Genomic DNA, 113,994 nt, shown 5'->3' with positions numbered 1-113,994 from the left:
CGCGGGCTGGCCCAGCCGCACGTAACCGAGGCCGACATCGACCAGCGTCTTGAGGTACCGGTGGATCGACGAGATGGGCTCGAAGAACTCGGTGGCCTCCTCGATGGACATGTCGAGCACCTCGGAGATGGTCTTGCCCTTGTAGTGCACCTCGAGGGTTTCCCGGTTGTATCGGGCGCCGTGGCACACCTCGCACGGCACGTACACGTCGGGCAGGAAGTTCATCTCGATCTTGATGGTGCCGTCACCCGAGCAGGCCTCGCAGCGGCCGCCCTTGACGTTGAACGAGAACCGGCCTGGTTGGTAGCCACGGACTTTCGCCTCGGTGGTGGCCGCGAACAGCGAACGAATCTTGTCGAACACGCCGGTGTAGGTGGCCGGGTTGGAGCGCGGGGTGCGACCGATCGGCGATTGGTCGACGCGCACCAACTTGTCGAGCTGATCCAGCCCGTTGACGCGGGTGTGCCGGCCCGGGACCTGCCGCGCCCCGTTGAGCTTGTTGGCCAGCACCGAGGCGAGGATGTCGTTGACCAGCGTCGACTTACCCGACCCGGACACGCCCGTCACGGATGTCAGCACGCCGAGCGGGAATGCCACGTCGATCTCTTTGAGGTTGTTCTCCCGGGCACCCACCACGGTGATCTGACGGCGCTTGTCGGTGGGCCGCCGGATGGCCGGTACCTCGATACGCTCCTTGCCGGAAAGGTAAGCGCCGGTGAGGGATTCGGGGTTGCGCAGCAGCTCGCTGTACGTGCCGCTGTGCACGATGCGGCCGCCGTGCTCGCCGGCGGCCGGGCCGATGTCGACGACCCAGTCGGCGTGCGCGATGGTGTCGAGGTCGTGCTCGACGACGATGAGTGTGTTGCCGAGATCGCGCAACCGTACCAGCGTGTCGATGAGTCTGCGGTTGTCGCGCTGATGCAGTCCGATGGACGGCTCGTCGAGGACATACAGCACGCCGACCAGACCGGAGCCGATCTGGGTGGCCAACCGGATGCGTTGTGCCTCACCGCCGGACAGCGTCGCCGCGGCCCGCGACAACGACAGGTAATCCAGACCGACATCGAGCAGGAAGCCCAGCCGGGACTGGATCTCCTTGAGCACCTGTCCGGCGATGGCCTGCTCACGGTGGCCCAGGGTCAGCGCGTTGAGGAAGTCGGCGCAATCGGCGATGGACAGCTCGGCGACCTGTGCAATGGACTTGGCACCGTAGTCACCCGCGGCCAGTGTGACCGCGAGGATCTCCGGCTTGAGCCGCGTGCCGTTGCACTCCGGGCACGGGATGTCGCGCATGAACCCCTCGTAGCGTTCCTTCATCTGCTCCGAGTCGGTCTGCTCCATGCGGCGCTGCAGGAAGGCCATGACGCCTTCGAAGTCGGCGTAGTAGGACCTGGTGCGGCCGTACCGGTTCTTGTACCGGACGTGCACCTGGTGATCCGAGCCCTCCAGAATCGCCTTGCGCGCCTTGGCCGGAAGCTTCTTCCACGGCGTGTCGATGTCGAATCCGAGCTGGTCCCCCAGGCCCGACAGCATGCGGGTGAAGTACTCCGCAGACTGGCCCACCGCCCACGGTGCGACGGCACCTTCGGCCAGGGTCAGCTCCGGGTCGGGCACCACGAGGTCGGGGTCGACCTCTTTACGGATGCCCAGGCCCGTGCACTCCGGGCAGGCGCCGTACGGCGAGTTGAACGAGAACGACCGGGGTTCCAGATCGTCGACGGCCAGCGGATGCCCGTTGGGACAGGCCAGCTTCTCCGAGAACCGCTGCTCGCGGTGAGGATGGTCGTCCTCACGGTCGACGAACTCCAGCACCACGATGCCGTCGGCCAGGTTCAGCGCCGTCTCCACCGAGTCGGTGAGCCGCTGCTTGGCGCTGGCCTTGACCGTCAACCGGTCGACCACCACCTCGATGTCGTGCTTCTCCTGCTTCTTGAGCTTCGGCGGATCGGTCAGCGGATGCACCACACCGTCGACCCGCACACGGCTGTAGCCCTGGGTGTTGAGCTTGTCGAACAGGTCGACGAACTCGCCCTTGCGGGTACGCACCACCGGGGCGAGCACCTGGAACCGCAGCCCCTCGTCCATGGCCAGCACCTGGTCGACGATCTGCTGCGGGGTCTGCCGGGCGATGCGCTCACCGCAGACCGGGCAGTGCGGCGTGCCCGCGCGGGCGTACAGCAGACGCAGGTAGTCGTAGACCTCGGTGATGGTGCCGACGGTCGACCGCGGGTTGCGGTTGGTGGACTTCTGGTCGATGGACACCGCAGGCGAGAGGCCCTCGATGAAGTCGACGTCAGGCTTGTCCATCTGGCCGAGGAACTGCCGCGCGTACGCCGACAGCGATTCGACGTAGCGACGCTGCCCCTCAGCAAAGATGGTGTCGAAGGCCAGCGAGGACTTGCCCGACCCGGACAGCCCCGTGAACACGATGAGCGCATCACGCGGCAGGTCGAGGTCGACTCCTCGCAGGTTGTGCTCGCGGGCACCCTTCACGATCAGGCGGTCAGCCACGCGCTTCCTTTCAGACGACAGACTTCACGCCCATGCTATGTGCGACCACCGACAAGCCCGATACCGTGATGGGGTGACTCCTCCCAGCATCACCGTCAGCGATACGTACACCGGCCACGTCGACCCCCATACGGCCGCACGGCGCACCGCGGGCGGAGCCACCATCGTCAAGGCGTCAGTCGGCCCGATGGACAACAACGCCTACCTGGTGACCAGCACGAAGACCGGGGACACACTGCTCATCGACGCGGCCAACGACGCCGACGCCCTGCTGGAGCTCATCAAAACCAACGCCCCCAAACTGGACTTGATCGTCACCAGCCACCAGCATTTCGACCACGTGCAGGCCCTGGCAGCGGTCGCGAAGGCCACCGGCGCCCCGACCGCCGCACATCAACTCGACGCCGACGCGCTGCCGGTGAAGCCTGACCGGATCCTGGCCGACGGGGACACCATCACGATCGGTGACCTCACCCTCGATGTGATCCACCTGCGGGGACATACGCCGGGTTCGGTCGCATTGGCCCTGAAAGCGTCCGACGGCGTGACGCACCTGTTCACCGGCGACTGCCTGTTCCCGGGCGGGGTGGGCAAGACCTGGCAACCCGGCGATTTCGAAACCTTGCTGGGCGATGTGACCAGCAAGGTCTTCGACGTCTACGACGACAGCACGGTCGTCTATCCCGGACACGGCGACGACACCACGCTGGGCGCCGAGCGGCCCAGCCTGTCCGAATGGCGCGAACGCGGCTGGTAGGCCGCTAGCTGGTGTGGACGATGAGCACGTCGGTCTTGGACCGGCGTGCCACGTTCGCCGGCACCGAGCCGAGCAGCCGGCCCGCGATGGTGCTCAGGCCCACGTTGCCGACCACCAGCAGGTCTGCCTTGACATCCTCGGCCAGCTCGACCAGGGCGTCCACCGGGGCGCCGACGACCGGGCGCTCCTCGATGTCGGTGGCACCGGCGGCCTTGGCGCGCTCGGTCGCCTCGCGCAGGATGGCGTAGATGGGGGCGTTGCCTGCCATCTGGTAGCCCTCGTCCTTGAGCACGTCGGCGGCGCGCTGGTCTTCGCTCTGGGGGAAGTACGCGGTCGCCACGATCAGCTTCGCGTTCGACCCGGCGGCGATCTGACCGGCGCGGTCCACGGCACGCAGCGACGAATCAGATCCGTCCGTACCGACCACCACGGTGCGATAGGCGCTCATCCATACCCTCCCAGTGTCAGTTGCAACGCCATCCGCGACAGTAACCCGATGCAGGCTGGGCACGGGGACGATTCACGGCACCCGCGTGCACAACCGGCAAAACAACCGACGTTCTCCGACCGGTGGCGTCTACCGGGACTGATGTTAACCGCAGCGGGCGCAGAATCGACACCAACCGTGACCCACGCTACGCGCGTCGCCCGGGCGTCGCCAAGGCACGGCTGGGCCCATTCCATGACGTGGATCACATTTTGCGGTCAAACCCGTTGCACAACAACATCTTCGATGACGTTCAGCGAGACCGGTCGCGACCGAAGTACAGCTCTTGAGTGGCGGTGCACACGAGTTGGCCTGCGCGGTTGTACATCGTCGCGCTGGCGAGCCCCCGCCCGTGAATTCCGCTGGGCGACACTTGATCGGAGAGCACCCAATCCGACAAGTCCGCAGGCCGCTGGAACCAGACGGCATGATCGATGAGCGCCGAGAACGCTGCGAGCTGAGAGGTCCGCCGCATCGTCACCGCCGTCTCCAGCATCGTGGTACCCGAGACGTAGGTGAGCAGGCAGGCGTTGCGCACGGGGTCATCGGGCACGGATTCGGCTGGGCGCCACCACATTCGGGTCCGTTCAGGGGGTGACGGCAGATCCATTGCCAACCTCGGCGGGGCGTCGACGTAACGACGCTCGATGGCTTGCGGACGCACCCAGAATCCGCCGAACTCGTCGGCGTACCCACGCAGCTGCTCCCCGACTGCAGGCAGCGAATCCGGATCCGGAACATCGGGCATGGACCGCTGATACTCGGCGCTGTCGACGGGCGCACTGAACGAGGCCAGCGCCTCCAGAAGGATCTCCCCGCCCTGATGCGCGGTGACCTGCCGCGTCGACAACGTGCCACCGTCGCGCAGCCGCGACACTCGCATCTGCACCGGGTACCGAGCATCCCCGGCACGCAGCAGGTAGGCGTGCACACTGTGCGGCAGCCGCCCCGTCGTGGTGCGGCTGGCCGCCATCAGCGCTTGCGCGGCTATGTGGCCACCGATGATGTGGTGGTCGGCGTTGTCGATCTGGTCGGCGACGAACGTGTCGTCGCCGGTTTCGGTGAGGTCAAGGGTCGTGACTATGTCAGCGAGCTGCGGCAGGGGCACCGCCGCATTATTCGGTATGGCTCGCCGCGAGCTTCAGGGCGTCGGCCAGGTAAGGGGCGCTGACGCTGTCGGCGCGCGTCGCCGCCTGCGCCGGTGTGCCGGTCGCGACGATGCGGCCACCGTCTCCTCCGGCACCCGGTCCGAGGTCGATGACGTAGTCCGCCTGCGCGACGACCCGCATGTCCAGTTCGACGACCACCACGGTGTTTCCCGCGTCCACCAGCTTCTGCAAGTGCACCATCAGCCGGTCGGTATCGGCGGGGTGCAACCCGGCCGACGGCTCGTCGAGCAGGTAGAGAGCGTCTCCGCGGTGGGCTCGTTGCAACTCGGTGGCGAGCTTGACGCGTTGGGCTTCGCCGCCGGACAACTCGGTCGCGGGTTGCCCCAGCCGCAGGTAGCCCAGCCCGACATCGCACAGCACCGTCAGCGAGCGCAGTATCTCCGCTTCCCCCTCGAAGAAGTCGCGGGCCTGCTCGACACCCATCTGCAGGATCTCGGCGATGTTGCGATCACGCCAGGTGATCTCCAATGTGCTTGCCTTGTAGCGAGTTCCGTCGCAGTCCGAGCACGGGGTGTAGACGCTGGGCAGGAACAGCAACTCGACCATCACCCACCCTTCACCCTCACAGGTAGGGCATCGCCCCGACGCGACGTTGAACGAGAACCGCCCGGCCTTGTAACCGCGGCTGCGCGCTTCCGGCGTCTCGGCGAAACGACGACGGATGTGGTCGAACATCCCGGTGTAGGTGGCGACGTTCGACCGCGGGGTGCGGCCGATGGGCTTCTGGTCTATGCACACTACCCGCCGCAAGCCACCGATATCACCGACGATCTCGCCGTGGACCGGTGCGGATTCGCCTGCCAGCAGCAGATCGTCCTCATCGGACGTGTCGTCGGTTGCGCCGCTCACCGGGGCGCCCAGGTGCTCGGCGACCAGCGTCGGCAGCGCCTGACTCACGAGACTCGATTTTCCGGCACCTGAGATGCCGGTGACCGCAGTCAGACATTTCAGGGGGAACGACACCGATACGTCATGAAGGTTGTTGCGGCTCACGTGTTCCAACCTGAGCCAGCCACCCGGCTCGCGCGGGGTCCGCTCTACCGGTTTAGTCAGACCGAAAAGATAACGGCGCGTGGATGATTCATCCACGTCAGCGAGGCCGGCGGGCGGCCCGCTGTACAGGATCTGACCACCTCTCTCACCCGCGCCCGGGCCGATATCCACCAACCAGTCGGCGGCGCCGATGATGTCGAGCGAGTGCTCGACGAGGAAGACGCTGTTACCGCGTCCCTTCAATCCCTGCAGAATGCCCAGCAGCGCGTCCCGGTCGCGCGGATGCAGCCCGGCCGACGGCTCATCGAGCACATACACCACCCCGAACAGCTGCGACGACAGCTGCGTCGCCAGGCGCAACCGCTGCAATTCACCCGACGACAGCGTCGGAGTGCTGCGGTCCAGCGACAGGTAGCCCAGACCCAGATCCATGATGGGATGCAGACGCTCGAGGATCTCAGCCGCCAGACGCCCAGCGGCAGCACGCTTTTCGACGGAGATCTCGGAATCCGCGGGATGGGTCGGCGTGCCGGCGGCCACGGGCTCCAACAGCTCGGCGAGCCGATTCAGGGTCAGGCCGGACAGCTCGGCGATATCGAATCCCTCGAAAGTGACCGACAGTGCCTCGGGCTTGATCAGCTTGCCGTGACACGTCGAGCACACCGCGCCGCGCACGAACTGGGAAACGCGCTTCTTCATCTGCGCGCTCTTGGTGTTGGCAAAGGTGTCCAGGACGTAGCGCCGCGCGCCGGTGAACGTGCCCTGGTAGCTGGGCTCCATCTCCATGGCCACGGCCCGACGCGTCTGCGCCGGGGTGAACCCCGCATACACGGGCGCCGTCGGGCGTTCGTCGGTGTAGAGGATCCAGTCCCGGTCTTTCTTCGGCAGGTCCTTCCACGGCGTATCGACGTCGTAGCCCAGAGACACCAAGATGTCGCGCAGATTCTGCCCGTGCCACGCCGCGGGCCACGCGGCGATGGCCCGGTCGCGGATCGTCAGCGACGGATCCGGGACCATGAGTTCCTCGGGCACCTCGTACACCCGACCGATGCCGTGGCACGTCGGGCACGCGCCCGGCACGGTGTTCGGCGAAAAATCCTCGGCGAACAGCATGGGTTGGTCCGCCGGATAGTGGCCAGCCCGCGAATAGAGCATCCGCACCAGGCTCGACAGCGTGGTCACGCTGCCCACCGACGACCGGGCGCTGCCCGCGCCCCGGTGCTGCTGCAGGGCCACCGCGGGCGGCATCCCCTCGATGGAGTCGACGTCGGGAACACCGACCTGATCGATCAGCCGACGCGCGTACGGTGCCACCGATTCCAGATAGCGGCGCTGCGATTCGGCGAACAACGTGCCGAACGCCAGTGATGACTTACCCGACCCCGACACACCGGTGAACACCACCAGCGCGTCCCGCGGAACATCGACGTCGACGTTCTTGAGGTTGTGCTCGCGGGCGCCGCGCACCCGGACATCGGCCGGTATGTCCACCGACCGCTGATCCCACGGCCGCTCCAACGATCTCGTCACACCACGCGACCCTAGCCGTGACTCGAAAGGGTAGTAGAACCCATACCGAGACCCACCCGGTTACGCGTCACAGTCCCGGTCAGGGCGGCCGGACGCTATCTCGACAACCGCCGAGATAGCGTCCGGCCTCCCCCGACGCATGCGAGCGAGTGACGGGATTCGAACCCGTGTAAACGGCTTTGCAGGCCGGTGCCTAGCCACTCAGCCACACCCGCACTGCCCATCACAGTGCCAGCCGCGGCCCCGCGTGCCCACGGTTTCGATCTTGATGATCGCTAACCCTCGTCCGCCCCTACCGGCCTGCCCACCGCCGGACCGCCCTGGGGCCAGCCGGCCGGCGAGTCCTCCCACGGCTCCTGGCGGCCGTACGGCGTCAGATCCAGGAACGGATAGCCCACCGCGGAATGATCAAGACCGCGGGCATACGCCGAGTACGTATGAAACACGTCGTCCCCGCGGCGCAGGAAGACGCTCGCACCGGGCCAGTCACCGCGCAGGTCGGCATCCGACCAGCCGTCGGCGTGCAACTCGTCGAGCGACTTGTAGTTGTACTCGATCGGCGCTCGCGCCGGGTCGAGCGTCACGTGATAGTCGTAGGTGAAATCACCGTCGCGCGACGAGTACCACGGGAATGTCCAGCCATGTTGATCTCGGTAGGCGGCGATGCTCGCGTACGGCGCCCGCGACACGCACGCGAACGTTACATCCTTGCTGTGCAACAGTTTCCGGTCGCCCTCGGTGAACGTGAGGTCCGCCGCCGCGGTGCAACTCGGGCAGCCGGCGTCGAGCGCGTCGATCCACATGAAGTGATGGATGTAGAGCTGGCTGCGCCCCTCGAACATGTCCAGCAGCGTGACTTCGCCGTCGGGACCGTCGAACACATAGTCCTTGGTGACCTGCACCATCGGCAGCCGACGGCGTTCGGCGTTGACCGCATCGCGCAGATGGGTCACCTCGCGTTCTCGGGCCAGCAGCTTGGTGCGGGCCTGGAGCCACTCCTCGCGAGTGGCGACGTCGGGATAGGCAACGGGTTGTGCAGACATGAATTCGCTCCTCGTCGGTTTTCGGCCTATGCGAAAACAGACCTCAGCTGCGGCCAAAAGTCATCGTGCGCACGCTAACTTGTTCGACATGGATCTCTGGCTGGCCGACCCGGCGTTCTTCGGTGGCGCGGGGCAAGGTTCCCGTCAGATCGCCGAACTGTTCGTCGCGTTCGGCCTGACGGCGTTGATCGGGTTGGAACGCGAAGTCCAGGGCAAAGCCGCGGGCCTGCGCACCCAGACCATCGTCGGCACCGCGGCCGCGCTGATCCTGCTGGTCAGCAAGTACGGCTTCAGCGACGTGCTGGCCACGGGTCTGGTCGAGGTCGACCCGTCGCGGGTCGCCGCCCAGATCGTCTCAGGCATAGGCTTTCTCGGTGCCGGCATCATCATCGTCCGACGCGGCTCGGTCCACGGCCTGACCACCGCCGCGGCGGTCTGGGAGTCCGCGGCGATCGGAATGGCCGCGGGCGCCGGGCTTTTCCTGCTCGCCTGCACGGTGACGGCGATGCACTTCTTGATCGTGCTGGGCTTCATGCCCGTGGTCAGACGGCTCACGGCGCGCCTGGGCGGATCGATCCGCATGCACGTCACCTACGCCGACGGCCGCGGCGTCATGCACGAACTGCTCCAAGTTTGCGAGCGCAGGCAATGGCAGCTGACAGAGCTGGCCGCCGACGCCCCGCAGGGTGCGCCGAGCGCAACCGGTCAGTTCGGCGTGATGCTCACCCTGTCGGGCAGCGGGATCCTCGCAGCGCCGACCGTGCTGGCCGGCATCGACGGGGTCACCGCCATCCACCAGCTCGACACCGACGCCGAATAGGGGTCAGCGGCGCCCGGCGCGCACCGACGCCACCGCACCCGTCGCGGCCAGCACGGCGAGACTGATGAACAGGCACCTCGCTGCCAACACGTCGCTGCCGTCGGCCAGGTTGACCACGACGCCGGTGAGCCCGGCGCCGAACGCGCCGCAGATCAGCTGCACGGTGTTGATGGCCGCCGCGGCGGCCGGCCCCTCCGCCGGATCGTCCACACTGCTCATCGCCCAGGCCGACAAATGGGGCCACGCACTACCGATGCCGATGCCACCGACCAGCAGAGCGACCGCCCAGCCCGCCACCAGCCCGGGCGCCATCCCGGCGCGGACCAGCGCTGCGGCCGACGCCAGGCCCACCGCCACCACCAGAGGTGCCAATGCGACCGTCCGCACCAACACCCGCTCGTTGCGGACGGACGCGCTGACGAGTTCACCGACGGTCCAGCCGACCGAGAGCACCGCGCCGAAAAAACCCGCCACGACCGGCGTGAGGTGAGCCAGCCGCTGGGCGAACAACGGCACATAGGTGTCGACCATGGTGGCGGCCATCAGCACGCCAAGGGTCAGGTAAATCCATTTGAGCGGGCCGGGCCCGAAAGCGCTGGGCGGCAACACACTCGACGACGCCCGCCGATCGGCCACCAGGAAGCAGCCGACCAGGGCGAGACCGATCACCAACATCGCCACGGTGGCCCGCGGGTCATGCGGAACACCGGCCACACTGACCGCCATCGCCGCCGCACCCAGCAGCACGAGCGACCACACCGGGATACCCGGCACCGGTGGTCGCGATTCGGCCCGGTCACGACCGGGCAGTGCGAACGGCACCAGCACCGCCATCGCCGACGTCAACGCCGCGAGCACCCCGAACGCCCACCGCCACAGGCCCCACTGCGCGAACAATCCGCCCGCGGCGGGGCCGATCACCGTGCCGACGCCCCACATCGCCGAAACCAGTGCGGAAGCCTTGGTCCACAAGCTCTTCGGCAGCGCCGTGTTGATGACGGCATAGCCAAGTCCGGCCAGCAAGCCGCCCGCGAAACCCTGCACGGTGCGGCTCGCGAGCAGCAGCGGCATGCTGGGCGCCAGGGCACAACCCAGGCTGCCCGCGCAGAACACCCCGAGACCCAGCAGGTACGCCCGACGCGGGCCCATCCGCATCAGCACCGAGTGCACCGTCGTCGCCGCGACCACCGATGCCACCAGGTACACCGTGGTCACCCACGCGTACAAGCGGTGGCCACCGATGTCGGTGACGGCGCTGGGCAGCAGGCTGATGGTGATGAATTCGTTGGTCGCGTACAGCAGCACGCCACCGGCCAGCACGGTCGACGCACCAAGGTGTCTGGCCCCCAGAAGCTGCCGCCAGGTGCCTTCGGCTTCGGCCGTCACGGTCTCGGTCACGGCAGTGACGTTAGGAGCTCAACCGCCATTGAGGTCAAGGTCGGCTCATTTCGGTCCCGTGGTCGCCCGGCTGACGTGCCCGGCGATCAAGTCATACACCTGCCGGGTGACGTCGCCCGCGTTGCTCATGATGTTGTAGCCGTGGTCGACACCGCGAACTTCGTGATACTCGGCCAGGGCCCCGACAGCATCCAGCTTCTGGGCGTATCGCCACGCCTCGGCCCGCAGCCGGTCGTACTCGGCGGTGACCACGAGTGCGGGGGCGATGCCGTCGATGCCGTCGGCGTTGTCACCGTAGGCCGGGGAGACCAGCCGGTCGGCACGTTGGGCGGGATCGGGGATGTAGGCGGTGTCGAACACTTCACCCATCCACGGCCGCATGACGGCCTTGGCGCCCAGCGGCGAACTCTTGTCCCGGGTCGCGGTCACCAGATCCAGCGGCGGATAGTGCAGCACCTGCAGGGCGATCGCCGGGCCGCCACGCTCCAGGGCCAGCCGCGCCGCCGCCGCGGACAGGCTGCCTCCGGCGCTCTGCCCGCCGACGCACAGCCGGGTGCCGTCCCACTCCCGCTCGGGGGCCGACGCCCAGACAAGGACGTCATAGATCTGCTCGACCGGCGCCGGGAAACGGTGTCGCGGGGCGAGCACGTAATCGGTGTTGACGACAACAACGTTCGCGTGCGCGGCGAGGTAGCGGCACCACGGGTCGTCCTGGTCGCGGTGCCCTACGACGAATCCGCCACCGTGCACGTTGACGTACACCGCGGGTTCGACACCGCCGGCCTTCGGCCGGTAGACGGTGGCCGAGGTGTCGCCGTACCGGGTGGGAATCACCACCGTGGTTGTGTCACCGGGGATTTCGGGGAACCGGACACCGGGCTTGGGTGCCGGGTTGACGGTCGACGAGAACAGGCGCGCAAGAGCATCGGCCACCAAGGGCTTGGACAGGATGGACACGGGGGCCTATTTAAGCCCGGCTGCATCCATACCCCGCAACTCCTTTTTCAGATCGGCGACCTCGTCGCGGATGCGCGCGGCCAGTTCGAACTGCAGATCGCGCGCGGCAGTCATCATCTGCTCGGTCAGATCCTTGATGAGATCCGCCAGTTCGGCCCGCGGCATGTTCGACGTGTCGCGGCCCTCGACGATGCCCGCGCTGACCGCCCGGCCGGGCGCGCCTTGCGCGCGGCGTCCGCGAGACGCGTTGCGCCCGGAACCGCCGACCTCGACCGCCTCGGTGTCGTCCGCCTCGCGGTACACCTGGTCGAGGATGTCGGCGATCTTCTTGCGCAACGGCTTCGGATCGATGCCGTTGGTCTCGTTGTAGGCGATCTGCTTGGCCCGGCGCCGCTCGGTCTCGTCGATGGCCTCACGCATCGAGTCCGTGATCTTGTCGGCGTACATGTGCACCTCACCGGACACGTTGCGCGCCGCGCGGCCGATGGTCTGGATCAGGCTGCGGGTCGACCGCAGGAACCCTTCCTTGTCGGCGTCGAGAATCGACACCAGCGAGACCTCGGGAAGGTCGAGACCCTCGCGGAGCAGGTTGATGCCGACCAGCACGTCGTATTCGCCCAACCGCAGTTGGCGCAGCAGCTCGACGCGACGCAGGGTGTCGACCTCGGAGTGCAGGTAGCGCACCCGGATGCCGAGTTCCAGCAGATAGTCGGTGAGATCCTCGGCCATCTTCTTGGTCAGGGTGGTCACCAGCACACGCTCGTCGCGTTCGGTGCGAACGCGGATCTCGCCGATCAGGTCGTCGATCTGCCCCTTGGTGGGCTTGACGATCACCTTGGGATCCACCAACCCGGTCGGGCGGATGACCTGTTCGACGAACTCGCCGCCGGCCTGGCCGATCTCGTACGGGCCGGGGGTGGCCGACAGGTAGACGGTCTGACCGATCCGGCTGGCGAACTCCTCCCAGGTCAACGGACGGTTGTCCACCGCGGACGGGAGCCGGAAGCCGAAGTCGACCAGGTTGCGCTTGCGCGACATGTCGCCCTCGTACATGCCGCCGATCTGCGGGACGGTCACGTGGGACTCGTCGATGACCAGCAGGAAATCCTCGGGGAAGTAGTCGAGCAGCGTCGCCGGCGCGGAACCCGCCGGGCGGCCGTCGATGTGGCGCGAGTAGTTCTCGATACCCGAGCAGAAGCCGACCTGCTTCATCATCTCGACGTCGTAGTTGGTGCGCATCCGCAGCCGCTGCGCCTCCAGCAGCTTGCCCTGCCGCTCAAGTTCGGCCAGCCGCTCCTCCAGCTCCTCCTCGATGGTCGCGATGGCGCGAGCCATACGCTCGGGACCGGCGACGTAGTGGGTGGCCGGGAAGATCCGCAGGGAATCCACCTGGCGGACGATGTCACCGGTCAGCGGGTGCAGGTAGTAGAGCGCCTCGATCTCGTCGCCGAAGAACTCGATGCGGACCGCCAACTCTTCGTACGACGGGATGATCTCGACGGTGTCGCCACGCACCCGGAACGTCCCGCGGGTGAACGCCATGTCGTTGCGGTTGTACTGGACATCCACCAGCAGTCGCAGCAGACCGTCGCGGGGCACCTCTTCGCCAACGTTCAGCTCCACCGAGCGGTCGAGGTAGGACTGCGGGGTACCGAGGCCGTAGATGCAGGACACCGAGGCGACCACGACGACGTCGCGCCGCGAGAGCAGACTGGAGGTCGCCGAGTGCCGCAGGCGCTCGACATCGTCGTTGATCGAGCTGTCCTTCTCGATGTACGTGTCGGTCTGCGCGATGTACGCCTCGGGTTGGTAGTAGTCGTAATACGACACGAAGTACTCGACCGCGTTGTGCGGCAGCATCTCCCGAAGTTCGTTGGCCAGCTGCGCGGCGAGCGTCTTGTTCGGCGCCATCACCAAGGTGGGCCGTTGCAGCCGCTCGATGAGCCACGCAGTGGTCGCCGACTTGCCCGTACCGGTGGCACCGAGCAGCACCACATCGCGTTCGCCCGCTTCGATGCGTCGTTGCAGCTCGTCGATGGCGGCGGGCTGGTCGCCGGCCGGCTCGTACTCGCTGACCACCTCGAACCGGCCGCCGGTGCGGACCACTTCGTCGACAGCGCGATACTCCGAGTACGCAAGCACGGGATGTTCGGTCGCGAAGGCCATGTTCACCAGGGTAGGACTGACCTCCGACAACTTCCTGGGGTGTTCACTGCCCGCGTAGGCTGACCCCATCCATCCGCCCAAGCACGAGACATTCGACCTGGTCGCCCGCACGAACACTGACCCGAAAGGGATCGTGCGGGCCGTCGACGTGTACGCGGTCGAGCCGTGGGGCCTGTACCTCGCCCGCCCTACCCCGGGCCGCGCGCAGTTCCACTACCTGCAATCGTGGCTGCTGCCGCCGCTGGGGCTGCGGGCGACGATCTTCCACTTCAACCCCGGCCACGAGCGCGAGCAGGACTTCTACCTGGACGTCGGCCGGTTCACCGCGGGCGACACCAGGTGGTATTCGGAAGACCACTACCTCGACCTGGTCGTGCGCACCGGGATCGGCGTCGAGCTGGACGACGTCGACGAACTGATGACGGCAGTGCGCCACGGCCTGCTCAGCCCGGAGACCGCCGAGCAGGCGATCAAGACCGCCGCGGGTGCCATCGACGGCCTGGCCCGCAACGGCTACGACCTCGATCGGTGGCTTGCCGGCAACGGCATGGCCGTGACGTGGCCGACCTTGTAAGGTCGGCATTCATGAGCCCGACTAAGTACGCCGGGGTGACAGCTGCCGCACTGGCAGGACTGCTCTTCGGCGCGCAGTTGATTCCCGCCACTGCGGGAGCAGACCCCGACGCCCCACCCCAGCCGAGCGCGGTGCCGCAGCCGGACCAGCAACTGCACAACGCCACTTACAGGGCCAGGATCGACGGCGTGTCGCGCAACGCGATGGTCTCCTACAAGATCGACGACAACAACATCAACAGCGCCAACCCGACGATGCTGCCGGGACGGGTCTTCGAAGCCACCGGCGTGGTGTCCAACCCGCAGCTCGCCGGCATGACGGTGTCGATCGACTGGCCGTACTCGGCGAACCTGCACTGCGAGATCCTCGTCGACGACCAGATCGTCGCCCAGGCCGACACCTGGGTCGCGCCGAGGCTGACGCGTCCGCACGACGATCCGAACTACGGCAGCCTGGCGTGTGGTGCACCGCTGTCGAACGGCGCGAGTCCCGGGTCCGTCGACGCCGCGGTGCCCCCGCCGGCCGCCGTCGGGCCGCCGCCCGCCGCTTAGGGCTGCCAGCCGGTGGTGTCGGCCCAGAGCCAGGCCCGCTGGTAGGCATCCATGAACCACGGTTCTTTGGCCTCGGTGTAGTCCGGTGCGCCCATCGCCGCCCGCTTGATCTCGAGGTACTCCGGCTGCACCGCCGGATTGGCCTGCAGCCAATCGCGGAACAGCAACGCGAACCGCTGGTTGGGCCAACCGTCCACCCGCACATGCACGTTGGTGGGCCGGCCCGGATCAGCCGAGGCGTGAAAACGCTTGTGCCACATGGCCGGATCTTCCGCATGCGGCCGAGAATGCGGATTGTCGTGCGTGATCGACGCGATCCGCGGGTAGCCCGCGGCCAGCAGCGGCTCCTCGAGTTCGTCGGCGACCTCGATGGCCGCCACCGTGATCTGGATGTCGATGACATCCTTGGCGTCCATGCCCGGCACCGCTGTCGAGCCGATGTGATCGATGCGCAGCGCGCGGTGCCCACAGGCCGTGTTGAGGCGGGCGATGATGCGGCGCGCGTGGTCGGGCCAGGTCGGGTCATAGGGCACGACCTTCGGCGCGAGGTGGGCAGGTCGACGCGCCTGCAGATTGTGCGCGAACGGCAGGATGCGCTCGTGCCAGAGGCCGCGGGCCTGTTCGACGAGCGCACCCGCGGATCCGGAATTGTCCAGCCAGACGTCGGCCACCGCACGGCGCTGCTCCTCGGTGGCCTGCGCCGCGACGCGGGCCCGGGCATCCTGCTCGCTGAACCCGCGGTATTCGATGAGCCGCTTCACCCGCGTCTCGACGTCGGCGTTGACGATCACCACCAGCGGGAACATCGGCGCCATCTGGGACTCCACCAGCAGCGGAATGTCCTCGACGATCACGGCGTCCTCGGCCGCCGCGGCGATCAGCTCCGACCGTCGGTGCGCCACCAGCGGATGCACGATGCCGTTCAACCTCGCACGCTTCTCGTCGTCGCTGAAAGCCACCGCCGCCAGCGCAGGCCGGTTCAGCGCGCCGTCCGGCAGCAGGATGGCGTCCCCGAACGCGTCGACCAGCTTGGCCAGTCCCTCGGTTCCGGGCTCGACCACCTCCCGCGCAATGACATCGCCATCGACGACGATGCCGCCGAGATCTGCGAATGTGGCCGACACCGTTGACTTTCCGGCGCCGATCCCGCCGGTCAACCCGATACGAAGCACGCCCAACAGTGTGTCAGTTGCCCAAAACGAAGAACGCCCCGGCCCAAAGGGGCCGGGGCGTTCTTTGCCAGATTACTTAGGCGTTGCCCGCGAGCTTCTCGCGCAGCGCGGCGAGCTGGGCATCGCTGGCCAGCGTACCGCCGGTCGACTCCTCCGAGCGCGACGAACCATTGGACACCGGGGCACTGGCGGCCTCGGCCTCCGCAGCGGCGAACTTCTCCATCTGCGTGGTGTGCATCTTGTGGCGGCGCTCGGCCTCGGCGTACCGGGCCTCCCACTCGTCACGCTGCTTCTCGAAGCCCTCGAGCCATTCGTTGCTCTCGGCGTCGAAGCCCTCGGGGAAGATGTAGTTGCCCTGCTCGTCGTAGCTGTCGGCCATGCCGTACTTCGACGGGTCGAACTCCTCGGTGTAGTCCTCGTTGGCCTGCTTGAGGCTCAGCGAGATCCGGCGACGCTCCAGGTCGATGTCGATGACCTTGACCATCGCGTCGTCGCCGACCTGGACCACCTGGTCCGGGACCTCGACGTGGCGCTCGGACAGCTCCGAGATGTGCACCAGACCCTCGATGCCCTCCTCGACGCGGACGAACGCACCGAACGGCACCAGCTTGGTGACCTTGCCCGGCACGATCTGGCCGATCGCGTGGGTACGGGCGAAGTGGCGCCACGGGTCTTCCTGAGTCGCCTTGAGCGACAACGAAACCCGCTCGCGGTCCATGTCGACGTCGAGCACCTCGACGGTGACCTCGTCGCCCACCTGAACCACCTCGGACGGGTGATCGATGTGCTTCCAGGACAGCTCGGAGACGTGCACCAGACCGTCGACGCCGCCGAGATCGACGAACGCGCCGAAGTTGACGATCGAGGACACGACACCCTTGCGGATGGCGCCCTTGGTGAGCTGGTTGAGGAACTCGCTGCGCACCTCGGACTGGGTCTGCTCCAGCCAGGCGCGGCGGCTCAGCACCACGTTGTTGCGGTTCTTGTCCAGCTCGATGATCTTGGCCTCGATCTCCTTGCCGATGTACGGCTGCAGATCGCGGACGCGACGCATCTCGACGAGCGATGCGGGCAGGAAGCCACGCAGGCCGATGTCGAGGATCAGGCCGCCCTTGACGACCTCGATGACGGTGCCCTTGACGGCCTCGTCCTTCTCCTTGAGCTCCTCGATGGTGCCCCAGGCGCGCTCGTACTGAGCCCGCTTCTTGGACAGGATCAGGCGGCCTTCCTTGTCCTCCTTGGTGAGAACGAGGGCCTCGACCTCATCGCCCACGGAAACGACCTCGTTGGGGTCGACATCGTGCTTGATGGAGAGTTCGCGGGAAGGAATGACACCTTCGGTCTTGTAGCCGATGTCGAGCAGGACCTCGTCACGGTCAACCTTGACGATGGTTCCCTCGACGATGTCGCCATCGTTGAAGTATTTGATGGTTTTGTCGATGGCGGCGAGAAAGTCCTCAGCCGAGCCGATGTCGTTGACGGCTACTTGGGGCGAGGTGACGGAGGGACTTGGCATGTGGTGGGTTGCTCCGGACAGGTTTACTCGTAGGGACAGTTGAACAATTGATATTGATGACCGGTGGGTGCGGACAAACTGCGCACACAGGTACTTAACGAGAGTACTCGACTGGGCACACGCAGGACAAACCCGGTCCGCGCGGAACCCCGCCGTTACCCTTCGATCGTGGCGTACTCCCCGATGCAGTTCCCACCCCCCTCCCCTGCACCGATGCCCCCGGCATGGCCGTGGCTTCCGGTCACCGGGCCCATGCCGCGACCGATCCGCAAAGTGGGGGCGCCGCTGGGTGTGCTCATCGCATTCGGCGTGCTCATCGGCCTGCTGGTGTTGTTGTTCACGGTGATCAACCCCGTGGGCGCCATCGTCGGTTTCGTATTGTCCACCGCGACCATGACCCTGGTGGTGTTCGCATACCTGTGGCTGGACCGCTGGGAGCCCGAGCCGCCGCGGCTGCTGCTGATGGCCTTCGGGTGGGGCGCGTCGATCGCCGTGCTGATCTCGCTGGTGGTGGGCCTGATCGGGGATTCGGTGCTGGCTCCCGGGACTTTCCTGCCCGAGAGCGTCGACTCGACGGCCATCCGGGCCCCGTTCATCGAAGAGGCCGCCAAAGGCGCATTCCTGCTGCTCATGATGACCGGCCGACGCCGCAACGAGCTCAATTCGCTCACGGACTGCCTGGTCTACGCGGGGCTCGTCGGGGTGGGATTCGCCTGGTTGGAAGACATTATGTACATCGCCAACGCGGACTCACTGGCCGGCTCGCTGGTCACGGCCGCGATGCGGCTGATCATGGGCCCGTTTGCGCATCCGCTGTTCACCACGATGACCGCTATCGGTGTGTACTTCGCCCTGCAGCAGCGCTCGTTGCTCCTCAAGTTCTGCTGCATCCTGGCCGGATATCTCGGCGCGGTGGTCATGCACGGCCTGTGGAACGGCTCGTCGCTGCTCGGCGTGGGCACCTACTTCATCGTCTACGTGGTCTGGATGGTGCCGATCTTCGCACTGATGATCGCCGTCGCCATCGCCAGCCGCCGCCGCGAGCAGCACCTGGTCGCCGCCAAACTGCCCGGCATGGTCGCCGCAGGCTTGATCACCGACAACGAGGCGACCTGGCTGGGGTCGCTGCGCACCCGCAGAGGCGCGATCAACGAGGCGACACGCGCCGGCGGCCGCCCGGCGGGCAAGGCAGTGGCCCGATTCGCCGCCTCCGTCGTCGAGCTGGCATTCGTGCGCGACCGCATCGACCGCGGATTCGGCGACCAACGGGTCTACGCCCTGCTCAACGAAGAGGTCTACGCCGTCGCATCGGCCCGGTCCGCCGCGCCGATCCTGGGCTGGCTGGCCAACTACCGGGCCGCCTGACCAGGGGCACCGCCCGAGACCTGCTTGCTCAAGGGCGTCCGGACCTCCGCGCCGCTTGGGAGCATCGACCACACGACGTGGACAGAAAACCTCGCGCTATACAGTGCCGCCCGCTATACCCAACAAGCAGGTCGGCGACGGATCGCGGTCGTGACAGAAAAGGCGAATGACCACCAGGAAGCTCGATGATGGCGGCATCAAGCCTGTCCCTTGCGACCCGCTGCGACCACTCCGGACACAACAACTTGTCATCGCGACAAACGACGTAAGTGCTGCAGACCGCAGGGAATCGAGTCAAGGGCAGCGGTGACCCCTGAGGCGTCAAGGCTTGCGGGCGAAGGCGATCAAAGGCAGCACTCGCCGTCCGGTCGCCGCAATCGTGAAACATCACCTGCTTTGCGATGTCGGCATCAACCCATGTCGATCGGGTCTGCTCGTGATCCATAGCCACGCCCTGCTGCCAGAGCGGATCAAGCATGCCCGGGTCGGCAAGCAACTGATCCGAAAGGCTCTGGCCAAGCGATGGGACCACGCCACACAGGTACACCACATGTCGCACGGGCCGCCGGTCGGCGACAAGCGGCACCGTGTGAGCCCCCATCGAATGGCCAACGAGCACCACATCGTCATCGCAGCGCGTGAGCGACTCACACACCACATCCGCATAGGTATCGAAACTGGCCGACGCGTCCTCGCAGGGCAGATCCACCGCGACGACTGCATGGCCGGCCTGCTCAAGAAGTGGTGTCACCAACTCCCAACACCAGGCCCCGAGCCAGGCACCATGGACCAGCGCGAACGTCGCCACGCCGTGAGCGTACGACCGATCAATGCCGTGAACTGCGGAAACGAACAGAAGACCCTCTCCGGTCGAAGCGACCCTGTTTCGGCCACTCAGCGCCTCGGCGAGGTAATCACTTGCGCTGGTCAGCGATACTTTCCCCATGGTCGCCCACATACTCGACGTCTTGCCGGCGTTCGTGGTCGCGTCGGTGATCCTCGCCGCGCTGCCCGGGCCGGCGACGGTCCTCTTTCTGCATCGCTCGGTGCGTGACGGTCGGACGGCTGGCCTGGCGGCAGTGGTCGGCAACGAGATCGGGATCTTCGGCTGGACGTTGGCCGGCGGCGCCGGCCTGTCGATGCTGCTGACGGCCAACAAAATGCTGTCGCTGGCTCTGCACGTCATCGGGGCCGCCGTTCTGGTCTGGCTAGGGATCAGCGCGTGGCGCAGCGCAACGCATCCGGCGGACATCGAGTTGCCGCTGCCGCCGCGCGGGCGGACTCCGGGCGCGGCGTTTCGCGCGGCGCTGGTGTCGATCGCTGCCAATCCGAAGGCGGCGGCCTTCGGCATCGTGGTGCTCCCGCAGTTTCTCCCCGCGACCGGCCCGGTGCTGCCGACTTTGCTGGTGCTGGCCGTCATCCAGCTGGTGGTGGACACGGCATGGTGTGTCGGTGTCGTGCTGGCCGCCCATCGAGCACGAAACATCCTGAACCGCAGCCACATTCGTCGCCGCATCGAACGAGCGGTGGGCGCCGCGCTGGTGGTGCTGGGTGTCGGTCTGGGGGCCGACGCGCGCTAGTGAGCGGCCCCAGCTGTTTCGCCGCTAGTGCGCCGCGGCGTCCCAGCTGCGGCCATAACCCACCGACACCTCCAACGGCACATCCAGCGGGTAGGCATTGCCCATGTGCTCGCGCACCAGCGCCTCGAGCGCATCGCGCTCGCCGTCGACGACCTCGAACAACAATTCGTCGTGCACCTGCAGCAGCATGCGGGATGCGAGCCCGGCCGCCTTGATGGCCTTGTCGACGTTGATCATCGCGACCTTGATGATGTCGGCCGCACTGCCCTGGATGGGTGCGTTGAGTGCGGCTCGCTCAGCGGCCTCGCGCACGTTGCGGTTGCTGCTGTCCAGCTCGGGCAGATAGCGCCTGCGGCCGAACACCGTCGAGGTGTAGCCGTCCTTGCGGGCCTGGTCCACGACGTCGCGGAGATAGTCCCGGATACCGCCGAACCGTGCGAAGTACTGCTCCATCTGGAGCTTGGCCTCTTCGGTGGAGATCTTGAGCTGGCTGGCCAGGCCGTAGGCGCTCAACCCGTACGCCAGGCCGTAGGACATCGCTTTGACCCGTCGGCGCAGCTCAGGGGTGACCTCGTCGATGGGCACGTCGAACGCGCGTGACGCGACGAACGAATGCAGATCCTCACCGGTGTTGAACGCTTCGATCAGGCCTTCGTCGCGGGAGAGGTGAGCCATGATGCGCATTTCGATCTGGCTGTAATCAGCCGTCATCAGCTCGGCGTAACCGTCACCGACGACGAACGCGTCCCGGATGCGCCGGCCGGCCTCCGTGCGGATCGGGATGTTCTGCAAGTTGGGCTCGGTGGACGAGAGCCGGCCGGTGGCGGCGATGGTCTGGTTGAACGTGGTGTGGATCCGGCCGTCGGATGCGACCGAATTCAGCAGCCCGTCGACGGTCACCTTGAGCCGGGTGGCATCGCGGTGGGTCAGCATGTGCTGCAGGAACGGGTGCCCGGTCTTGTCGAACAGCGACTGCAACGCGTCGGCGTCGGTGGTGTAGCCGGTCTTGGTGCGCTTGGTCTTGGGCATCTCCAGCTCGTCGAACAGCACAACCTGCAGCTGCTTGGGCGAGCCGAGGTTGATCTGCTTACCGATCACCGCGTAGGCGGCTTCGGCGGCGTCGCGGATCTGATCGGCGAAATCGCTCTGCAGTTCCTTGAGATGGTCGCTGTCGACCGCAATGCCGGTCTGCTCCATCTCGGCGAGCACCCTTTGCACGGGCAGTTCCATCTGGCCGAGCAGTGACGAGGAGTCGATGCGGGCCAGTTCCTCGTCGAGCGCATCGGCGAGATCACCGACCGCCGAGGCCCGCAGCAGCAGGGTCTGCACGGCCTGCTCGTCGACGCCCTCGGTGTCGTCGAGCAGCGAAAGCTGTTGCTGTTCGGTGTCTTCGGCGCGCAGTTCGCGTTTGAGGTAACGCAACGACAGGTCGTCGAGCGCGAAGCTGCGCTGCCCGGGCCGCACCAGGTACGCCGCGAGCGCGGTGTCGGAGGTGACGCCCTCGAGTTTCCAGCCGCGCCCGGCGACATCGTGCATGGCGAGCTTGGCTTCGTGCAGCGCCTTCGGCGGCCCCGGATCGGCCAGCCACGACGCGAGGGCGGCCTCGTCGTCGGGAGTCAACGTCGCGGTGTCGAGATAGCAGCCTTCCCCGTCGGCCGACGCGATGGCCAGCGCGGTGGCGTCGGAGTCGAAGGCCTTGTGGGTGCCGACCACCGCCAGACCGAAGCGTCGTCCGTTGCTGTGCTCGGCGAGCCAGGCCGCCAGCTCACCGGGCGCGAGGACTCCGCCGCGCACCTCGAAGCCGGCCTCGACCTCGGGATCGGCGGAGCTGAGGGTGTCGAACAGCCGGTCCCGGAGCACACGGAACTCCAGGTCGTCGAACAGCCGATGGATCTGGTCGCGGTCCCACGGCAGCATCCGCAGCGTGTCCGGTGTCTGCGCCAGCGGCACGTTCTTGACCAGTTCGGTCAGCTCACGGTTGAGGATGACGTGGGAAAGGTTGGCGCGCAACGCGTCCCCGACCTTGCCCTTGACCTTGTCGACGTTGTCGACCAGCGCCTGCAACGACCCGTGCTCGAGGATCCACTTGGTGGCGGTCTTCTCCCCCACACCCGGGATGCCGGGCAGGTTGTCGCTCGGGTCGCCGCGCAGTGCGGCAAAGTCGGGGTACTGGGTGGGGGTCAATCCGTATTTGGCGACGACAGCGTCCGGGGTGAACCGGGTCAGCTCACTGACCCCCTTGACGGGATACAGCACGGTGACGTCGTCGCTGACCAACTGCAAGGAGTCACGGTCACCGGTGACCACGAGCACCCGGTAACCGGCGTCCTGCGCCTGGGTGGCCAGCGTGGCGATGATGTCGTCGGCCTCGAAGCCCTCCTCGGAGAGCACGGTGATGCCGAGTGCGTTGAGCACTTCTTTGGTGATGTCGATCTGACCGCGGAACTCGTCGGGCGTGGCCGACCGCCCTTCCTTGTACTCCGGGTACTTGTCCTTGCGGAAGGTCTTGCGGGAGACATCGAAGGCGGCGGCGATATGGCTGGGCTGCTCATCGCGCAGCAGGTTGATCAGCATGGCGGTGAAGCCGTACACCGCGTTGGTGGTGAGCCCACCCTGGGTCTTGAAATTCTCGGCGGGCAGGGCGTAGAACGCGCGGAACGCCAGCGAGTTGCCGTCCAGCAGCATCAACGTGGGCTTGTCGGTCGACACAGGCGGGGCATCAGTCGCGGTAGGGCTCACGGTCCTAACTCTATGCACCGCCTCCGACGAGTTCGGCGGCCATCTCGATCAACGCCCGCGCGGCCGGGCTGATCGGCCCGGTCGCACGCCAGGCCAGCACCAATCGGCCGCGCAGTTCGGGCCGGATCGCGATGGCGTGGACATCGGTGCGTTCGCGCGCCACCGACCCCGGCACGATGGCCACACCCAGCCCGCGAGCGGCGAGGTCGGCGAGCGCGTCGGGCGTGGCAGCCTCGAACACCACATGCGGCGTGACCCCCGCCGCCGCGCAGGCCCGGTCGAACTGCCGTCGGATGCCGCCGCCGGCGGGCAGTGCGATGAGCGGGCGCTGCACGAGCGCGGCGAGGGAGACCGTGCGGCGCGTCGCCCAGGGATCGGTGCGGCCCACCACGGCCTCGATGGGCTGGTCGGTCGTGGTGGCGACGGAAAGCCCGTCGGGCACCTCGTCGGAACCGATCGCCGTGATCGCGACGTCGAACCTGCCGCTGCGGACACCGTCGATCAGCGCGTCCGAGGTGTCGGTGGACAACGTGATCTCGACCGCGGGGTACGCCTGGTGGTATTGCGCGAGCAGCTGGGGCATGTCGACGTTGTGGGCCGTCACGGTGCCGATGGTCACCGAACCTCGGACCAGCTGGGCGAGTTCGTCGACCGCGGTCCTGGCCTGACGGACCGCCTCGAGCGCGGCCCGTGCGTAGGGCAGCACCGCCTCCCCCGCCGCGGTGAGCCGGACCTCGCGCCGGGACCGGTCCAGTAGGGGCTGGCCCAATTCCCGCTCCAGTCGGGCGATTTGGGCGCTGACCGCGGGCTGGGCGACGTGCACCCGCTGCGCGGCACGGGTGAAGTTCGCCTCCTCGGTGACGGCGACGAAGTACTCCAGCTGTCGCAGTTCCATAACCTTTGATTATAGTTTGTGTAGTCAGTTGGTATTGGACGTATAACTGCTGCTCGACGCAGGCTTGAGACATGAACATCGTCATCGCCGGGGCCGGTATCGGCGGCCTCACCACTGCATTGACCCTGCACGCCCGCGGCATCGGCGTCACCGTCGTGGAATCGGCGCGCGAACTCGCCCCGCTCGGCGTCGGGATCAATCTGCTGCCGCACGCCGTCCGCGAGCTGCACGAACTCGGCCTGGGTGAAGCGCTGCAGAACATCTCGGCAACGCCGGCGGTCATCGACTTCTACACCTCCGACGGCACCCTGCTGTTCCGGGAACCCCGCGGAATCGAAGGCGGATACGGCTACCCACAATGCTCGGTGCACCGCGGCAAGCTGCAGATGCTGCTGCTCGGAGCCGTGACCGACCGGCTCGGGCCCGATGCGGTGCGGACCGGCGCGGGCGTCGCGGACTTCACCGAATCCTCGACCGGGGTTCGCGTGCAGACCCGGGCCGGGGACTTCACCGGCGAGGTGTTCGTGGGCGCAGACGGCGTGCATTCGATGGTGCGACGCGTACTGCATCCCGGCCCCGATCCCCTCATATGGTCAGGAGTGCGGATGTTCCGCGGCGCGAGTCACATGCCGCCGTTCCTCGACGGACGCACGATGGCCATCGTCAAGGGCCCCGGCGGAGTCGAACTGGTCACCTACCCGATCGGCGGCGATCTGGTGAACTGGGTGCTGCAGGTCAGCGAATCCGAGCCCGGTCCACTGCCCGGCGACGCGAACTGGAACGCCCCGACCGATCCCGCGGCCGTGGCCGCCCACATGTCCGGATGGCGGCTGGACTGGCTGGACCCCGCTGCCCTGGTGGCCCGATCGGACGCGGTCTTCGAGTATCCGATGGTCGACCGAGAGCCGTTGTCCCACTGGGGTACTCGACGGGTCACCCTGCTCGGTGATGCGGCCCACCCGATGTATCCCGTCGGCGCCAACGGTGGGTCGCAGGCCATCCTCGACGCCCGGGCGCTCGCCGACGAGTTGGCCGCGGGCCACGGCGTGGCCGGCTACGAGGCGCGGCGCGTCCCCGAAACCGCTGCGGTGGTGCGGGCAAACCGGGAGATGCACGCAGGCGACTCCACAGAGTTGGCCCGGGTGACGGCCGACTACCGCCGAAACACGTTCGCGGACAGGAGTTCCCGATGACCACGTTCGTTCTGGTGCCCGGCGCTTGCCACGGCGGCTGGTGCTTCGACGACCTCGCCAGTGCGCTGCGTGGCGCGGGCCACCGGGTGCTGGCCCTGACGCTCACCGGCATCGCCGAACGCGCGCACCTGCTGCACGCAGGCGTCAACCTCGACACCCACATCGCCGACGTCCTCGCAGAATTCGACGCCCACCGCATCACCGACGCGGTGCTGGTGGGACACAGCTACGGCGGCATGGTGATCACCGCGGTCGCCGGCCGCATCCCCGAGCGGATGAGCGCACTGGTCTACCTGGACGCGTTCGTGCCGCGCGACGGCGAATCCTGCTGGACACTGACCAACGACGATCAGCGAAAGTGGTATACCGGGGTGGACGCCACCGGATACGGCGTACCCCCGCTGCCGTTTTTCGACGACCGTGCTACCGCGCACCCACTCGCGTCATTGATGCAGCCGGTCCGGCTCGGCGACGAGCCGCCCGGCATCCGGCGCGTGTACGTGCGTGCGGAGAACTGGCCGACGGAGTCGCCGTTCGCCCCGACTTACGCGCGGCTGCGCACCGATGCCGCGTGGACGACGTACTCGCTCGACGGTGCCCACAACCTCATGCGGGACAACCACAATGATCTGGTACGGATCCTGCGTGACGCAGCCGGTGAGCGATGACGTCCGGCTCCGTGCTGATCGCGCCGACGTGCCCGTCCGGCCGAACCAGGACGTAAGAGCCGACAGGCACGTCATAGTCGGGGCCGGGACTGACGTGGACGCTGGGAACGCCGAAATCTGTTGCGGATTCCCCGAAGTCGAGCACAGTCCAGTGCGGACCACGGAAAACGTCGAACAGCCGCCGGCCGTCGGACAGCAGGCCGTCGGGCGCTCGGTCACCGACCCGCAGTGTGCCGGACACATCGTCGGAATCGGCCAGCGGACCGCCCCGGTAGCTGATGTCCAACTGGTGGATGGCCGCCGGCGCGGACCCGGCGGAGCCGAACCCCTGCCGGTGCAACGCGCCACTGAGACGCAGCACGTCGGCGGCAACCGGCATGCGTTCAGCCTCATAGCTGTCCAACAGCTGATCGGGCGCCCCGGCCAGCACCGCAGCCAGCTTCCAGCCCAGGTTGTAGGCGTCCTGCACACCGGTGTTGACACCCTGTCCCCCGGCCGGTGAATGGACGTGGGCGGCATCACCGGCCAGAAACACCCGGCCCATCCGGAAGCGTTGTGCCATCAGCAGATTGACACGGTAGAGCGAGATCCACCGCAGGTCTGAGAGCACCACGTCGCGTCGTCCCGAGCGTTCATCGAGCACTGTCTGCATGCCGTGCAGCGTCAGCGCGGGCGGCTCCTCGCCGGGAGCCATGGTGACCACCAGCTGGTAGTGCTCGCTACCCGGCAGGTTCCACAACGAGAACCGCTTGGATTGATCGCCGTCACGCGTCAGCAGGTGACAGCACCGGCCGTCAAGGCCGGTGGCCCGCACGTCACCGACCACGATGCGCTCTTCGGTCAGCGCACCACCGAGGAATTCGACACCCGAGACCTTGCGCATCGTGCTGCGGCCGCCGTCGGCACCGACGAGATAGTCGCCCCGGATCGGTCCGCGGTTCGTCTGGACAGTAACCGCGTCGTCGTCTTGCGCGAAACCCGTTACCTCCGTGTCGAATTCGATGTTCCCACCGAGCTCGGCGAACCGCGCCGCGAGGATCTGGTCGGTGCGCCACTGCGGTATGAGCCACGTGAACGGATAGGGCACCGCCGGCGTGGGCTCCAGCTCGGGCAGCCCCAGCAGCTCGTAGATGGGCTTCTCCCAGACCACGTCCACGCCACGGTAGAGCCGCATGGGCGGAAACGCCTCCCCGGCGGCCAGCACCGCACCGATCACCCCGAGGTCGTCAAAGACCTCCAACGTGCGCGGCTGCAGCCCCTTGCCTCGCGAGCCCGGGAACAGCGTCGCTGCTTTGTCCAGCACCCGGCACGGCACACCGCGCCGGGCCAGATCGACGGCCAACGTCAGTCCGGTCGGGCCGGCGCCGGCGATCACGACGGTCATCGCCCGTCACCCCCGAGCAGGACGAGCAGCACGTCGTCGACGAGCCGTGCGCTGAACGCGGCGTCGACGGGCCGGTTCAGGTGAACCTGACGCAGGATCATGGCCTCGGCCACGTCGTGGATCAGCTCGACGTCGGTATCGGGGGCGATGTCGCCGCGGGTGATGGCTCGTTGCAGGGCATCGTGAAACGGTGAGAGTTCTTCTTTGTCGAGATGCTCGCGGATGGCCTGTGCCAGTTGTTCGTCGTGGCGCATGAGCGTCGCCAACTCGGCCGTCACCCGTGTGAGTGGGTCGGCCACGTTCTCGGCGATGCCGTCCATCACGGCGAACAGGTCACTGCGCAGCTGCCCGGTATCGGGCACCGCCGCGTTGCGGGCGGCGTCGGCAGCGTCCAGCGTGGCCCGGACCAGCTGGGCCTTGTTCGGCCACCGGCGGTAGATGGTGGCCTTGCTGGCACCCGCACGCGTCGCCACGGCATCGATCGTCAGCGCCTGATATCCCCGTTCCACCAGCAACTCGGCCGTCGCGGCCAACACGGCCTGCTCACGCTCCATACCTCGAACCATGCCCGAAGCGTACGAAACAGTTTCGTACTGTTCAACCGATTAACGGGTCCGTCCACTCAAACTGCAACACGTTTCAGTTTCTCCCTCCGATTCGGTTACGCTGAGCCCCGTGCCAGCAGCAACCACGCAACCCGCGATCGACGGTTGGTTCACCACCGACGACGCCGGTGTCACTCATCTCATCGGCGGCAAGTGCACGAAGTGCGCCACCTATGTGTTCCCGCCGCGGGAGAACAACTGTCCCAATCCCGCGTGCGACAGCGACACGCTCGCCCTGGTGCCGCTGTCCCGCCGCGGGAAGGTGTGGAGCTACACCGAGAACCGCTACCTGCCGCCGTCGCCGTATCCCAAAACCGATCCGTTCGAGCCGTTCGCGATCGCCGCGGTCGAGCTGGCCGACGAAGGCCTGATCGTGTTGGGCAAGGTCGTCGAGGGCACGCTGGCCGCCGACCTGCAGGTCGGGATGGAGATGGAGCTGACCACCATGCCGCTCTACACCGACGACGAGGGCGTCGAGCGCACCACCTACGCCTGGGAGGTCGCAAAGTGAGCGCACCCGAACCGCTGTACATCCTCGGCGCGGGCATGCATCCGTGGGGCAAGTGGGGACGCGACTTCACCGAGTACGGCGTCGTCGCCGCTCGCGCGGCCCTGGCCGAGGCCGGCCTGGACTGGCGTCAGATTCAGCTGGTGGCAGGCGCCGACACCATCCGCAACGGCTACCCCGGGTTTATCGCCGGGTCGACGTTCGCCCAGAAGCTCGGTTGGAACGGCGTGCCGGTGTCGTCGTCGTACGCGGCGTGCGCCAGTGGTTCGCAAGCCCTGCAGAGCGCCCGCGCCCACATCCTGGCCGGTTTCTGCGATGTCGCACTGGTGATCGGCGCCGACACCACGCCCAAGGGGGCGTTCGCTCCGGTCGGCGGGGAGCGCAAGAATGACCCGGACTGGCAGCGTTTCCACCTCATCGGCGCGATGAACCCGGTGTACTTCGCCCTGCTGGCGCGGCGGCGCATGGACCTCTACGGCGCAACCGCCGAGGACTTCGCGCAGGTGAAGGTCAAGAACTCACGCCACGGCCTGCAGAACCCGAATGCCCGCTACCGCAAGGAAACTGCGGTCGAGGATGTGCTGGCCAGCCCGGTGGTCTCCGATCCACTGCGCCAGCTCGACATCTGCGCAACCTCTGACGGTGCGGCCGCGCTGATCGTGGCTTCGAAGTCGTTCGCGGAGAAGCACCTTGGTTCCGTGGAAGGTGTCCCGTCGGTGCGGGCCATCTCGACCGTGACCCCGCGCTACCCGCAGCATCTGCCCGAATTGCCGGACATCGCAACGGATTCCACCGCTGTCGTGGCGGCGCCCGAGCGGGTGTTCAAGGATCAGATCCTCGACGCGGCATACGCCGAGGCGGGCATCGGACCCGAGGATGTCAGCCTCGCCGAGGTGTACGACCTGTCGACGGCACTCGAGCTGGACTGGTACGAGCACCTGGGCCTGTGCGCCAAAGGTGAAGGCGAGCAGCTGTTGCGGTCCGGCGCCACGACCATCGGCGGGCGGGTTCCCGTCAACCCGTCGGGCGGGCTGGCATGTTTCGGTGAGGCCATCCCGGCCCAGGCCATCGCGCAGGTGTGCGAGCTCACCTGGCAGCTGCGCGGCACCGCGACGGGCAGGCAGGTCGAGGGCGCGAAGGTCGGCGTCACCGCCAACCAGGGCCTGTTCGGCCACGGCTCGTCGGTCATCGTCGCGCGGTAGGTTTTTTGCGTCGTTTGCGCGAGCGTGCGTGTCTGTTGCTCGACACGCCGCCGCGCACCGGCATTTTGTGCACACTCCCGCAACGATGACGGCGTGAGCGAAACCGTCGTCGTCCGCGTCAAGCCGGGCAGCCGCAAGGGACCGCTGGTGGAACGCGGCGGCGACGGAGCGCTGACCATCTACGTGCAAGAGCGTGCCGTCGACGGCAAGGCCAACGAAGCTGTCTCGAAACTGCTTGCCCAACATCTTGGTGTGCCGCGTAGCCGCGTGGAGTTGGTCTCCGGAGCGACGGCACGGCTCAAGCGTCAGCTGAGGCCTGACGAGCGTGCGCATAATGCTGCTGAAACACGGCGTGTCGGGCAGCAGACACGCACGCTCGCGCAAACGAAACAACGGACTAGTGGTGGGCGGCCCTGGCAGGGGTGTGCTCGCAGGCGGCAGGCGGAGTCGGCGGAACGTCGAGCGAGGGGTTGCGGTCGAAGAAGCCGTAGGGCTTGAGCCAGAACGACACGATGTCGACCGGCATGATCGGCCAGTCCTCGGGGCGCGTGATGTGGTGGATGCCGAAGACATACCACAGCACCACATCGGTGTTCTCGATCGACCGGTTGGCCTTCGTCCACTCCGCAATCCCGGTGTCGGCCGCCGACTGGTTGACGAACTCGCCTGCCGGCCAACGCTCTTCGGGACTGTTCGGCGTGACCCACAGGGTGTGCCCGATGACGGTCGCGCGCTGGAAGACCGGTGACGCCGGATCGAACATCGCCGGAAACGCCCCGGTGGGAACGAGTTTGTAGGACGGATGGGTACCCAGGCCGTTGGTGACGTTGGTGTTCACCACCTTCCAGGCCCGCTGCGTGGCGAAGTTGGTGTCCTGCTTGCCCTCTTCCTCGGTGCGCAGCGGCTGGTTACGGGTCACCAGCGACAGTCCGAGCGGGTTGTCCGGGCCCATCGGTTCGGCGTACGACTCGGTCATGTACACCGTGTTGTCGCTGCCGTCGATGTCGAGATCCAGTCGGGCGATGAGGAAGTGCTGGTGGTACGGCGCGTAGGTGCGCTCGTCGACCAGGGTGCCATTGGGATGCGGCTGGCCGGGGGCCACCGGCGTGGTCACCATGATTCCGGTCGCGCGGACCTCGCACTCGATGTTGCCGTCCTGGTAGAACCGCCAGTACACCAGGTATTCGTAGTTGGCGACCGTGACGTGTGACGACACCGTGAGCCTGCGCATGCGGCGCACCTGTGCGCCGGAGTCGTGGTCGACGTGCTTCCACAGCACCGCATTGTCTTCCTCGTGGATGCACACGGCGTTCTTGATGGTGTACGGCTCACCCTTGCTGTTGTGCAACACCGCATCGAGGTAACGGATCTCACCGAGGCAGTCGCAACCCAATTCCAGCGAGGTGGTCATGAAACCGAGACCCCACTCGCCGATGTCGAACGCGGTGCGCCGGTAGTGGTCCACCGACGGGTCGCGGTAGGGCACCACCATCTCCGCGAACGACATCCGGTGCGCCACCGACCGTTCCGTGCCGCCGTCGCGGTAGCGCACGGTGTGCAGCGTCATCCCCTCGCGGTGGTTGAATCCCACCCGCAACGACCAGTTCTGCCACGTGAGCAGATTGCCGTCGAGCGTGAACGACGGACCTTCCGGCTGGGTGATGTTCAGCGGTTTCAACGGCTCGCGCGTGGACGCCGCACGAATGCGCTCGGGGATGTGCCGGGGTGCGTATTCGCCCATCACAGCGGGCTTTTCGCTGCTGCCGTCATCCTCGATGCGCAGCAGCTCCATGGTGTTGAGGTCGATCACGCAGTGCAGGCCGCTGACCGGATGTGCGTAGGGATTGGCGCCTTCGGACTCCTTGTACCACGTGTCCGACCAGCCGATGCGGCGGTCACGGAACTCCTGCGGGGCCACGGCATCCCCGTACGTCCAGGTGTCCATGAACACGTTGTCCATGTTGGTGATACCCCGCTTGGCCAACGCGGCGATCACATCGGGGTGGTTGCGCAATACCGCGTCGCACTCGGTGAACTCGTCGACGGTGAAGTTGGCCTGTACTCCCGGGACATGGTCGAACGACTCGACGTTGTCGTCGGTCAGCGAGACCACCGACTTGTAGGTCGCGTTCTTGGCCCGGTTCAGACAGATCGCCACGGCACGTCGCGGTGGCGTGGACCCTCCATTGTCGAACTCCGCCAGCTCTGCCTTCGACGGCTCGATGAGCTCCACCGATGCGATGCGCCAGCCGTCGCCCACACCATGTTCACGCCGCAATATCGCTGCCGCCGCGGTGAACTCGTCGGCGGACAGCGGATCCAGGGGGTAACTCACGCGACCACGGAACCACATTGGGCACCATGTGCGCAGCGGATCGCGCAGACTCAGCGGCCCGCCAGCGAAAAGCCTTCCCACGCCTGGCGTCGTTCGGCGGCAGGGTCGAACTCGACCCGAGGCACCCGGTCGAATACCAATACCGCACGCTTGTCGGCCGTGTAGGTCGGCCACCCCTCACCCGGTACCCCCGACCGCGCAAACGAGCGCCACCGCGACTGCACGTCCCGGGACACTCTGCGGGCCGACCGCTGGTCGGCCACCGCGGTCAACAACGAGCCGTATGTCGTTCGGTACGTGTCGAATACGGCCAGCAGTTCCATCGCGTGCGTGGCACCGAACCCCGACCAGCGCAGCGTGCGCGGGGCATAGTCGTAGCGGTACACGTACGTGGGGGCATGCCGGCTGTGCGCCTCGGCGATCTGCCAGGTGGCCGACCCGAATGCGAAGTCACCGCCGAGCTGTATACAGGCCGCGTCGCTGGGATAGTGCGGGTAGGCGGCCAGGATGCGGTCCCGATGGTGCGGCCCGGCGCTGGCAAACAACTTCTCGATCATCGGCTCGTTGGTGGGCAGCAGCGGCAGGAAGCGCGTGAACAACCGGCCTTCCTCGGCGTTGTTGCCGACGATCAACGGCAGCCGGTGCGCGGTGCCCTCGGCCATGGCCTCCACCGGATCGGCGGGCAGGAATTCGGTACCACTGGTCGGCCCGACCGGAAACGCGCCGGGCATGTCCGTCATGCCTCGCGAGATGAGTTGATCCAGCGCCTTTCCCAGCTCCGCCGGCCGGGCCGAGTGGATCGCCGCGGCGCCGCCGATCAGTTCCGCGAACTGCTCGGCGAGGACGGCCGCCGCGGTGGCGGTGCTGACCATCCCGCTGGCCGGGCTCTCCGAGATCGCCCGTGCGAACAGATCCTTGGCTGCCGGAACCGCCAACAGGGTGGCAACCGCCTGCGCGCCTGCGCTTTCCCCGAAGATCGTCACGTTGTGCGGATCGCCACCGAATGCCGCGATGTTGTCGCGGACCCACTGCAGTGCCAGCACCAGATCACGCAGGAACAGGTTGTCCTCGATCGGGCGTTCACGCGTGGATAGCGCCGACAGATCCATGCAGCCGAGCACGCCGAGCCGGTAGTTGACCGAGACGTACACACATCCGCGCCGGGCCAAGGCCGCACCGTCGTAGAGCGGGGTGGCCGAGCTGCCCAGGATGTAACCACCGCCGTGCACGAAGAACATCACCGGCAGGGGGTCGGGATGCGGCTTCTCCGGTGCGACGACGTTGAGCGTCAGGCAGTCCTCGCTCATCGCCTGATATTTGCCAACCCCGAGCATGGTGTAGCGGCGCTGCTGCGGCGCGCAGTTGCCGAACTCGTGGCAATACCGCACGCCGGGCCACGGCTCGGCGGGCTGCGGGGCGCGAAACCGCAGCGGACCCATGGGCGGTTGGGCGTACGGGATGGAACGCCACCGGTGCACCCCGTCACGGGTGAAACCTTCCACGATGCCGGTCCTGATGGTTGCCCGGACGGTCCGTTCGTGCATGAGCCCGACGGTAGCGAACATCACCGCCGCGCGCCGCGCCTGGGCGGCAGACACACCGGGTACCGCTAGCCTGACGGGATGCGGATTGCTGTGATCATCGCGGCGTCTGCGCTGCTGGCAGCGTGCTCGACCGGGGGCGGCGGGGAGAGTACATCGACGTCGCAGGACCGATTGTCGGTGCCGACCAGCTCAGCGCAGCCGTCCAGCGCCAAACCGACGCCGACGACGACAACCCCACCGGTGCCGACCGCGGCGCCACCCGTCGGGACCCCGATGTCCCAGGTCATTCGGTGGGTCGAGGCGGGCCCGCAGGCCGATCCGGCCGGTTTCCACACCGCGACGCGCGGCGGCGAGACCACCAACCTCGGTGACGACGTCGCATTCGTCACCACCGCGGGCAAGTGCGCCACCGACAAGCTGGTCAACGGGCAGCTGGCCTGCCTGGTGAAGGCCGACGGCCTGCCCGCCAAGCCGTCGGACGTGGAGGGCGAGTGGATCGCGGGGTGGGTGGACTTCACCGGGCCGACGCTGGAGGTCGGCTCCCTGCACGGTGACCCGGGCCGGTTCACCTACGGCGACGGGGCCAAGCTGCCCACCGGCGGATCGATCGCGTTCGGCGACTACCGCTGCCGCGCCGACAGCACCGCCCTCATCTGCGTCAACTACGCACACCAGTCCGGTATGCGGGTGAGCCAGGCGGGTGTGGAACCGCTCGGCTGCCTGAAGCCGACACCGCCGGCCGTCGGCATCGGAAGACAGTTCGGCTGCCCGACCTAACGCCAGCCGTCGGCCGCCTTGGCGGCCACCATCAGCGCGTCGCACAGCTGCCGCAACTCATCGGTGGCGGCGCCCTCGTCGACCGCGGTGGCAAGGTCCTCGGCTGCGCACCTGACCTGGTAGACGCGGTCGGACAGTTGGGCGGCCTCGTCGGCGGTCAGTACCACCGAATCCGGTGCAAGGGAGGTGCCCTTCACCAGCGCGCGCTGCTCGTAGGCCCGCTGGCGGCAGGACTGTCTGCAGTACTGACGCCGGCGCCCCATCCCGGCATCGGCTACTTCGCGTCCGCACCACCGGCACGGTTGCGGACGATGACGTCGGGCGATTCCGGTGGCCATGGCTCCCGACTGTAGACGGCCGCCTCTCGTGATCGGGGTATCATCGACGGTTGAGTCGGGAACCTGGCAACGCCATCAAGCGTTGATACATCCGGATAATTTCGCGTGAATGAGGAGTGTTGACGATGGCTGATCGTGTCCTGAGAGGCAGTCGCCTCGGAGCCGTGAGCTACGAGACCGACCGCAACCATGACCTGGCGCCGCGTCAGGTCGCGCGCTACCGCACCGACAACGGCGAAGAGTTCGACGTGCCGTTCGCCGACGATGCAGAGATCCCCGGCACCTGGCTGTGCCGTAACGGTATGGAGGGCACCCTCATCGAGGGTGATGTGCCTGAGCCCAAGAAGGTCAAGCCGCCCCGCACCCACTGGGACATGCTGTTGGAGCGCCGTTCGGTCGAGGAACTCGAAGAGCTGCTCAAGGAACGTCTCGACCTGATCAAGAACAAGCGTCGCGGCAGCTGACGCCGCTTACAAGTGAGCGAGGGTGCGCTTCGGTGCACCCTCGCTACTTTTTTGTCTAGCTCGAAGCTCCGCGGGCACGGTCCAGGCGGCCCTTGAGGCCCCACTCGGCGACCTTGAACATCGCCTCGCGGATGTTGGACCCGCTCATCTTCGAGACGCCCAGCTCACGTTCGGTGAAGGTGATGGGCACCTCGACGACGCTGAAGCCGTTGTTGATGGCCCGCCAGGTCAGGTCGATCTGGAAGCAGTAGCCCTTGGAGTCCACCGCGGAGAGATCGATCTTCTCCAGCACTTCGCGCCGGTAGGCGCGGTATCCGGCGGTGATGTCGTGGATGCCCACGCCAAGCAGGAACCGTGAATAGGTGTTGGCGGTCTTGGACAACACCAGCCGGCGGCGCGGCCAGTTGCGCACCGTGCCTCCTGAGACGTACCGCGAGCCGATGGCCAGGTCGGCGCCCGCGTCGACGGCGTCGAGCAGCCGGTAGAGCTCCTCGGGAGCGTGGCTGCCGTCGGCGTCCATCTCCACGAGCACCGAGTAGCCCCGGCCCAGGCCCCACGCGAATCCGGCGAGATAGGCCGCCCCCAGGCCGGCCTTGCTGGTGCGGTGCATGACGTGCACGCGGTCCGGATCGGCCAGGGCCAGCTCGTCGGCCAACTGACCGGTGCCGTCGGGGCTGCCATCGTCGACGATCAGCACATGGACGTCTGGCCGGGCACGGTGGACCCGCCCCACGATCAACGGCAGGTTCTCCCGCTCGTTGTAGGTGGGGATGATGACCAAGGTGCGCCGGCTGGGGGTGGCATCGTCCTGGCGAGGGGTCTCCCCCGAGCTCGCTCCGTCACCGGGGACTGTCATGTGACTCCTTCATCGTCGCCGGCGTTCGCCTTCCGGCGCCGGAACATTCTTGGCACGAACTGGCCATTTTGCCGTATCGCCATGACCGCCGCCGCAACAGCGGCCCCGAAACCGGCCACCACCAGCACCGCTTGCAGCGCGGGCCCCCATCGGGTGGCTGTTGTCAGGTCGGATTTGAGGCGGATCTGACTGTCGAGATACGCCGGCTGGAACCATTCGGTGCGGGCCAGCTCGCGGCCGTCGGGCGCGATCACCGCGCTGATGCCGGTGGTGCCGGCAACCACCACGTAGCGGTCGTGTTCGACGGCCCGCAGCTTGGCGAACGACAGCTGCTGGGCGCTCATGGTCGCGTCAAACGTGGCGTTGTTGGACGGCACCGCCAGCACCTGGGCCCCGTTGAGGACCGATTCGCGGGCGGCCCGGTCGAAGATCACCTCCCAGCACGTGGTGACCCCGATGGGTACGCCCGCGGCATGCACGACGCCGTCGCCGGTACCCGGCACGAAGTAGCCTGCGCGGTCGGCGTACGACGACAGGTGCCGGAAGAAGCCGCGCCACGGCAGGTATTCGCCGAACGGTTGGACGATCTGCTTGTCGTGGCGATCACCGGGGCCGGTGGCCGGGTCCCACACGATCACGGTGTTGTTGGCGACGGGATTGTCCGGCGTGTAGCCGTCGGCTTTGACGACGCCGCCGACCAGGATCGGCGCCTTGATCGCGTTGGCCGCGGCGCTGATCTGCGCGGCGGCGTCGGCGTTGGCCAGCGGGTCGATGTCGGAGGAGTTCTCCGGCCAGATGACGAACATCGGCTGCGCGGCCCGGCCTGCCCGGACATCGTCGGCGAGCAGCCCGGTCTCGCGGACGTGGTTGTCGAGCACGGCACGTCGTTGCGCGTTGAATTCCAGGCCCAGCCGGGGAACATTGCCCTGCACCGCCGCGACGGTCACCGACGGTTCATCGGCGACGCCGACAGCGGAGTGCCGCACCTCCGGCCACAACAACGCGGTGCCCAACAGCACCACCGACACACACACGCCGGGAAGCACGACCGCAGGGGGCGGCACGCCGGGCTTGTGACCGTGGTGCCACCACTGGACGATCTCGCACGCCACCAGGGTCAGGCTGAAGGCGGCCAGCGCGACGGCGAACGACACCAGCGGCGCCCCGCCCACCCGCGCGATCGGCAGCAGCGGGCCGTTCGACTGCCCGAACCCGACCACGCCCCACGGGAATCCGCCGAACGGCACGGTCGACTTGAGCCATTCCGCCGCAACCCACACCGCGGCGAACCACAACGGCCAGCCCGGCAACTGCCGGACCAGGACAGCCAACAACCCGAACACCCCGCAGAACACCGCCTGCAGCGCCGCCAGTGCCAGCCACGGCACGGGACCCACCAAGCCGCTGATCCACGGCAACAGCGGGACATAGAACGCCAGCCCGAACACGAATCCGTAGCCGAAGCCACCGGCGCGGGTGGTCGATGGCAGCGTCAGCACCCAGCCCAGCAGCGCCAGCCCCACGAACGCCGTCGCCCACCAGCCCACGGACGGGAAACTCGCCCACAGCAAGAGGCCGCTTCCGACGCTGGCACCGAGCTGGGCCCAGCGGTCGAGGGTCGCACGGCCGAACCGGCGTCCCCACGCGGTCAGCGCAGCGACGCGCTCCGACCGGGAGGTACGAGAGTCGGTACCCGCGTCGGCATCGTCGATCTCGACGTCTTCGTCGAGACCGGGCCCGTCCTCGTCGTCGTCGAATTCACTCTCGAGGTCGTCGTCCTCGCGCTCGTCGTCATCGTCGTCGGCGACCGCCGGCAGCACCTCGGTGACATCGTGTGGCCGGGCCCGCAACCGTTCGAACCGATGGCGGTCGCTAGCCATGGATGACGACACCCCGATGAACGGTCTGCCTGCAGCGCGGCAGGTCGACTCCAGCGGCCAGCCGCGGCAGCGCAGGCACCCGCGACCGTGGGTCGGTGGACCAGCGCTGCACGGCGTTCGCCGGTGCGCTGACCTCCAGATCGTCGGCATCCCAGATCGCGTAGCTGGCGACCGCGCCGGGGACCAGGGTGCCGGTGACACCGTCGCGCACCCCGCCGGCGCGCCAGCCGCCTCGGGTGGCCGCGGCGAACGCGGCGCGCGGGGACACCGCGCTGCCCGGGGTGCGGTGTTCGACGGCCGCGCGCACGGTCTGCCAGGGGTTCATGCTGGTGACCGGGGTATCGGAGCCGAACGCGAGGGGCACGCCTTCGGATGCTAACAGCGCAAACGGGTTGAGCCGATGGACTCGGTCAGGCCCGAGACGCTGAGCGTACATACCGTCGTCACCGCCCCACAGCGCATCGAAGTTGGGCTGCATGCTGGCGATGACGCCCCACGATCCGAGCTGGGCGGCCTGGGCCGCGCTGACCATCTCCAGATGTTCCAGCCGGTGCCCGCAGCGCGCGACCGCGGGCGCCCCGAACGCGTCGACGACGACGGCCAGCGCCTCGACGACAGCGGTGACGGCAGCGTCCCCGATGACATGGAATCCGGCGGTGATGCCGGCCTCGGTGCACGCGCGCAGGTGGGCGGTGACGGTGTCGGTGTCCAGGTAGCAATTGCCGCAGGTGTCGGGCGCGTCGGCGTACGGCTCGTGCAGCCGCGCGGTGCGCGATCCCAGGGCGCCGTCGACGAACAGGTCACCGGCCAGCCCGCGGGCGCCCGTCTCGCCGATCAGTGTCCTGGCCTGGGCGGCGTCGGTGACGGCTTCGCCCCAGTACCCGACGATCTCGACGCCGTGGTCGAGTCGGCGCAGGTCCAGCCAATCGTCGAGGCCGCCGATCTCGGGGCCCGCGCATTCGTGGACCGCAGCGATACCGTGGCCGGCTGCGTGGTCGAGGGCCGCGAGCCGTGCGGCGTGACGTTGGGCCGGTGTGAGGCGCTCGCGGGCCGCGGCACGGACGAGATGGTGGGCGTCGGCGCGCAGCGGGCGGTGCGGATCGAAGCCCGCCGCGTCGGCCAGCCCGGGCGCCAGCGCACGCAACGCGCTGCTGGCGGCTGCCGAGTGCACGTCGACCCGGGCCAGGTAGGCCGGGCGGTTGCCCAGCACGGCGTCCAGGTCGGCAGTGGAGGGCGGGGTGCGTTCGGGCCAGCTCGACTCGTCCCAGCCGTGGCCCCAGATCGGGCCGTCCGGGTGCCGCCGCGCATGGTCGCCGAGCAGTCGCAGACACTCGGCCAGTGAGGTGGCCGCGCGCAGGTCCAGACCGTCGAGGTTGAGCCCGGTGGCGGTGAGGTGGACGTGACTGTCGACGAACGCGGGAGCGACGAAGCCGCCGTCGAGGTCGACGACGCGGGCGTCGGAGAACTGCAGGCGGCCGACGTCGTCGCTGCCGAGCCATGCGATCACGCCGTCGCGCACGGCGAAGGCGGTGGCGTCGGGGTGGGCGGGACTATGGATCCGCCCGTTGATCAGGAGTGTGGTCAAAGGCTGGTTGGGGGTGTGCGGCTAGGCCGTGGGCGGCAGACGATGCGGTTCGGGCTGGAAGTCGGTGACGTCAGCGTCGATGACTTCGCCGTCAATGTAGTCGCCGCGACTGCCGTAAGCGGCAGCGGCACCGCCGGGCCAGGTGAAGCCGGGTGCCCCGACAGTGACGATCGGTATCCGCTTGGCCGCCATCGCCGTCAGCATCGGACGTGCCGCAGCCCTGGTCGGCGGCAGCAGCAACAGCACTCCCAGCACCGAGCTCGCCAGGCCGGGGATCACCACCAGCACGGTGCCCAACGCGACCAGCAGGCTGTCGGCGGGCGCGGACGCATCGGCGAAGCCGGAGCGCAGCCGGCGGATCTGCCGGTTCAGCTGTGAACCCGCCAACGCCAACCCGACGACGAAGCTGGCCAGCAGCAACAGCACGGTCCAGCCGAAGCCGATGGTGGCCACGAGGGCGATGATCACCGCCATCTCGACCAGTGCGTAGATGCCGAACAGCCGCTTTGCCATGTGTGTTCAACGTTTCGCGGGGCCGACGGGTTCCGTCCCGCGGGAATCAGGCAGGCGCGGCCTGGACCTCGATGGCGGCGTGCACCTTGTCGATGCCGCCGCGCAGCAGCGCCTGCGGGATGAAGTACCACGCGTGGTTCCAGTACCGCTTGATGATCTTGTCGAACACGCGGCGGGTATCGGCCTTCGGCAGCATCCGGGCGACCGCCTCGACGGGTTCGCCCTTGACCTTGCCGAGCACGCCGCACCTCTGGATGGTCACGCGCGGCGTGTTCTGGATGCGCCGGGTCTTCCAGGAGCCGTCGTCGGTGATGATCAGCAGCTTGTCGCCGTCGGGCACGCCCCACACCGGCGTCGGTTTGGGCTTGCCGTCCTTGGTGAAGGTGGTCAGGAGCAGGTATTTCTCGCGGTATACGTCATCAAAGCTGGGCATCGTCGGTCTGATTCACCGCTTTCAGTTCGATCGAAACGTTGTTCTTCATGCCCCCGCGCAGCTTCGAGAAGACGTTGAACGCCTTGCCGATCAATCCGTAGCGCTTCCCGATCGCGTCGTAGGTGGCGCCGTTGTGGGTCTTGTCCAGGATGCGGGCCGTCGCCTCGACCGCCTCGCTCTTGGGGTTGCCCCGTGCGTCGCACGCGGCGAGGGTGACCCGCGGGGTGTTGCGGATGCGCTTGACCTTCCAGGACTTCTCCTGGGTGATCACCAGCAGCCGGTCCCCGACGGGTGCGGCCCAGATGGGGGTGGGCTTGGGACGGCCGTCCTTGGTGAACGTGGTCAGCAAGATGTACTGCGCCTTGGCAACATCGGCGAACGTCACGGACATGCGCCCAATCTAGCCGGGGCTCAGCCTTCCAGCTCGCCCTCGGTTTCGAGCAGCACCTGCCGCAGCCCGTCGAGCGTGGCCTGCTCGGGCTGTTCCCACATCCCGCGGCCTGCGGCCTCCAGCAGGCGCTCGGCGATGCCGTGCAGCGCCCACGGGTTGGATTCGGCCATGAACTTGCGGTTCTCGTCGTCCAGCACGTACTCGGCAGAGAGCCGCTCGTACATCCAGTCCGCCATGACATGCGCGGTGGCGTCGTAGCCGAACAGGTAGTCGACCGTGGCGGCCATCTCGAACGCGCCTTTGTAGCCGTGCCTGCGCATCGCGGTGATCCAGCGTGGATTGACCACGCGGGCCCGGAACACCCGCGTGGTCTCCTCGTTGAGGGTGCGGGTGCGCACCGCGTCGGGCCGGGTGTTGTCGCCGATGTAGGCGGCGGGAGCCGTGCCGGTCAGCGCGCGCACGGTGGCCACCATGCCGCCGTGGTACTGGAAGTAGTCGTCGGAATCGGCGATGTCGTGTTCCCGGGTGTCGGTGTTCTTGGCTGCCACGGCGATACGCCGGTACGCGCGGTTCATGTCGTCGGCAGCGGGCCGGCCGTCCAGATCGCGGCCATAGGCGAATCCGCCCCAGGCCGTGTAGACCTCGGCGAGGTCCGCGTCGTCCCGCCAGTTGCGGCTGTCGATCAGCTGCAGCAGGCCTGCGCCGTAGGTTCCCGGCTTCGAGCCGAAAATCCGTGTGGTGGCCCGCCTTTGGTCACCGTGCTGGGCGAGGTCGGCTTGCGCGTGGGCGCGCACATAGTTGTCGTGCGCGGGTTCGTCGAGACCGGCGACCAGCGCGACGGCGTCGTCGAGCATGGTGACCACATGTGGGAAGGCGTCCCGGAAGAAGCCGGAGATGCGGACCGTGACGTCGATGCGGGGCCTGCCCAGTTCGGCCAGGTCGATCGGCTCGAGGCTCACTACCCGGCGGGACGCGTCGTCCCACACGGGCCGGACACCCAGCAGCGCAAGCACTTCGGCGATGTCGTCGCCGGCGGTACGCATGGCCGAGGTGCCCCACACCGACAATCCCACCGACGCCGGCCAGCGGCCGTGGTCCTCGTGGTAGCGGGCCAGCAGCGAATCCGCCATCGCCACACCGGTTTCCCAGGCCAGCCGCGACGGCACCGCCTTGGGGTCGACCGAGTAGAAGTTGCGTCCGGTGGGCAGCACGTTGACCAGCCCACGCAGCGGCGAGCCCGACGGCCCGGATTCGATGAATCCGCCGGACAGTGCGCGCAGCACCTGGTCGATCTCCCCTGCCGTGGCCGCCAGTCGCGGCACCACTTCGGTTGCGGCGAACCGCAGGATGGCGGTCAGGTCGGCGTTGTCGGTGAGGGTGTCGACCGCGTCGGCACATATGCGGTCCACCGCTTCGGCACATATGCGGTCCACCGCAGCCGCGTCCCACCCGCTTGCCTGTAGGGCCGCGACCAGTTCCCGGGCCTTGGCCTCAGCGGTGTCGACGGCGGTCCGCTCGTCGCTACCGTCCTCGACGAGTCCGAGGGCCTGCCGAAGGCCGGGCACGGTCTGCTCACCGCCGAAGAGTTGGCGGGCCCGCAGGATCGCCAGCACCAGGTCGAGTTCGCCTTCGCCCGTGGGCTTTTCGCCGAGGATGTGCAGGCCGTCGCGGATCTGCACATCCTTGATCTCGCACAGCCAGCCGTCGACGTGCAGCAGCATGTCGTCGAAGCTGTCCTCGTCGGGGCGGTCTGCCAGGCCCAGGTCGTGGTCCATCTTGGCGGCGCGCATCAGCGTCCAGATCTGCTGGCGGATGGCCGGGAGCTTGCCCGGATCCAGCGCGGAGATCGTGGCGTGCTCGTCGAGCAGCTGTTCGAGTCGTGCGATGTCGCCGTAGGTTTCAGCGCGGGCCATCGGCGGGATCAGATGGTCGACGAGGGTGGCGTGCGCCCGCCGTTTGGCCTGGGTGCCCTCCCCCGGATCGTTGACCAGGAACGGGTAGATCAGCGGCAGATCGCCGAGGGCGGCGTCGGTGCCACACGCGGCGCTCATGCCGAGGGCCTTGCCGGGCAGCCATTCCAGGTTGCCGTGCTTGCCCAGGTGCACCACTGCGTCGGCGTTGAACGAACCCGGGAACGTCGCGTCGAGCCATCGGTAGGCGGCCAGGTAGTGATGGCTCGGCGGCAGGTCCGGGTCGTGGTAGATCGCCACGGGGTTTTCGCCGAAGCCGCGCGGGGGCTGCACCATCAGCACGACATTGCCGGATTGCATTGCCGCGACGACGATCTCACCTTCGGGATCACGGGTGCGGTCGACGAACAGCTCCCCCGGCGGAGGACCCCAGTGCTCGACCACCGCGTCAGCCAGTTCCGCGGGCAAGGTGGCGAACCACTCCCGATAGTCCTTGGCGGGCACGCGGATCGGGTTGCCGGCCAACTGTCCGTCGGTGAGCCAGTCGGGATCCTGCCCGCCGCGTTCGATCAGCGCGTGGATGAGTGCGTCACCATCTCGGGATTCCACACCGGGTATCCCGTCGACGTCGCCGAGGTCGTAGCCGGCCGCGCGCATGGCCCGCAGCAGCGCCACCGCGCTGGCCGGGGTGTCCAGGCCGACGGCATTGCCGATGCGGGCGTGTTTGGTCGGGTAGGCCGAGAAGACCAGGGCCACGCGCTTTTCCGCGGCCGGTATGGCACGGAGCCGGGCGTGCCGCACAGCGAGGCCGGCCACCCGGGCGCAGCGCTCGGGGTCGGCCACGTAGGAGATCAGGCCCTCGTCGTCGATCTCCTTGAACGAGAACGGCACCGTGATGATGCGGCCGTCGAATTCGGGCACCGCGACCTGACTGGCCACGTCCAGCGGGGACAGCCCGTCGTCACTGGTGGCCCAGTCCGACCTCGATCCCGTCAGGCACAGCCCCTGCAGGATCGGAATGTCCAGCGCGGCAAGGTGAGCCACGTTCCAGGAATCGTCGGCCCCGCCGGCCCCGACCGTGGCGGGCGTTGCGCCGCCTGCGGCCAGCACGGTCGTGATCAGGGCGTCGGCGGTGCCGAGGAGCTCGAGCAATTCGGTTTCGGCGGTGCGCAGCGAGGCGCAGAACACCGGAAGCGGCCTGCCGCCTGCGTTCTCGATGGCCGTGCACAGCGCATCGACGTAGCCGGTATTGCCCGCGAGGTGTTGTGCGCGGTAGTAGAGCACCGCGATGGTCGGCCCGTGACCGGCAGCGGCCGGCCGGTCCAGCCGGCCCCAGCTGGGCGTGGTGACCGGCGGGGCAAAGCCGAACCCCGTCATCAGCAGGGTGTCGCACAGGAACGCGTGCAGGTTTCCCAGGTTCTCGGTACCGCCCTGGGCCAGGTACACGTGAGTTTGCAGGGCGACGCCCTGCGGCACCGACGAATGCCCCATCAGTTCGGCGTCCGGGGATTGCTCGCCGCTGACCACGACGGTCGGCACGCCGCTGGCCACGACCGCGTCGATGCCGTCCTGCCAGGCCCGGTAGCCGCCGAGGATCCGCACCACGGCGACGGACACCCCGGCGAGCAGGTCGTCGAGCTCACCGGGGATCAGCCGTGACGGGTTGGCCCAGCGGTACCCCGCCCCGCTGGCGCGGGCCGCGATCAGGTCCGTGTCGGACGTCGACAGCAGCAGGACGGTGGGATTCGGGGTGAGGTCAGCAGCGGACGGCACCCGTCATTCGTACCGCACCGGGCCGCTGGAATCAGGGCCGGGTTTCGCCGAAGCGGTTGTGCCAGGACTGGCGGTAGGGGCGGCCGGCCGCGGCGACGAGCACCAAGACGAGCGCTGCGAATACGCCAAATGCAAACATGGTCGTTCCTCTCGTGTAGCTGGCGGTTATCCCGATACCGGCGGTATCGGATTCTCGAACGACGGTACGTCCGATCTCGGCGAAAATCCCCAACATGTAAGGGAGCGAACAGCATTCCCGACCAGTGACGCCAGTCACATCCGGCGTCCGGCGCCCCATGCCGACTCATGCACGAACGGGCGCACCACCAGTACGTAGAGCACCGCGACGGCGACCGGAACCAGCAGCGGCAGCCAGCGCACGCTCAGCGGCACCATCGCCGCGGCAAGCACCACGACGCCGAATCCGACTGCGCCCGCCATGCTCGGCCCGGTCGTCGTCACCACTGCCGGCGTCTCGACGGCATGCCGGATCACCAGGTAGGCGGTCGCCGACAGGCCCGCCAGCGCGGCATATGCCGGCGCCGGGTCGCTCAGCGCCAGCGCAGCCGCGGCTGCCAGCACTGCGGCGGTGCTCGCCGGTCGGACGGCCAGTCCTGCCAGCACCCCGACAGCGGACAGGGCCGCGGCCACCAGGGCCGGACCGTCGGCCGGTACGGCGACCGCCGCGGCCATCAGCAGCCCGAAGACCGTCGAGAAACTGCGCGGGGCCGGTTGTGCGGACACCTCAGGACCGCCGGGTTCGGTGCCGGCCGGGCACCAGTCGCATCGCGTCGGCGAGGGCACCGTCGCCCGTCCAGTGCACGACATCGACGCCGATGGTGCTCATGTCCCGGTACATCGCCGACCGCTGCAGCGCCCACATCCGGCCGGCGAGGGGATCCAGATCGTCGCCGAACGGCGCACCGTCGAGGACATCGACCGCGACCACGGCGTGACCCCGCTTGCACAGCTCGATCAGCGCGAGCGCGAATTCGGTGCTCAGCAGCGTGGAAAAGGCCACGACGATGGCGCCCGGCGGCACGGCTGCGCGCGGGGCGAGGGTGCCGGTGAGGGTCTCGAATCCATCACCCGAGCCCAGGACCGTGTCGAGGACGCGGTAGAACTGCCGCCTGCCGATGTCGACGCCGAGCCAGCGCGGCCGGTAGCCGCCCAGCGCCACGATGCCCGCCCGGTCGCCGTTGCGCAGGGCGGTCTGAATCACTTGCGCGGCGCCGCGCGCGGTGCGCTCGGTTGCCTCGGTGGCCGGCCCGGGGGCCTGGGCGTGGGTGTCGATCAGCACGACCACGTCGGCGCCGCGGTCGGTCAACCGTTCGGTGACGTGCAACCGGCCCCGGCGTGCGCTCACCGGCCAATTGACGGTCCGCAGCTGATCGCCGGGAACATAGGGCCGCACGTCGGCGTACTCGACGCCGGGACCGGTATGGCGCGTCAGGTGCACCCCGAGGCGGTCGGGCAGCTCGGTGCGCGGCAGCGGCGTCGCCTGCGGCGCGGCCCGGGGGAAAACGTATATCTCGCAGGCGTCGACCGTGTCGACGCCGAGGAGCAGGCCCCCCGGGGCGGTCGCCTCGACGGTGGCGCGCACCGGGTAACGGCCCCACCGCGGCGCACTGGCACACACCGTCCTCCGCTCACGCGTGGCCCCTTCGACGGTGGTCAGCTGCATCCCGGCGGTCGGCGTGACCGTCAGCGCGGCGGGCGCACCCGTCACCGCCACCGATACCTGCGCCTGCTCCGACTCGAAGCACCGGACCACGGCGGGTTGACCCGACACCCGGATCGCGCCCACCGGCCGCTGCCACCGCACCGAGCACAGCACCCCGATCATCGGCGCCGCGAAAACCAGCAGCTGCCAACGGGATCCGATCACGGCCACGGCCAATGCCGCCGCCACCACGGTGAGCAGCGACTTGGCCAGCGGCGCGGCCCGCCACCGCAGCTGCGCATCGACGACAGTGGTGTCGGACATGATCAGCTCGGCTCGTGACCGGCACGCGGCACAGGCAGCCGGCGCAGCAGCTCGGTCATCACATCCGAACCGTGGATGCTGCGCACCCACATCTCCGGGCGCAGGCTGATCCGATGTGACATGGCCGCAACCGCAAGCGTTTTCACGTCCTCGGGAATCACGTAGTCGCGGCCGAGCAACAGCGACCTGGCGCGGGCCAGCTGCACCAGGTCCAGCTCGGCGCGTGGGCTCGCGCCGACCGCGACCTGCGGGTGATGCCGGGTCGCGGCAGCCAGAGCGACGACGTAGTGCAGCACATCGTCGTGGACGGTCACCTGCTCCACCGCCTCGCGCATCGCGAGAAACTGTGGCCCGTCGATGATCTGGTTGACCACGTGCTCGGCCGAGCCGCGCTCGAGACGACGGCGCAGCATGTGCAACTCGTCCTGTTCGGAGAGGTACTTCAGTTCCAGCCGCACGGCGAAGCGGTCCAGCTGCGCCTCCGGCAACGGATAGGTGCCCTCGTACTCGATCGGGTTGTCGGTCGCCAGCACGATGAACGGAGCCGGCAACCGATGGGTGTGGCCGTCGATGCTGACCTGTCCCTCCGCCATCGCCTCCAGCAGTGCGGCCTGGGTCTTGGGTGGGGTGCGGTTGATCTCGTCGGCCAGCAGCAGGTTGGTGAAGATCGGGCCCTGGCGGAATTCGAAACTGCCCGACTGCATGTCGTACACCGTCGATCCCAGCAGATCGGCGGGCAGCAGATCCGGCGTGAATTGCACGCGCGTGAACTTCAATCCGAGCGCCGCCGCGAAAGACCGGGCGATCAGGGTCTTGCCGAGTCCGGGCAGGTCTTCGATCAGCACGTGGCCCCGCGCGAGCAGCGTTGTGAGGATGAGCGTGAGCGCGGCCCGCTTGCCGACCACCACCCGCTCGATCTCGTCGAGCACGCCCTGCGCGGTGGCCGCTGCCGACGACAGCGCGGACACTCCGGTCATAACCGCTCCAATCGCCGCAGGATCTCGTCGAGCACCGCTCGGCCCGGCCCCGGTTGTTCGGCAGCCGCTCCGGTGCCGATGACGTTGTCGGGATCGACCCATTGCCACAGCTCGGGGCCGAACAGCATGCGGCCGGTGACGACGAACGCCGTGGGATCCGCAGCCTGCCGGTGTCCGGAGGCAGCCGCGAATTCCCTTGCCAGCCGTGGCCGCAGGTGCCGATCCCACTGCAACCGCGTCGAGTCAGCCCGCTGGATCAGCAGATCGGTCTGAGATCTCCACTGCGCCAACAGTTCTGCGGCATCATCGACGGCGTGATCGGACTCTTCCGGCTCCGTGTCGTCGCGCAGCGACCATCGCAGGGCCACCAGCAGCGCCGCTACCGCCGCGCCGGCACTCCACGCCACCACCCGGCGGTCAGGCACGATCACCGCGACCACCTCGACGAGAACCACCAACAGCAGCCCGGCAACCACGGTCTTCTTCATGCCAGGCTCCGCAATTCGGCCAACACCCTGCGCAGCGCCTGGATCGCGGCCTCGCGATGCGCCTCGTTCATCACATGCGGGCTGAACCTCGCCTCGGTGAAGAGCTCGACGAGTTCGGTTGCGCTGTCGGCCGACAACGCGTGGTGCTGCACAGCTCGTTCCAGTACCTCCGACGGCGTATCGGAGGCCAGCGGCACCGCCCCGGGGGCGTGCGCCAGTGCGCGCTCCATCGCGACATAGCAGGCGATGATGGCCGCGCGCGGGTCACGGCTCAGATCGCCGATTTCTTCCAGGCCGAGTTCGGCTGCGCGGGCTAACCTTTCGGGCCCGCGCGGCATGTGGCGTGGCGCCGAGCGGATTCCGTCCTGCGGGAGCCCCTGTGGCTGCCCGGCACGCCGGGCAGCTCTGGCGATGCCGAATCCCACGATCATCAGCAGCGCGATCGTCGTGGCCGCGAGATAGCCGAACGCGCTCGGCGCCGAACCGGTCGGATCGGGCCGACGGTTGGGAACCGAGCTGGGCGGCGCCGGAGTCTGCGTGGCAGGCCCGGGCACCGGGAGCACGGGCGTCGCGGTCAGCCGGGTGATCAGCACGAGGAGGAGCAACCATGCCAGGACCACGGCAATGGCGAGCAACACCCAGCGCCAGCGCACGCGGACCCGCAGGCCGCGCAGTTCCAGCCGGCCGATGCCGTCACCCCCACCGGTGTCGGCGGGCTTGCGCGGCGCGGTGAACACGGCGAAGGCGAATCCGGCAAGGGCCACCGCGAGCAGGACGACGAGAGCGACGAGACTGGCGGGCGAATCGGATGATGGCGGTGCCTGGGCGCGGGTCACGCCGGGCAGGTGACCCCGCACGGCCACGGCAGCGACCACCAGGAGCACGAGCACTGTGGCCGTGCGCCCCGTCGTCCTGTCGATATCCGGCATCGCCTGCACAATCGTCGCACGAATTCAGGGCGCGGCCAGGAAGTTCCTAGAATGGAGCCGGACATGACCCGAACCCGCGACGACGATGCCTGTCCCGGCGCACTGACCGTGCACCGGGCCGCCGACGGCGCCCTGGCCCGGATCCGCCTGGCCGGCGGCATGATCACCCCGGCACAGCTCACCAGCCTGGCCGAGGTGGCCGATGAATTCGGCTCCCCCGCAATGGAACTCACGTCGCGCGGGAATGTTCAGCTGCGCGCGATCACCGACACGGATGCAGTGGCCGCGGCGTTGACCGACGCCGGTCTGTTGCCCTCGCCCTCGCACGAGCGCGTCCGCAACATCGTCGCGTCCCCGCTCTCGGGGCGCTCCGGCGGGCTGGCCGATGTGCGGGGACTGGTCGGCGAACTGGACCGGGGCATCCAAGCGCATCCGGCGCTGGCCGAACTGCCCGGCCGGTTCTGGTTCAGCCTCGACGACGGCACCGGCGACGTATCCGGGCTGGCCGCCGACGTCGGCGCCCATATGCTCGACGCGGACACGGCGGCCCTGCTGCTGTCCGGTACCGACACCGGAGTGCGATTGACGGTCGCGGACGTGGTGCCGACGCTCGTCGAGACGGCGGCGCGATTCGCCGCCATTCGCGGAACGTGCTGGCGGATCAACGAACTCGACAACACCACGCCGCTGCTGGCCGGACGTGCGATCACTGCTGCCGTCGGGACGCGGTGGCCGCCGACAATACGGCCCCCGGTCGGTTGGATCGAGCAGCGCGACGGCCGGATCGCCCTCGGCGCGGGTGTGCCGCTCGGTGTCCTGCAGGCCCGCACCGCGCAGTTCCTGGCCGCGATCGAGGCGCCGCTGGTGATCACGCCGTGGCGGTCGGTATTGGTGTGCGACCTCGACGAGGGTGTGGCGGACGTGGCGCTGCGGGTGCTGGCGCCGATGGGGCTGATCTTCGACGAGAATTCCGCGTGGCTGGACGTCAGTTCCTGCACCGGCAGCCCGGGATGCGCCAAATCACTGGCCGATGTGCGGGCCGACGCCGCCGAGGCGGTCAACACCCCCGCGGGGGTCCACCGGCATTTCGTCGGCTGCGAGCGAGCCTGCGGCAGCCCGCCGGTGGGTGAGGTGCTGGTGGCAGGCGAGGATGGGTACCGCGCACGCGAGGAGCAAGACCAATAACGCCGGAGGACCCGCTCGCCGTAGTGTGTTCGCGTGCTCGACTACATCCGCGACGCCGCCGAGATCTACCGGCAGTCGTTTGCGACGATCCGCGACGAGGCTGACCTGGACCGTTTTCCCGCCGACGTCGCGCGGGTGGTGGTCCGGCTGATCCACACCTGCGGGCAGGTCGACGTGGCCGAACACGTCGCGTTCAGCGCCGACGTGGTCACCAGGGCACATGCCGCGCTGGCTGCGGGCGCGCCGGTGCTGTGCGATTCGTCCATGGTGGCGGCGGGCATCACCCGCTCGCGGCTCCCCGCCGACAACGAGGTGGTATCGCTGGTCGCCGATCCGCGCGCCCCTGAACTGGCGACCCGGTTGGGCAGCACGCGCTCCGCGGCTGCCGTCGACCTGTGGGCCGACCGCCTCGGCGGCTCGGTGGTGGCGATCGGCAATGCGCCGACGGCCCTGTTCCGGCTGCTCGAACTGCTCGACGAGGGCGCCGCGGTGCCCGCCGCGGTGCTCGGTGGTCCGGTCGGTTTCGTCGGGTCCGCCCAATCCAAGGAGGAACTGATCGAGCGCCCCCGCGGAATGTCCTATCTGGTGGTGACCGGCAGGCGCGGCGGTAGCGCGATGGCCGCCGCCGCCGTCAATGCGATTGCGAGCGAACGCGAATGACGACCAGGGGAACCCTGTATGGCGTCGGGCTGGGCCCGGGTGATCCGGAACTGGTGACGGTCAAGGCCGCTCGCCTGATCGGCGAGGCCGACGTCATCGCCTATCACAGCGCCCGGCACGGGCACAGCATCGCCAGGAGCATCGCCGAACGGTATCTGCGGGCAGGCCAGGTCGAGGAGCACCTGGTGTACCCGGTGACCACCGAGACCACCGACCATCCGGGCGGGTACGCGGGTGCGATGGAGGACTTCTACGCCGAATCCGCCGAGCGCATCGCGGCGCACCTGGAGGCCGGCCGCAACGTCGCCCTGTTGGCCGAGGGCGACCCCCTGTTCTACAGCTCGTACATGCACATGCACACCCGGCTCACCGAGCGGTTCGACGCCGTCATCGTGCCCGGGGTGACGTCGGTCAGCGCCGCTTCGGCCGCGACCGGCACACCGCTGGTGCAGGGCGACGAGGTGCTCACGATCCTGCCCGGCACGCTGCCCGCCGACGAACTCAAGCGCCGGCTGTCCGACACCGACGCCGCCGTGATCCTCAAACTCGGCCGGTCCTATACCGCTGTGCGCGAAGCTCTTTCATCGACAGGGCGGCTCGACGAGGCGTACTACGTGGAGCGGGCCAGCACCGATCGCCAGCGGGTGGCACCGGCCGGCGACATCGACCCCGGCAAGGTGCCGTACTTCTCGCTGGCCATGATCCCCGGCGGCGGTCGCGTCGCGACCCCGGCGACGGGCAGTGTCGTGGTCATCGGGCTCGGGCCTGGCGACGGGGACTGGATGACGCCGCAGAGCCGACGCGAACTGGCTGCGGCGACCGACTTGATCGGGTACTTCCCATACCTGGAACGGGTCGGAGTTCGAGCCGGGCAGCGTCACCACCCCAGCGACAACACCGACGAGCCTGCCCGCGCCGAACTGGCGTGCAGCCTGGCTCAACAGGGCCGCACCGTGGCGGTGGTCTCGTCCGGGGATCCCGGCGTGTTCGCGATGGCCACCGCGGTGCTCGAAGAGGCCAAGCAGTGGCCCGGTGTCGAGGTCCGCGTCATCCCCGCCATGACGGCCGCCCAGGCCGTCGCCAGCCGGGCCGGCGCGCCCCTCGGCCACGACTACGCCGTGATCTCGCTGTCCGACCGACTCAAGCCGTGGGACGTGATCGCTTCCCGGTTGACCGCGGCGGCCAAAGCCGATCTGGTGCTGGCCATCTACAACCCGGCGTCCAAGACGCGCACCTGGCAGGTCGGCGCGATGCGCGATCTGCTGCTGGAGCACCGCGACCCGAGCACACCGGTGATCATCGGGCGGGCGGTGTCCGGCGCGCAGCCCGGTAGCGACGAGAGTGTCCGGGTGGTGCGGCTGGCCGATCTCGACCCCGGTGAGGTCGACATGCGCTGCCTGCTGATCGTCGGCTCGTCGCAGACACAGTGGTACACCGACCAGGATCGGGACCGGGTCTTCACCCCGCGGCGCTACCCGGGCTGATCCGCGGGCACCGCTAGGGTCGCGCTATGAGCACACGCCCCGCGGTGGACCGACTCGTCATGTACAAGCACGGCGTGGCCTACGTCAGCCGCAGCGGACCCGTCGACGGTGACCTCGAGCTGACGTTCCGCCGCGACGATATGAAGGACGTCTTGAAGTCCCTGACGGTGGACATCACCGGCGGGCAGGCATCGGTGGGCACCATCGCGTTCGACACGCCGTCGGATCCGCGCACCGAACTCGCAGGCCGCAACCTGCTGTTGGAGCCGGGTGGCGCACTGCTCGGACTCATCGAGGCGTTGCGTGGCCGGGTGGTCGAGGTGCGCTGCGGCGATCGACGGCACCGCGGCGAGGTCATCGGCGTCGACGAGTCCGGCGACAATCGCCGGCTGCTGGTGTTGCGCACCGACGCCGGCGCGGTGAGTCTGGTCGACCTCGCCGAGACCGACCGGGTCGCCCTCGCCGAAGATCCGTCCCGCGCGGACCTGGCGTACCTGATCGACCGGTCCCGCGCCGCGACCGCAGGCCAGGATTGCCAAGTGGCCGTGCAGATCCGGGGTAGCGCGCAGCAGGCGCGAGTGTCCTATATCGTCCCGGCGCCGATGTGGCGGGTGTCCTACCGGTTGGTCCGCGACGGTGACACGTTGGTGCTGGCGGCCATGGGTATCGTGCACAACCCGGTCGATGAGGACCTCACCGACGTCTCTCTGACATTGACCACCGGCCAACCGATTTCATTCGACATCGACCTGTACCACGGCAGGAAGGTGCGGCGCGCGGTCGTCGAAGAGCCCGAACGCGTGGCCGTGGCGAAGGCCACCCGCGCCGGCGGTGCGCAGCCCGTCCCTGCGCCCGCCGGGATGTCGATGGCCGGAAGTTCTTTCGGCGCGTACGCGGACGCCGCGGCCGACGTCGAAACCTCGGACAGCGGTGAGCATTTCGAGTACCGGCTGACAACACCGGTATCGCTCAAGCGCGGCGGTGCGGCCATGGTTCCGCTGGCGGTGACGCCCGTCGACGGGGTGCGCCGTGAACTGGTGTGGCGTGACGGCGCGCCCCCTGCGCCCGACGTCGTGCTGGCCTTCACCAACAGCACGGGCGTGGTGCTGGAGGAGGGACCCGCGGTGATCTACGAGCAGGACAGCTACGCCGGAGAGGCCATGGTGCCGTTCACCGCGCGAGATGCCAAGGTGCGATTGGCATTTGCCAAGGATCTGGCAGTGCGGTGCCGCAGCAGGAGTGCCGCCGACAGGGTGACCGCACGGGTCCGGCTGGGCGACGACGCCGTGGTCGAGGAGCAGCGGTTCGAGAAGCGCTACACGCTGCGCGCCGATAACGATCACGACGAGGCTGTCGACGTCATCTTCGAACTGCTCCGCGTCCGGGAGCACACGCTATCCCCGCTGGATGGCGTCGTCGACATCGACACCGACGGAGGCTGGCACCGCGTACGGGTTTCGGTTCCCGGGCATCAAAGGGTCGACGCCACGGTCTTGGAGACCTGGCCGGTCTACACCGAGATCGACTACCGGCAGCTGTCGCCGCGCCAGTTGGAGCAATGGCTGGCCGGGCGGTCGCTGGATGCCGCGACCATCGACGAGCTGTCCGGTGTGCTGCGGCATTGGGAGCACGCCGACCGCCTCGACGCCGAACGCGGACGCCTCGAAGCCGGCCGCAGCGACGACTACGCCGCACAAAGCCGCATCGCCGAACAACTCAAGGTGCTTGGCTCCGAGGGCCCCGAGGGCGAGCTGCGGCGCAGGCAGGTCGACCAGCTCGAACAACTGCAGAACCGGGTCAACGCGCTCGACGCGCAGATCCGCTCGCTCCGTCAGGACGCCGACGCCGCCCGCATGGCCGCGTCGGATGAGCTGAGGCGCTTGATCGAGCAGGGACAGGGCTGACTTCCGGCTCAGGCTCGCGGCGTCGCGATGATCAGCGTGCCCGGACCCTTGCCCTGACCCACTCCGCGGCATCGTCAACGGTGGCCACGGCATGCACACCGGCCGGCAGAGGGGGTCGGTCGACCATGATCACCGCCACCCCGGCATCCGCCGCGGCCCGCAGCTTGGGCTCGGTCATGGCACCGCCACTGTTCTTGGTGACCAGGGCGTCGATGCCGTATTCGGTGAGCAGGGCCAGCTCACCCTCGTAGTGATACGGGCCGCGCGACAACAACAATCGATGACGTGCGGGCAGGTTCGCGGGCTCGGGTTCGGTGACGGCGCGGATCAGGAACCAGGCGTCGACTCCACGAAAGGCGGCGGTTCCCGATCGGCCGGTGGTCAGGAAGACGCGGGCATAGCCGTGGTCGGCCACAGTTTTCGCGGCTTCGGTGTCCGAGGCCACCAGTGTCGCGTCGCCGGGCTGCCACGCCGGACGAGCCAGCACCAGGTGGGGCAAGCCGAGCTCGGCGCACACCTGCGCGGCGTGCGCGGTGATGGTGGCCGCGAACGGATGGGTCGCGTCGACCACGGCGTCGATCCGCTCGTCGCGCAACCAGTTCCGCATGCCGTCAATGCCGCCGAAGCCCCCGACGCGAACCGGGCCGACCGGCAGCGCCGGCTGGGGCACCCGTCCGGCCAGCGAGCTGATGAGCTCGACGTCCGGGTGTAGCGCGGCGGCCAGCGCCCGGGCCTCGCCCGTGCCGCCGAGCAGCAGAAGCCTCACTAGTGCCTGCTCCCCCGGCGGCGGTGTGACGAATACAGGTAGCTGTCGGAGAAGCCCTCGGCGGCAAGCACATCGCCGACCACGATCACGGCGGTACGGGTGACCTCTGCGGCGTGCATCTGCTCGGCGATGTCGGCCAGGGTGCCGCGCAGCACGGTCTCCTGCGGCCAGCTGGCGAATGCCACCACCGCACAAGGGGTTTCCGGCTTGTAGCCGCCGTCGAGAAGTTGCGGCACGATATGGTCGATCTGCGCGGCGGCCAGGTGCAGCACCAGCGTCGCCCCCGGAGCGGAGAGCGTCTGCAGATCCTCGCCGTCGGGCATCGCGGTCGACAGCGTCGCGACCCGACTCAGCGTGACCGTCTGCGCCACTCCCGGAACCGTCAGTTCGCGGCCGAGCACCGCGGCGACGGCCGCGAATGCGGGTACCCCGGGCACGATTTCGTAGCGCACCCCGGCCGCGTCGAGCCTGCGGCACTGCTCGGCCAGCGCGCTGTAGATCGACGGGTCGCCGGAGTGCAACCGCGCCACGTCGAGACCCGCGCGGTCGGCAGCCACCAGCTCGTCGATGATCTGGTCGAGGTTCAGCGGTCCGGTGTCGATGATGCGGGCATCCGCCGGGCACAGGGCCAGCAGATCGTCGGGCATGATCGACCCGGCGTACAGGCAGACCGGGCAGCTGCTCAGCAGCCGCTGGCCGCGCACCGTGATCAGGTCTGCCGCACCGGGACCGGCTCCGATGAAGTAGACCGTCACGACTTCACCACCGCCCACTGGGTGACCGGCAACGCCGGGCGCCAACCGGTGAACCCGCCGATCGCGCCGCCCTGATAGTGCTGATAGCGCCGCAACTCGCCGCCTTCCTTCGAATACCACTGTGCCACAACGGCTTCCGATTCCACCGTGACGGCGTTGACCACCAGCCGCCCACCGGCGGGCAAGCGGTCGAAGCAGGCCTGCAGCAGACCCGGCTGGGTGACGCCGCCGCCGATGAAAACCGCCGACGGGTCGGGCCCGTCGAACGCGTCCGGCGCCGCCCCACGCACCTGTACCCGCGCCCCGAACGCGACGACATTGGCGCCGATGCGGTTGCGGCGCTGCGGATCGCGCTCGAACGCCATCGCCCGGCAGCCGGGCGCGCTGCGGCACCATTCGATGGCGATGCTGCCCGACCCCGAGCCGACATCCCACAGCAGCTCCCCCGGCCGGGGCCCGAGCGCCGCCAGCGTCACGGCCCTGATTGATTGCTTGGTCAGCTGCCCGTCGTGGTCGAAATCGTCGTCGGGCAGGGCATGCGCGCGACGCTCGTCGGGCAGATACCGCACGGCCATCACGTTGAGCGCATCGACATCGGCAGGCGGCCGCGATGCCCATTCTCGCGCCGTCGCCGAGCGACGCAGTTCCCGCGGCCCGCCGAGCTGCTCCAGCACCGTCAGCTCCGAGTCGCCGCGGCCGGTGTCGGCCAGCAGTTTGGCGAGGGCGGCCGGGCTGGTGCTGTCCCGGGACAGCACCACGGCCTGGCCACCGCGGCGCACCGCGGTGTGCGGTTCGGCGGTCACCAGGCTGATGATCTCGGTGTCCTGCACCGACCACCCGACCCGCGAACACGCCAGCGTCACCGACGACACATGCGGCAGCACGGTGACCGCGTCGGCGCCGTACATGCGGATCAGCACGCTGCCCACGCCGTGCAGCAGCGGGTCCCCGCTGGCGACCACGTGCACGTCACCGTCGGCACCGTCGAGCAGGGTGCGCAGCGCGGGCGTCATCGGCGACGGCCATGCCCGCCGGACCGCCGAGACAGTGTTGTCGAGCAGATCGAGTTGTCGCTTGGACCCGTGCACCACTGTGGCCCTTGCCAATTCGGCACGTACCGCCGGCGCCAGGCCCGCCATGCCATCGGCCCCGATGCCGATCACGATGATTCTCACCTCGGCATCCTGCGCCAGATCGAGGCCGGGACAAACCGCGTCACGAAGATCATCGGCCGGATCACCCACGGCACCCACACCGCCCGCTTGCCTGCTGCCAGCGCCGCCGCGGCCGCATCGGCCACCTGCGCGGGCGTGCTGGAGAACGGCGCCGGGTCCATGCCTTCGGTCATCCGTCCGATCACGAAGCCGGGTCGCACGATCAGCAGCTGCACCCCGGTGCCGTGCAGGGCATCGCTCAGCCCGCAGGCGAACCCGTCGAGCCCGGCCTTGGCCGACCCATAGACGTAGTTGGCGCGTCGTACCCTGGCCCCGGCGATCGAGGAGAACACCACCAGGCGGCCTCCGCCCGCGGCCCGCATGCGCCTAGCAAGCTCGGTCAGCAGGCTCACCTGGGCGACGTAGTCGGTGTGCACGACGGCTACCGCGTGCGCGGTATCGGTTTCGGCGCGGGCCTGGTCACCGAGCACGCCGAAGGCCAGGACCGCGGTGTCGATCGGCCCGTGCGCGGCTTCGATCGTGTCGATCAGGCCCGCGTGCCCGGCGACATCGTCGGCGTCGAACTCGCAGGTGTGCACCGCCGCGGCACCGGCAGCCCGCACCGCGGCGACCTCGTCGGTGAGCCGCTCGGCCCCGCGGGCGGCGAGCACCACGGTCGCGTCCGCAGCCAGGCGGGTGGCCAGTTCGACCCCGATCTCGCTACGACCCCCGAAGATCACCACAACCCGAGGGGCGGGATGTGCCGTGTCTGTCGTGTCGTTCACGGCAGCGATTATCACCTGCGCTAGCGTGGAGGCCGATGGCTACGTCACGGGGCAAGGCAACCACCAAGCTCACCAATGACGCTCTGGCGTTTCTCACCGAGCGCCATCTGGCCATGCTCACGACGTTGCGCTCGGACAATTCCCCCCACGTCGTCGCTGTCGGTTTCACCTTCGATCCCAAAACTCACATCGCTCGCGTCATCACCACCGGCGGATCGCAGAAGGCCATCAACGCCCATGAGCGCGGCGTCGCGGTGCTCAGCCAGGTCGACGGGGCCCGCTGGTTGTCCCTGGAGGGCAAGTCGACCGTCAGCACCGAGACCGATGCGGTGCGCGACGCCGAACTGCGCTACGCGCAGCGCTACCGCACCCCGCGGGTCAATCCCCGCCGCGTCGTGATCGAGGTTCGCGTCGAGCGCGTGCTCGGCTCGTCCGATCTGCTGGACCGCAGCGGCGGCGAGTAACCCGGCGGCGCTCAGCCCGCAGGCACCACGATCAGCTCGTGCGGCTGGTTGTTCACCGATTCCGCGCCGTCGGCGGTGACGATCACAATGTCCTCGATACGCGCCCCCCACTGCCCCGGGAAGTACACCCCGGGTTCGACGCTGAACGCCATGCCCACCTCCAGCGGGAGGTCGTTGCCGGCCACGATGTAAGGCTCCTCGTGCACCGACAACCCGATGCCGTGGCCGGTGCGGTGTACGAAGGCCTCCGCCAGGCCCTCGGCGGCCAGCACGTCACGGGCGGCCGCATCGACCTGTTCGGCGGTGACGCCGGGCCGCACCGCCGCCACCGCAGCCTGCTGCGCGCGCTGCAGCACCGCGTAGCGGCGGGCCACCTCGGGATCGGGCTCGCCGATGCTGTACGTGCGGGTGCAGTCGGAGTTGTAGCCCGGCTGGTACGGCCCGCCGATGTCGACGACGACGATGTCGCCGGCCTGCAGTTCGCGGTCGGAGCACTCGTGATGCGGGTCGGCCCCGTTGGGCCCGGACCCGACGATGATGAACGCGACCTCCGAATGCCCTTCGGCGACAATGGCTTCGGCGATGTCAGCGGCCACGTCGGCCTCGGTGCGGCCGGGCACCAGGAATTCGGGCACCCGAGCGTGCACGCGGTCGATGGCCGCCCCGGCCTTGCGCAGCGCGTCGATCTCGGCGCCGTCCTTGACCATTCGCAACCGGCGCAGCACATCGGTGGCCAGTACCGGCACCACCCCGAGCAGTTCGGTCAGCGGCAGCAGGTGCAGCGCCGGCATGGCGTCGGTGACGGCGACGGCCCGGCCCCCGAGCGCGTCGACCACCATCCGGTACGGATCCTCACCGTCGACCCAATCCCGCACCGTCACACCGAGTTCGGGGACCGCCGACTCCTTGAGCGCGGCCAGCTCCAAACGCGGCACCACCACCGTCGGCTCGCCCTGCGCGGGCAACACGAGCGCGGTCAGCCGTTCGAAAGTCTGCGCCCGCGAGCCGATCAGGTAGCGCAGGTCGTAGCCGGGCGTGATGACCAGCCCGGCCAGGCCCGCCTCACCCGCGGCGGCGGCAGCCGCGGAAAGCCGGTGGGCGTAGACGTCGGTGCTGAATCGGCTCAGGGTCATGGTGCTCGAGGCTAGTGGTGCTCCTGATAGCTGGCGACCTCGACCAGGTTGCCGTCGGGGTCGCGGCAATAGTGTGAGGTCATCGGGCCCATCGCGCCGGTCTTGGGTACCGGCCCTTCGATGATCTCCACACCACACGCCAAAAGATGTGCGCCGACCGCGGAAGCATCGACGTCGGCGATGAAGCACAGATCCAGCGAGCCGGGCGCGTCGACGACGCCGGTGACCCAGTTCGGCGAACCGGTCGGCCGCACGTTGATCTTCTGGTTTCCGAACACCAGGGCGACGCGGCCCGCGCCGAACACCTCTTTGCGCATGCCGAGCACCCGCACGTAGAAGTCGACCGTGGCCTCGACGTCGCGACAGTTGAGGACGACATGGTCAATACGGTTGACGGCGAAGGACATACCTCAGGCTACTGTCGCTGGAATGTTCCGGAGGATTTCATGACCGCCCCCGTCCTGCTCCTCGACGGCGCCAGCATGTGGTTCCGCTCGTTCTTCGGCGTCCCGTCGTCGATCGCCGCACCGGACGGCCGACCGGTGAACGCGGTGCGCGGCTTTCTGGACTCCATCGCAACGCTGGTGACCAACGAACGACCGAGCCGGCTGGTGGTGTGCCGCGACGACGACTGGCGCCCGCAATGGCGCGTGGAGCTGGTCCCGTCGTACAAGGCCCACCGGGTCGCGGAACCCGAGCCGGACGGGATACCGGACATCGAGGAAGTGCCCGACGAGCTGACACCCCAGGTCACCATGATCATGGAGTTGCTGGACGCGTTCGGAATCGCCACCGCCGGGGCGCCCGGGTACGAAGCCGACGACGTGCTCGGCACGCTGGCCACCCGCGAGCAGACCGATCCCGTCGTCGTGGTCAGCGGGGATCGCGACCTGCTGCAGTTGGTGCGTGACGAGCCTGCCCCGCCGGTGCGCGTGCTCTACATCGGGCGCGGCTTGGCCAAGGCCACGAAGTTCGGTCCAGTCGAGGTGGCCGAGCAGTACGGCGTGCCTGCCGACCGGGCCGGCGCCGCGTATGCCGAGTTGGCGTTGCTGCGTGGCGATCCGTCCGACGGGCTGCCCGGCGTGGCCGGCATCGGCGAGAAGACCGCTGCGACGCTGCTGGCTCAGCATGGCTCACTGGCGGCGATCCAAGCGGCCGCGCAGGACACCGCGGTGTCGATGTCCAAGTCCCACCGGGCCAAACTGCTTGCCGCCGCCGACTACATCGCGGCAGCCGAGCCGGTTGTGCGCGTGGCGACCGATGCGCCCGTGACGTTCTCGACGCCGTCGGACGCGCTGCCGCTGGCCGCCAAAGACCCGGCGAAGGTCGCCGACCTGGCCGCTGCGTACGGAGTGACCTCGTCGATCAGCCGGTTGCAGACGGCACTGGACCGACTGCCCGGCTGATCCGCGGCACGGCCTACTTGGGCCGGCCGACCTCGTAGGTGCCGTCGTTGTTCTGGAAGGTCACCGTCACCTTGCGCTTGGTGCCGTCGACACTGACCTCACACGTGAAGGTGTCACCCTTCTTGACCTTGGGGTTCTTGCCGTCGTTGCAGTTGACGTCGGAGACGCTCTTGTTGCCGTAACCGTTCTCCTCGTCGGTGAGGATCTTCGTCACGCCTTCTTGGGCCTTGTTGACATCGAGTTCGGTGGTGACGAACCATCCCGGCTTCCAGAAGCCCAGCACTCCGACGACAGCGAGCAGGAGCACGACGAGGGCCCCGACGACACCGAGGATCACGCCGAGCGAGCGCTTGGATCCTTCTTCCGCGCCGGGCTGGTTGTACTGGCCGAATTGGCCCGGCTGGCCGGGCTGACCGAACTGCGGCTGACCGTACTGCCCGGGCTGGCCGAACTGCGGCTGACCGTACTGGCCGGGCTGGCCGAACTGCGGCTGACCCATCTGAGCGGGCTGACCCGGCTGCCCGAACTGGCCCGGCTGCGCGTAGGGCTGGTACTGATCGGTCGACGGGTACTGCGGCTGCGCGTAACCCGAGTGCGACTGCTGATAGGCCGAGTAATCAGGCTGCTGCGGCTGCTGTTGCTGCGGCTGTTCAGGCTGTGATGACTGCGACGGCGGCTGCCAGGTCGGAGCATGCGTGGTCGGCTCGTCGGGGCTGGCAGGCTGCTGCCACGCGTCCGAGCTCGACGGCTGATCATTACCGGGCTCGGGCTGCTGACCGGGCCACTGCTGTGCCGGATCAGATCCCTGCGGTCCGCTCATGACTCTCCTTGATCCTGTTCGCTGTCGTCCACACCCTACCCCGCATCAACAGCCACGACGCCGCGCCGAACGTCGTTGATGGCGCGTTTCGCGGTATTGCGCAGGGCCGGTGTGGGTGCGGCATTTCGCACCTGGTCGAGCAGATCGAGCACCTGCCGGCACCACCGTACGAAATCTCCTGCGGACAGCGGTGAACCGGAACCGGTGATGTCGGATGCGGCCAGCGCGGACGCCAGATCGCCGGTGGTGGCCCAGCGGTAGACGGCGGTGACGAAACCCTCGTCGGTTTCGCGGCTCGGTGCGATGCGGTGCCTGCGCTCGTCGGCCCGCAGATCGGCCGAGAGGCGCCGGGTTTGGGCCAGCGCACGCCGCAGACCGGACGTCGGGATCTCGAACCCTGCCGGTACCGCGGGAGTGTCGCCGCGCGACTCGAAGAGCACCGCCGAGAGCACACCCGCCAGCTCTGCCGGCTGCAGGCCCTCCCAGAGGCCGCCCCGCAGGCATTCGGCCACCAGCAGGTCGCTTTCGCTGTAGATGCGGGCCAACAGCCGGCCGGAGTCGGTGACCTTGGGTTCGCCGGAATCGTTCTCGATGAATCCGCGCTCGCTGAGCAGCGCGACGATGCGGTCGAAGGTCCGCGCCAGCGAGTTCGTCGCCGCGGCCACCTTCTGCTGAATCTGGGCGTTGTCGCGCTCGATGCGCAGGTACCGCTCGGCGATGCGCATCATGGCCTCGCGGTTCGGAAGCTGATTCGCCGGATGCCGACGCAGCTGCTCGCGGAGGCCGGCCAACTCCGGATCCACGTCCCGGTCCAGTGCGCTGCCGGAGCGTTTCGGTTTGCCCGCCGGCAGCGTCAACCCGGCTGCCGCCGACCGCAGCGCCGACGCCAGGTCGCGGCGCACCCGCGGCTGGCGGTGCTCGACACGTTTGGGGAGCGACATCGTGCCCAACGGCCCCGAGGCGCCCGAGTAGTCCGACGACGAGATCCGCCCCGCCCAATGATGTTCGGTCAGCACCAGCGGACGGGGATCGTCGCTGTCGCGGTCGGGTTCGAGCACCACCGCCAGCCCACCGCGGCGGCCGTGGGTGATGGTGATGATGTCCCCGCGACGCAGGGCCGCCAGCGCGTCGTTGGCTGCTTGACGGCGTTGCAGCCGCGATGCGCGTGACTGGGCGCGTTCGCGCTCACCGATTTTCGCGCGGAGCCTCGCGTAGTCGAGTACCTCGGACTCGTGCCCGTCCAGTTCGGCGGCCAGTTCCTTGAGCATCCGCTCGCCGCGGGCGACCCCGCGCACCAGGCCGACCACCGAGCGGTCGGCCTGGTACTGCGCGAACGACCGCTCCAGCAGTTTGTGCGCCTGCTCGGGCCCCATGTGCTGGACCAGGTTGATGGTCATGTTGTACGACGGTGCAAAGGAACTGCGCAACGGGAAGGTCCGGGTGGACGCCAGGCCCGCGACCTCGGCCGGGTCAGCAGTGCTGTCGTCGGGCCGCCACAGCACCACGGCGTGGCCCTCGACGTCGATGCCGCGCCGCCCGGCCCGGCCGGTGAGCTGCGTGTACTCCCCCGGCGTCAACGGCAGATGTTGTTCGCCGTTGTATTTCACCAGCCGCTCGAGCACCACCGTGCGGGCCGGCATGTTGATGCCCAAAGCCAGTGTCTCCGTGGCGAACACGGCCTTCACCAGACCGGCGGTGAACAGCTCCTCGACGGTGTGGCGGAACGTCGGCAACATGCCCGCGTGGTGGGCGGCCAGGCCGCGCAGCAGGCCTTCGCGCCATTCGTGGTAGTCCAGCACGATCAGGTCGGACTCGGCCAGATCGGCGCAGCGGCGGTCCACCACCTCGGCGATGCGGGCCCGTTCCTCGTCGGTGGTGAGCCGCAGTCGCGACCGCAGGCACTGCTTGACCGCGGCGTCGCACCCGGCGCGGGAAAACACGAACGTGATCGCGGGCAACAGACCCGCGGCGTCGAGGACGTCGATCACGTCCGGCCGGCTCGGCGGCCGGTACAGCTGGGGCGGCCGGCCGCGCCCGCGCCCGCGGGGCTGCCAGTCGGCGAGCCGGTCCGCTTCGCGGCGATGCGCGATGTGGCGCACCAGGTCCGGGTCCACCAAGGTGCGGTCGGAGCCGTCGAACAAGTCGAACAGCCGCTTGCCCACCATCATGTGCTGAGACAGCGGTACGGGCCGGTGCTCGTCGACGACGACGGTGGTGTCCCCGCGGACCGTCTGGATCCAGCCGCCGAACTCCTCGGCATTGCTCACCGTGGCCGAGAGGCTGACCAACCGCACTTCCTCGGGCAGGTGCAGGATCACCTCCTCCCACACCGCGCCACGCATCCGGTCGGCCAGGAAGTGCACCTCGTCCATCACCACATACGAAAGCCCATGCAGCGCAGACGAATTCGCGTACAGCATGTTCCGCAGCACTTCGGTGGTCATCACCACAACGTCGGCGTCGCCGTTGATGGACTGGTCGCCGGTGAGCAGCCCGATCTTCTCCGCGCCGTAGCGGGCCACCAGGTCGTTGTGCTTCTGGTTGCTCAGCGCCTTGATCGGGGTGGTGTAGAAACACTTGCCGCCGGCTGCCAGTGCCAGGTGCACGGCGAATTCACCGACCACCGTCTTGCCTGCGCCGGTCGGCGCGCAGACCAGGACGCCGTGGCCGCGTTCCAGCGCACGGCAGGCGCGTACCTGGAAATCGTCGAGGGCGAACGGCAGCTGTGCGGTGAATGCGGCCAGCTCGCCGGGAGTTTCGCCGCCCGGCTCAGGTGGCGTCGTCATCGATGCTGAATCTGGTGGGTCGCGACGCCGGTGGCGTCTCCGGGGCCGCTGATGTCGGCGTCGACACCGGTTCGGGCGCCCCGATCGGTTCGGCCGTGCCGATCGGTGCGGCCTCGTCGTCGTCCACCTCGGCCTCCGCCAAGCGTGCCTTGCGCCGGTCGTGCACCCGGGCGAACTGGATCGCGAACTCCAACAGCAGCGAGAGAGCGCACGACAGTGCCAGCATCGTGAACGGGTCGGAGCCCGGGGTCGCGAAGGCCGCGAACACGAACAGACCGAAGATCAACCCGCGCCGCCACGCTTTCAGCTTCTGGTAACTGAGCACGCCGACAAGGTTGAGCATGATGATCAGCAGCGGGAACTCGAAGCTGATGCCGAACACCAGCAGCAGGTTGATCAGGAATCCGAAGTACTGCTCGCCCGACAGCGCGGTGACCTGAACGTCGCTGCCGACGGTCAGCAGGAAGCCCAGGGCCTTGGCCAGCACCACGTACGCCAGCACCGCACCCGTCACGAACAACAGCGCGCCGAAGCCGACGAAGGCCATCGCGAATCGGCGTTCCTTCTTGTACAGCCCCGGCGTGATGAACGCCCACATCTGATACAGCCACACCGGGCAGGCCATCACCACGCCGGCCGCGAGCGCGACCTTCAGCCGCAGCATGAACTGGTCGAACGGCGCGGTGGCCAGCAGCCGGCATTCCCCGTCAGGTGCGATGGCCGCACGCGACGACGCGGGCAGGGCACAGTACGGCCCCCGCAGCCATTCGCCGAGGCTGTGCAGCCCGAAGATGCCGTGGGTGTACCAGAAGAACCCGAAGGTCATCGCGACGATGACCGCTGCCACCGCGATCAGCAGCCGCGACCGCAGCTCGGTGAGGTGATCGACCAGCGACATGGTGCCGTCGGGATTGACCCGTGAACGGCGCCGACGGGGATCGAGTTTTCTGAAGATGCCGGAGGTCTGCACGTATGTGAAGTGAGGGGTTGAAGACGCAACCTACCGACGCGGCCGGAGACCGCGGTCAGGGTCGGGCCGCGTCAGGCCGTGTGCCGGTCCGGGGACTGTTCGGGTGCCGGAGCCGCCTGGCCGGCGACGTCGGGCCTGGGAGCTGCCACGTCGGCGCGTTCGGAGGCAATCGGCTTCGCCGGCGGAGTCTCCTCCGACCTGGACTCAGACTGCATCTCCTTGATCTCCGACTTGAAGATCCGCATCGACTTGCCGAGCGACCGCGCCGCGTCGGGAAGTTTCTTCGCACCGAACAGCAGCACGAACACCGCGATGACGATGATCCAGTGCCAGGGTTGTAGTCCGCCCAATTTGGTTACCTCCAGACGTCTTCGCCGAGTCTACCCGTCAACCTCTACCGCGCCGTAGGCGTGCAGTGCCGCCGTCGCCGCGGCCCGGACCTGCTGCGCCAACGACGCGGGTGCGAGCACGCGCACAGCAGAACCGAAGCCCAGCACAAACCGGGCCATCCAGTCCTCGGAGGCGTACGTCATGGCCGCCTCGACCGCACCGTCGGGCAGCTCGGACAGCACCCGCAGCGGGTAGTAGTCGAACATCCACGACGCCGAGGGCGCGATGAGCAGGGTGGCTGCGGGCAGCGCGGGATCGGCGTCGAACAGCGACGTGTCAGGACCGGCCTGCACGGCGGGAGGGGGCGGCGCCGAGGCTTCCTCGAGCAGCTGCGCCTCGACGATGCGATCGAGCCGGAACAGCCGCACGGCCTCGGCGCTGCGGCACCACGCCTCCAGATAGCTGTTGTCCCCGACCAGGGCAACCCGGATCGGGTCCACGATGCGGGTGGTCAACGAATCCCGCGACGCCGAGTAGTACTCCAGCGTCACCGCTCGGCCGTCGCGCACCGCGGCCCGCACGGTCGCGGCGGCCTCGCTCTCGGTGGGCGCGGGATCGTCGACGGCGGCCAGCTGGGCGCCCGCGGCCGACTCGATCTTCGCGATCGCGCTGCGCGCGGCCTCCGGATCGACCATGCCCGGCACGTCCACCAGCGCCCGCAGCGCCACCAGGATCACCGTCGCCTCGGTCGAAGTCAGCCGCAGCGGCTGGTCCACACCGGCCGAGAACGTCACCTCGATGGTGTCGTCGGTGAAGTCGAAGTCGATCAGGTCGCCGGGACTGTAGCCGGGCAGCCCGCACATCCACAGCTGTTCGAGGTCGGCGTCGAGCTGTTTGCGGCTCACGCCAAGGGCGTCGGCCGCCTCCGCACGCGTGACCTTCGGATTGGCCTGAAAGTACGGAACCATGTTGAGCAACCGGACCAACCGGGCCGAAACCTGACTCATGCGCGATCCGCCTCCGGCTCCTCGCTGGCCCTCATGCGCGGTCCACCCCCGGCTCCTCGCTGGCCCTCATGCGCGGTCCGCCTGCGCCCGCAACCTGTCCAACACGTCGTCGCGCAACGCCTGTGGTTCCAGGGCCACTGCGTCGGCGCCGTAGCTCGCGATCTCGCGCGCCAACCGGTCATACATGCCGAGTTCGACGGTGATCTCCTCCCCCGCACGCCCGCCCAGGGTGCGCGGTGTCGTCATGATGGCCTGCCTGCGCAGCGCCGTGGCTCGGCCACCGGCCACCCACACCCGGGCCCGTTCGCCGGTGGGGACGTCGGTGACGACGCGTCGCACGATCTCACGCACGTTGACGCCGTCAGGCTTGCGCACCGCACCGGCCTCGCCGATGAGCGTGACGCCGGATCCGATGCGGGACAACCGAAACGTGCGGGTGTCGTCGCGGTCCCGGTCGTGTCCGACGAGATACCAGCGGCCGCGGTGGGTGACCACGCCCCACGGCTCGACCGTGCGGGTGGTGTAGCCCGCGGTGCGCGACGGCCGGTGTTCGAATTGCACGGCATGACCCGAATCGATGGCGGACAACAGGATTCGCAGAACTTCCTCGGACCCGCGCAGCCCGGGCAGCACCGCGGTCGAGGTGATCGCGGCGCCCGCGCCGTCGGCCTCGACCTCCACCCCGGCGGCGCGCAGTTTGAGCAGGGCGCCCTGCGTCGCGGTGACCAGTTCCGGCGACTGCCACAGCTGCGTCGCCACCGCGACGGCAGTGGCTTCGTCACCGGTCAACTGCACGGGCGGCAGCGCATACGCGTCGCGGTTGATCCGGTAGCCCTCGGTCGGATCGAATTTCGACACCCGGCCCGTTTCCAGCGGGATGCCGAGATCACGCAGCTCGTTCTTGTCGCGCTCGAACATCCGGGAGAACGCCTCGTCGCTGGGGCTGTCGGCGTATCCGGCCACGCTCGCGCGAATCTTCTCCGCGGGCAGGAACGTTCGCGTGGACAGCAGCGCGATGACGAGGTTCATCAACCGCTCCACTTTGGATGTCGCCACAGCAAGGAGTTTAGGCGGCAACCGCGATGGATCCGGGCAGCGGGCGAGCGGGGCGTCGGCACCGACGCCCCGCGCCGCTCACATGCTGGCGATGAGCCGCTTGACCCGCTCGTCGACCGACCGGAACGGGTCCTTGCACAGCACGGTGCGCTGCGCTTGATCGTTGAGTTTGAGGTGCACCCAGTCGACGGTGAAGTCGCGGCCGGCTTCCTGCGCGGCACTGATGAATTCACCGCGTAGCTTGGCCCGCGTGGTCTGCGGCGGCGTGTTGACCGCGGCGTCGATCTCCTCGTCGGTGGCGATCCGGGCGGCCAGCCCCTTGCGCTGCAACAGGTCGAACACGCCACGGCCACGCTTGATGTCGTGGTAGGCCAGGTCGAGCTGGCTGATCTTCGGATCGGACAGCTCCAGGTTGTAGCGGTCCTGGTAACGCTGGAACAGCTTGCGCTTGATCACCCAGTCGATCTCGGTGTCGACCTTGGCGAAGTCCTGGCTCTCGACCGCGTCGAGCTGGCGGCCCCACAGATCCACCACCTGTTCGATCTGGGTGTTGGTTTCGCGGGTCTGCAGATATTCGACGGCACGGCTGTAGTACTCGCGCTGGATGTCCAGCGCGCTGGCCTGCCTACCTCCGGCCAGCCGCACGGGACGCCGGCCGGTGAGGTCGTGGCTGACTTCCCGGATGGCGCGAATGGGATTGTCGAGCGAGAAGTCGCGGAACGGCACGCCCGCCTCGATCATCTCCAGCACGAGCGAGGCAGTGCCCACCTTCAGCATGGTGGTGGCCTCGCACATGTTGGAGTCGCCGACGATGACGTGCAGCCGCCGGTACTTCTCCGCGTCGGCGTGCGGCTCGTCGCGCGTGTTGATGATCGGCCGCGATCGCGTGGTGGCGCTCGAGACGCCCTCCCAGATGTGCTCGGCGCGCTGCGACAGGCAGAACGTGGCAGCCTTCGGCGTTTGCAGGATCTTGCCCGCACCGCAGATCAGCTGCCGGGTCACCAGGAACGGCAACAGCACGTCGGAGATCCGCGAGAACTCACCGGCCCGCACGATGAGGTAGTTCTCGTGGCAGCCGTAGGAGTTGCCCGCCGAGTCGGTGTTGTTCTTGAACAGATAGATGTCACCGCCGATACCCTCGTCGGCGAGCCTCTGCTCGGCGTCGATCAGCAGGTCCTCCAGTACGCGCTCACCGGCGCGGTCGTGGGTGACCAGCTGAACGAGGTTGTCGCATTCGGCTGTGGCGTACTCGGGGTGACTGCCCACATCCAGGTACAAACGGGCGCCGTTGCGGAGGAAGACGTTTGAGCTGCGGCCCCACGACACGACCCGCCGGAACAGATAGCGGGCAACCTCGTCGGGACTGAGCCGGCGATGGCCATGGAACGTGCAGGTCACACCGAATTCTGTCTCGATGCCCATGATTCGTCGCTGCACACTATCGAGCTTACGGGGTCGCACTCGGTATCGGTTGGCATCGAGCGGTCGCGTCGGCGGGTGCCGGACTGTCGCGGCGGCCGATCGTCCGTCGCGAGTGTTATCAGAGTTCGCCGGCGAGCGAACCGTCGGGCACTCCGAGGATGCGCTCGAACGCTTGCCGGTAGGCAGCGACAGCCTTACGCGCATGCGGCCCGGAGATGTCGATACCGGCGGCACCGTCGGCCTCGATGGCGTCGATGAACGCGTCGGCCAAGTGCAGACCCATCGCGGTGAGGATCCCGGCCGCCTCGTGCGGGAAGTCGGTGCGGAAGACGCCTTCTGCGCAGCCCTGCCTGATGATCGCCTCGAGAAGAGGCGCCGTGGTGCGCATCGAGCCCTGGGTCAGCTTCTGCCGCAACAGCGCGTTGTTCTCGTCGTGCCAGAGCCGGATGAGGGTGGCGACCGCGGTCGCGTTCTCGGACTTCCAAGCGTATGACGCCGCGAAATACGCATGCAGCTTGTCCAGCGCCGAGGTGTCGGGAGCGTCGACGATGCGGCGCAGACCCGCGGTGGCGCTCTCACCCATCTGTTCGACGACGCCTTCCAGCAACGCTTGCTTGGACCGAAAATAGTGGTAGAGAGCACCTTTGGAGATCTGCAGGGTGCTCAACAGATCCTCGATGGTCATCGCCGCGTAGCCCTTGTCGTGCATGAGCTGAAGTGCGGCGTCGAGGATCTCGGTGCGCCGTGCGGCGTGTTCCTCGTGCTTGACCTGGCGTGCCATGAGCCTCCGTTGACGTGATCGTGCCTCGAGCCTAGCTTATTAATAGACCGTCGGTCGGTTTATCAAACTGCAGGAGGCCACATGCCCACGCCCTCCGCCGAAGCCCGGCACCGCACGCGGGTGTTCGCCCGGGTTCTCGGCCCGTTCGTCGCCGTCGCCACCGTCATCATCGCGATCCGGCTGTCCCAACTCGGCAACCTGCTGTCCGACCTGTTCAGCAGCGGCACGCTCCCGTGGATCCTGGGTGCGGCGATGTTGATGATGGGGCTGATCGTGATCGCCTTCCACCAGTACTGGTACAGCGCGACGGCCGTGCTCATCTCGCTGTTCGGATGGTTCGTCGCGCTGCGCGGCGTGGCGATGATGGCCTTCCCGTCGGCCATCCAGACAGGCGCCGACACCACGCTGAGCAGCCCCGGTCTGCTGCTCGCGGCCCGGATCTTCTTCCTCCTGCTCACGGCGATGGGCCTGTGGTTGACCTACGTCGGCTGGCGTCGCGAAACCCCGGCATCCTGATCCCACCGAGCTTTCCCAACCTGGCCCACAACGCCGTGGCGGCGGATGAGAATTGACCGATGTCCTCGCGCAGCGCTCCGGTGGACGGATTCCGATTGGCCTTCGATCGGCTCGGCATCGCGGGCGGGCCGCCTGTCGTGCTGTTGCACGGCTGGCCGGGCACCCGGCGGGACTACCGGAAGGTGGTTCCACTGCTGACCGACGTGGCCGACGTGATCGTGCCCGACCTTCGCGGATTCGGTGGCTCCGACAAGCACGCGGTTTCTGTGCAGCACTTCTACAGCGCGACAGCCCAGGCGGCCAGCATCGTCGGACTGATCCACGAGCTGGGTCTGGAACAGGTCATCCTCGCCGGTTACGACGTCGGCAGCCGGGTGGCGCAGAGTGTGGCCCGCATGCACCCGCACCTGGCGAAGGCGCTCGTGCTCTCGCCGCCGCTACCGGGCGCCGGTGACCGGGTGCTCAGCCCGCATGCCCAGCACGAGTTCTGGTATCAGGCGTTTCACCAGCTGCCGATCGCCGACCGGCTGATCGACGGGAATCCCGAAATCGTGCGCGAGTATCTCCGGCACTTCTGGAATCACTGGTCGGGGCCGAGCTTCACCGTCTCCGAGGACGACCTGGACCGGCTCGTCTCGGACTACGCGCTGCCCGGCGCGTTCGCCGCATCACTGGCCTGGTACCGCGCGGGCGCGGGCACCGTCGCCCAGTCGCTCACGGAGCTGCCACCCGATCGGGCCGTCAAGATCAACGCCCCCACCGACGTGCTGTGGCCCCGCCACGACCCGCTGTTCCCGACCGCGTGGGCCGACCGCCTGGACGACTACTTCGTCGACGTCCGGTTGCACACCGCCGACGCCGCAGGGCATTTCACCCCACTGGAGTGCCCCGAGGAGTTCGCCGGGCTGATCCGCGGCGTCATCGGCTGACCGAGCGCGGCCCCGCCCCGACCGCGTCGGCGAGCAGCTGCACGAACCACCCGATCGCCGGTGCCCGCATCACCCAGCCCACCAGCGCCCACCCGAGGGAGATGTGCTCGAGCGCCGCGCCGACGGCCCGGGTGCCGTGCAGCACAACCGAATCGGATTCGTAGCGGACTCGGCGCAGATCCTGTGGGTGATCTTCGGCGGGTTTCAGCGTCAGAGCGACCGGGTCCCGACGCCGCAGCCAGCCCGCGACCTGGCTGCACGGATCACACGTCACCGCCACGTACAACCGGGCCGGTGCGCGGTGCGCATAGGGTCGCAGTCGTGGCACCCAGTCGTGCACGGCACGGCGGTACTCCCGCCACGGTGCGCCGAAGCGCGCGACCAGCTGATCACGTTCGTGCCACCCGGCAATGCCTGCGCTGAACACCGCGGCGACGGCCGCGGCCAGCGCCAGTCCCGGTGCGCCGACGACGGCTGCCACAGTCACCAGCAGCAGCACCGCGCAGACCTGCATGGGGTTGGCGAGGTAGGCGTAAGGCCCTGAGGTCACCAAGGCCTGCGGAGGGTCCCACGGGAACGGCGTACCGCCGTGTCGGGCGAACTCCGCCACCGCGCGCAGTGCGATGAGCACCAACACCGCCGCGATCTGCAGCAGGACCCAGTCCCCCGGGCCGCCGACCCGGTGCCACACCTGCAACCAGGAGATGCCGGTGAGAGCGAACGTCGCCGCGGGTATGACGAACAGCAGCAGTGCACCGAAAAGCACCACCTGCAGGCCGGCGCGCACCCACAGCATCCGCCCCGCTGCAGTCGCCCAGCCCAGCAGCACCGCGGGAAGCAGGCAGAGCAGCACCCCGAGCAGTTCGCCAACCCACCAACCAGACCGCAGCCACACCAACGGCGCCAAACCGCCCATCGCCACGATGTCTGCGGCCACCAGAACCGCAACTGTCACAACGGGATTCACCCACCGCATCAAAAGCACCGGCACCGCGCCCCAGAGCAGCGCCCAGCCGAGCATCACGTCGAGAGGCACCCCCGACCACATCAACCCGTCGGTAGCGAAGGACCACCAGCCCGCCGCGACCGCGACCGCGTTGAGCGCGATCAGCCACACCATGTTCCACAGTGTCGCGAGCGCCGCACCGACCCGTTCTCCGGGCGCCGCCACCCACAACGCGCCTGCCAGCAGCGCCGGAACCAGCACCGCACCGTTGCGCAGCGTCGCGACGTCCAGCCCGGTGGTCACGGCCGGAGATCGACAGCGTCGAGCAGGTAACCCGCGGCACGCTGGGTCACCACATGCTCGATGGGCCCGAAATACCAGGCCGGTGCCAGCCGCCGCGTGTAGCTCAGCGACCAGGTGATCTCGGTATGCTCGGCGTCGACGGCGCGCCAGCTCACGTCGGACGAACGCCAGGTCAACCAGGTTGCCAGCGGGGTGTCGTCCGAGACGGGCACCAGCTGCACGGAATCCGGTGTCCTGGCGGCAATCTGGAATTCCAGCACGGACTGCGCCTCACCCCAATGGTGCTGCGCGATGAACCCCGGGCGGTGGTGCGCTCCGGCGAACATCACCACTCGGCGGTCTCCCACCGCCAAACCGCTGCCGTGGTCCATCAGCGGCTGCGGAAAGCCCAGCCCGAGAACACCGGACGGCTTCACATCGCCGAACCGCAGCGGACGCGCCAGCGCAGCCGCTACCTGGTCGGGCGTGGCGGAGACCGTGCGTGTGGCCGTCACGGTGCTGTCGCCCGGCAGGGTCAGGGCGGGCACGACACCTTCGAGCGAGAGCACCAGCGCGACGGCAGGCAGCACCACGATGCGGGCGCCGGGCGGGCGGCCGGATTTTCGTACGGCGCCCACGATCAACGCCACGATGATTCCGACCGCGTAGAACAACGGCGCGGCGATGATCACGCATACGAAACCCTCGCCGGCGACCGGGATCGCGAGCAGCAGCAGGATGGTGATCGCCTTGAGCGTCATGGAGATCAGCCGGTCCGGGTTCGCGGTGAGCGTCAGGATCAACGCGAGCACGGTGGGTATCCCGATGTAGAACGCGGCGCTCTGCCCGAGGCCGAAGCCCTTGATCACCTTGAACAGCACGACACCGACGACGAAGGCAAGGATCACCCCCGCCAGCGACCACTGCGCCCGGCTGGGCCGGTAGCCGCGCGGCGCGGCCGGTGGAGCTCCCCCGTCGTCCACGTCGGCTACTCGGCCGGCGCCTTATCCGGATCCGGTTCGGGCAGCAGCGTTTCCAGGGCAGACCCGGTGATCCGGCGGAAACACCGGCGGGGCCGCTTGGCGTCGAGGACCGCCACCTCGAGGGTCGAGGGACCGAGTTTGCGCGGCTCGGAACCTTCGGCACCCGAGCTGAGCGCCTCGACGGCGATCTTCACGGCAGCCCCGAGATCGGCGTTTTCGGTGTACGACTCGCCGAGCTTGGCCACGATGGGCTCGGTCGTGCCGCCCATCACCACGTAGTGCGGTTCGTCGGCGATCGATCCGTCATAGGTGATCCGGTAGAGCTCAGGGGCTTTGGTCTCGCCGTAGTGCGCAACCTCGGCCACGCACAACTCGACCTCGAAAGGCTTGGGCTGCTCGGTAAAGATGGTGCCCAGGGTCTGGGCGTACACGTTGGCCAGCTGGCGACCGGTGACATCGCGGCGGTCGTACGCGTAGCCACGGGTATCGGCGTACTGAATCCCACCGACCCGCAACTTGTCGAACTCGCTGAACCTGCCCACCGCGGCGAAACCCACCCGGTCGTACAGCTCACTGACCTTCTGCAGTGAGCGGGACGGATTCTCGGCCACGAACAGCACACCGCTGTCGTAGGCCAGCACCACCACGCTGCGGCCGCGGGCAATGCCCTTGCGGGCCAGCTCGGACCGCTCCCGCATCGCCTGCTCAGGCGAAATGAAGTACGGGAAGCTCATCAGCCGTCACCTTTCGTTGCGGTGCGACTCTCGATCACCTCACGGGCCAGCTCGGCGATCCGCGCCTCGGTGATCTCCTCGGCACCCTCGGCTCCGATGGTCACCGCGGTCGGGTAGATGCCGCGCACCAGATCCGGCCCGCCCGTGGCGGAATCGTCGTCCGCGGCGTCGTAGAGCGCCTCGATGGCCACTTTGAGGGCCGATTCGGCGTCGGTGACCGTCGGATAGAGCTTCTTGATCGACGACCGGGCGAACAACGAACCCGAGCCCACCGACTGGTAGCCCTCTTCCTCGATGTTCCAGCCGCCTGCGGCGTCGAACGACACGATGCGGCCGGCGTTGGCCGGGTCGGCGTCGTTGAGGTCGTAGCCCACCAGCAGCGGCAGCGCCACGAAACCCTGAAGCGCCGCGCCGAGGTTGCCGCGCACCATGGTGGCCAGGCGGTTGACCTTGCCGCGGAAAGTGAGCGGCACGCCTTCGACTTTTTCGTAGTGCTCGAGTTCGACGGCGTAGAGCCGCGCGAACTCGACCGCGATGGCGGCGGTACCGGCGATGCCGGTGGCGGTGTAATCGTCGGCGATGTGAACCTTCTCCACGTCGCGGCTGGCGATCATGTTGCCCTGGGTGGCCCGCCGGTCACCGGCGATGACGACACCGCCGGAGTACTTGATGGCGACGATTGTCGTTCCGTGCGGCGCGAATTCGGCCGTGGTGCCGTGCGATGCCGCGCCGGTGACCGACCCGTCCGCCATCCGGTTGGCCGGCAGCAGATCAGGGGCCTGACGACGGAGCAGGTCCGAGAAAGACGACAAATCTGCAGTTATCGCTGGTGTTCCGGAGAGAGATGAGGGCAGGTTGGTGTGCCAGGTCACTGGCCGCCCTTTTGGACGTACGCGCGCACGAAGTCTTCGGCGTTCTCTTCCAGCACGTCGTCGATCTCGTCCAGCAGGTCGTCGGTTTCCTCGGTCAGCTTCTCGCGACGCTCCTGGCCTGCGGCCGATGCGCCGGAGACGTCGTCGTCGTCACCGCCGCCGCCACCACGCTTGGTCTGCTCTTGAGCCATCGCTGCCTCCTGCATAGTCATCGGCTGGCGCGGGCGCCCTGCCGGTTCTTCCACAGTACCGGTCAATACCCGAATTGCCCGGGATCACAATCGGTCAGGTTGTGAGCTGTTCGACCAACTCGACGGCGCTGTCCACCGAATCCAGCAACGCCCCTACGTGCGCTTTGCTGCCCCGCAGGGGTTCCAGGGTTGGAATCCGCACGAGCGAATCACCCCCGAGATCGAATATCACCGAATCCCAGCTCGCCGCCGCGATGTCGGCGCCGAACCGGCGCAGGCACTCACCGCGGAAGTACGCGCGGGTGTCGGTCGGCGGGTTGTCGACGGCGTCGAGGACCTGCTGCTCGGTGACCAGCCGCTTCATCGAACCGCGGGCCACCAGCCGGTTGTACAGGCCCTTGTCCAGCCGGACGTCGGAATACTGCAGGTCCACCAGGTGCAACCGCGGTGCCGACCACGCCAGGTTCTCGCGCCGCCGGAAACCTTCCAGCAGGCGCAGCTTGGCCGGCCAGTCGAGGATCTCGGCGCATTCCATGGGATCGCGCTCCAGTAGGTCGAGCACCTCGGCCCAGGTCTCGACGACATGGCTGGCCCGCGGGTCGGGATCGCGGCTGTCCACCAGCTTGGCCACCCGGTCCAGGTACATGCGCTGCAACGCGAGTGCGGTCACCTCGCGGCCGTCGGCCAGCGCCACGGTGGCTCGCAGCGACGGATCGCGGCTGATCACATGCACCGCGTGCACCGGCCGGGCCAGCGCCAGGTCGGAGAGGTCGATGCCCTCCTCGATCAGGTCCAGCACCAGCGAACTGGTGCCGAGCTTGAGGTAGGTCGAGGTCTCGGCCAGGTTGGCGTCGCCGATGATGACGTGCAGCCGCCGGTACTTGTCGGCGTCGGCGTGGGGCTCGTCGCGGGTGTTGATGATGCCGCGTTTGAGCGTGGTCTCCAGGCCGACCTCGACCTCGATGTAGTCGGCCCGCTGCGAGAGCTGGAACCCCGGGTCATCGCCCGACGGCCCGATGCCGACCCGGCCGGATCCGGTCACCACCTGCCGCGAAACCAGGAACGGGGTGAATCCCGCGATCACCGAGGTGAACGGGGTCTGCCTGCTCATCAGGTAGTTCTCGTGCGAGCCGTACGACGCGCCCTTGCCGTCGACGTTGTTCTTGTAGAGCTGCAGCTTGACGGCGCCGGGGACACTGGCGACATGGCGGGCCGCGGCCTCCATGACGCGTTCACCGGCCTTGTCCCAGATCACCGCGTCCATCGGGTCGGTGCACTCCGGCGCGGAGTACTCCGGGTGGGCGTGGTCGACGTAGAGCCGGGCGCCGTTGGTGAGAATCATGTTGGCCGCACCGACCTCGTCGGCATCGACGATCGGCGGCGGGCCCGACGCCCGCGACAGGTCGAATCCGCGGGCGTCGCGCAGCGGTGATTCGACCTCGTAGTCCCACCGCGTGCGCTTGGCCCGCTGGATACCGGCGGCTGCCGCGTACGCCAGAACCGCCTGCGTCGACGTCAAAATCGGATTGGCGGTCGGATCGGAGGGCGAGGATATGCCGTACTCGACCTCAGTTCCGATAATCCGTTGCATATGTCCAGCCTAGGTGACGCGGTCTGCGCACCTGGCTGCCAGGTATTCCGGCCTGCGCCGGGGTGCGGCGAACGGCTCCCCCAGTTGGTTCTCCACCGAGTTGAACACCAGGAAGATGTTCGACCGCGGCAGCGGCGTGATGTTCGAGCCCGATCCGTGCAGCAGGTTGGCATCGAACCACAGCGCCGACCCCGGCGGGCCGGTGAACTGGTCGATCCCGTCGTGGTCGACGGCCTTGGTGAGCGTCGTCTCGTCGGGGACGCCGACGTTCTGGGCGACCAGTGACGTGTCGTGATTGTTGTCCGGTGTCGCGCCCACGCACGGATAGAACGTCTGATGCGATCCAGGGATGACCATCAGCGACCCGTTGAACGGATAGTTGTGCGTCAGCGCGATCGAACACGACACCGCCCGGATCGAGGGCATGCCGTCCTCGGCGTGCCAGGTCTCGAAATCGGAATGCCAGTAGAAACCGGTGCCGGTGAAACCGGGCATCAGGTTGATCCTGGCCTGGTGGATGTAGACGTCGCCGCCCAGCAGCTGACGCGCCACCGGTAGCACGGTGTCGAGCCGAACCACCTGCGCGACAAGGTCACTGAGCAGATGCGGCTCGAAGATCGACCGGATGGATCCACCGGGCTCTCTGATCACGCGCGGGTCGTCTGCGTCCAGATCGGCTGCGATCCGGTCCAATTCGTGTCGCAGGGCCGGCAGCCGATCCTCGGAGACGGTGTCCGGCCGCACCACGTACCCCTGCGCGGCGAACCAGTCCAGCTGCTGTTGCACGAGCGGCCCGTCGGATTCGGTGCCCCACACCGCGGGTTCGTGACGCGGGATCGGGGCGATGGCGTGATCGAGCCGGGTGGGATAAGGGTCGCTCATGCGACCGACTGCGGCGCCGGGTACGCGCCGGTCTCGTCGTGCACTTCCTGCCCCGTCACCGGCGGGTTGAACACGCACAGCATGCGCATCTGCGTATTGCAGGTAACCCGGTGGCGCTCATGGCCGTTGAGCAGATACATGGTGCCCGGCCCGAGCGGATGGTTCTCGCCGGTCTCCATATTGGTCAATGTTCCGGTCCCCTCGACGACCCACACCGCCTCGACGTGATGCTGGTAGTGGAATTCGCTCACCGACGACGCATTGATGGTCGTCTCGTGGAAGGAGAACCCGACGCCGTCGCCGGCCAGGATGATCCTCTTGGACCGCCAGTTGCCGTCGGCGACGTCGCGGTCGGTGCCGGTGATCTCGGCGGTGGTACGCACGATCATTGGGTGTCTTGCTCCTCAGTTCAGGACGGCGGAAACGGATTCGTCGAGAATGTCCAGACCCTTTTGCAGGTCGGGTTCCGACGTGGTCAGTGGGGGCAGCAGCTTGACGACTTCGTCGGAGGGACCGCTGGTCTCCATCAGCACACCGAGGTCGAACGCGGTACGGCACACCTTCGCGGCCTGGTCGGCGTCGTCGAACTTCAACCCCTGCGCCATGCCTCGTCCGCGGGCCGTGACGCCGCGGTGGCGCTGCTCGATGTCATCGAGACGAGCCCGCACCAGCTCCCCTTTGCGGACCGTCTCCCGCGAGAATTCCGGTGTTTCCCAATAGTTTTCCAGAGCCTTGGTGGCAGTGATGAACGCCGGATTGTGACCACGAAAAGTGCCGTTGTGCTCACCGGGCGCCCAGACGTCCAGATCCCTGCGGAACAGCGTCAGCGCCATGGGCAGGCCGTATCCGCTGATGGACTTCGACAGCGTGACGATGTCGGGAACGATGCCCGCGGCTTCGAAGCTGAAGAACGGGCCGGTGCGGCCGCAGCCCATTTGGACGTCGTCGACGATGAGGAGAATGTCGCGGGTGCGGCACAGATCCGACAGCGCCTGCAGCCACTCGATGCGCGCGACGTTCAAACCGCCTTCGCCCTGCACGGTTTCCACGATCACCGCGGCGGGTCGGTTGAGACCGCTGCCGGAATCGTCGAGAACGCGCTCGAACCAGTGAAAGTCCTCGGTGACGCCGCCGAAGTAGTTGTCGTACGGCATGGGGGTGGCATGGACCAGTGGAATGCCCGCACCTGCCCGCTTCATCGAATTGCCGGTCACCGAGAGCGCGCCGAGCGTCATGCCATGAAAAGCGTTGGTGAAGCTGACAATTGATTCACGACCGGTGACCTTGCGGGCCAGCTTGAGGGCCGACTCGACGGCGTTGGCTCCCGTCGGCCCGGGGAATTGCACTTTGAAGTCCAGGCCGCGGGGCTCCAGGATCACCCGCGCAAAGGTCTCCAGGAAACGCTGCTTGGCTTCCGTCGCGATGTCGAGGGAGTGCACGATTCCATCGGAGGCCAGGTAGTCCAGCAACGGAGCCTTGAGCAACGGGTTGTTGTGACCGTAGTTCAGCGCGCCCGCGCCGGCGAAGAAATCGATGTAGCGCCGACCTTCGATGTCGGTCACCCAGGAGTCGCTGGCGCTCTGCATGACAGTCGGCCAGCCACGGCAATAGCTGCGAACCTCGGACTCCACCGTGGAGAACACATCGGGCAGACGCTCCTCGGTCAGGGGCGCGGTTTCGGCGAGCAGCAAGGGAAATCCTTCCGATCGGTTCAATGGATTCAATTGGGGAATTCGTTCGGGCACCTTGGCCTTACGTGCTCGGCGGCCACGGTCGCCCGGGGATCAGTTGGGCAGCGGTGCGGCGATCGGGCCGATCCGCAGGATCGGTTCGTCATCGTGGCTGAGGTCGGCGGCGAGCAGTTCGCCACCGAAGTGGGGCTCCTCGACGAGTGCGACGCCGTGCCGGCGCGCGAAGGCACCGAAGAACGCGCGAGACGCCGAATTATCCAGCGAGACAGTCGCTTCGACGGTGACCGGATGTCCGCGCCGATCCGTCCGGACCCGGTGCACCAGTGCATCGATCATGGCGCTGGCCAACCCGCTGCCCTGCTCCGACGGAGCCACGGCGACCTGCCAGACGAACAGTACGTCCGGTCGCGGCGGTGGGTGATAGCCGGTGATGAACCCGCGGAGGTCGCCATCACGTTCGGCCACGATCGAGGTCGCGGCGAAATCGGTCGCCAGCAGCAAGTAGGCGTAAGTCGAGTTCAGGTCGAGCACCTGAGTTTGTGCGGCCAGGTCGCGGATCGCTATCGCGTCATCGGCACGCGGCTGCCGTAGGAATTCGCTGCGGGCATCCGGGCCCGACGCATCTCGTCCCGGCTCTGCGCGGACGCGCGGCGGGGCGCTGTTGTAAACATGCATATCGAGTTAGAAGTCACCACCGAACAGTCATCAATCGTCATCAGTTCAAGTCATCGGTGCCCCGACCGTAAGCACACCGGGGGTCCATGATCAAGCCGCACGACCGGCCCGGACACCTGGGGACACCGTCTCCACATCGCGCTGAACTGCGGTTATCCCGTAGCCACCGGCGTTCGGGTGAACTTCAACACCGTTATCAAATCGTTATAATCGCCTGTTGGCTGTCACACGGCCCCGCGCCCAGGCTCCGGCCGACCCGAAAGAATGGCGCGAGAACCGGCCTATACGCGCCATTTCCGCAACGAAATCAACACCTTTACGGCGCGTCAATAAAATGCGCAATTCACCAAATTCCGGCCACCGATTTCAACACCGTTTGGCGTCGAATATCAGCCGACCGGGGCGCGGCTCCCATTTCCCGATACCGGCTCCCCCACCGGCACGAGCAGCCGCCGACCCCATACCGCACCGCAGACCACCAACGCCGCACCCCATACGCCCGCCGCGGTGACCGGATCGGATGTCAGGGCGACGCCGACGACGGCGGCCCACAGCGGTTCGGTGCCCAGCAGCAGGCTCACCCGCGCCGGTGTGCTTCGTTGCACGGCGCGCACCTGGACGACCAATGCAAATACCGTGCAGGCCAACGCCAGGTACAGCAACAGCAGCCAGTCCCCGGGACCCATGCCGCCCGCGAGGGAGCTCAAAGGTTCCCCCGTGGCGGTGGCCACACCCACCGACAGAACGGCGACCGTCGCCAGCTGCACCAAAGCCATCCGGGTGACGTCGAGCTCGTGTGCCGCCGCCAGCCGGCCCAGTAGGGTCACATGCCCGGCCCGCAGGAGGGCCGCCGCACCGATGACCGCGTCACCGAGCCCAGGCGGGCCGAAACCTTGTGCCTGCGTGAGCAATACGCACCCCGCCACCGCGATCGAACCGGCGGCGTAGAACCGCGCGGGGACACTGCGCGCACCCTGCAGCAGCGGCGTCACGACGATCGTCAACGCCATCAACAGCCCCGCGTTGGACGCCGATGTGCGAGTGACACCGTAGGTTTCGCACGCGTATACGGCCCACAGGACGGTGCCGCAGATCATCCCCGAGGCCAATTCCGGTGCGGTGACGCGCCGCAACCGGGGCCCGGTCAGCCCGGCCAGCGCCGCCACGGCGATGACGAACCGCATTGCCAGCAAGGCGAATACGGTGTCGCCGGTGGCCAGTTCCTTGGTCGCGAGGTAGCTGGAACCCCAGACGACGGCGACGCCGAGCAGCGCGAGGTCGGCGGTTCGATTGGGCATGCGTACAGCCTGTTGGATCGTGTAAATTCAGTCAAGCTAATGATTCTTCTTGTTATATGTAGAATTTCTTCATGGATGCCGGTCGCCTGCGGATGTTGCGCGAACTCGCCGATCACGGCACCGTCGCCGCCGTGGCCGACGTGCTGTCGATGACGCCGTCGGCGGTGTCCCAGCAGCTCAAGATCCTCCAGCGCGAGGCGGGTGTCGCACTGATCGAGCCGGCAGGCCGTCGGGTACGGCTGACCGACGCCGGCCGGGTGCTCGTGGGCCACGCGGACGCCGTGCTGGCCGCGCTCGAGCGTGCCCGCGCGGAGATGGACAGTTACCGAACGTCGCCGCAGGGCACCGTCAGCGTGTCGTTCTTCCCGTCGGGCGCGGCAATGCTCTTGGCGCCGTTGATCATCCGAGCGCGTGACCGCGGCATCGAAGTGCTCGGCCGCGACATCGACGTTCCGGCATCACGCGCCCCGCAACAGCTCGCCGAGTTCGACATCGTCGTGGTCCACCGCGACGAGCGCGCCGTCCCGGACTGGGAGCCACGGTTCACCGCCACCGAGCTCTTGCGCGAACCACTCGACGTGGTGGTGTCGGCCGAGCACTCGCTGGCCCGCCACGATCGGGTCCGGCTGGCCGAGTTGACCGACGATCGGTGGATCGGGGTCGAGGGCGGCCTCGTGCTCGACGACGTCCTCACCTCGATCACACTGCTGACCGGCGTGCAGCCACGCATCACCCAGCGGGTCAACGACTTCCGCGTCGTCGAAGAACTCGTCCACGCGGGTCTCGGCATCGCACTGATGCCGCGTCATGTCCTGCTGACCCGCCCGCTCGTCCGGTTACCGGTCAGCGACATCACCCTGGCTCGCCGCATCGAGGCGGTCACCCGCACGGGCGCCGCGACGCGCCCGGCCGTCGGCGCGGTGCTCGACGAGCTGCGCGCGGTCGCGGCGGCGGTCAGCGCAGCAGACGCCTGACATGACTTCGCGCGATCCGCTCCGCCATATCGGGGCCTACCCGCTCCGGCTCGACCGCCACCGAACACGCCAAACCGTCGAGCAGAGCAAGCAATTCGACGGCGGCCGGGTCGGCATCGACCGTGGGGGCAGACTCGGCGATCAGCAACCGCATCCAGTCCGCCATCCGGGCCCAGTCCGCACGGTGGCGCGCAGCGGTGGGTTCGTGCACGGCGGCACGAGCGAGCCGTAGCAGCCAGGCCACGCTGATGTCACGGTCCCGCGGATCCGGGCACACGAGCGCAACGGCAAGTGCCTCCAGGCGCTCGGCGGCGGGCATATCGGGCCGCATCTGCTCATCGAGCCGCGCCATGAAGCGTTCACCGGCGCGGTCCATCGCCGCCGCGAGCATCGCATCCTTGGTAGGGAAATGGTGCTGCACGGCTCCGATCGAAACATCAGCCCGCGCAGCCACTTTTCGCACCGACACGCCCTCGAAGCCGTCGGCGACCAGAACCGCCAGCACCGCTTCGGCCATCCGCTCATACGGCTCGCCCACACGGCGATGATAGCCGCACCCATACGATCGTATGGTAGCGTCCGCGCACATGTCCTCGTCACGTCTGCACTCCCTGGACGTTCTGCGCGGTATCGCGATCCTGGGCACGCTCGGCACCAACATCTGGATCTTCACCAACCCCGAAGGCATGGTCGGCTACCTCGGCGGCAGCAGCACCCCATATGGTTGGCACCCGCTTGAAGTGGCGCTGCAGCTCCTCGCGCAGGGCAAGTTCCTCGGGCTGCTCACTGTCATGTTCGGCATCGGCCTTGCCCTGCAGCAACGTTCGGCGCTGCGCGCGGGCCTGCGCTGGCCCGGGAGTTATCCCTGGCGCGCGGCGCTGCTCTTGCTCGACGGCGCCGTGCATTTCGTCTTGCTGACGGAGTTCGACGTGCTCACCGGCTATGCCATCACCGGGTGGATCGTGTCCTACCTGCTGGTGACGTCGCCACGCACCCAACGCCGCATCATCGCGATCGCTGCCACCCTGCACGTTGCCTTGCTAACGACGCTCGCTGCCGGACTGCTGATGCTGCCGCACACCGAAGGACCACCGCGGCGCCTCGAACCCAATCCCTATGCCGACGGATCGTTCTGGGATCTGGTGGCGTTCCGCCTCGATCACGTCGTGCTGTTCCGGCTCGAGACGATACTGATCTTCCCGATGTCGATCGCACTGTTCCTGCTGGGCGCCAGGCTGTTTCATGCCGGCATCCTCGACCCGCGGGGTGCCACGCTACGCCGCAGGCTGATGTGGCTGGGTTTCGCCGTCGCCGCGCCCGTCGACATCGCGTTGGAGGCCGGCGCGGGTGGTGTCGGCCTGCTGCTGGCACGCTACGGCGTCGCACCCCTGGTCTCCCTGGCCATCCTGTCCGCGGTGGCCGAGTTCTATACCGGCAGGCCCACTCTCGGGTGGGCCGGCAGGCGGCTGGCGGAGGTGGGCCGAATGGCGCTGTCCAGCTACGTGTTACAGAACCTCGTCGCCTCGGCGCTGTGCTACGGCTGGGGGCTCGGCCTCGCCGCGGCCACGCCGCCGCAGCTCCGGGTACCCGCCACCATCGCGATCTATCTGACGGTCGTGATCGCGATCGTGACGTTCGCGCACCTGTGGCTGCGCCGGTTCCGCCGGGGCCCGGTGGAGTGGCTGTGGAACACCAGCTACCGGACCCTGGCGGGCGCGACGGCATCCGCTACAGGTACTGACCCAGGTTCGACTCGGTGTCGATCGCCCGAGACGCGCTCGAGCTCTTCCCGGTGACCAGCGTGCGGATGTACACGATCCGCTCGCCCTTCTTGCCCGAGATCCGGGCCCAGTCATCGGGATTGGTGGTGTTGGGCAGGTCCTCGTTCTCGGCGAACTCGTCGACGATCGAGTCGAGCAGATGCTGGATGCGCAGGCCCGGCTGACCGGTCTCCAGAACCGCCTTGATCGCGTTCTTCTTCGCCCGGTCCACCACGTTCTGGATCATCGCGCCGGAGTTGAAGTCCTTGAAGTACATGACTTCCTTGTCACCGTTGGCGTAGGTGACCTCCAGGAACCGGTTGTCGTCGATCTCGGCGTACATCCGGTCGACGACCTTCTCGATCATCGCCTTGATGCAGGCGGCACGGTCCCCACCGAACTCGGTCAGATCGTCGGCGTGGACCGGCAGGTCCTCGGTGAGGTACTTGCTGAAGATGTCCTGCGCCGATTCGGCGTCCGGCCGCTCGATCTTGATCTTGACGTCCAGACGGCCGGGCCGCAGGATCGCCGGATCGATCATGTCCTCACGGTTGGATGCGCCGATGACGATGACGTTCTCCAGGCCCTCGACACCGTCGATCTCCGAAAGCAGCTGCGGCACAACGGTGGTCTCGACATCGGAGCTGACGCCGGTACCGCGGGTGCGGAAGATCGAATCCATCTCGTCGAAGAACACGATCACCGGGGTGCCCTCGGAGGCCTTCTCCCGGGCCCGCTGGAAGATCAGCCGGATGTGCCGCTCGGTCTCACCGACGAACTTGTTGAGCAGCTCGGGACCCTTGATGTTGAGGAAGTAGCTCTTCGCGTCGCGCGCGTCGTCGCCACGCACCTCCGCCATCTTCTTGGCCAACGAGTTGGCCACGGCCTTGGCGATCAGCGTCTTACCGCAGCCGGGAGGACCGTAGAGAAGCACGCCCTTGGGCGGGCGCAGCGAGTACTCCTTGTAGAGCTCCTTGTGCAGGAACGGCAGCTCCACCGCGTCGCGAATCTGCTCGATCTGCCGGCTCAGGCCACCGATGTCGAGGTAGCTGACGTCGGGCACCTCCTCCAGCACCAGGTCCTCGACCTCGGCCTTGGGAATGCGTTCGAACGCGTACCCGGCCTTGGTGTCGACCAGCAGCGAGTCGCCCGGACGCAGCTTGCGCGGCCGGCCGTCATCGGGCAACAGACCCGAATCGTCGGGCAGCTCGCTGGCAGCCACCAAGGGCTCGGCCAGCCACACGATGCGCTCCTCGTCGGCGTGCCCGACCACCAGGGCGCGGTGCCCGTCGTCGAGGATCTCGCGCAACGTGCTGATCTCGCCGACCGCCTCGAAGCTGCCCGCCTCGACGACGGTGAGGGCCTCGTTGAGCCGCACCGTCTGACCTTGCTTGAGTGTGGCCGTCTCGATGTTGGGTGAGCACGTCAACCGCATCTTGCGGCCGGAGGTGAACACATCGACCGTATCGTCGTCGTGCGTCGAGAGCAGCACGCCGTAACCACTGGGCGGCTGGCCCAGCCGGTCGACCTCCTCGCGCAGGGCAAGCAGCTGCTGACGGGCTTCCTTGAGGGTGTCCATCAACTTCGCGTTGCGCGCGGCCAGCGAATCGATCCGTGCCTCAAGCTGATGCACGTCGCGAGCACTGCGCAAACCGCTCTGCGGGCCTACTGCGTTTTCCAATTGCTCGCGCAGGATTGCGGCCTCGCGGCGCAACGATTCCAGCTCGGCGGCTTCTTCGCTGGATCCCGGCGCCGAGTGACCACCTGGAAAGCCCTCGGCGAAACCGTCCGAACGCTCTGACTCGCTCATCTTGCGCTCCCTCCCGCACCGGAAGTTGGTGCAGTAACAACTTCAACGCTACCGGCGATTCAGCCTTTGTGTGTGGTCTAGGAACTCGACACACCAGCGCCACTGTTAGCCTCATGTCTGAGTTGGTCCGATCGAAAGGAATGTCGTGACCCTGAAATCCCTCGTTACCGGCTTTGTCGCAGCCGCAGGAGCGGCCGCTGTCGTGGCCGGTGCCGCGGCAGGTGTGACGTCCATTGCATCCAGCACCCTCTCGTCCGCCCCGGCTGTGCAGCCGGTCGTGTTCGACGCGCCGCTGCCGCAGGCCCCCGCGCCCGAGCTGCAGAGTGCCCTGACTCAGACCCTGCAGGCACTGGCCAGCGGTGGTTCGTTCAGCGGCAAGGCGGCCTACATCCAGGGCGGCATCGGCCGGATCGAAAGCATCGCCGCGGACCGCGCCTACAGCCGGGCCGCCGCCGAAGGCAAGTTCCCGCTGACGTTCAGCGTCGCCAACATCGACAACGAGGGCGGCGTAGCCACCGCCGACGTCACCGCGACGTCGAACCTGGGCGGAACCGCCACCCAGAACATCCAGTTCGTGGCCGGCCCCAGCCCCACCGGCTGGCAGATCTCCAAGGCCTCGGCCATGAACCTGCTGTCGTCGGTCAACTGACGGTTAATTGATCCGCCTCGCGATCCTGAGTGCCGCCACATGTGTGGCGGCACTTGGGCTATCGGGGTGCAGTCAGAATGACCACCCTGCGGCCTCACCGCCGCCCCCGGCGACCTCGTCGCTGATGACGCCCGTGGCCCCTCCGGCCGCGCCGCTACCCGCGCCGGACGCCCTGACGAGCGTGCTGTACCGGCTCGCCGACGTCAACGTCCCAGGCGCCAACAAGGTCGGCCTCGTGGAGCACTCGACCACCGACGACGCCGCGGCCCTCGACAAGTTCGGCCGAGCGCTCGCCGACTACGGCTTCATCCCCCTGGACTTCGAGGCCAAGGACCTGGCCTGGTCGCAATCGACTGCGGGCAACGTGGTCGCCACCATCACGGTCACGACGCCTTCCCCGGGTGGCCAGGGCAAGCAGTTCAGTTTCCCGATGGAGTTCACGCCGCACGGCACCGACTGGCTGCTGACCCGGCATACCGCCGACATGCTGCTGGAACTGGGCCGCACCGCGGCGCCCGCGCCGGCTCCCCCGACACCGACCCCCTGAGCGTCGGATGTGGATCGGTTGGCTGGAATTCGATCTGCTGCTCGGTGATGTCCGCTCGCTCAAGCAGAAGCGGTCGGTGATCCGGCCGATCATCGCCGAGTTGCATCGCAGGTTCGCCGTGTCGGCGGCCGAGACCGGTGCCCACGAGCTGCACCGTCGCGCCGGGATCGGTATCGCGGTCGTCGCCGGAGACCACGCCCACGTGGTGGACGTGCTCGACGCCGCCGAGCGGCTCGTCGCGGGCCGCCCTGAGGTGGACCTGCTGTCCACCCGCCGCGGCCTGAGCCGTAGCGACGACTGACGCTAGACGCTGCCGCCGAGCTGACGCTTGCGCCGCAGCGGCATGGGCGCCACGGCACCCGGGGCCAATTTGCGCACGCTGACCAGAAAGGCGGTGTGTCCCCGCATGGTGTGTTGCGGACGCACCGCAAGACCCACCACATGCCAGCCGCGCTGCATGCTCTCCCAGGCCCGCGGCTCGGTCCAGCACTGCTGCTCGCGCAGCGCCTCCACCACACGGGAGAGCTGCGTGACGGTCGCGACGTAAACCATCAGCACGCCGCCTGCCACCAGCGCCCGCGCGACCGTGGGCAGCACCTCCCACGGCGCGAGCATGTCGAGCACCACCCGGTCCACCTCGGGACCGCTGTACTCCGAGAGGTCGGCTATCACCAGATCCCAGTTCTGCGGCCGCTCGCCGAAGAAGGTGACGACGTTGCGTTCGGCATGCACGGCGTGGTCGTCGCGCAGCTCGTAGGAGATCACCGTGCCGCCCGGCCCGACGGCGCGCAGCAGCGAACACGTCAGCGCACCCGATCCGGCGCCCGCCTCCAACACGCGCGCGCCGGGGAAGATGTCCCCCTCGTGCACGATCTGCGCGGCGTCCTTGGGGTAGATCACCTGCGCACCGCGCGGCATCGACATCACGTAGTCGACCAGCAACGGGCGCAGCACCAGGAACTGGTCACCGTTGGTCGATTTGACGACGCTGCCCTCCGGCAGGCCGATCACGCCGTCGAGGGCGATGATCCCGCGATGAGTGTGGAATTCCCCGCCCGGCGTCAGCACCATCGTGTAGTGCCTGCCCTTGGCGTCGGTGAGCTGCACGCGGTCACCCACGGCGAACGGTCCGGTCCTTGGCACGGTCCCCCAGCCTGCCAGTAGGCCCGCCGCGCCGGGTGCGCGGGTTGCCGCAAAATTGTCGGCACCCGGTCATAGGCTGCCGGTATGAGTGAGGTGACGGCGGCAACCACGCTTGCCGAGCCGGCCGGGCCGCTGCGCAGGCCGGCACTCTCGCCGTCGCGAGCCAGCGATTTCAAGCAATGCCCGTTGCTCTACCGCTTCAGGGCCATCGACCGGCTGCCGGAGCCGCGGTCGCCGGCACAATTGCGCGGATCGCTGGTTCACGCGGCCCTGGAGCAGCTGTACGGGCTCCCGGCGGCCGAGCGGGTACACGACACCGCGCTGGGCCTCATCGAGCCCGCCTGGGCGCAGGTGGTGGCCGCAGAGCCCGACCTGGCGGAGGCCGTGTCCCCCGCACTCTTCGATGAGGCGCGGGCGCTCCTGTCGGGTTACTACCGGTTGGAGGACCCGACGCGGTTCGACCCGGACAGCTGCGAGCTGCGTATCGACGTGGAGCTGACCGACGGCACGTTGCTGCGCGGATTCGTCGACCGCATCGACGTCGCGCCGACCGGTGAAATGCGTGTGGTCGACTACAAGACCGGCAAGGCGCCGCCCGCGGCGCGCACCGCGGCCGAGTTCAAGGCGATGTTCCAGATGAAGTTCTATGCCGTCGCGCTGTTGCGGTCGCGCAATGTCATGCCTGCCCGGCTGCGCCTGGTGTACCTCGCCGACGGTCAGGTGCTCGACTACTCGCCCGACGCCGACGAATTGCTCCGGTTCGAGCGCACTCTGATGGCGATCTGGCGGGCCATCCAAACCGCGGGCGCCACAGGAGATTTCCGGCCCAACCCGTCGCGACTGTGCTCGTGGTGTGCGCATCAGGCCCTGTGCCCGGCGTTCGGTGGCACCCCGCCGCCGTACCCAGGCTGGCCCGAGCTGCTGCCCGCCCCAACAGAGCCTGCCGCATGATCGGGTGTCACTACCGTCGGCTTCCCGCCGACGGTGAATTCCAACTGTTCGAATCCACCGCCGACACCCGCAGCAACTGGGATCCGGCGATCCAGCACGGCTCACCTCCCCTGGCCTTGTTGACCAAGGCCATCGAGGAGTTGATGGCTCCGTCGGGTCTGCGCATCGGCCGGTTGACACTGGACATCCTCGGCGCCATACCTGTTGCCCCGCTACGGGTCCGGGCCTGGGTCGACCGGCCGGGCGCCCGGATCTCGCTGGCCGTCGCCGAGGCGTCCGCGCAACGGCCCGATGGGCAATGGCGCGCGGTGGCCCGGGTGAGCGCGTGGCTGCTGGCCACCGGTGACACCAGCGATGTGGCCACGGATCGCTTCGCCCCGCTTGTCGAAGGCGAGCAGACGGATGTGGCGCACGGCTGGGAAGGCGCCGCAGGCTACCTGGAGACGGTCAGTTGGCGGCGCCAGCGCGGTACCGATGCCGGGGCCTCAGTGGTGTGGTTGCGCGCGCTGACCCCGGTCGTCGACGACGAAGAGACCACCGCGGTTCAGCGGTTGGCCCTCGTGGTGGATTCCGCGAACGGCGCGGGCGCCGCCTTGGATCCCGACAAGTTCGTGTTCATGAACACCGATACCGCGGTGCACCTGCACCGGCTGCCGATCGGATCGGACTTCGCCCTGCGCGCACGGGGTTCCATCGGACCCGACGGCGTCGGGGTGACCACCGCGGAACTCTTCGACCGGCAAGGGTTTATCGGCACGTCAGCGCAAACCCTGCTCGTGTTGCGGCGCTGAGGTCAGGAACGCGCGGCATCGGCGCAGTCCGAGATATCCAATTATGGTGTCGGCCCGTGCGTTAGAGCTGCGGGTAGCGGCTGGTCGTCGTCGCGATGTCCGAAATATCCGAGACGCTCGATGAGCTGCAGGTCCGGCGCGGGGGTCCAGTCCCACGCGGTGATCTGGCGTCGGGAGCGGCGGCTGTAGGTGGCGCGCAGCAGTTCGTAGCCGTCGACCCGCAGCGCGGTGATCGGTTCGCCTGAACCGCAATTCCACTGGCGCCCTTGATCATCGTGGATCATCACCGCCGTCGAATGGCGTAGTCGTCGGTGCAGATGTCGCATCATGGCGTCCAGGAACGGTTGCCAGTGCTCACGCTCGACACGGCCCAGGCCCAGCGCTTCGTGCAGATCGGACTCGTGACAGATCGCATCGGCCGCCAGGTTCGGCCCGATGATTTCTGGGCCTGCCAGCGCGGCTTCGACCGCCGGGCCGACACGGACCCATTCGGCGAGCAGGTCCGAGACGGGCCGGCCCCGGCGTTCGCCGACGTGTCGCTGCGTCCACCGCTCGCTGCCCGCATCCTCGATCCGGCCTGCCGCCACGTCGGCGGCACCGCCGACCAGATGCGCCAGCAGTTCGTGCACGGTCCAGCCTGGGGTCGCCGGGACCGGCGTGCGCACTTGGTCCGTGGTGAGCGCGGCGGCCAAGGCCCCGATACGGCAGCGAGCATGCCGGTAGAGTACGTCGAGCAATGGCGTCCATCCTGTCTCATGAGTGCCGGTACGCGCGGAAAAACTGGTGCCTCCCTGGTGGTTTCGCTGGATCAGCTGGCCCAGGAAGGTAGTCGCGGGCAGGCCCGCCAAAGGGAACCACCTTCAGCGCCGGCCAACCATGTGCAGGCAAGCTGGTGTGCTCGAGGTAAGTCCGCCATCATCACCGTGACGCAACGGGTTTGGCTGTGGTCGGGTGTGATGGCCTCTCGCGCAGTCCCCACTTGGCGTGCCAGAGGGCCAGTGGTGCTGGCGCCCACCAGTTGACGCGGCCCATCAGTTTCATGACAGCGGGTACCAGCACGGTGCGGATGAGGAATGCGTCCAGGAGCACGGTGATGGTCAATGCGGTCCCGAGCATGCGCATGTTGGCTTGCTGGGAAGCGATCATGGCCACGAACACGATCGCCATGACGGTCGCGGCGGCGGTGACGATCCGGCCGGTGTGAGCCAGGCCGAGCGCGACGGCACGGTCGTTGTCGGCGTCGGTCAATTGTGGAGTGTGCAGCCATTCTTCGCGGATCCGTGACAGGACGAACACTTCGTAGTCCATGGATAGGCCGAATGCCAGGCAGAAGATCAGGGGCGGGAATGCGGCGTTGATGTTGCCGGTGGTGGTCGTGCCAAATCCGCTGAGGTGGCCTTCTTGGAAAATCCACACCATGGCACCGAACGCCGCGGTCAGGGACAGGGCGTTCATCAACACTGCCTTGATCGGTAGCAGCACGCTGCCGGTGAACAAGAAGACCAGGATCAGCGTGGTCACCGCGACGAGCGCCAGCACCAGCGGGATGCGGCTGGTGATGCCGTGGACGTCGTCGATGCTGCGTTGTGCGGTGCCGTCGAACAGTGTTGGGCCCGGCGCTGGAACTTCCTTGAGCGCAGTGAGTTGGTGTTTACCTGGCGGAGAGAACGGGTCGAGCGTGCTGGATACGGTGAGATACGCTGCACCGTCGCGCATTCCGGCGCCGTAGGCGTCGCCGCTGATGCGTGTTCCGGCGACGTAGGCTCCGTCGGGGGCTGTTACTGCTGCAACATCCGGCATTGTCGATAGCGCTTTCGCGTACTGGGCAATGGCAGGTGGCGAGGCGGTGTTCGTGGGCAGGACGATACGGATCGCGTTGGTGCCGTAGTGCGGGAACTGCTCGCGCAGCAGGTCGCCGGCTTGGCGTGAAGGTGCGGCGGTGGGCAACGTCCGGTCGTCCGGGTAGGCGGTCCTGATTCCGAGGAACGGAGCACCGAGTGTCACGAATAGTGCTGTGACAGCGATGACTACGGGCACGGCATAGCGCATGCACACGATGGCGACGCGGTAAAAGAACGATTCCTGCACCGAGCGCGGCCGAGTACCGGGCCGCCCTAGGAATCGAAGAACCGGAGCGCGGATGTCCCAATCGTCGAGGCGGGCGCCGAGGACAACCAGCAGAGCGGGTGCGATGACCAACGCACCGAACAGGCACAGCCCCACGCAGATGATCCCGGCGTAGGCCAGCGACCCCAGGAAATACATTGGGAACACAGCCATTGTGGCCAACGACAGGGCGACTGTGATCGCCGAGTAGGTCACCGTGCGGCCGGCGGTATTCATGGTTGTGACCAGCGCCTGCGCTGGTGGCGCACCGCCGGCGGTTTCTTCGCGGTAGCGCTCGATGATGAACAGCGTGTAGTCGATGGCCAGTGCCAGGCACAGCGCAGTAGCAAGGTTAAGTGCGAACACTGATACGTCGGTGAACGCGAAGATCATTCGCAGCGCGGCGGTCGCGCCGGAGACGGCGAAGGCAGCGACAGCAAGCGGCACCATGGCGGCGATCGCACTACCGAAAATCCAAATCAGTACCAGGAAGGTGAACGGGACCGCGATCGATTCGACGGTCAATAGGTCGATGCGTGATTGGAGGTTGAAGTCGTAGTACGCGATGGCCTGCCCACCGGCATTGACGCTGATGCCGTCGCGGGTCCCGATCAGGTTTTTGGCGATGTCATGGGCGCGAGGCGGCGCATCGCTGTCACCACCGGTGATTTCGGCGACGACCAGGCCGGTTCGGTGATCGTTGCTGAGCAGTGAGGCCGCGGTCGCTGGTGCTGCTGCCGTCCAATAGGAGTTGATCTGTTGGGCGTGACCGGATGCGGTCAGAGCGGCGATGACGGCGTGGGCGCGGTCGCGTACCTGCGGCGCGTCGGGGCCGGCGGGGCCGGTGATTTCGAAGACGATGGGCATGCCGCCGGCGTCGAAGGTGCGGTTCAGAATCGCGGTTGCGCGTGAGGATTCCGAGCCGGCAACCTCGTAGCCGCCGGAGGGCAGTTTCATCCCGACGGGTGCGCCGAAAACCCCGGCGAGCACGAAGGTAATGAGCGCGGCCACGAGGATCGGCCGCGGGAATCGCGTGGCGAAGGCGCCCAGCGTGGTGAACATGGTCCCGGTCTTTCGTCGAGTTCAGCAGGAGGGTCGGCGCGGCAGTCAGAGTCGGTGCATTTCCCGTCCCATCGCCGCGTCGGCGATGAAATCGGGGCGGCGCGGCGGGTACCGGGTGACGCGGTCAGGCTTCGAGCCGGCTGGCCTGCGCAGCAAGCGGGCCAGGCGGGCCCGGATGCCGGCATCGGGAGCACGCTCATCCGGACCGGCGGGCTCATCGCGCACCGCACCAGGTTGCTGCTGCGTGCTCGCCTGCAGTTCCAGACCCGAATAGGCCACGGGCACAGTGCCATTGGAATCGTGGAGGCGATCATCGGTCGGAGCGGCTGGGGCTGGTGGCGCCGACTCGTCTTCCAACCGCGGCGAGACCAGAGTGCGGACGTTCATAAAGCGAAAGCTACTACTACTTGTTTCTGAAGTACATACTATTTTGAAGTACTTACTTCAGATGTTAGATTGGGAGCATCATGGCGAAGAGGTCCTACGACGAGTACTGCGGGCTCGCGGTGGCGCTCGACCTGTTGGGCGAACGCTGGACGATGCTGATCCTGCGCGAGCTCATGATGGGACCGAAACGATTCACCGACTTACAGGTCGGGCTCCCCGGCATCGGAACCGGCTTGCTCACCCAGCGGCTCCGCGAACTCGAAGACGCCACAGTCATCGAGAAGGCAGTCCTGCCTCCCCCAGCCGCCTCAACCGTCTATCAACTCACCGCCGACGGCGAGGCACTACGAGCACCTCTGCTTGGGCTGACACGATGGGGCCTGCGCCGCATGGGAACGCCCACCGAGGGCCAGACTGCGAACGTCAACCTGCTCGCGTTCGCGATGGCCGCCCGATTCAATCCACGGAGTTCGCCGGCCGCCGACGGCATCTACGAACTGCGCCTTGGTGATTCGACGTTTCAGTTCACCATCGCCGATGGTGACATCCAGATTCAATCCGGACACGCGCAGCATGCCCTGGCGGTCATCACCACCGACATGGCCACGCTGATCGCAATCAACAACGGAGCCGCAACACTAAACGACGCGTTGAGCGACCAAACGCTGACCGTCGAAGGCGACCCTGCGGCCATCGCGTCCCTTGCTGACGCATTCGAATTGACCCCTGTGGACGTATAGCCCCGATACAGGAGTCGGGTCAGGGCTCACGGCAGGCCCACGACACCAGATCAGATTCCCCGCCTCCACGGAAACCCACCACATGCGACGGCCAGCGCGCCCGGGGTTACGGCGTTTAGACCGGGCACTTACCGCGGCGCCGAAACACGCAGCCACCAGGCGCCCTTATATTTGCTTGCATCTATATAGACGTCCTGCAATACTCGGCACATGGACGTCTTCGAAGCCGTCGCCGAACCCAGCAGGCGCGCCCTGCTCGACGCACTCACCGACGGCGAACGCACTGCCGGTGAACTCGTGGCCACCCTGCCGGGCCTGACCCAGCCGACCGTGTCGCGGCATCTCAAGGTGCTACGTGAGGTCGGGCTGGTCGAGGTCCGGCCCGACGCGCAGCGGCGCATCTACGCGCTCCGCGCCGACGGCTTGGTGCAGATCGACGCGTGGATCGAGCGGTACCGCCGCTACTGGACCAACCATCTCGACGCCCTGGAACGCCACCTCGAATCGACCCACAAGGAGACCAAATGACCGCGCGTGAAGGAAAACTCACCGTCGAGGGTGACCGGGCCGCGCTGAACTTCGAGCGGCACCTGCCCTATCCGGTCGAGACAGTGTGGGCCGCGATCACGGATCCGGCGCAGCGCAACCAATGGATGGGAGAAACGACGATCGACGCCCGCGAGGGCGGCACGATCGAGATGATCCCGCACTCACCACCGATCCCACCGCAGCAGAAGAAGATGACCGGCCGGATCAGGGTGTGGGACCCGCCGAGGGTATTCGAGCACGAGTGGAACCAGGCCGTGCTGTCGGCCCCCGAAGCCGGCGTCGTGCGCTACGAACTGACCCCGGATGGCGACGGCACCCTGCTGCGGTTCAGTCACCGCGGGCTCACCGTCCGCGACGGTCAGGGTTTCCATCCCGGCACCCACGCCTATCTGGACCGGCTGGAAGCTCATCTGGCGGGCAACGAGCTCCCCGACTGGGGACAACGCTATCAAGAAGTGGCAGCAGTGCTAGGGCAGCAATGGGAAGGGGAATAGTCATGTCTCACAACGGTTCCGATATCGCAGCGCCCACAGTGGCGGTGGTGTACCACTCGGGTTTCGGGCATACCGCGACGCTCGCCGCCGCAGTGGCGGCCGGTGCCGTCGACGCCGGTGCCGATGTCAGCGTCGTCGCCGTCGACACCATCACCGAGGCCCAGTGGGACCTCCTCGACGGCATCGACGCGATGATCTTCGGCACCCCCACCTACATGGGCAACGTGTCGGCCGGGTTCCAGGCGTTCGCCGAGAAGACCGGACGGCGCTGTGTCAACGGCACCTGGCGCGACAAGGTTGCGGCCGGCTTCACGAATTCCGGAGGCAAGAGCGGCGACAAGCTGAACACGCTCAGTTCATTGGCGGTCTTCGCAGCCCAGCACCACATGCATTGGGTGAGCCTGGGTTTGGGCCCCGGCTGGAACGCCTCATTCAGTAGCGAGGACGATCTCAATCGGCTCGGCTTCTTCCTGGGCGCCGGTGCGCAGACCAACGTCGACGCCAATCCCGACCAGGTGCACCCGTCCGACGTCGCGACGTGCCGCCATCTCGGGGCGCGCGTCGCCCTGGTGACACGCCAACTGAACATCGGCCGCAGCCTCAGTCCAGCGGCTGCAAGTCCTGCAGGAGCGTCGGCACCAACTCACTGACCGTCGGATGGATGTGCATGGTGCGGGATATGGCGGTGTAGGGCAGCTTCGCGGTCATGATGTCGAGGATGCTGTGGATGACCTCGTCACCGCCGACACCGAGGATGGCCGCACCCAGGATCTCCTCCGTCTCGGCGTCGACCACCACCTTCATGAAGCCCTGCGTCTCACCTTTCTCCACCGCACGGCCCACCCGGGTCATCGGACGCTTGGCCACCAACGCTTTTCGTCCCGACGCCCGCACCTGGTCGACGGTCAGCCCGGCCCGGCCCAGCGGCGGGTCGATATACAGCGCGTAGGTGGGGACGCGATCGCTGACCCGACGCGGATCGTCGTCGAGCAGATTGGCGGCCACGATCTCGTAGTCGTTGTACGAGGTGTGGGTGAACGCGCCCTTGCCGTTGCAGTCCCCCATCGCCCAGATGTGTTCGGCGCTGGTGCATAGCTGGTCGTCCACCTCGATGTAACCGCGCTTATCGGTCCGCACACCGGCGTTCTGAAGGCCGAGATCGTCGGTGTTGGGCACCCGGCCGACCGCGACCAGCAGTTGGGTACCGGCGATCGGCGCGGCCCCGTCAGCCGGAGTCACCTCGAAGCCGTTGTCCTGCTTGGTAAACCGGATGTCGGTGGCGTTGAGCACGATGTCGATGCCCTCGGCCTCGAGGATCTCCTTGATCGTCGCCGAGACATCCTCGTCCTCGCGTGAGGTCAGCCGCGGGCCCCGCTCGACGACGGTGACCCTGGCCCCGAAGCGTCGGTACATCTGTGCGAACTCCAGCGCGATGTAACTGCCACCGATGATGACGAGGTGCTCGGGCACCGAATCCAGTTCGAGGATCCCGACATTGGTCAAATAGTCGATATCGGCCAGCCCCGGGAAATCGGGGGCAACAGCGCGGCCGCCCACGTTGAGGAAGATCCGATCGGCGCTCAGCAGCCGGCCGTCGACGTCCAGGGTGTGCGGATCGACGAATCGGGCGTGGCCCCGGATGAGCGACGCACCGTCCATGCCCTCCAGCCAGGCCTCGACCCCCTGCCGGTCGTCGAGCACGATCCCGTCCTTGCGAGCCTTGACCTTGGTCATGTCGACGGTGACTTCGCCTGTGCCGACCCCATATTCAGCGCCACGGCGAGCGAGGTGCGCGGCATGGGCACTGGCCACCAGAGTCTTGGTGGGGATGCACCCGGTGTTCACACACGTGCCGCCCACCAGTTTGCGTTCGATCACCGCGACGGTGTTGCCTGCGGCAGTGAGTCGCCCGGCGAGCGACGGGCCGGCCTGGCCGGCCCCGACGATGATGGCGTCGAAGCGCTCTGACTCGGCCATGGCTATACGACCGCGGTGAGCGCCGCGACTGCGAAGCCGCCGGCTACCGCAACGACATCCTCAACCAGGGCGATCGGCAGATCGCGCCCGCCGGTGGCCGCGACCAGGCGGCTGCGGGCCTCGTAGCCGCCGAGCGTTCCCAGCACGGCACCGATCATGCCCGCACCGAGGCCGCCGAAGGTGTACCCCCAGGCCGTCCCGATCACCGCGCCGGCGAACGCGCCGGTGGCCAGCCTCGCGATGAACTGCACCGGGGTCTTACGACTGGGCGTCTTGGGTAGCTGATCGGTAATGAGCTCAACGACAGCAAGAATGGTCAGCACGGTGACAGTGATGGGGTGTGCCAACCACTGCACCCAGGTACCGTCCAGATTGATCCAGTGCAACGCCGCCGCCCACGCCACCACGGCGGGCGGGGTCAGCGCCCGCAGCCCGGCCACCACCCCGATGAGCAGCGCCAGCAGCAGGACGAGGAAATGGGTCATGCCCGGACGCTAACACGCACAGCGTCCGGGCACCGGGTGATCAGAAGCGGCAGAACCTGATGTCAGAGGCAAGAATCGCCTTGGCCCCGATGGCCGCGAGCTCGTCCATGATGGAGTTGACGTCGCGGCGCGGGACCAGGGCTCGCACGGCAGCCCACTCCGGATCGGCCAGCGGCGCGATCGTCGGCGATTCCAGACCCGGGGTCACCGCCATGGCATCATCCAAAACCGCACGCGGACAGTCGTAGTCGAGCATCAGGTACTGCTGGCCGAACACCACGCCCTGCACTCGCGCAGTCAGCTGATCTCGTGCGGCCGCGTTCTCTTCCGAGGCACCGTCGCGTTCGATCAGCACCGCCTCCGAATCACACAGTGGCGCACCGAAGGCCACCAGGTCGTGCAGGCCCAGCGTGCGGCCCGAGCCGACCACATCGGCGATGACGTCGGCGACGCCCAGCTGGATCGAGATCTCCACCGCACCGTCGAGCCGGATGACCGTGGCCTCGATCCCTTGTGCCGCCAGATCTTTGCGCACCAGGTTGGGAAACGACGTGGCGATCCGCTTGCCCGCCAAGTCGGCCGTCGTCCACTCCCGACCGGCCGGGGCGGCGTAGCGGAAGGTGGAATTGCCGAAGCCCAGCGACAACCGCTCGCGCACCGGTGCATCCGAATCCGCGGCCAGGTCGCGTCCGGTGATGCCGAGATCGAGCTGACCGGAACCGACGTAGACGGCGATGTCCTTCGGCCGCAGGAAGAAGAACTCGACGTTGTTGCTGGGGTCGACGACCGTCAGATCCTTGGGGTCGCGACGCCGGCGGTATCCGGCCTCGGAGAGGATCTCGGCGGCCGACTCGCTCAGGGCCCCCTTGTTGGGAACAGCAACCCGCAACATGCTCACAGCTTCCGGTAGACGTCGTCGAGGGTCAGGCCGCGGGCGAGCATCAGCACCTGCGTCCAGTACAGCAACTGGCTGACCTCCTCGGCCAGCGCCTCGTCGCTCTCATGCTCGGCGGCCAGCCACACCTCGCCGGCTTCCTCCAAGATCTTCTTGCCGAGCCCGTGCACCCCGGTGTCCAATGCCGCGACGGTGCCACTGCCTGCGGGCCGGGTGCGGGCCTTCTCGCTGAGCTCAGCGAACAGGCCGTCGAAAGTCTTCACGGGCATGGATTGTTTCATGGCCCACTGGCAAGTCCGCGTTGGCCCGGATCGCTGTCGGGCAATAATGGGGCGATGTCGCATGAATTGCGGTGTGATCCGGAAGGTATGCGAGCTTTTGCGGTGGTCTGCGAAGAATTGGCATCGCACGTTCTCATCTGCGACCCGATCACCATGCCGTTAGCACCGCATCAAGCAACCGTTGACGCGGTCGCCGGCCTCCAGTCGGCCACAGCGAGTACCGCCCAAATCTTGGCCGAACGAATCCGCTCCACAGCATCTGCGCTACGCGCTGCCGCGGATCAGTACTCGAAGACCGACCATGAACTCGGTCGCACCCTCGGTGCCGCCACAAACTTCGATGCGCGGTGATGATGTCGGCACAGAATTCAGCGCCAGCGTCTCTACAGACACCGACGCTGTCTCAAATTGCCGGCTGGGACACCGACCATCTGACCAATGCAGCCTCAGCGTGGAGAGCGATGGCGACACGTTGGCGCGACAAGTTCTCCGCGATCAACGACGGAATTGTTAGCCCTGGCGGAACCCCGTGGACCGGGACATCAGCTGATGCGGCATCGATGCGTTCGGACCGCGATCGAACGCACGTATTCGGGTTGGCAGACCGGCTAACTGTCGCAGCTGCAATTGCAGAAACGGGAGCGAACGATCTCTACTCAGCGAAGTCGAAGGCACTCCTGGCAGTCGCCAGTGCGCAGCAGGCCGGTTTCGTCGTAGGCGAGGACCTGTCAGTGCGCGACGGTCTACGCGCGCAGTCAAAACCCCTGATGACGGTGCGCCAACTCCAATCACAGATAATCTGGGCGAATATCCAAGCACATTCTTTGCAGCTCGTGGCGACAGACCAAGCGGTGGCCAACCGGCTCCAAACATTCATCGCCGGATTCGGCAACACTCAATTCCCCCAAAGCCCGACCAAGGAACCGGCGCCACCGAAAGTTCCGATGCCTCCCTATCAGCCGCGAGTGTGGGGAGCGTGCGCGCTAGGCGGTCGCGGCGATCCAAACAAGGTCGTCCGGACCTTCTATCGAGCACCACTGGTGGCCGGCGTGAGTGCCATGCCGAGCGGGGACAGCGTTCTCTACTGCGGAAATGACAAATTCGGCTTCTACCACATCGTCAGCAGACACGGAGACGATTGGAACCGGGTGGCCATGAGCCGGTTCCCGGGAGCCGGGAACTGGCGATACCTTGCCGACTACGCGATCAGCGCTACCCTGGCAGATCCCGAGAAAGTCGACTACAAATCAGGAAATGACACGTTTGTTGTGCAGCGGAACATATACCGAATCACCGAGAGTGGGGCCGTATATGCATTCACATGCCGGGTTGTCGTATCAGGCACCGACGGAAAAATCATCACCGCATATCCGATGACTACACCGATCTGAACTCCATCGACCAGTAGACGGGATCATTCCAGATGAACGGGACACCACAGAAGTACTCCGAACGCCGCGCACTCATCGCACGCAAGCTGGAGCCCTTCTTCGAAGTCAGTTCAATGGTTCCAACTAATGTGTCGGCCCAGTTCGAACCCGACATCTTTGAGAACTCACTGATGTGCAGCTGGGCTGACCCGCAGACACTGACCACCCGGACTTTGTTCGTATACATCAATCGAGTTCAAGATGGTTCGGTCAAAGCTGCGGAGATACGCGAGATGATCGAGGAAGAAACGCTTCCCACCGAACGCGATCAGCCGCCGGAAGCGTACGAAATTCCTGAACCAGTTTCTGGCGAATTCGTGTTTGTGCTCAACTATCTGAGTTCGTTGACTGCGATCGCCGACAATTGTGTGGTCAAGATCTCGCCCTCACCGGTGGCGATACCCCTTGCCGACCTCGCGGACGTTGCGCTCGATATCGCCCGGTCGGTGGGTTGTTCGACGTACATCAACGATCTCCAACCACCCGTCATCGACACAAACAGGGTTTCCGGGACATGGAGCACCGCGGACGGCTTGGTCTACGACCCGCGCACGCCGCCGAACTGAATGCCACGCCGTCGTTCCGCAGCACCACACGGCACCATCTGTCATCGGGGACACGCGCCATCATTTTGTGGGCGGAGTTTTTGTGCACGGTAGGGATCCCAACCTGAGGTGCAATAGAGGGGTGAGCGTTCCGGCCGACCATCCCCTGCCGACATACACCGCGCGGGTGGCAGCGATCAGCACGATCCTGTCCAAGCACCTGCCGCTCGACGGCCTGGTGCGCAACAACCAGTTGGCCAATCCGCTCGCGCCGTACCCGTCCTTGACGGCCGCCTGGGGTCCGGACGCCTCCGCGCCGGCGACGCTGACGCTCTCCCTGCATCCCGTCGACGACTTCGCCGAGGAGGTCGAGCTGTTGCGGTCGACGGCGGGTGACGTCGGCTACGAGGTGCCTTGCCGGGAGCCCGGCACCTACGCACTGGTCCAGAAAGACCCGGCGGCAGTGTGGGCGGTGGCCGTGGGTTGCGAGGTCCGGCTGAGCCACAACGGCATGGATCCGGCCACCCTGGTGGAGCCCGCGTTGGACGTGGCGATCAGCGTGGGGTGGACCGACTTCGTCGACGACACGCGCTAGGAGTTCACCGTGGGATTGTGCTCGTGGTGCGGGATCTCGCTCTGCATGTCCTCGAGATGTTTGCCCTTGGTCTCCTGCACCCACCGCGACACGAACACGAACGACAGCACCGCGCACAACGCGTAGAAGCCGTAGGCGACGCCGAGCATGTTGCTCAGCGTCGGGAACGTCACGGTGATCACCCAGTTCGCCACCCACTGACCGGCGGCGGCCAACCCGAGCGCGGCGGCACGGATGCGGTTCGGGAACATCTCACCGAGCAACACCCACACGACCGGGCCCCACGACATACCAAAGGCCACCACGAACAGATTGGCGGCGACCAGCGCCACCGGCCCGGCCACGTCGCCCAACACGGGCTTGCCGCCCACCTGACTGGCTGTGCCGAAGATGACCGCCATGGTGCCCAGCGTCACCGCCATGCCCGCCGAACCCATCAACAGCAGCGGCTTACGACCGATCCGGTCGATGAGCGCGATGGCGATGAGCGTCGTCACGATGTTGGTGATCGACGTGATGACCGTGATGACGAACGCCTGGCTCTCGCCGAAGCCGACGGCCTCCCACAGCACGTTGGAGTAGTAGAAGATCACGTTGATGCCGACGAACTGCTGGAAGATCGACAGCCCCAGACCGACCCAGACGATGCCGTAGATACCGCCTGCCGGCTTGCGCAGATCCCGCCATGACGGCGGCTTGTCGGCCTTCAGCGAATCCTGGATACGGCTGATGGTGATTTCCAGGTTCTTCTCACCCAGCAGCATGCTGAGCACCGAACGGGCTTCCGGGATCCGGAACTTCGCCACGAGATAGCGCGGCGACTCCGGGATGGTGTACGCCAGCGCGCCGTAGAGAATCGCGGGCAACGCCATGGCCAGGAACATCCAGCGCCACGCGGCCAGCCCGAGCCACAGCACCTCGCGCGATCCGCCGGCCAGATGGGCCAACAGCGCGTCGACGGCCAGCGATATGAAGATGCCGCTGACGATCGCCAACTGTTGCAGCGAACCCAGCCGTCCCCGGATGCGCGGCGGTGAGGTCTCGGCGATGTAGGCCGGTGCGATCACCGACGCCACGCCGACGCCGATACCGCCGATGACGCGGAAGATCACCACCAGCCAGATGTTGGGCGACAAGGCCGTGCCGATGGCACTGATGAAGAACAGCACGGCGGCCAGTTTCATCACCGACAGGCGCCCGATACGGTCGGCCAGCCGGCCCGCCGTCATCGCGCCCACCGCGGCGCCCAGCAGGGCCGAGGCGACCGCAACGCCCAGGGTGTAATCGCCGATGCCGAACTCGTCCCGCAGAGCGGCGACGGCGCCGTTGATCACGGCACTGTCATAGCCGAACAGCAGGCCACCGAGCGCAGCGACCGAGGCGATGCGCACCACCTTGCCACTGTGTTCGGATTCCTCGTAGTCCAAGCCCGACGTGGAATCGCCCACCGGTCCGTGCGTCATGACACGTCCTCTCGCAGCGTCGCGTGATCTGTGCCACATCACAATCGCACAGTCGGCCTGCCGATAGGGGCGAAATCCGTACCGGTGATTGACGCCTCAGGCGCTGCGCTGATCCTGCTCGCTGTCCAGCGCGGCGTGGATGGCCCGAAGATCGGCCACGTCGAGGCGGCTCAGCGATTCGACGTGCTTGCGCCGCGGCCCGTGGGGAACCGCCATGTCGTTGGGTACCACCAGGACGGGGCATCCGGCCGCCTCGGCGGACGCGGTGCCGGTGACCGAATCCTCGATGGCCAGACACCGCCTCGCAGGCACCCCGAGCAGCTCGGCCGCGCGCAGGTACGGGTCCGGGGCCGGCTTGCCGCTTGGCACCTCGTCACCGCATACGGTCACCGAAAAATAGTGCCGGCCAATGCTTTTCAGAGCACGCTCAGCGAGATCGCGCCGGGTGTTGGTCACCAGCGCCATCGGGATGCCCGCTTCGAGCAGCGCGTCGAGCAGCTCCTGGGCGCCTGGGCGCCACGGCAGGCCCTGCTCGAACAGATCGCCCGTGTAATCGTGCAGCCAGTCGGCGGACTCCGCCATCGCGACCGGATCGGGGTCCAGCCCTACGTCGTCGTAGACGATCTGCATCACCGACTCCGACGAGCCACCCAGCGTCGACTCCCTCACCTCGGGAGTGAGCACCGCACCCATCCGCGCATAGAGCGCGTGCATCGAGACGTCCCAGAGCTTTTCGGAGTCGACCAGGGTGCCGTCCATATCCCACAGCACCGCTTTCACCCGGCGATTCTCGCACAACGGGCACCTCGCAGTCACATCGCGCAACCGGCCGGCAAACCCGCTCGCACCACCGGTGTTTCGGTGGTGTCGAGCAGGACCGCACGGAAAACCTTGGGGCCGTTGGTATCCGCACCGTTGCCGGCCGGCCCCAAAGGCAGGGCTCAGTCCTCCGGGTTGTAGCCGAGGTTGGAAGAGAGCCAGCGCTCGGCCTCCTGCAAAGTCCAGCCCTTGCGCTTGGCGTAGTCGGCGACCTGGTCCTGGGCCAGCCGGCCGACCACGAAGTACTGCGACTGCGGGTGCGAGAAGTACCAGCCGCTGACGGCGGCACCGGGCCACATCGCCATCGACTCGGTCAGCTCGATGCCGGTGCGCTTGGTGACGTCCAGCAGCGAGAACAGCGTCGTCTTCTCGGTGTGCTCCGGGCATGCCGGGTACCCGGGAGCGGGCCGGATTCCCACGTACTTCTCGCCGATGAGTTCCTCGTTGTCCAGCTGCTCGTCGGGCTGGTATCCCCAGAACTCCTTGCGGACCCGCTCGTGCATCCGCTCGGCGAAGGCCTCGGCCAGGCGGTCGGCGAGCGACTCCAGAAGAATCGCGCTGTAGTCGTCGAGGGCCGCCTTGAACTCCGTGATCTTGTCCTGGCTGCCGAGCCCGGCGGTGACGGCGAAGGCGCCCACGTAATCCGGCAGACCCGTTTCTTTGGGAGCGACGAAGTCACCCAGCGACCGGTTCGGGATACCGTCGCGGTGCTCGCCCTGCTGGCGCAGGTTGTGCAGCGTGGTGAGCACCTCGGAGCGGGTCTCGTCGGTGTACATCTCGATGTCGTCCCCGACGGCGTTCGCCGGGAAGAACCCGATCACGCCGTTGGCGGTGAGCCACTTCTCCTTGATCAGGGTGTCGAGCATCTCCTGGGCATCGTCGTACAGCTTGCGGGCAGTCTCCCCCGTCGCCGGGTTGTTGAGAATGTCGGGGAATCGGCCCTTCATCTCCCAGGCGTTGAAGAACGGCTGCCAGTCGATGTACTCGCGCAGTTCGGCCAGGTCGTAGTCGTGAAACTCCCGCACGCCGACACCCTGGGCGGGCACCGGCGGTGTGTAGCCGTCCCACTCGATCGGCGTCCGGTTCGCCCTGGCCTTCTCCAGCGTCAGCATCGGCCGCTCGTTCTTCTGGGCATGCCGTTCCCGCAGCGACGCGTAGTCCGCTTCGGTGGCTTCCAGCAGCGCCGGGCGCTGCTTGTCGTCGAGGAGTGCGGCCGCGACCGGCACCGAGCGGGAAGCATCCTTGACCCAGACCACCGGACCGCTGCGACGCGGCGCGATCTTGACGGCCGTGTGCGCCCGCGAGGTGGTCGCGCCACCGATCAGCAGCGGGATCTCCAGCCCCTCGCGTTCCATCTCGACGGCGAAGTTGACCATCTCGTCCAGCGAGGGCGTGATCAGGCCGGAGAGCCCGATGATGTCGGCGTTGTGCTCCTTGGCCGTGTCGAGGATCTTCTGGGCGGGCACCATCACACCGAGGTCGATGACTTCGAAGTTGTTGCACTGCAGGACAACCCCGACGATGTTCTTGCCGATGTCGTGGACGTCGCCCTTGACGGTCGCCATCACGATGGTGCCGTTGGTGTCCTTCGAATCACCGGCACCAGAGTCCGCCTTCTCCGCCTCGATGAACGGCAGCAGGTAGGCGACGGCCTTCTTCATCACCCGCGCGGACTTCACGACCTGCGGCAGGAACATCTTGCCCGAACCGAAGAGGTCGCCGACGACGTTCATGCCGTCCATCAGCGGGCCCTCGATCACCTCGATCGGCCGCCCGCCAGCGGCGGCGATCTCGGCCCGCAACTCCTCGGTGTCGTCGTCGACGTGGGCGTCGATGCCCTTGACCAGGGCGTGGGTGATGCGCTCGCGGACCGGGAGGCTGCGCCACTCGGCCGCCTGCGGGTCCTCGGACTTGTCCTTGCTATTGAACCGCTCGGCGATCTCCAGCAGCCGCTCGGCCGCGTCTTCACGGCGGTTCAGGACGACATCCTCGATGCGGTCCCGCAGCTCGGGGTCGATCGAGTCGTAGGGCACCAGCGCACCGGCGTTGACGATGCCCATGTCCAGGCCGGCCTTGATGGCGTGGAACAGGAACACCGAGTGGATCGCCTCGCGGACCGGGTTGTTGCCCCGGAACGAGAACGACACGTTGGAGATACCACCGGAGATGTGCACCCCCGGCAGGTTGTCCTTGATCCAGGCGCAGGCCTCGATGAAGTCGATGCCGTAGGTCGCGTGCTCCTCGATACCGGTCGCCAGGGCGAAGCAGTTCGGGTCGAAGATGATGTCCTCGGCCGGGAAGCCGACCTCTTCGGTCAGGATCCGGTAGGCCCGCCCGCAGATCTCCTTGCGGCGCTCCAGGTTGTCGGCCTGCCCCTGCTCGTCGAAGGCCATCACGACGACCGCGGCGCCGTACTTGCGGCACAGCCGGGCCTCGCGGACGAACTTCTCCTCGCCCTCCTTCATGGAGATCGAGTTGACGATGGGCTTGCCCTGCACGTTCTTCAGGCCGGCCTCGATCACCTCCCACTTGGAGGAGTCGATCATCACCGGCACGCGGCTGATGTCCGGCTCGGCCGCGATCAGCTTGGTGAAGCGGTCCATCGCGGCGACGCCGTCGATCATGCCCTCGTCCATGTTGATGTCGATGACCTGCGCACCGACCTCGACCTGCTGCAGCGCGACCGATAGCGCGGTGTCGTAGTCCTCGGCCTTGATGAGGTTGCGGAACCTGGCGGAGCCGGTGATGTTGGTGCGCTCACCGATGTTCACGAACAGGGAGTCCTCGGTGATGTTGAGCGGCTCCAGGCCCGCCAGCCGGGTGGCGACCTCGATCTCGGGCACCTCGCGCGGCGGAACACCGTCGACGACGTGCGCGATCTCGGCGATGTGCGCAGGCGTCGTGCCGCAGCAACCACCGACCATGTTGACCAGACCGGCCGCGGCGAAGTCGGCGACATACCCGGCCTGGCGCTTCGGGGACTCGTCGTACTCGCCGAAGGCGTTGGGCAGGCCTGCGTTCGGGTAGCAGGAGACGAAGGTGTCGGCGATGCGCGCCATCTCGGCGATATACGGCCGCATCTCCGGCGCGCCCAGCGCGCAGTTGAGGCCAACCGCGAGCGGCTTGGCGTGCCGGATCGAATTCCAGAATGCTTCGGTGACCTGACCCGACAACGTCCGTCCGGACGCATCGGTGATGGTGCCGGAGATGATCACGGGCCAGCGGCGGCCACGGTCCTCGAAGAGGGTCTCGATGGCGAACACGGCGGCCTTGGCGTTCAGCGTGTCGAAGATCGTCTCGACGATCAGGATGTCGGCGCCGCCGTCGACCAGGCCGTTGGCAGCGTCGAGGTAGGCGGCGACCAGCTGGTCGTAGGAAACGTTGCGGGCGCCCGGATCGTTGACGTCCGGCGAGATCGACGCGGTGCGCGTCGTCGGCCCCAGCGCGCCGGCGACGTAGCGGGGCTTGTCCTCGGTGCTGAATTCGTCGCAGGCTTTGCGGGCCAGGACGGCGCCGGCGTAGTTCAGCTCGTAGCTCAGCTCCTGCATGTCGTAGTCGGAGAGCGAGACCGCGTTCGCGTTGAACGTGTTGGTCTCCAGGATGTCCGCACCCGCCTCGAGGTACTCGCGGTGGATGCCCTCGATGATGTGCGGCTGCGTCAGGTTGAGCAGGTCGTTGTTGCCCTGAACCGGGCTGGGCCAGTCCTTGAACCGCTCGCCGCGGTAGCCGGCCTCGTCGGGGCGGTCGCGCTGGATCGCTGTGCCCATCGCGCCGTCGATGACCATGATCCGTCGGCGCAGAGTTGCCGCCAGTTCGTCGGTGCAGTCCGGCCGGATGTTCGGCTCGAAGGCGTTCGACTCAGTCTTCGACTCAGAGGCGTTCACATACTCTCCTTCCGTAACGGAAGGCGTCCTTGACTCTGCCGAGCGTGGCGGATACGAGCAGAAACCCGGAACCGTTGCAACGCCTCTCGACCAGAAGAGTCTACGTCGTCATCCGACAGACGTGTGGACGCCCAACGCGTCGTTGCGAGCGACCCGACCCTCTTGGCGTCACTCGCTTTTGAGCGGCACCTCAGGGATCTTGTCGGCAATGTCGTCGTCACCGGGCCTAACCAGATTGCAAGCGCACGTATTTCGTGTCGACGGCACCGTTGCCCACCACACACGGCGACACGGTGTCCATCCGATCGGTGTCATAGGCGCGACGGTCACCAGCATTCACATCAACAGGGTAGTTGGTCTATGCAACCTGCTGGTTGACGCGACCGGCTCAGCGGCGCGAGATGACCCACGGCGACAAGGCACTCTTCGCCCCCACCCAGGGCTTACGCTGACAGTGTGACACCGTCGTATCCGAGCGGAGGTAGGCCGTCCGACCTGCCCGAATTGCAGAACGCCATCGTCGTGGCGGCGTTCGAAGGATGGAACGACGCCGGTGACGCGGCCAGCGACGCGCTGGACCACCTCGATGCGATCTGGGAAGCCGAACCGATCGTCGAGATCGACGACGAGGCCTACTACGACTACCAGGTGAACCGACCCGTGATCCGGCAGATCGACGGCGTGACGCGGGAGCTGGTGTGGCCGTCGATGCGCATCTCCCACTGCCGACCACCGGGCAGCGAGCGCGACGTGGTGCTCATGCACGGCGTCGAGCCGAACATGCGGTGGCGCACCTTCTGCGCCGAGCTGCTGGCCATCGCGGACAAGCTCAACGTGCAAACCGTGGTGATCCTCGGCGCGTTGCTGGCCGACACGCCGCACACACGGCCGGTCCCGGTATCGGGTGCTGCCTACTCGTCGGAGTCGGCCAAGTTCTTCGGGCTGGAGGAGACGCGCTACGAGGGGCCGACGGGCATTGCCGGGGTGTTCCAGGACGCGTGCGTACAGGCGGGCATCCCGGCGGTGACGTTCTGGGCGGCGGTGCCGCATTACGTGTCGCAGCCACCGAACCCCAAGGCCACCGTGGCGTTGCTGCGCCGCGTCGAGGACGTACTCGACATCGAGGTGCCGCTGGCCGATCTGCCCGCGGCCGCCGAGGAGTGGGAGCAGGCGGTCACCGAGATGACGGCCGAGGACGACGAGATCGCCGAGTACGTCCAGTCATTGGAAGAGCGCGGCGACGCCGAGGTCGACATGCACGAAGTGCTCGGCAAGATCGACGGTGACGCGTTGGCAGCCGAGTTCGAGCGTTACCTGCGCAGGCGCGGCCGGTAGGCATGCGGCCGAGTGGCCAGTTGCGCCACGCGATCGACGACGTGTCACAACCGGCCGTTCGACGTCGTCAGCGGATGGTGTATCCGCCGTCGACCAGCAGGTCGGCCCCATTGATCATCGCCGCCGCGTCGGATGCGAGAAAGACTGCGGCTGCGGCGATTTCGTCGGGGTAGGCGAACCGCCCGGTGGGGATCTGGGTTTTGAGGCGATCGCCCTTCTCGTTCTCCCACGCCGCGCGGCCGAGATCGGTCAGCACCACGGTCGGGCTGATGGTGTTGGCAGTGACACCGCGGCCCGCCCACTCCGAGGCAAGCACCTTCGTCACGCCGACGACGCCGAATTTCGAAGCGCAGTACGCGACGTGGTCGGTGAGGGCGACGCTCGCCGCCTGCGACGCCATGTTGATCACGCGTCCGTAGCCCTGCTCGAGCATCACGGCCCCGACCTTCTGGCACATCAGGAAGGTGCCCGTGAGGTTGATGGCGATGGTCTTGTCCCAGGCTTTGACGTCGATCTGGGCGGCGGGCGCCAGCAGCGCGACCCCGGCCGAGTTGACGAGGATGTCGATGCGGCCGAAGCGTTCCCGGACCGCCTCGACCGCGTCGGCGACCGATTCCGCGGAGCTGACGTCACACGCGAAAGCCGCGTGGCCGTCCCCGAGTTCACGCGCCCGCTGGGTGGCGGCATCACCCGAGAGGTCCAGGATCGCGACGGACGCGCCCTTGACGGCGTAGGCCCCGGCGATGGCGGCGCCGATACCTGAGGCTCCGCCGGTCACGACGGCGACCTTGCCGGTCAGCGAGAAGTCGAAGTCGACAACGGGATCGGTGGTGCTCATGGTCATCTCCTCGCTCGTCAGCAGTCGGGGGCCGGCTCGTACCCGGCGATCGCGTCGACCTTGGCGGCCGAGGCGGACTCCGGGTCGAACTGGTAGTCGAGCCACTCCTTGGCCAGTCTGCGCGCCAGCTCGATCCCCACGACGCGCTGTCCGAAACACAGCACCTGCGCATTGTTGGACAGCACCGAGCGTTCGACGGAGAAACTGTCGTGGGCGGTGACGGCCCGGATTCCCGGCACCTTGTTGGCACTGATGGCCACGCCGAGACCGGTGCCGCATACCAGCAGCGCGCGATCGGCCTTGCCTTCGGCGACCATGCGGGCCGCAGCGACCGCGACATGCGGGTAGGCCGTGTGCTCGTCGGTGCCGACGCCGACGTCGACGACCGACTCGACGCGCTCGTCGGCCTCCAGATCGCGCCGCAGAATGTCCTTGTAGTCCACGCCGGCGTCATCGGCGCCGACGACGATCCGCAGACCGCTCATCACTTGCTCCTCACTGTGTCGTCTGCCGTGGCCTGGGCCAAGACCGCTGCCGCGGTCCGGACACACAGGGCCAAGGACAGGGCTCCTGCATCGGGCGTGCCGAGGCTGCGCTCGGCGAGCGGACGTGCCCGCCCCACTTTGGGTTTCAGATCGGCCGTGGCCTGTGCGGCCTGCTCGGCGTCGGCCGCCGCCCGTGCCCACGCGTCGGCCAGCTCGGCGCCCGCGGCGGTCTCGCGCTCGAGGCGGTCCACGAACGGGACCAGCGCGTCGAGCATGGTCTTGTCACCGACGGAGGCCTTGCCGAGGGTGGTGATGGCCTCCAATCCGGCCCGCACCGCCGCCGCGACATCGGACGGCGCGATGGTGTCGGCGTCGTCGCCGAGGCGCGCACCGAGCGCGGCCAGTGCGGCACCCCAGAGCACGCCCGACGTACCGCCGGCCTGGCTGGCCCACGCCTCCCCCGCCGCGGTCAGCACGGATGCCGCCCCCGCACCGGAGCCATCGGCGAGCTCGGCCGCCTGCAGCGCCGCCGAGGTGCCCTTCACCATGCCGCGGCCGTGGTCACCGTCACCCGCGACCGCGTCCACGCGCCCGAGTTCGTCGGCGGCATCCTCGATCGCTGCGGCCATCGCCGCCAGGACTGCGGTGGCGTTCTGCGCGCACCGACGGGATGCCTGCGACACCTCGACGGCCTCGGTTTCGGTCACCGTGGCCGCTGTCACGACGCGTCGTGGTGCGGCGGTGGCCGCAGTCGCGACGCCCTTTCGGTAGGCCGGCGTGTCGGCGGGGGCCCGCCACAACTCGTCGAGCTCGTCGTCGAGGAACACCAAAGTCAGTGAGCAGCCGGCCATGTCGAGGCTGGTGACCAGCTCTCCGACCTCGGGATCGACGAGCGTGTAGCCGGCCGACCGCAGCAGTGGGGCCACGGTGCGCCACACCACGAACAGCTCTTCGTACTTGGTGGCGCCGAGTCCGTTGAGGATCACCCCTACGCGGTTGGTGTCGCCCGGGGCCTCGGCCAGCACGCCGTCCACGAGCCGGCGGGCCAGATCCGCGGCGCGGGGCAGATCGCCCTCGTCGATGCCGGGCTCGCCGTGGATTCCCAGCCCGACCCCCATCCGGCCGTCGGGAACGGTGAACAGCGGCGTGTCGGCGCCCGGCATCGTGCAGCCGCCGAACGCGACGCCGAGCGTGCGGGTGCGGTCGTTGGCCAGACGCGCGACGCGTTCCACACCGTCGAGGTCGTAGCCCGCCTCAGCGGCGGCGCCGGCGATCTTGAACACGACGAAGTCACCGGCGATCCCACGCCGCTTGTGAATTTCCTCAACGGGTGCGCTAGCAATATCGTCGGTGACGAACACGACGCGGGTGTCGATGCCCTCCTGCTGCAGCCGCTGTTGGGCCAGCGTGAAGTTCATGACGTCGCCGGCGTAGTTGCCGGTGCTGAACAGCAGCCCGGCACCGTTTTCGGCGGCCCGGCCGACCGAGTACGCCTCCTGCGTCGACGGCGAGGTGAACACGTTGCCCACTACCGCCCCATCGGCGAAACCTGTTCCGACAACGCCACAGAACGCCGGATAGTGGCCCGAGCCGCCGCCGACGACGACCGCCACCTTCCCGGGCGTTTCGGCGGCTCGCACCACCCCGCCCTCGACTTTGAGTACACGGTCGGCGTGCAGGTCGACGAACCCCTCCAGGAGGTCGTCACTGAACGCGCGTGGGTCGTCGTACAGTTTCGTCACCGCTGATTCCTTCGCTCACGCGGATGCGTGTGTGCGTCCGCTCACTCGATTTATAACATGATTGATGCGATTTCTAATGTCAATCCCTTGATAGTTCGCATCGTCGTTGTTATCTTTCTCAAATCCGAGATCAGAGGAGCAGGTATGGCCACCGCCCTACATGTCGACCACGTCGCGAAGGCCTTCGGCGGCGTGCCGGTGCTGCGTGACGTGTCGTTCGACCTGCACCCCGGCGAGCTCACCGTGCTCGCGGGCGAGAACGGGGCGGGCAAGTCCACGCTGATGAAGATCGTCACCGGGCAGCTCAAGGCCGACTCGGGCGAGGTCACCGTCGACGGCGTGGCACTGCAGCACGCCGACCCCAAACTCGCCCGCAGCCTCGGGGTGGGCATCGTGCCGCAGGAACTCGCGCCCTACCCCGAGCTGACGATCTACGAAAACCTGTTCGTGGGAAGGGAACTCAAGACCCAGTTCCGCACCCTGGATCGGCGCGGCATGGTCAGGCAGGCCCGCGAGATGCTGGGCACCTTCGGGGTCGACGTCGATCCGAAGACCCGCATGGGTGATCTGCCGATCGCACTCATGCAGCTCGTCGAGATCGCCAAGGCCACCACGTGGGGCGCCAAGGTGCTGCTGCTCGACGAGCCGACCTCGGCGATCCCCGACCGCGAGGTCGAGCGCCTCTATGACGTGGTCCGCAGGCTCAAGAAGCAGGGGGTGGCGATGCTCTACACCACCCATCGCATGGCCGAGATCACCGAACTGGCCGACCACGTGGTGGTGTTGCGCGACGGCCAGCTCGTGCTCAACGCGCCGCTGGCCGACACCACGCCGGACGGCATCGTGCACGCGATGATCGGCCGCGAGCTCGACAACCTCTTTCCGCCCATCACTCCCGCAGGCGACGAAATCGGCCTGTCCGTCCGTGGGCTGCAACTGCACGCCGACGGCCCCGCCGTCGATCTCGAGGTGCGCAAAGGCGAGATCCTCGGACTCGGCGGCCTGGTCGGCGCCGGACGCAGCGAGATCGTCGAAGCCATCTTCGGAATCCGGCGCTCCGTCGCGGGCACCATCGACGTCAACGGCCGCACGGTCCACCGCGGCCGCGTGGGCGATGCGATCCGCGCGGGCATCTCGCTGGTCCCCGAGGACCGCAAAGGCGCCGGTCTGGTGCTGACGCAGTCGGTCCTCGACAACGGCAGCCTGCCGCATCTGGGCGCATTCGCCTCCGCGGGCTGGCTGCGCAACCGCAAGCGCTCGTCGGCCGTCACCGACGCCACCGCGTCGGTACGGCTCAAGTCCAGCGGCCTCGGCCAGCTCGTCGGCAACCTCTCCGGCGGCAACCAGCAGAAGATCGTACTGGCCCGCTGGCTCACCCAGAACTGCTCGGTGCTGCTGCTCGACGAACCCACCCGCGGCGTCGATGTCGGCGCGCGCGGCGAGATCTACACCATCATCCGCGATCTCGCCGCCGACGGGCTCACGGTGATCCTGGTGAGCTCCGACATGCCCGAGCTCATCGGGCTCAGCCATCGCGTGCTGGTGATGCGCAGCGGCGGCGTGGCCGGGGAACTGTCCCGCGCCCAACTCGATGCCGACGACGTGCAGGAACGCATCTTCCGCTACGCCAGCGGCCAGGAAGCCCCCCAACAAGACGAAGTCGCGTGACCGCGTCGCCGACCCCTCGAGAGGACACCATGTCAACCGCTACCGACCAGGCGAACAAGCTTCCGCCCGCGGATGCCGTGCGGGATACCAGGCGCTTCGACCGGGCCTGGCTCACCAACTTCGCGATCCGCAACTCGATGGTGATCGTGCTGCTGCTCGTGATGGCGT

General features: G+C 67.7%; 108 protein-coding genes, 1 tRNA gene and 1 pseudogene (2 of these 110 running past the window's edge). 38 read left to right on the top strand and 72 right to left on the bottom strand.

The features are described 5' to 3' along the window. Nucleotides 1–2,511 carry the 5' portion of an excinuclease ABC subunit UvrA gene (uvrA, locus tag RMCB_RS22290; protein ID WP_062830498.1) on the bottom strand. It extends 384 nt beyond the left edge of the window, so only the first 2,511 of its 2,895 coding nucleotides appear in the window; the start codon lies at nt 2,509–2,511; its stop codon lies beyond the left edge, outside the window. 73 nt (nt 2,512–2,584) lie between these two features. On the opposite strand from uvrA, the gene RMCB_RS22285 reads away from it, so the two are divergent. Further along, on the top strand, nt 2,585–3,268 hold the full coding sequence (locus tag RMCB_RS22285) for an MBL fold metallo-hydrolase (protein WP_407662135.1): 684 nt from the start codon (nt 2,585–2,587) through the stop codon (nt 3,266–3,268). 4 nt (nt 3,269–3,272) lie between these two features. On the opposite strand, the gene RMCB_RS22280 is transcribed toward RMCB_RS22285, so the two are convergent. The 5 genes from RMCB_RS22280 to RMCB_RS22260 form a co-directional block, all read right to left on the bottom strand. Continuing rightward, nucleotides 3,273–3,716: a universal stress protein gene (locus RMCB_RS22280; protein WP_029368284.1), complete on the bottom strand. Its 444-nt coding sequence runs from the start codon at nt 3,714–3,716 to the stop codon at nt 3,273–3,275. 292 nt (nt 3,717–4,008) lie between these two features. Then, complete coding sequence (locus RMCB_RS22275; RefSeq protein WP_062830496.1) at nt 4,009–4,863, bottom strand: acyl-CoA thioesterase; 855 nt, start codon at nt 4,861–4,863, stop codon at nt 4,009–4,011. A 7-nt stretch (nt 4,864–4,870) separates the two neighbouring features. Further along, nucleotides 4,871–7,408, bottom strand: a complete 2,538-nt coding sequence (locus RMCB_RS22270) for an excinuclease ABC subunit UvrA (RefSeq protein ID WP_062830495.1) — start codon at nt 7,406–7,408, stop codon at nt 4,871–4,873. 183 nt (nt 7,409–7,591) lie between these two features. Then, nucleotides 7,592–7,662: transfer RNA gene (locus RMCB_RS22265), tRNA-Cys, on the bottom strand. Between the two features lie 60 nt (nt 7,663–7,722). Beyond that, a complete protein-coding gene (locus RMCB_RS22260; protein ID WP_062830494.1) occupies nt 7,723–8,490 on the bottom strand; it encodes a DUF899 domain-containing protein in 768 nt (255 codons plus the stop codon). 88 nt (nt 8,491–8,578) lie between these two features. Here RMCB_RS22260 and RMCB_RS22255 point away from each other — a divergent pair, with 88 nt between their 5' ends. Then, nucleotides 8,579–9,310 (top strand): MgtC/SapB family protein, encoded by a 732-nt coding sequence (locus RMCB_RS22255; protein WP_062830493.1) that lies wholly within the window; start codon nt 8,579–8,581, stop codon nt 9,308–9,310. Nucleotides 9,311–9,313: 3 nt separating this feature from the next. Here the strand turns inward: RMCB_RS22255 and RMCB_RS22250 are convergent, their stop codons facing one another. The 3 genes from RMCB_RS22250 to uvrB are packed head-to-tail and all read right to left on the bottom strand — an operon-like array spanning nt 9,314 to nt 13,831. Next, nucleotides 9,314–10,708: an MFS transporter gene (locus RMCB_RS22250; protein WP_062830492.1), complete on the bottom strand. Its 1,395-nt coding sequence runs from the start codon at nt 10,706–10,708 to the stop codon at nt 9,314–9,316. A 45-nt stretch (nt 10,709–10,753) separates the two neighbouring features. Continuing rightward, a complete protein-coding gene (locus RMCB_RS22245) occupies nt 10,754–11,665 on the bottom strand; it encodes an alpha/beta hydrolase (protein WP_062830491.1) in 912 nt (303 codons plus the stop codon). A 6-nt stretch (nt 11,666–11,671) separates the two neighbouring features. Further along, entirely contained in the window at nt 11,672–13,831 is a 2,160-nt protein-coding gene (gene uvrB, locus RMCB_RS22240) for an excinuclease ABC subunit UvrB (RefSeq protein ID WP_062830548.1), read from the bottom strand. A gap of 67 nt (nt 13,832–13,898) precedes the next feature. Here uvrB and RMCB_RS22235 point away from each other — a divergent pair, with 67 nt between their 5' ends. After that, a complete protein-coding gene (locus RMCB_RS22235) occupies nt 13,899–14,405 on the top strand; it encodes a ribonuclease FAU-1 family protein (protein WP_201028334.1) in 507 nt (168 codons plus the stop codon). An 11-nt stretch (nt 14,406–14,416) separates the two neighbouring features. Continuing rightward, entirely contained in the window at nt 14,417–14,956 is a 540-nt protein-coding gene (locus RMCB_RS22230) for a hypothetical protein (protein WP_062830490.1), read from the top strand. Here the strand turns inward: RMCB_RS22230 and coaE are convergent. Both coaE and rpsA read right to left on the bottom strand, forming a co-directional pair. Next, nucleotides 14,953–16,128, bottom strand: a complete 1,176-nt coding sequence (coaE, locus tag RMCB_RS22225; protein ID WP_062830489.1) for a dephospho-CoA kinase — start codon at nt 16,126–16,128, stop codon at nt 14,953–14,955. The two genes, RMCB_RS22230 and coaE, sit on opposite strands and share 4 nt — an antisense overlap. Before the next feature lie 76 nt (nt 16,129–16,204). After that, nucleotides 16,205–17,644: a 30S ribosomal protein S1 gene (gene rpsA, locus RMCB_RS22220; protein WP_029373057.1), complete on the bottom strand. Its 1,440-nt coding sequence runs from the start codon at nt 17,642–17,644 to the stop codon at nt 16,205–16,207. A 111-nt stretch (nt 17,645–17,755) separates the two neighbouring features. Between rpsA and RMCB_RS22215 the strand changes: the two genes are divergently transcribed. After that, a complete protein-coding gene (locus RMCB_RS22215) occupies nt 17,756–19,009 on the top strand; it encodes a PrsW family intramembrane metalloprotease (protein ID WP_407662137.1) in 1,254 nt (417 codons plus the stop codon). 28 nt (nt 19,010–19,037) lie between these two features. Here the strand turns inward: RMCB_RS22215 and RMCB_RS22210 are convergent, their stop codons facing one another. Next, nucleotides 19,038–19,955, bottom strand: coding sequence for an alpha/beta fold hydrolase (locus tag RMCB_RS22210; RefSeq protein WP_165606308.1), 918 nt, complete (start codon nt 19,953–19,955; stop codon nt 19,038–19,040). Between RMCB_RS22210 and RMCB_RS22205 the strand changes: the two genes are divergently transcribed. Then, a complete protein-coding gene (locus tag RMCB_RS22205; protein WP_062830486.1) occupies nt 19,954–20,589 on the top strand; it encodes a LysE family translocator in 636 nt (211 codons plus the stop codon). The genes RMCB_RS22210 and RMCB_RS22205 overlap by 2 nt on opposite strands. Before the next feature lie 24 nt (nt 20,590–20,613). On the opposite strand, the gene polA is transcribed toward RMCB_RS22205, so the two are convergent. Continuing rightward, entirely contained in the window at nt 20,614–23,274 is a 2,661-nt protein-coding gene (gene polA / locus RMCB_RS22200) for a DNA polymerase I (protein WP_234792213.1), read from the bottom strand. A 64-nt stretch (nt 23,275–23,338) separates the two neighbouring features. Next, a complete protein-coding gene (locus RMCB_RS22195) occupies nt 23,339–24,223 on the bottom strand; it encodes a LysR substrate-binding domain-containing protein (RefSeq protein WP_062830484.1) in 885 nt (294 codons plus the stop codon). A 71-nt stretch (nt 24,224–24,294) separates the two neighbouring features. Between RMCB_RS22195 and RMCB_RS22190 the strand changes: the two genes are divergently transcribed. Both RMCB_RS22190 and RMCB_RS22185 read left to right on the top strand, forming a co-directional pair. Beyond that, nucleotides 24,295–25,416, top strand: a complete 1,122-nt coding sequence (locus tag RMCB_RS22190) for an FAD-dependent monooxygenase (protein ID WP_062830483.1) — start codon at nt 24,295–24,297, stop codon at nt 25,414–25,416. Beyond that, entirely contained in the window at nt 25,413–26,084 is a 672-nt protein-coding gene (locus tag RMCB_RS22185) for an alpha/beta fold hydrolase (RefSeq protein ID WP_062830482.1), read from the top strand. Before RMCB_RS22190 ends, RMCB_RS22185 begins: the two co-directional genes overlap by 4 nt. Here RMCB_RS22185 and RMCB_RS22180 read toward each other — a convergent pair. Both RMCB_RS22180 and RMCB_RS22175 read right to left on the bottom strand, forming a co-directional pair. Next, nucleotides 26,023–27,468, bottom strand: coding sequence for an FAD-dependent monooxygenase (locus RMCB_RS22180; protein WP_062830481.1), 1,446 nt, complete (start codon nt 27,466–27,468; stop codon nt 26,023–26,025). The genes RMCB_RS22185 and RMCB_RS22180 overlap by 62 nt on opposite strands. Further along, a complete protein-coding gene (locus RMCB_RS22175; RefSeq protein WP_029373048.1) occupies nt 27,465–28,034 on the bottom strand; it encodes a TetR/AcrR family transcriptional regulator in 570 nt (189 codons plus the stop codon). The genes RMCB_RS22180 and RMCB_RS22175 overlap by 4 nt, the downstream gene beginning before the upstream one ends. 109 nt (nt 28,035–28,143) lie before the next feature. Between RMCB_RS22175 and RMCB_RS22170 the strand changes: the two genes are divergently transcribed. The 3 genes and pseudogenes from RMCB_RS22170 to RMCB_RS22160 form a co-directional block, all read left to right on the top strand. After that, a complete protein-coding gene (locus RMCB_RS22170; protein WP_062830480.1) occupies nt 28,144–28,584 on the top strand; it encodes a Zn-ribbon domain-containing OB-fold protein in 441 nt (146 codons plus the stop codon). Then, complete coding sequence (locus tag RMCB_RS22165; RefSeq protein ID WP_072278524.1) at nt 28,581–29,783, top strand: lipid-transfer protein; 1,203 nt, start codon at nt 28,581–28,583, stop codon at nt 29,781–29,783. The genes RMCB_RS22170 and RMCB_RS22165 overlap by 4 nt, the downstream gene beginning before the upstream one ends. Before the next feature lie 93 nt (nt 29,784–29,876). Continuing rightward, nucleotides 29,877–30,089: pseudogene (locus tag RMCB_RS22160) on the top strand (DUF167 domain-containing protein); the annotation flags it as partial. A gap of 91 nt (nt 30,090–30,180) precedes the next feature. Here RMCB_RS22160 and RMCB_RS22155 read toward each other — a convergent pair. Then, entirely contained in the window at nt 30,181–32,136 is a 1,956-nt protein-coding gene (locus RMCB_RS22155) for a primary-amine oxidase (protein ID WP_062830479.1), read from the bottom strand. A 32-nt stretch (nt 32,137–32,168) separates the two neighbouring features. Further along, entirely contained in the window at nt 32,169–33,662 is a 1,494-nt protein-coding gene (locus tag RMCB_RS22150; RefSeq protein ID WP_062830546.1) for a carboxylesterase/lipase family protein, read from the bottom strand. Between the two features lie 78 nt (nt 33,663–33,740). On the opposite strand from RMCB_RS22150, the gene RMCB_RS22145 reads away from it, so the two are divergent. Next, nucleotides 33,741–34,439 carry a hypothetical protein gene (locus RMCB_RS22145; RefSeq protein WP_029373042.1) on the top strand — a complete coding sequence of 233 codons (699 nt, stop codon included), beginning with the start codon at nt 33,741–33,743 and terminating at the stop codon, nt 34,437–34,439. Here the strand turns inward: RMCB_RS22145 and RMCB_RS22140 are convergent. Next, nucleotides 34,436–34,765, bottom strand: coding sequence for a hypothetical protein (locus RMCB_RS22140; RefSeq protein WP_029373041.1), 330 nt, complete (start codon nt 34,763–34,765; stop codon nt 34,436–34,438). The genes RMCB_RS22145 and RMCB_RS22140 overlap by 4 nt on opposite strands. 137 nt (nt 34,766–34,902) lie before the next feature. Between RMCB_RS22140 and rbpA the strand changes: the two genes are divergently transcribed. Continuing rightward, nucleotides 34,903–35,241, top strand: a complete 339-nt coding sequence (gene rbpA / locus RMCB_RS22135; RefSeq protein WP_029373040.1) for an RNA polymerase-binding protein RbpA — start codon at nt 34,903–34,905, stop codon at nt 35,239–35,241. A gap of 55 nt (nt 35,242–35,296) precedes the next feature. On the opposite strand, the gene RMCB_RS22130 is transcribed toward rbpA, so the two are convergent. From RMCB_RS22130 to RMCB_RS22070, 12 genes are all read right to left on the bottom strand, one after another. Continuing rightward, nucleotides 35,297–36,097, bottom strand: coding sequence for a polyprenol monophosphomannose synthase (locus RMCB_RS22130; protein ID WP_062830478.1), 801 nt, complete (start codon nt 36,095–36,097; stop codon nt 35,297–35,299). Beyond that, nucleotides 36,094–37,977, bottom strand: coding sequence for an apolipoprotein N-acyltransferase (lnt, locus tag RMCB_RS22125; RefSeq protein ID WP_109784378.1), 1,884 nt, complete (start codon nt 37,975–37,977; stop codon nt 36,094–36,096). The genes RMCB_RS22130 and lnt overlap by 4 nt, the downstream gene beginning before the upstream one ends. Further along, on the bottom strand, nt 37,970–39,562 hold the full coding sequence (locus RMCB_RS22120) for an amidohydrolase (protein ID WP_062830477.1): 1,593 nt from the start codon (nt 39,560–39,562) through the stop codon (nt 37,970–37,972). The genes lnt and RMCB_RS22120 overlap by 8 nt, the downstream gene beginning before the upstream one ends. Before the next feature lie 21 nt (nt 39,563–39,583). Continuing rightward, nucleotides 39,584–40,075, bottom strand: a complete 492-nt coding sequence (locus RMCB_RS22115; RefSeq protein WP_062830476.1) for an FxsA family protein — start codon at nt 40,073–40,075, stop codon at nt 39,584–39,586. Nucleotides 40,076–40,121: 46 nt separating this feature from the next. Next, nucleotides 40,122–40,508 (bottom strand): PPOX class F420-dependent oxidoreductase, encoded by a 387-nt coding sequence (locus tag RMCB_RS22110; protein ID WP_062830475.1) that lies wholly within the window; start codon nt 40,506–40,508, stop codon nt 40,122–40,124. Beyond that, a complete protein-coding gene (locus tag RMCB_RS22105) occupies nt 40,495–40,899 on the bottom strand; it encodes a PPOX class F420-dependent oxidoreductase (protein WP_062830474.1) in 405 nt (134 codons plus the stop codon). The genes RMCB_RS22110 and RMCB_RS22105 overlap by 14 nt, the downstream gene beginning before the upstream one ends. 20 nt (nt 40,900–40,919) lie before the next feature. Continuing rightward, entirely contained in the window at nt 40,920–44,582 is a 3,663-nt protein-coding gene (gene cobN / locus RMCB_RS22100) for a cobaltochelatase subunit CobN (RefSeq protein WP_062830473.1), read from the bottom strand. 273 nt (nt 44,583–44,855) lie between these two features. Further along, nucleotides 44,856–45,326 (bottom strand): hypothetical protein, encoded by a 471-nt coding sequence (locus RMCB_RS22090; RefSeq protein WP_234792209.1) that lies wholly within the window; start codon nt 45,324–45,326, stop codon nt 44,856–44,858. A 1-nt stretch (nt 45,327) separates the two neighbouring features. Further along, complete coding sequence (locus RMCB_RS22085) at nt 45,328–46,569, bottom strand: DUF58 domain-containing protein (protein WP_062830472.1); 1,242 nt, start codon at nt 46,567–46,569, stop codon at nt 45,328–45,330. Between the two features lie 2 nt (nt 46,570–46,571). Next, on the bottom strand, nt 46,572–47,546 hold the full coding sequence (locus tag RMCB_RS22080) for an AAA family ATPase (protein WP_062830471.1): 975 nt from the start codon (nt 47,544–47,546) through the stop codon (nt 46,572–46,574). Next, entirely contained in the window at nt 47,543–48,034 is a 492-nt protein-coding gene (locus RMCB_RS22075; RefSeq protein ID WP_062830470.1) for a hypothetical protein, read from the bottom strand. The genes RMCB_RS22080 and RMCB_RS22075 overlap by 4 nt, the downstream gene beginning before the upstream one ends. Further along, nucleotides 48,031–48,963 (bottom strand): DUF4129 domain-containing protein, encoded by a 933-nt coding sequence (locus RMCB_RS22070; RefSeq protein WP_062830469.1) that lies wholly within the window; start codon nt 48,961–48,963, stop codon nt 48,031–48,033. Before RMCB_RS22070 ends, RMCB_RS22075 begins: the two co-directional genes overlap by 4 nt. A gap of 63 nt (nt 48,964–49,026) precedes the next feature. On the opposite strand from RMCB_RS22070, the gene cobG reads away from it, so the two are divergent. The 4 genes from cobG to RMCB_RS22050 are packed head-to-tail and all read left to right on the top strand — an operon-like array spanning nt 49,027 to nt 54,196. Continuing rightward, nucleotides 49,027–50,148 (top strand): precorrin-3B synthase, encoded by a 1,122-nt coding sequence (gene cobG, locus RMCB_RS22065; protein ID WP_062830543.1) that lies wholly within the window; start codon nt 49,027–49,029, stop codon nt 50,146–50,148. Nucleotides 50,149–50,181: 33 nt separating this feature from the next. Next, nucleotides 50,182–50,808 carry a precorrin-8X methylmutase gene (locus RMCB_RS22060; RefSeq protein ID WP_062830468.1) on the top strand — a complete coding sequence of 209 codons (627 nt, stop codon included), beginning with the start codon at nt 50,182–50,184 and terminating at the stop codon, nt 50,806–50,808. After that, complete coding sequence (locus RMCB_RS22055) at nt 50,805–52,292, top strand: precorrin-2 C(20)-methyltransferase (RefSeq protein WP_062830467.1); 1,488 nt, start codon at nt 50,805–50,807, stop codon at nt 52,290–52,292. Before RMCB_RS22060 ends, RMCB_RS22055 begins: the two co-directional genes overlap by 4 nt. Before the next feature lie 26 nt (nt 52,293–52,318). Continuing rightward, nucleotides 52,319–54,196 (top strand): hypothetical protein, encoded by a 1,878-nt coding sequence (locus tag RMCB_RS22050; RefSeq protein WP_062830466.1) that lies wholly within the window; start codon nt 52,319–52,321, stop codon nt 54,194–54,196. A 31-nt stretch (nt 54,197–54,227) separates the two neighbouring features. On the opposite strand, the gene RMCB_RS22045 is transcribed toward RMCB_RS22050, so the two are convergent. Genes RMCB_RS22045 through RMCB_RS22030 form a run of 4 tightly spaced genes read right to left on the bottom strand, consistent with a single transcriptional unit; the run spans nt 54,228 to nt 57,656 of the window. After that, a complete protein-coding gene (locus RMCB_RS22045; protein ID WP_062830465.1) occupies nt 54,228–54,962 on the bottom strand; it encodes a cobalt-precorrin-6A reductase in 735 nt (244 codons plus the stop codon). Next, nucleotides 54,962–55,717 (bottom strand): precorrin-4 C(11)-methyltransferase, encoded by a 756-nt coding sequence (gene cobM / locus RMCB_RS22040; RefSeq protein WP_062830464.1) that lies wholly within the window; start codon nt 55,715–55,717, stop codon nt 54,962–54,964. The genes RMCB_RS22045 and cobM overlap by 1 nt, the downstream gene beginning before the upstream one ends. Then, nucleotides 55,714–56,892 carry a precorrin-6y C5,15-methyltransferase (decarboxylating) subunit CbiE gene (gene cbiE / locus RMCB_RS22035; protein WP_072278523.1) on the bottom strand — a complete coding sequence of 393 codons (1,179 nt, stop codon included), beginning with the start codon at nt 56,890–56,892 and terminating at the stop codon, nt 55,714–55,716. The genes cobM and cbiE overlap by 4 nt, the downstream gene beginning before the upstream one ends. Then, complete coding sequence (locus RMCB_RS22030) at nt 56,889–57,656, bottom strand: decaprenylphospho-beta-D-erythro-pentofuranosid-2-ulose 2-reductase (RefSeq protein WP_062830463.1); 768 nt, start codon at nt 57,654–57,656, stop codon at nt 56,889–56,891. Before RMCB_RS22030 ends, cbiE begins: the two co-directional genes overlap by 4 nt. A 35-nt stretch (nt 57,657–57,691) precedes the next feature. Between RMCB_RS22030 and RMCB_RS22025 the strand changes: the two genes are divergently transcribed. Continuing rightward, complete coding sequence (locus RMCB_RS22025) at nt 57,692–58,120, top strand: F420-dependent biliverdin reductase (protein WP_029373018.1); 429 nt, start codon at nt 57,692–57,694, stop codon at nt 58,118–58,120. Between the two features lie 11 nt (nt 58,121–58,131). On the opposite strand, the gene RMCB_RS22020 is transcribed toward RMCB_RS22025, so the two are convergent. Both RMCB_RS22020 and RMCB_RS22015 read right to left on the bottom strand, forming a co-directional pair. Continuing rightward, complete coding sequence (locus tag RMCB_RS22020; RefSeq protein ID WP_062830462.1) at nt 58,132–59,253, bottom strand: M24 family metallopeptidase; 1,122 nt, start codon at nt 59,251–59,253, stop codon at nt 58,132–58,134. Between the two features lie 11 nt (nt 59,254–59,264). Next, complete coding sequence (locus tag RMCB_RS22015) at nt 59,265–59,660, bottom strand: VOC family protein (protein ID WP_062830461.1); 396 nt, start codon at nt 59,658–59,660, stop codon at nt 59,265–59,267. A 39-nt stretch (nt 59,661–59,699) separates the two neighbouring features. Here RMCB_RS22015 and RMCB_RS22010 point away from each other — a divergent pair, with 39 nt between their 5' ends. Continuing rightward, nucleotides 59,700–60,659 (top strand): 5'-3' exonuclease, encoded by a 960-nt coding sequence (locus RMCB_RS22010; protein WP_062830460.1) that lies wholly within the window; start codon nt 59,700–59,702, stop codon nt 60,657–60,659. A 13-nt stretch (nt 60,660–60,672) separates the two neighbouring features. Here RMCB_RS22010 and RMCB_RS22005 read toward each other — a convergent pair whose 3' ends face one another. The 8 genes from RMCB_RS22005 to RMCB_RS21970 all read right to left on the bottom strand — a co-directional run bounded on the left by RMCB_RS22005 (nt 60,673) and on the right by RMCB_RS21970 (nt 69,831). Continuing rightward, nucleotides 60,673–61,479: a DUF4333 domain-containing protein gene (locus RMCB_RS22005; protein ID WP_062830459.1), complete on the bottom strand. Its 807-nt coding sequence runs from the start codon at nt 61,477–61,479 to the stop codon at nt 60,673–60,675. 35 nt (nt 61,480–61,514) lie between these two features. Further along, complete coding sequence (locus RMCB_RS22000) at nt 61,515–64,265, bottom strand: DEAD/DEAH box helicase (RefSeq protein ID WP_062830458.1); 2,751 nt, start codon at nt 64,263–64,265, stop codon at nt 61,515–61,517. Continuing rightward, nucleotides 64,249–65,235, bottom strand: coding sequence for a twin-arginine translocase subunit TatC (gene tatC, locus RMCB_RS21995; protein WP_029373012.1), 987 nt, complete (start codon nt 65,233–65,235; stop codon nt 64,249–64,251). The genes RMCB_RS22000 and tatC overlap by 17 nt, the downstream gene beginning before the upstream one ends. Before the next feature lie 71 nt (nt 65,236–65,306). Then, a complete protein-coding gene (tatA, locus tag RMCB_RS21990; protein ID WP_029373011.1) occupies nt 65,307–65,585 on the bottom strand; it encodes a Sec-independent protein translocase subunit TatA in 279 nt (92 codons plus the stop codon). A 30-nt stretch (nt 65,586–65,615) separates the two neighbouring features. Further along, complete coding sequence (locus tag RMCB_RS21985; protein ID WP_062830457.1) at nt 65,616–66,572, bottom strand: helix-turn-helix transcriptional regulator; 957 nt, start codon at nt 66,570–66,572, stop codon at nt 65,616–65,618. A 66-nt stretch (nt 66,573–66,638) separates the two neighbouring features. Then, nucleotides 66,639–67,628 (bottom strand): helix-turn-helix transcriptional regulator, encoded by a 990-nt coding sequence (locus RMCB_RS21980; protein WP_062830456.1) that lies wholly within the window; start codon nt 67,626–67,628, stop codon nt 66,639–66,641. Nucleotides 67,629–67,706: 78 nt separating this feature from the next. Further along, nucleotides 67,707–69,065 carry a Pup--protein ligase gene (pafA, locus tag RMCB_RS21975; protein ID WP_029373008.1) on the bottom strand — a complete coding sequence of 453 codons (1,359 nt, stop codon included), beginning with the start codon at nt 69,063–69,065 and terminating at the stop codon, nt 67,707–67,709. 103 nt (nt 69,066–69,168) lie between these two features. After that, nucleotides 69,169–69,831, bottom strand: a complete 663-nt coding sequence (locus RMCB_RS21970; protein ID WP_062830455.1) for a TetR/AcrR family transcriptional regulator — start codon at nt 69,829–69,831, stop codon at nt 69,169–69,171. An 81-nt stretch (nt 69,832–69,912) separates the two neighbouring features. Between RMCB_RS21970 and RMCB_RS21965 the strand changes: the two genes are divergently transcribed. Continuing rightward, nucleotides 69,913–70,347 (top strand): hypothetical protein, encoded by a 435-nt coding sequence (locus RMCB_RS21965; protein WP_062830454.1) that lies wholly within the window; start codon nt 69,913–69,915, stop codon nt 70,345–70,347. A gap of 59 nt (nt 70,348–70,406) precedes the next feature. Then, nucleotides 70,407–71,276, top strand: coding sequence for an alpha/beta fold hydrolase (locus RMCB_RS21960; RefSeq protein WP_062830453.1), 870 nt, complete (start codon nt 70,407–70,409; stop codon nt 71,274–71,276). On the opposite strand, the gene RMCB_RS21955 is transcribed toward RMCB_RS21960, so the two are convergent. From RMCB_RS21955 to RMCB_RS21905, 11 genes are all read right to left on the bottom strand, one after another. Then, nucleotides 71,266–72,525 carry a methyltransferase family protein gene (locus RMCB_RS21955; protein ID WP_062830452.1) on the bottom strand — a complete coding sequence of 420 codons (1,260 nt, stop codon included), beginning with the start codon at nt 72,523–72,525 and terminating at the stop codon, nt 71,266–71,268. The two genes, RMCB_RS21960 and RMCB_RS21955, sit on opposite strands and share 11 nt — an antisense overlap. Further along, the gene (locus RMCB_RS21950; protein ID WP_234792208.1) at nt 72,522–73,487 is read right to left on the bottom strand and encodes a hypothetical protein; all 966 of its coding nucleotides are present in this window, start codon (nt 73,485–73,487) and stop codon (nt 72,522–72,524) included. Before RMCB_RS21950 ends, RMCB_RS21955 begins: the two co-directional genes overlap by 4 nt. A gap of 5 nt (nt 73,488–73,492) precedes the next feature. Continuing rightward, nucleotides 73,493–74,221: a proteasome subunit alpha gene (gene prcA / locus RMCB_RS21945; RefSeq protein ID WP_062830451.1), complete on the bottom strand. Its 729-nt coding sequence runs from the start codon at nt 74,219–74,221 to the stop codon at nt 73,493–73,495. Next, nucleotides 74,221–75,093: a proteasome subunit beta gene (prcB, locus tag RMCB_RS21940; protein WP_201028331.1), complete on the bottom strand. Its 873-nt coding sequence runs from the start codon at nt 75,091–75,093 to the stop codon at nt 74,221–74,223. Before prcB ends, prcA begins: the two co-directional genes overlap by 1 nt. Then, nucleotides 75,090–75,284, bottom strand: coding sequence for a ubiquitin-like protein Pup (locus RMCB_RS21935; RefSeq protein ID WP_029373000.1), 195 nt, complete (start codon nt 75,282–75,284; stop codon nt 75,090–75,092). Before RMCB_RS21935 ends, prcB begins: the two co-directional genes overlap by 4 nt. A gap of 94 nt (nt 75,285–75,378) precedes the next feature. Further along, nucleotides 75,379–76,875, bottom strand: coding sequence for a depupylase/deamidase Dop (dop, locus tag RMCB_RS21930; RefSeq protein ID WP_029372999.1), 1,497 nt, complete (start codon nt 76,873–76,875; stop codon nt 75,379–75,381). 9 nt (nt 76,876–76,884) lie between these two features. Then, the gene (gene thpD / locus RMCB_RS21925; protein WP_062830450.1) at nt 76,885–77,757 is read right to left on the bottom strand and encodes an ectoine hydroxylase; all 873 of its coding nucleotides are present in this window, start codon (nt 77,755–77,757) and stop codon (nt 76,885–76,887) included. Beyond that, complete coding sequence (locus RMCB_RS21920; protein WP_062830449.1) at nt 77,754–78,146, bottom strand: ectoine synthase; 393 nt, start codon at nt 78,144–78,146, stop codon at nt 77,754–77,756. The genes thpD and RMCB_RS21920 overlap by 4 nt, the downstream gene beginning before the upstream one ends. A 15-nt stretch (nt 78,147–78,161) precedes the next feature. Next, nucleotides 78,162–79,448: a diaminobutyrate--2-oxoglutarate transaminase gene (gene ectB, locus RMCB_RS21915; RefSeq protein WP_062830448.1), complete on the bottom strand. Its 1,287-nt coding sequence runs from the start codon at nt 79,446–79,448 to the stop codon at nt 78,162–78,164. A gap of 93 nt (nt 79,449–79,541) precedes the next feature. After that, nucleotides 79,542–80,123, bottom strand: coding sequence for a diaminobutyrate acetyltransferase (ectA, locus tag RMCB_RS21910; RefSeq protein WP_062830447.1), 582 nt, complete (start codon nt 80,121–80,123; stop codon nt 79,542–79,544). A gap of 389 nt (nt 80,124–80,512) precedes the next feature. After that, nucleotides 80,513–81,421 (bottom strand): DMT family transporter, encoded by a 909-nt coding sequence (locus RMCB_RS21905; protein WP_062830446.1) that lies wholly within the window; start codon nt 81,419–81,421, stop codon nt 80,513–80,515. 71 nt (nt 81,422–81,492) lie between these two features. Here RMCB_RS21905 and RMCB_RS21900 point away from each other — a divergent pair, with 71 nt between their 5' ends. Next, nucleotides 81,493–82,395, top strand: coding sequence for a LysR family transcriptional regulator (locus tag RMCB_RS21900; protein WP_062830445.1), 903 nt, complete (start codon nt 81,493–81,495; stop codon nt 82,393–82,395). Here RMCB_RS21900 and RMCB_RS21895 read toward each other — a convergent pair. Beyond that, nucleotides 82,376–82,933, bottom strand: coding sequence for a TetR/AcrR family transcriptional regulator (locus tag RMCB_RS21895; protein WP_234792207.1), 558 nt, complete (start codon nt 82,931–82,933; stop codon nt 82,376–82,378). The two genes, RMCB_RS21900 and RMCB_RS21895, sit on opposite strands and share 20 nt — an antisense overlap. Before the next feature lie 49 nt (nt 82,934–82,982). Between RMCB_RS21895 and RMCB_RS21890 the strand changes: the two genes are divergently transcribed. Continuing rightward, entirely contained in the window at nt 82,983–84,191 is a 1,209-nt protein-coding gene (locus RMCB_RS21890) for a DUF418 domain-containing protein (protein ID WP_063979655.1), read from the top strand. On the opposite strand, the gene arc is transcribed toward RMCB_RS21890, so the two are convergent. Next, complete coding sequence (arc, locus tag RMCB_RS21885; RefSeq protein WP_062830444.1) at nt 84,124–85,965, bottom strand: proteasome ATPase; 1,842 nt, start codon at nt 85,963–85,965, stop codon at nt 84,124–84,126. The two genes, RMCB_RS21890 and arc, sit on opposite strands and share 68 nt — an antisense overlap. Nucleotides 85,966–86,110: 145 nt before the next feature. Here arc and RMCB_RS21880 point away from each other — a divergent pair, with 145 nt between their 5' ends. The 3 genes from RMCB_RS21880 to RMCB_RS21870 all read left to right on the top strand — a co-directional run bounded on the left by RMCB_RS21880 (nt 86,111) and on the right by RMCB_RS21870 (nt 87,462). Further along, a complete protein-coding gene (locus RMCB_RS21880; RefSeq protein WP_029372989.1) occupies nt 86,111–86,614 on the top strand; it encodes an MTB12 family secreted protein in 504 nt (167 codons plus the stop codon). A gap of 124 nt (nt 86,615–86,738) precedes the next feature. Continuing rightward, complete coding sequence (locus RMCB_RS21875) at nt 86,739–87,161, top strand: lipoprotein LppK (RefSeq protein WP_109784377.1); 423 nt, start codon at nt 86,739–86,741, stop codon at nt 87,159–87,161. 7 nt (nt 87,162–87,168) lie between these two features. Beyond that, nucleotides 87,169–87,462 carry a DUF503 domain-containing protein gene (locus RMCB_RS21870; RefSeq protein ID WP_029372987.1) on the top strand — a complete coding sequence of 98 codons (294 nt, stop codon included), beginning with the start codon at nt 87,169–87,171 and terminating at the stop codon, nt 87,460–87,462. A gap of 2 nt (nt 87,463–87,464) precedes the next feature. On the opposite strand, the gene RMCB_RS21865 is transcribed toward RMCB_RS21870, so the two are convergent. Then, nucleotides 87,465–88,304 carry a tRNA (adenine-N1)-methyltransferase gene (locus RMCB_RS21865; RefSeq protein WP_201028330.1) on the bottom strand — a complete coding sequence of 280 codons (840 nt, stop codon included), beginning with the start codon at nt 88,302–88,304 and terminating at the stop codon, nt 87,465–87,467. Nucleotides 88,305–88,388: 84 nt separating this feature from the next. Here RMCB_RS21865 and RMCB_RS21860 point away from each other — a divergent pair, with 84 nt between their 5' ends. Then, the gene (locus tag RMCB_RS21860; RefSeq protein WP_062830441.1) at nt 88,389–89,255 is read left to right on the top strand and encodes a RecB family exonuclease; all 867 of its coding nucleotides are present in this window, start codon (nt 88,389–88,391) and stop codon (nt 89,253–89,255) included. Then, nucleotides 89,252–90,046, top strand: coding sequence for a thioesterase family protein (locus RMCB_RS21855; protein WP_062830440.1), 795 nt, complete (start codon nt 89,252–89,254; stop codon nt 90,044–90,046). The genes RMCB_RS21860 and RMCB_RS21855 overlap by 4 nt, the downstream gene beginning before the upstream one ends. 41 nt (nt 90,047–90,087) lie before the next feature. Here RMCB_RS21855 and RMCB_RS21850 read toward each other — a convergent pair whose 3' ends face one another. The 3 genes from RMCB_RS21850 to RMCB_RS21840 all read right to left on the bottom strand — a co-directional run bounded on the left by RMCB_RS21850 (nt 90,088) and on the right by RMCB_RS21840 (nt 93,601). Continuing rightward, complete coding sequence (locus RMCB_RS21850; RefSeq protein WP_062830439.1) at nt 90,088–90,783, bottom strand: maleylpyruvate isomerase family mycothiol-dependent enzyme; 696 nt, start codon at nt 90,781–90,783, stop codon at nt 90,088–90,090. A 181-nt stretch (nt 90,784–90,964) separates the two neighbouring features. Further along, nucleotides 90,965–93,214: an MMPL family transporter gene (locus tag RMCB_RS21845; RefSeq protein ID WP_062830438.1), complete on the bottom strand. Its 2,250-nt coding sequence runs from the start codon at nt 93,212–93,214 to the stop codon at nt 90,965–90,967. Between the two features lie 45 nt (nt 93,215–93,259). Beyond that, on the bottom strand, nt 93,260–93,601 hold the full coding sequence (locus RMCB_RS21840) for a hypothetical protein (protein WP_062830437.1): 342 nt from the start codon (nt 93,599–93,601) through the stop codon (nt 93,260–93,262). 80 nt (nt 93,602–93,681) lie between these two features. On the opposite strand from RMCB_RS21840, the gene RMCB_RS21835 reads away from it, so the two are divergent. The 4 genes from RMCB_RS21835 to RMCB_RS21820 all read left to right on the top strand — a co-directional run bounded on the left by RMCB_RS21835 (nt 93,682) and on the right by RMCB_RS21820 (nt 96,034). After that, nucleotides 93,682–94,341 carry an HxlR-like winged helix-turn-helix transcriptional regulator gene (locus tag RMCB_RS21835; protein WP_062830436.1) on the top strand — a complete coding sequence of 220 codons (660 nt, stop codon included), beginning with the start codon at nt 93,682–93,684 and terminating at the stop codon, nt 94,339–94,341. 210 nt (nt 94,342–94,551) lie between these two features. Beyond that, on the top strand, nt 94,552–94,869 hold the full coding sequence (locus RMCB_RS21830) for an ArsR/SmtB family transcription factor (protein ID WP_062830435.1): 318 nt from the start codon (nt 94,552–94,554) through the stop codon (nt 94,867–94,869). Then, complete coding sequence (locus RMCB_RS21825) at nt 94,866–95,384, top strand: SRPBCC family protein (protein ID WP_029372981.1); 519 nt, start codon at nt 94,866–94,868, stop codon at nt 95,382–95,384. The genes RMCB_RS21830 and RMCB_RS21825 overlap by 4 nt, the downstream gene beginning before the upstream one ends. 2 nt (nt 95,385–95,386) lie before the next feature. Next, entirely contained in the window at nt 95,387–96,034 is a 648-nt protein-coding gene (locus tag RMCB_RS21820) for a flavodoxin family protein (protein ID WP_201028329.1), read from the top strand. Here the strand turns inward: RMCB_RS21820 and RMCB_RS21815 are convergent. The 4 genes from RMCB_RS21815 to RMCB_RS21800 are packed head-to-tail and all read right to left on the bottom strand — an operon-like array spanning nt 95,985 to nt 99,022. Beyond that, nucleotides 95,985–97,361 (bottom strand): FAD-containing oxidoreductase, encoded by a 1,377-nt coding sequence (locus RMCB_RS21815; protein WP_062830434.1) that lies wholly within the window; start codon nt 97,359–97,361, stop codon nt 95,985–95,987. The genes RMCB_RS21820 and RMCB_RS21815 overlap by 50 nt on opposite strands. Before the next feature lie 2 nt (nt 97,362–97,363). After that, nucleotides 97,364–97,846 carry a DUF4126 family protein gene (locus tag RMCB_RS21810; RefSeq protein WP_062830433.1) on the bottom strand — a complete coding sequence of 161 codons (483 nt, stop codon included), beginning with the start codon at nt 97,844–97,846 and terminating at the stop codon, nt 97,364–97,366. Nucleotides 97,847–97,886: 40 nt separating this feature from the next. Further along, the gene (gene hisG, locus RMCB_RS21805; protein WP_062830432.1) at nt 97,887–98,738 is read right to left on the bottom strand and encodes an ATP phosphoribosyltransferase; all 852 of its coding nucleotides are present in this window, start codon (nt 98,736–98,738) and stop codon (nt 97,887–97,889) included. A gap of 2 nt (nt 98,739–98,740) precedes the next feature. Continuing rightward, nucleotides 98,741–99,022 (bottom strand): phosphoribosyl-ATP diphosphatase, encoded by a 282-nt coding sequence (locus RMCB_RS21800; RefSeq protein WP_029372976.1) that lies wholly within the window; start codon nt 99,020–99,022, stop codon nt 98,741–98,743. Between the two features lie 461 nt (nt 99,023–99,483). Between RMCB_RS21800 and RMCB_RS21790 the strand changes: the two genes are divergently transcribed. The 3 genes from RMCB_RS21790 (at nt 99,484) to RMCB_RS21780 (ending at nt 101,592) form a co-directional block, all read left to right on the top strand. Next, entirely contained in the window at nt 99,484–100,413 is a 930-nt protein-coding gene (locus tag RMCB_RS21790; protein WP_131805565.1) for a hypothetical protein, read from the top strand. 32 nt (nt 100,414–100,445) lie between these two features. Next, nucleotides 100,446–101,018, top strand: a complete 573-nt coding sequence (locus RMCB_RS21785) for a DUF7956 family protein (protein WP_109784376.1) — start codon at nt 100,446–100,448, stop codon at nt 101,016–101,018. A gap of 121 nt (nt 101,019–101,139) precedes the next feature. Then, nucleotides 101,140–101,592 carry a hypothetical protein gene (locus RMCB_RS21780; protein WP_062830429.1) on the top strand — a complete coding sequence of 151 codons (453 nt, stop codon included), beginning with the start codon at nt 101,140–101,142 and terminating at the stop codon, nt 101,590–101,592. On the opposite strand, the gene RMCB_RS21775 is transcribed toward RMCB_RS21780, so the two are convergent. From RMCB_RS21775 to metH, 3 genes are all read right to left on the bottom strand, one after another. Then, nucleotides 101,589–103,055, bottom strand: coding sequence for a sugar porter family MFS transporter (locus tag RMCB_RS21775; RefSeq protein WP_072278522.1), 1,467 nt, complete (start codon nt 103,053–103,055; stop codon nt 101,589–101,591). The two genes, RMCB_RS21780 and RMCB_RS21775, sit on opposite strands and share 4 nt — an antisense overlap. Nucleotides 103,056–103,151: 96 nt before the next feature. Beyond that, nucleotides 103,152–103,835, bottom strand: a complete 684-nt coding sequence (locus RMCB_RS21770) for an HAD family hydrolase (protein WP_062830428.1) — start codon at nt 103,833–103,835, stop codon at nt 103,152–103,154. 161 nt (nt 103,836–103,996) lie between these two features. Further along, the gene (gene metH / locus RMCB_RS21765; protein ID WP_062830427.1) at nt 103,997–107,758 is read right to left on the bottom strand and encodes a methionine synthase; all 3,762 of its coding nucleotides are present in this window, start codon (nt 107,756–107,758) and stop codon (nt 103,997–103,999) included. A 456-nt stretch (nt 107,759–108,214) separates the two neighbouring features. Between metH and RMCB_RS21760 the strand changes: the two genes are divergently transcribed. Then, complete coding sequence (locus tag RMCB_RS21760; RefSeq protein WP_029372971.1) at nt 108,215–109,093, top strand: PAC2 family protein; 879 nt, start codon at nt 108,215–108,217, stop codon at nt 109,091–109,093. A gap of 67 nt (nt 109,094–109,160) precedes the next feature. On the opposite strand, the gene RMCB_RS21755 is transcribed toward RMCB_RS21760, so the two are convergent. Genes RMCB_RS21755 through RMCB_RS21745 form a run of 3 tightly spaced genes read right to left on the bottom strand, consistent with a single transcriptional unit; the run spans nt 109,161 to nt 112,158 of the window. Continuing rightward, a complete protein-coding gene (locus RMCB_RS21755; RefSeq protein ID WP_062830536.1) occupies nt 109,161–109,931 on the bottom strand; it encodes a GolD/DthD family dehydrogenase in 771 nt (256 codons plus the stop codon). A 17-nt stretch (nt 109,932–109,948) separates the two neighbouring features. Beyond that, on the bottom strand, nt 109,949–110,416 hold the full coding sequence (locus RMCB_RS21750) for a ribose-5-phosphate isomerase (RefSeq protein WP_036425718.1): 468 nt from the start codon (nt 110,414–110,416) through the stop codon (nt 109,949–109,951). Beyond that, nucleotides 110,416–112,158 (bottom strand): dihydroxyacetone kinase family protein, encoded by a 1,743-nt coding sequence (locus RMCB_RS21745; RefSeq protein WP_062830426.1) that lies wholly within the window; start codon nt 112,156–112,158, stop codon nt 110,416–110,418. The genes RMCB_RS21750 and RMCB_RS21745 overlap by 1 nt, the downstream gene beginning before the upstream one ends. Before the next feature lie 144 nt (nt 112,159–112,302). Here RMCB_RS21745 and RMCB_RS21740 point away from each other — a divergent pair, with 144 nt between their 5' ends. Together RMCB_RS21740 and RMCB_RS21735 are read left to right on the top strand one after the other, a co-directional pair. Then, nucleotides 112,303–113,826: a sugar ABC transporter ATP-binding protein gene (locus tag RMCB_RS21740; protein WP_062830425.1), complete on the top strand. Its 1,524-nt coding sequence runs from the start codon at nt 112,303–112,305 to the stop codon at nt 113,824–113,826. Between the two features lie 29 nt (nt 113,827–113,855). After that, nucleotides 113,856–113,994 carry the 5' end (the start) of an ABC transporter permease gene (locus RMCB_RS21735; protein ID WP_062830424.1) on the top strand. The gene runs 878 nt beyond the window's last position, so the window shows 139 of its 1,017 coding nt (coding positions 1–139); the start codon lies at nt 113,856–113,858; its stop codon lies off the right edge, out of view.

The organism is Mycolicibacterium brisbanense, from assembly GCF_001570425.1.
GTDB classification, from domain to species: domain Bacteria; phylum Actinomycetota; class Actinomycetes; order Mycobacteriales; family Mycobacteriaceae; genus Mycobacterium; species Mycobacterium brisbanense.
This window is presented reverse-complemented; position numbering and strand designations above follow the sequence as displayed.

Excerpts from the sequence above, each read along its gene's own strand:
- RMCB_RS21970 (WP_062830455.1), bottom strand. The coding sequence starts at position 69,831 with ATGGCACGCCAGGTCAAGCACGAGGAACACGCCGCACGGCGCACCGAG.
- RMCB_RS22230 (WP_062830490.1), top strand. The coding sequence starts at position 14,417 with ATGAGCCCGACTAAGTACGCCGGGGTGACAGCTGCCGCACTGGCAGGA.
- RMCB_RS22005 (WP_062830459.1), bottom strand. The coding sequence starts at position 61,479 with ATGAGCGGACCGCAGGGATCTGATCCGGCACAGCAGTGGCCCGGTCAG.
- RMCB_RS21775 (WP_072278522.1), bottom strand. The coding sequence starts at position 103,055 with ATGACGCACGGACCGGTGGGCGATTCCACGTCGGGCTTGGACTACGAG.
- RMCB_RS21875 (WP_109784377.1), top strand. The coding sequence starts at position 86,739 with ATGACGCCCGTGGCCCCTCCGGCCGCGCCGCTACCCGCGCCGGACGCC.
- RMCB_RS22015 (WP_062830461.1), bottom strand. The coding sequence starts at position 59,660 with ATGTCCTTCGCCGTCAACCGTATTGACCATGTCGTCCTCAACTGTCGC.
- RMCB_RS22155 (WP_062830479.1), bottom strand. The coding sequence starts at position 32,136 with ATGTGGTTCCGTGGTCGCGTGAGTTACCCCCTGGATCCGCTGTCCGCC.
- RMCB_RS22105 (WP_062830474.1), bottom strand. The coding sequence starts at position 40,899 with ATGTCCGTGACGTTCGCCGATGTTGCCAAGGCGCAGTACATCTTGCTG.
- RMCB_RS21870 (WP_029372987.1), top strand. The coding sequence starts at position 87,169 with ATGTGGATCGGTTGGCTGGAATTCGATCTGCTGCTCGGTGATGTCCGC.
- RMCB_RS21815 (WP_062830434.1), bottom strand. The coding sequence starts at position 97,361 with ATGGCCGAGTCAGAGCGCTTCGACGCCATCATCGTCGGGGCCGGCCAG.
- dop (WP_029372999.1), bottom strand. The coding sequence starts at position 76,875 with ATGCAACGGATTATCGGAACTGAGGTCGAGTACGGCATATCCTCGCCC.
- RMCB_RS21905 (WP_062830446.1), bottom strand. The coding sequence starts at position 81,421 with ATGCCCAATCGAACCGCCGACCTCGCGCTGCTCGGCGTCGCCGTCGTC.
- RMCB_RS22280 (WP_029368284.1), bottom strand. The coding sequence starts at position 3,716 with ATGAGCGCCTATCGCACCGTGGTGGTCGGTACGGACGGATCTGATTCG.
- RMCB_RS22080 (WP_062830471.1), bottom strand. The coding sequence starts at position 47,546 with ATGACCGGAGTGTCCGCGCTGTCGTCGGCAGCGGCCACCGCGCAGGGC.
- RMCB_RS22020 (WP_062830462.1), bottom strand. The coding sequence starts at position 59,253 with ATGACCCTGAGCCGATTCAGCACCGACGTCTACGCCCACCGGCTTTCC.
- RMCB_RS22205 (WP_062830486.1), top strand. The coding sequence starts at position 19,954 with ATGGTCGCCCACATACTCGACGTCTTGCCGGCGTTCGTGGTCGCGTCG.
- RMCB_RS21835 (WP_062830436.1), top strand. The coding sequence starts at position 93,682 with ATGGCGAAGAGGTCCTACGACGAGTACTGCGGGCTCGCGGTGGCGCTC.
- RMCB_RS22115 (WP_062830476.1), bottom strand. The coding sequence starts at position 40,075 with ATGGCAAAGCGGCTGTTCGGCATCTACGCACTGGTCGAGATGGCGGTG.
- RMCB_RS21740 (WP_062830425.1), top strand. The coding sequence starts at position 112,303 with ATGGCCACCGCCCTACATGTCGACCACGTCGCGAAGGCCTTCGGCGGC.
- uvrB (WP_062830548.1), bottom strand. The coding sequence starts at position 13,831 with ATGGCCTTCGCGACCGAACATCCCGTGCTTGCGTACTCGGAGTATCGC.
- RMCB_RS21935 (WP_029373000.1), bottom strand. The coding sequence starts at position 75,284 with ATGGCTCAAGAGCAGACCAAGCGTGGTGGCGGCGGCGGTGACGACGAC.
- RMCB_RS22110 (WP_062830475.1), bottom strand. The coding sequence starts at position 40,508 with ATGCCCAGCTTTGATGACGTATACCGCGAGAAATACCTGCTCCTGACC.
- RMCB_RS21965 (WP_062830454.1), top strand. The coding sequence starts at position 69,913 with ATGCCCACGCCCTCCGCCGAAGCCCGGCACCGCACGCGGGTGTTCGCC.
- RMCB_RS22180 (WP_062830481.1), bottom strand. The coding sequence starts at position 27,468 with ATGACCGTCGTGATCGCCGGCGCCGGCCCGACCGGACTGACGTTGGCC.
- RMCB_RS21825 (WP_029372981.1), top strand. The coding sequence starts at position 94,866 with ATGACCGCGCGTGAAGGAAAACTCACCGTCGAGGGTGACCGGGCCGCG.
- RMCB_RS21960 (WP_062830453.1), top strand. The coding sequence starts at position 70,407 with ATGTCCTCGCGCAGCGCTCCGGTGGACGGATTCCGATTGGCCTTCGAT.
- RMCB_RS21755 (WP_062830536.1), bottom strand. The coding sequence starts at position 109,931 with ATGAGCACCACCGATCCCGTTGTCGACTTCGACTTCTCGCTGACCGGC.
- RMCB_RS21985 (WP_062830457.1), bottom strand. The coding sequence starts at position 66,572 with ATGAGTCAGGTTTCGGCCCGGTTGGTCCGGTTGCTCAACATGGTTCCG.
- lnt (WP_109784378.1), bottom strand. The coding sequence starts at position 37,977 with ATGGCTAGCGACCGCCATCGGTTCGAACGGTTGCGGGCCCGGCCACAC.
- prcA (WP_062830451.1), bottom strand. The coding sequence starts at position 74,221 with ATGAGCTTCCCGTACTTCATTTCGCCTGAGCAGGCGATGCGGGAGCGG.
- RMCB_RS21820 (WP_201028329.1), top strand. The coding sequence starts at position 95,387 with ATGTCTCACAACGGTTCCGATATCGCAGCGCCCACAGTGGCGGTGGTG.
- RMCB_RS22070 (WP_062830469.1), bottom strand. The coding sequence starts at position 48,963 with ATGCCGGATATCGACAGGACGACGGGGCGCACGGCCACAGTGCTCGTG.
- RMCB_RS21845 (WP_062830438.1), bottom strand. The coding sequence starts at position 93,214 with ATGTTCACCACGCTGGGCGCCTTCGCCACGCGATTCCCGCGGCCGATC.
- RMCB_RS21800 (WP_029372976.1), bottom strand. The coding sequence starts at position 99,022 with ATGAAACAATCCATGCCCGTGAAGACTTTCGACGGCCTGTTCGCTGAG.
- RMCB_RS22010 (WP_062830460.1), top strand. The coding sequence starts at position 59,700 with ATGACCGCCCCCGTCCTGCTCCTCGACGGCGCCAGCATGTGGTTCCGC.
- RMCB_RS22185 (WP_062830482.1), top strand. The coding sequence starts at position 25,413 with ATGACCACGTTCGTTCTGGTGCCCGGCGCTTGCCACGGCGGCTGGTGC.
- RMCB_RS22190 (WP_062830483.1), top strand. The coding sequence starts at position 24,295 with ATGAACATCGTCATCGCCGGGGCCGGTATCGGCGGCCTCACCACTGCA.
- hisG (WP_062830432.1), bottom strand. The coding sequence starts at position 98,738 with ATGTTGCGGGTTGCTGTTCCCAACAAGGGGGCCCTGAGCGAGTCGGCC.
- RMCB_RS21840 (WP_062830437.1), bottom strand. The coding sequence starts at position 93,601 with ATGAACGTCCGCACTCTGGTCTCGCCGCGGTTGGAAGACGAGTCGGCG.
- rbpA (WP_029373040.1), top strand. The coding sequence starts at position 34,903 with ATGGCTGATCGTGTCCTGAGAGGCAGTCGCCTCGGAGCCGTGAGCTAC.
- RMCB_RS22145 (WP_029373042.1), top strand. The coding sequence starts at position 33,741 with ATGCGGATTGCTGTGATCATCGCGGCGTCTGCGCTGCTGGCAGCGTGC.
- RMCB_RS22150 (WP_062830546.1), bottom strand. The coding sequence starts at position 33,662 with ATGCACGAACGGACCGTCCGGGCAACCATCAGGACCGGCATCGTGGAA.
- polA (WP_234792213.1), bottom strand. The coding sequence starts at position 23,274 with ATGCTGCTGGACGGCAACTCGCTGGCGTTCCGCGCGTTCTACGCCCTG.
- RMCB_RS22055 (WP_062830467.1), top strand. The coding sequence starts at position 50,805 with ATGACGACCAGGGGAACCCTGTATGGCGTCGGGCTGGGCCCGGGTGAT.
- rpsA (WP_029373057.1), bottom strand. The coding sequence starts at position 17,644 with ATGCCAAGTCCCTCCGTCACCTCGCCCCAAGTAGCCGTCAACGACATC.
- RMCB_RS22000 (WP_062830458.1), bottom strand. The coding sequence starts at position 64,265 with ATGACGACGCCACCTGAGCCGGGCGGCGAAACTCCCGGCGAGCTGGCC.
- thpD (WP_062830450.1), bottom strand. The coding sequence starts at position 77,757 with ATGAGCGACCCTTATCCCACCCGGCTCGATCACGCCATCGCCCCGATC.
- RMCB_RS22085 (WP_062830472.1), bottom strand. The coding sequence starts at position 46,569 with ATGTCCGACACCACTGTCGTCGATGCGCAGCTGCGGTGGCGGGCCGCG.
- RMCB_RS21790 (WP_131805565.1), top strand. The coding sequence starts at position 99,484 with ATGGCGACACGTTGGCGCGACAAGTTCTCCGCGATCAACGACGGAATT.
- RMCB_RS21785 (WP_109784376.1), top strand. The coding sequence starts at position 100,446 with ATGAACGGGACACCACAGAAGTACTCCGAACGCCGCGCACTCATCGCA.
- RMCB_RS22175 (WP_029373048.1), bottom strand. The coding sequence starts at position 28,034 with ATGGTTCGAGGTATGGAGCGTGAGCAGGCCGTGTTGGCCGCGACGGCC.
- ectA (WP_062830447.1), bottom strand. The coding sequence starts at position 80,123 with ATGCATGTTTACAACAGCGCCCCGCCGCGCGTCCGCGCAGAGCCGGGA.
- RMCB_RS21860 (WP_062830441.1), top strand. The coding sequence starts at position 88,389 with ATGAGTGAGGTGACGGCGGCAACCACGCTTGCCGAGCCGGCCGGGCCG.
- RMCB_RS22130 (WP_062830478.1), bottom strand. The coding sequence starts at position 36,097 with ATGACAGTCCCCGGTGACGGAGCGAGCTCGGGGGAGACCCCTCGCCAG.
- cobG (WP_062830543.1), top strand. The coding sequence starts at position 49,027 with ATGACCCGAACCCGCGACGACGATGCCTGTCCCGGCGCACTGACCGTG.
- RMCB_RS21900 (WP_062830445.1), top strand. The coding sequence starts at position 81,493 with ATGGATGCCGGTCGCCTGCGGATGTTGCGCGAACTCGCCGATCACGGC.
- RMCB_RS21855 (WP_062830440.1), top strand. The coding sequence starts at position 89,252 with ATGATCGGGTGTCACTACCGTCGGCTTCCCGCCGACGGTGAATTCCAA.
- RMCB_RS21750 (WP_036425718.1), bottom strand. The coding sequence starts at position 110,416 with ATGAGCGGTCTGCGGATCGTCGTCGGCGCCGATGACGCCGGCGTGGAC.
- RMCB_RS21830 (WP_062830435.1), top strand. The coding sequence starts at position 94,552 with ATGGACGTCTTCGAAGCCGTCGCCGAACCCAGCAGGCGCGCCCTGCTC.
- RMCB_RS22260 (WP_062830494.1), bottom strand. The coding sequence starts at position 8,490 with ATGTCTGCACAACCCGTTGCCTATCCCGACGTCGCCACTCGCGAGGAG.
- RMCB_RS22025 (WP_029373018.1), top strand. The coding sequence starts at position 57,692 with ATGGCTACGTCACGGGGCAAGGCAACCACCAAGCTCACCAATGACGCT.
- RMCB_RS22075 (WP_062830470.1), bottom strand. The coding sequence starts at position 48,034 with ATGAAGAAGACCGTGGTTGCCGGGCTGCTGTTGGTGGTTCTCGTCGAG.
- RMCB_RS22050 (WP_062830466.1), top strand. The coding sequence starts at position 52,319 with ATGAGCACACGCCCCGCGGTGGACCGACTCGTCATGTACAAGCACGGC.
- RMCB_RS21810 (WP_062830433.1), bottom strand. The coding sequence starts at position 97,846 with ATGACCCATTTCCTCGTCCTGCTGCTGGCGCTGCTCATCGGGGTGGTG.
- arc (WP_062830444.1), bottom strand. The coding sequence starts at position 85,965 with ATGAGCGAGTCAGAGCGTTCGGACGGTTTCGCCGAGGGCTTTCCAGGT.
- RMCB_RS22195 (WP_062830484.1), bottom strand. The coding sequence starts at position 24,223 with ATGGAACTGCGACAGCTGGAGTACTTCGTCGCCGTCACCGAGGAGGCG.
- RMCB_RS22210 (WP_165606308.1), bottom strand. The coding sequence starts at position 19,955 with ATGGGGAAAGTATCGCTGACCAGCGCAAGTGATTACCTCGCCGAGGCG.
- RMCB_RS21890 (WP_063979655.1), top strand. The coding sequence starts at position 82,983 with ATGTCCTCGTCACGTCTGCACTCCCTGGACGTTCTGCGCGGTATCGCG.
- RMCB_RS22255 (WP_062830493.1), top strand. The coding sequence starts at position 8,579 with ATGGATCTCTGGCTGGCCGACCCGGCGTTCTTCGGTGGCGCGGGGCAA.
- RMCB_RS21920 (WP_062830449.1), bottom strand. The coding sequence starts at position 78,146 with ATGATCGTGCGTACCACCGCCGAGATCACCGGCACCGACCGCGACGTC.